Raw genomic sequence first — 83,387 nt, forward strand, 5'->3', positions numbered from 1 at the left:
CGGCAAAAAAACTCGACTTAACATTAGTCGGTATTGACTCGGTGGCGATGTTGTCGCTTGAGAAAGATATCTCACTTAAAACGTTAAACTCGCTTGGCTTGATGAAGCCACCATATCCAATTTTAGTGAGCCAAGATTTGGCTCGCTATATGCGTTGGCAAGACGGCGATTCGATTCGCTTAGCTGACGGCAAGCAGTTAGGGCCTCTGATCATCGATCAGAGCAACAAATTAACCGGTACTCGCGTTATTGCCGATATGGCGTTATTTCGTATGATTGAACGCAGTTCTGGTATTTCTTCAATCGCGTGTGCGGAGATGCCGGACGAGAAGCTAGAGAAACTCAAAGATAACTTGCCACACGGTTTGTCTATCGTACGCAGCTCCCAAGCTGAGTTAGTTTCGTTGACCAAAGCTTTCCATATGAATCTAACGGCGATGGGCATGATGGCATTTTTGGTCGGCCTGTTTATTTTTTATCAGGCAATGTCTCTCTCGTTAACGCAAAGACAACCGTTGGTCGGCATACTCCGCCAAACGGGTGTATCAGGCTGGCTACTGACACAAGCTTTGTTGATTGAGCTAGCTGTGCTGGTTTTGGTTAGTTGGTTGTGCGGTAATGTGTTTGGTATGTTGCTCGCTAATCAGTTGATTCCTACTGTATCAGCAAGTTTAGAAGAGCTATATAAAGCGAGTGTTGGCTTGGCTATCCACTGGACACTTAAGTCTAGCCTTTACAGTTTGGCCATGGCGCTAGTGGGTGCGTTTGCATCATGTGCTTGGCCTTTAGTTCGTTTACTTCGTTCTCAACCGATTCGCCTAACAACTCGTTTGTCTTTAATGCGTTTTACTGGCATTGAGTTTTCGATTCAAGCTCTGATTGCTTGTGCGCTTGCTGTTGCCGCTATTGCGATATATCAAGCAGACCAAACCCAAGAGTCGGGTTTTGTGATTATTGCTTTGATGCTATTGAGTGTTGCACTGTTCACACCTTTCTTATTGTGGCGTTTATTTACCAGCTTTAGTTACTCAATGCGCTGGGTAAAAGTGCGTTGGTTCTTCTCCGATGCGGCGGCGAGCATGAGCTACCGAGGCGTTGCGACGATGGCATTTATGCTCGCAATGGCTGCGAATATTGGCATTGAAACTATGGTTGGCAGTTTCCGAGATACCACTGATAAATGGTTAACTCAACGTCTAGCTGCTGATCTTTATATCCATCCAAATAGTAGTTCAGCGGCTCGTTTGAGTTCGTGGTTGTCAAAACAGCCAGAGGTTCAGTCGGTATGGTGGCGTTGGGAGGAAGAAACCTCAACACCAACGGGTTCTTTACAAATAGTCAGTACTGGTGCTTCTGAAGGCGAATTAGCAGCATTGACGGTGAAATTGGGTGTTCCAAACTATTGGTATCATCTTCATCACTCTAAAGGAGTGATGGTGAGTGAATCAATGGCTCTAAAACTTGGCATTCGTCCTGGTGACTATATTAATCTCTATGGTAAAGCGGGTCAGGGATGGCAAGTCGTTGGCGTTTATTACGACTATGGCAACCCGTACAATCAAGTTCTGATGTCGCATCGTAACTGGTTATATAGTTTTGCTGGTGAAGGCTCCGTCGCACTCGGCGCAGTTTTACACGATGGTGTTTCCTCTGATGGATTGAAACGCCGTATGGAGTCGGTGTTTAGATTAAGCTCTGAACGTATTTTTGATAACGGCAGCATCCATAAGCAAGCGATGTATGTATTTGACAGAACGTTTTCGATAGCGGACACATTAGGCAGTATCACACTGGTTATAGCAGTATTTGGTATATTCTTCTCTACTGTTGCAGGGGAGGTTGCTCGACAAAGACATGTGTCATTATTGCGCTGCTTGGGTATGTCAGGTAAAGAACTGGTTTTAATGGGCAGTCTACAACTGTTCGTGTTTGGTGCGATTGCCATAATTGTCGCGATGCCTCTAGGCTTGGCTCTGGCTCATCTTGTTGTCGATATCGTAATTAAGCAGTCGTTTGGTTGGACGATAGAGTTACAGTTTATTCCGCAGGAATACACCAACACCATTATGTTGGCGATGATTTCTCTGGTGGTTGCCGGAGCAATGCCAGTACTTCGTCTCATCCGAAATACACCAATGAAGTCGTTAAGGGACGCGTTGTAAATGAAGCGTACGCCAAAGAAAAGTTCTCGTTTTAACCGTTTACTGTTTAATGTTATTGCTTTGATGGGTATTGCGGTCGCTTCTATCTATCTTTTTGCTTTTGATGATAAAGAGGACGTGGTTAATAGCATTAACTCACAAGCTGACTTGCTTTATACCCAAACGACCGCTGAATTTAAAGCCGTTAGTATAGATAAGCCAGTTGCGATTCCACGGGATGTGGGGCAAGACACCTCTTATCAACACGCTTGGTGGCATTTTTTCGCTAACGTCCAAGATGAGGCAGGAAATCGTTATGGGATCCAATGGAGCTACTTCCGCATTTCCAATAATCCTCAAGATGTCCCTGGTTGGCAAAACTCGCAGCTATATATATCGCATATTGTAGTTTCTAATGATTCTCGGGTTTGGAAAGAGCAGCGCATTGCGCGTGGTGGAATAGGACAAGCCGGAGTTGTTAATGCGCCATTTAAACTTTGGTTAGATAATTGGTCGTGGACCTCATTGAACAAAACGCCTTTTCCCGGCGAACTACAGGCCGAGGCTGAACAATTTTCTGTCCAGTTATCGAGTACTGTCGTGGGCCCTTACGTTCTACCCGGTGAACGTGGTTATGTATCAAAAGGTGAGAACAACAAGCTAGCATCACACAATTTAACGGCTCCTTTTATTAATGTTTCTGGAGAACTTGATCTCGGCAAGGGACAACCTATAGCTGTCCAAGGTGAGGCATGGATGAGTAAGGAGTGGGGCAGTGGTTTGCTCGATGTTAAGCAAAAAGGTTGGGACTGGTTTGTGTTCCATCTTGATAAGCAAACGACGCTCTCAATACATCACTATCGTTATCAAGATGCTCCTAATCATGTTTTAGCTACACTCTCGACCAACTCGGGCAAAGTTGTGTCATTGAAACCTCAAGACATCTCGATTGTTTCGTTAGGTGAAGAGATATTAGCGGGTCAAAAATCGATTCCGTTACGCTGGCAAATTAAAGTGCCTAAATATGGTATAGACTTAACCACGCAGGCACAGAATACCAACTTATGGTTACCGTTTGTTATGCCATACTGGGAAGGACCAATAACGACAGAAGGTAGTCACAAAATTCAAGGTTTTATGCAGTTAGCGGGTTATTAGTTCAGGGTTAAATTCTTAAATGATGAGAATTGGTCAATGTGAATCATTTGTGAATTATCTCTATTTTTCTTATCTTTTTACTCGATATATTCTGGTTAACATATTGTAATACAGGGAGTTGTAGCACGAATAGAATTTGTTACAGAATTGAATGCTGCGGATATTGCGTTCAATTTGCTCGTTTGTTTCGTTATTTCCGAAGAATAACATCCGAACAAGCGATTTTTATCAGTTTAAGGATAGCTATACACTCAAGTTATTCTTCGTTAATCGTTAAGATAATAAGTATAAGGACGATCACATGAGTGATATCATTCGCGACTTCTTCAAGATGGAATCAGCAGGAGGCGTGTTACTGGTTATTGCAGCTGCAATTGCAATGACTATTGCAAATACACCGTTAAACGAGACATACCAAGCATTTCTACATACTTATGTATTTGGTATGTCAGTATCGCACTGGATCAATGATGGTCTAATGGCGATCTTCTTCCTATTGATCGGTTTAGAAGTTAAGCGTGAATTGTTAGAAGGCGCGCTGAAATCAAAAGAAACCGCAATTTTCCCAGCCATTGCTGCAGTAGGCGGTATGCTAGCACCAGCGTTAGTATATTTAGCATTTAACTTCAACGAACCGATGGCGATTAAAGGTTGGGCGATCCCAGCTGCAACTGATATTGCGTTCGCATTGGGTATCATGGCTCTGCTAGGTAGCCGTGTACCAGTGAGTTTGAAAGTTTTCTTGTTAGCACTAGCCATCATTGATGACCTAGGCGTTGTGGTAATCATTGCACTGTTCTACTCGGGTGATCTGTCTACTACAGCACTTGCGATTGGTTTTGCAATGACCGCGGCTCTGTTTGCTTTAAACTCTCGTCACGTATCGAAATTACTGCCATACATGATAGTGGGTGCGATCTTGTGGGTAGCGGTACTAAAGTCTGGCGTCCACGCGACACTAGCCGGTGTAGTAATTGGCTTTGCTATTCCACTGAAAGGCAACAAAGGTAAGCGATCTCCTCTTAAACATATGGAGCACGCACTTCACCCTTATGTTGCGTTTGGTATTCTGCCTCTGTTTGCATTCGCTAATGCGGGTATTTCGTTGGTAGGCGTATCGATGGCTGGCCTGACCTCTATGTTACCGCTTGGTATTGCTTTGGGTCTTTTGATTGGTAAGCCACTAGGTATCTTTAGCTTCAGTTGGATTGCGGTTAAGTCGGGTATTGCTAAGCTGCCTGAAGGCATCACTATGTTCCATATCTTCGCGGTGTCTGTACTGTGTGGTATTGGTTTTACGATGTCGATTTTCATCTCTTCACTGGCGTTTGGTCAGACTAACGTTGAGTTTGATACTTATGCGCGATTAGGCATATTGATGGGGTCAACAACGGCAGCTGTGTTGGGTTACTTCCTATTGCACATCTCGCTACCAAAAAACAAGTAGTGGCCAGATATCGACATGTAGATATCAAAATGTAGACATGAAAAAACGCCTCGGTTAGCCGAGGCGTTTTTGTTGGTGTAGCTATTTTTATTTTTCGATAACGCTAAATATGGTCCATTCTTTTACGGGTTCTTCATCGTAACCCACAACAGTAGCGGTGACTTTACGGTTTTTCGCGTGGGACAACTCATCTTCACCTAACGCTTCCAAGTTTGTTTCCCCATAACCAATGATCGTCACGCGGTCAGGGGTTATGCCATTGCTAAGCAATTCTTGTTCAACTGCAACCGCACGTCTTTTCGACAAGGCTAAGTTGTATTCCGGAGAACCGACTTTACTTGCGTAGCCTTGAACCTCAATTGCCGTTTCAGGAAAGCGTTTTAGGAAGTCAGACATGTTACTAATTTGTGTTTCAAAGATAGGTTCAATCTTTGAGGAGTCGTTAGCGAATAGGATGCGTAACTGCATCTGATCTTCCGTTTCAACGATAATGCCGCAACCATCATTGTTTATTAGCGACCCCTCTGGTGTCGTAATACAAAGATCACGCGCATTGATAACGCCATCACGATCATCGTCAATGAGATCGGCGATTTGATGGGCTTCCGGCGTTTCAATGTAGTCGTATTCATCATTTTCACTTTCGCTGTCATAGGCAAAGGTGAGAGGCGTTACTGACATACTTAGTAAAAGTGGCAGTAAGGTATAGGTCTTGTTCATTAGTAGTCCACCTTTTCTGTCCATTCATTTGGAATCTCAATTAGTAAGGAATCGAGTAGATTACCAGTGGCATTCATTACACGGTATTTTGCATACTGCTCCGCGTAGTGGGCATCTAAGTAGTCTTTACGTGCTTGGAACAGCTCGTTTTCGGTATTGAGTAGATCCAGTAACGTTCGTTTACCAATACGATATTGTTTTTCGTAGGCAATAACGGTTTCCGACGCTGAATCTACATGGTCAGCAAGAAAGTTCTTTTGTTGAAGCGTTAAGTCTAACGCACTCCATGACAGACGAAGACTTTCTTCGACTTGGCGATAGGTGTTGTCGCGAAGATCTTTCGCTTTGTTCAGTTGGTATGCGGCGCGTTCAGAGAGATCTTGATCACTGCCACCATTATAAAGGTTATAGCGCAATCTCAGCATTGCTAACGTTTCGTCGCTTCTACCTTCGTCACCACCGGCATCATCTCGCCACGATTGACTCGCTTCAATTGAGATAGTGGGGTAGTAGTTACCTTTAGATTGTTTGTATTGATAGCGGGCCGAATCAACATCTACTTTAGCAATTTTTATCACTGGATGTTTGTCGTAGGCTTCGTCTAGTGCTTCAGGTAGCGAAAGCGGTAGCTTTGACGCATCAGCACGAGGGTAGATCAACCCCAGAGGTTCTTGTCCTACAAGGCGGCGAAACTGTGTGTGAGTATCAATCATATTGTTTTGCGCGGCGAGCAAGTTGCCGTGCGCTTTAGCAATACGAGCTTCAACTTGGGTGACATCTGCCGTCGACCCGATTCCTGAATCAGCACGCTTTTTGATATCGCGATAGATTTCTTTGTGCACAGCCAAGTTACTTTCAGATAAAGCGAGCACTTCGGTGGCTTTGACGGCATCAAGATAGACTTGAGTGACTTGAAGTGCCATATCTGATGCGTCTGACAATAGTTGTAGACGAATTGATTCGGCATCAGCTCCAGTTCGGCTCATGTCATTAATGGTCGCATTCCCATCCCACAAAAGTTGAGTCAGACTTAAAGTGGCTTCTTTGCGCGTTAAATCAGTATCTTCTCGTCCCGTCGAGTCAGCAGGATCAATACCTTCGTAGCCAATGCCTGCATCAAGGTCGATGCTGGGCAAGTAGGCTCCGCCGGAAGCATCGTGCTCTTTTACCGCGCTTTGATATTCGTTATAGGCTTGCTTTATCTCTGGATTATTTTTCAAAGTAATCGCAACAGCCTGCTCTAAAGTTTGAGCATTTAGATAGCTACTAGCGAACAGACTACCAACTAGTATTGTCGTTGTTATTCTCACGATTCTCTCCCTATGCGACGCAAATTGACAAGAGACGGCTTATGGTTTGTTGACTAAATCAATGTATTGCTTAACTAAAGACTAGTTGACCGTTTGAAAAAGTAGAAATTAGATCGTATTAAAAATGAGAAATTTACGTGACTCTAGCTAAAAATTTGTTAAAAACTAATTTAGAACCCTTATGTTCAAACGAAATTGGTTTGGTACTTAAGTTTTAGCTTAATTAGTGAAAATCATTGAACAGAGCGCATTTCGCAGGGCTATTTTTTGCATAGCTCATGGTTTTATATGTTAAGTAAGTTAATGGTATCGCTTTAATAAATGAAAAAATGAATAGTATCGAGAATTGTTGCTATAGATGTGAAAAACCATTGCAAGGAAATGTCGGTTTATGATAATTTCGCGCGCAATCTCGGAACAAATTCTGGGGGATACGCGAGTGCGCATTCGGGCTGAGTGAGCACTCGTAGGGTAGGTATCGATAAATCCTTTATCGATAGAAGGGATACTTATATCGCGACGGCGATATGTGAATGGGAAACCCAACATTGAAACCACATAACTTACACACACAAATCAGCTTTGTTCTACCTAAATGCCCTGTGCTTCAAAACAGCAGCATTACTGAGCCTTGATCCCTCTTTTTGACATGTAATCCATCGGTTTGATGGGACGGATTTCGCACGCCCAAAGCTTGCGAAAGTACTGTTATACCTCGCACACCATAGAGGTGGGCGTGAGGTTACGTTCAAGGGAATAATCATGAGCACAGCCTTTGAAGTCGATACTGAGAATATCGCATCCTATTTTTCTACCCAGATTCCACACGTGGAAGGGGTTTATGATCTTGCTTTAGATAGCGTTTTACTGGAGCAAGAACAATACGAGTCGCAAGTTCGTTCATATCCACGTCGTTTGCCAATTGCGATAAAAAAAGCATTTGGAGCGCTAGTCGAAGACACACGCGGGCAGATATATTTGGACTGCCTAGCAGGGGCAGGAACCTTAGCCCTTGGCTATAATCATCCCGAGATCAATCACGCTCTAAAAGAGCAGTTAGATTCAGGGTTACCTTATCAAACCCTTGATATTACGACCCAAGCGAAAAACACATTTATTCAGCAAGTGAGGCGCTTTATTCCGCAACAACTTGCGGATAACTCAGTAATTCAATTCTGTGGTCCATCGGGTGCCGATGCGGTGGAAGCAGCAATCAAACTTGCTAAACAAACCACTGGGCGGAACACCATGTTCGCTTTTCGTGGTGCCTACCATGGGATGACTAACGGCACCATGGGGATGATGGGCAATCTCAATACCAAAGCGCGTCGCAGCGGATTGATGTCTGACGTGCACTTTATGCCATTTCCCTATGACTTACGTTGCCCTTTCGGTATCGGTGGAGACGAAGGCGCCAAAGCCGGCATTCGTTATATTGAGCGCCTGCTCGCTGACGATGAAGCAGGCATCATGAAACCAGCAGCAATGATTGTTGAGCCTGTTCAAGGTGAAGGGGGCGTGGTTCCCGCACCTGCATTTTGGCTTAGAGAGCTACGCCGCATTTGCGATGAACATGGCATCTTGCTGATCTTTGATGAGATTCAATGTGGCGTAGGCAAAACGGGTTATTCCTTCGCTTATGAAGAGTCAGGTATTCAGCCTGATATTCTTTGCTTGTCTAAAGCGATTGGTGGTGGTTTACCCATGTCGTTGCTGGTGATTAACGAGCAGTATGATACTTGGCTTCCTGGTGAGCACACCGGCACTTTTCGTGGCAATCAACTGGCAATGATTTCAGGTGCGAAAGCTCTAGAGATCATTGAACGTGATAGCTTAGTTCAACATGCGCATATTGCGGGACAATATTTGCGTCATGGATTAGAAGCGATCCAAGAACGTGTTGATTGCATTGCTGATGTACGTGGTATGGGGCTTATGCTCGGTATTGAGATCAGTAAGCCCAGCGCTGAGCGAAATAAATTTGGTGAGCCGGAGTCTGATGGCGAACTGACACTGCGCATCCAACGTGCAGCTTTAGAGCGCGGCTTAATCGTTGAAAAAGGCGGACGAGACGGTTCGGTGATCCGTTTTCTCCCACCACTGATCATCTCTTATGAACAGTTAGATTTCGCTTTACGCGTATTGGAAGAAGCGATTCTTGTTGCTGGTGGCAATCGTGTTGCCAAAGACCCACAAGATCACTGGCGTGAGCACTTTATTCATACTGGGGCGCAAGGCAGTGACCGGTTTGCTCAAGTGATGAACCAGACTACCATTGCCATGAAGCAAGTGTTTGAACAAGTCGATGCACCATACTCAGGTGTTGAACCTAAATTGCTCGAGCATGCGATTAAAGCTGTTGATCTCGATAATCAACAGCAAAGTCTGACTAAAGTCATTAATGACACCGCGGAGTTGGTCGCTAAAAACTCAATCATCGTTCAACACCCAAGCTGCATTGCGCATTTGCATACTCCACCGCTGATGCCTTCGGTTGTCGCAGAAGCGATGATTGCGGCACTCAACCAGTCGATGGATTCGTGGGACCAAGCCTCTGCCGCGACTTACGTTGAGCAGCGAGTGATTGATTGGATGTGTGACAAGTACCACCTTGGCGGTGAGTCGGATGGCATTTTTACTAGTGGCGGCACACAAAGTAACTTAATGGGGCTGCTGCTAGCGCGCGATTGGATTGCTGATCGCCTAGATAGCCACTCAATTCAAAAGCATGGTCTGCCTGAGTTTGCCAGCAAGCTACGTATCTTGTGTTCGAAAAAATCTCACTTCACCGTTCAGAAGTCAGCTTCTCTACTTGGGTTAGGTGAAAATGCGGTGAGCTGCGTTGACTGCGAGGATAATGGCACAATTAAAACCGCCGCACTTGAAGCAGAGATCGTCTCTCTTAAGCAGCAAGGTTTGCTTCCGTTTGCGGTAGTCGGAACCGCAGGTACCACAGACCATGGTGCGATTGATAATCTCGCGGCAATTGCAGATATCGCGAAGCACCATCAGCTATGGTTCCATGTTGATGCAGCGTATGGTGGTGCGTTGATTCTCAGCCAACATAAACATCGTTTAGTTGGCATCGAACAAGCCGATTCTCTTAGCGTTGATTTTCACAAGCTGTTCTTCCAAACCATCAGTTGTGGTGCGTTATTGCTGAAAGACAAAGCGAATTTTAAGTATCTACTGCATCACGCTGATTATCTCAATCGCGAGCACGATGAGCTGCCGAATTTGGTCGATAAATCCATCGCGACAACCAAGCGTTTTGATGCACTAAAAGTGTTTATGACCATGCAAAGTGTTGGTCCTCAATCGTTGGGTAATATGTACGACCATTTGATTGAGCAGACTCAACAGGTGGCTGATTTGGTTCGAAATCATGATGAATTCGAACTGCTGGCGGAACCCTCACTGACCACAGTGTTGTTCCGTGTAGTCAATCCCCATGTCACGGACTTAGACAGTTTAAACCAATCGTTAAGACTCGAAGCGTTAACTCGCGGAATTGCAGTATTAGGCGAGACGGTGGTTGCAGGTAAGTCTGCATTAAAATTCACAATTTTGAACCCGTGTTTAAAGATTTCAGATTTCGAATCTTTACTCAATGAAGTCAAATCGCTAGCGGCTGAGCTAGTTAAATAGAGGTAATGGAAAACAATGGCAATTCTACAAATTGGTGCTGGTGGTGTTGGTTGGGTAGTCGCACATAAAGCGGCGCAAAACAATGATGTGTTAGGTGATATTACTATTGCATCACGTACATTGGTTAAGTGTGAGAAGATCATCGAATCGATTGATAAGAAAAATAACCTTAAAGATGGTTCGAAGAAACTTCAGGCGCGTACAGTCAATGCTGACGACGTCGACGCACTGGTTGCTTTAATTAAGGAAGTTCAGCCTGACTTAGTGATTAATGCCGGTCCTCCTTGGGTAAACATCTCAATCATGGAAGCGTGCTACCAAGCGAAAGTGTCGTACTTAGATACATCGGTTGCAGTGGATCTGTGCAGCGAAGGTCAGCAAGTACCACAAGCTTACGATTGGCAGTGGGGCTATCGTGAAAAGTTTGAGCAAGCGGGCATCACGGGCATTTTGGGCGCGGGCTTCGATCCAGGTGTGGTTTCAGTATTTGCCGCTTATGCGGTCAAACATCTATTTGATGAAATCGACACGATTGACGTGATGGATGTGAATGCGGGTGACCATGGTAAGAAGTTTGCGACAAACTTTGACCCAGAAACCAATATGCTGGAGATCCAAGGGGACTCATTCTACTGGGAAGAAGGGCAGTGGAAACAGGTGCCATGTCACTCACGTATGTTGGAATTTGATTTCCCAAATTGTGGCACACATAAAGTCTACTCAATGGCGCACGATGAAGTACGCTCGATGCAGGAGTTTATTCCAGCTAAACGTATCGAGTTTTGGATGGGCTTTGGTGACCGCTACCTAAATTACTTCAATGTTATGCGTGATATCGGTCTATTGAGCCCAGATCCGCTAACTTTGCATGATGGTACGGTTGTACAACCGTTGCATGTACTTAAAGCATTACTACCGGATCCAACGTCACTTGCACCAGGCTATACCGGTAAGACCTGTATTGGTACTTGGGTGCAAGGCCGAAAAGATGGTAAGCAGCGTAGTGTGTTTATCTACAACAATGCGGATCATGAAGTGGCATATGAAGATGTAGAGCATCAAGCCATTTCGTACACTACAGGTGTGCCAGCGATTACAGCCGCGTTGCAGTTCTTCCGTGGTGAGTGGGCGGATAAGGGCGTGTTCAATATGGAGCAACTCGATCCAGACCCATTCCTAGAAACCATGCCGTCGATTGGTCTCGATTGGGATGTTCAAGAGCTTGAACCGGGTCAACCGTTGATTCATAAGCTGAAGTAATAACTTGCCATTCCGTGTTGCGCGTAACGCGTGTGATGCGGGATCTTGTTTAACTGAGAGATTCCGGACTTATGCCTACGGCATGCTCCGGAATGACAAGGTTAGTTATTTATTAGCTTAAGCAATGGTTTGTCATTCCGCACAGCGAGGAACGAGCGAGATGCGGAATCTTGTTAAACTGAGGGATTCCGGACTTATGCCTACGGCATAATCCGGAATGACAAGAGTGGTGGGTAGGTCATCCAGAATGACAACGTGTGGAATTGAATAAGCCACAGTAAGAAAAGGTTTGTATGCAGCATAGTGAATTAAAAACGCCTTATTTTATGATCAACGAAGATAAGTTGATTGAAAATCTTGAAAAGGCAAAGCAGCTGAAAGAGATTTCCGGTGTGAAACTGGTGTTGGCTCTGAAGTGTTTTTCAACTTGGGGCGTGTTTGACATCATAAAACCATACCTTGATGGTACCACCAGTTCTGGCCCGTTTGAGGTGAAACTGGGTTATGAAACCTTTGGTGGGGAAACTCACGCCTATAGCGTTGGTTACAGTGAAGATGATGTACGTGAAGTGGTCGATATTTGCGATAAGATGATTTTTAATTCGCAATCGCAACTTAACGCTTATCGCCATATTGTCGAAGGCAAAGCGTCGATTGGCTTGCGTCTCAATCCGGGGGTTAGTTACGCCGGACAAGATCTTGCTAACCCGGCGCGTCAGTTTTCGCGTCTCGGTGTTCAAGCTGACCATATTAAACCGCAAGTGTTTGATACCATTGATGGTGTGATGTTTCACATGAACTGTGAGAACAAAGACGTCGATGCGTTTATCGCCTTACTTGACGCTATTTCGGTACAGTTTGGCGACTATCTCGATAAGCTTGACTGGGTCAGTATGGGCGGGGGCGTCTTCTTTACTTGGCAAGGCTATGATATCGAGAAGTTGGGGTTAGCCTTGAAAGCGTTTTCGCGAAAGCATGGGGTACAAATGTATCTTGAGCCTGGTGAAGCGATCATTACTAAAACGACCGATCTTGTGGTTACGGTCGTGGATATCGTAGAGAACGTGAAAAAGACTGCGATTGTTGATTCAGCAACCGAGGCGCATCGTCTTGATACACTTATCTATAACGAACCTGCGTCGATTCTCGAAGCAAGCGAAGTGGGTGATCACCAATATGTGATTGGGTCATGTTCGTGCTTGGCGGGCGACCAGTTTTGCGAAGCGAGCTTTGCACAGCCTTTAGAGATTGGTCAGAGGTTACACATTCTCGATAGTGCCGGTTACACCATGGTTAAGCTAAACTGGTTCAATGGTTTGCGTATGCCTTCAGTCTTCTGTCAACGCAGCAGTGGTGAGGTTGAAAAGCTGAACGAGTTTGAGTATTCAGACTTTAAGCGCTCGCTTTCACAGTGGGGCGTCAGTTAGATTCTAGTTTGTACTTAAAAGCCCGCGAAAGCGGGCTTTGTTTGGTTACTCAGAAACGTTATATCGTGGCTTCGTTATTGCTGGAGAACCACGCGCGTATCTTCGCTCAGTGATTCTAGCTCTTTGACCACATCTTCGATTTGAACTTCTCTAGGTAATCGCAGTGCAATCTGCGAAGTAAACAGGCTTGAACTCACGCCGCCTCCACCTGCGATAAATACACGTTGGCAATCCATATCAAGGATATCGATACCTTGATTGTCGAGTAGGTGGGTGATTTCATTCACGATACCAGCACGATCATTGGCATCGAGACGAATTTGGAAGATGGTGTCAGCGCAGTGTTGGTGTGCACCAGAGTCAATAACCTGAACCAATAAGTTAGGTTGATCTTTGAATGCTTGTTTAACCAGATCTGCATTCTCACTAGGCAGTTCCACTTTGATAACAGCGGCTACTTGGTCTTCAATAAAATTCACTTTACTGATTAACCATTTACCACCATTTTCGTGGGTGACCGCGGCGAGTTTTTTAATTGTGGAAGGTGACGCTTTTCCGACAAAGTTTACGATGAAAGTAGTCGTCATATGATGCCTCCTGAATGCATTGCGAAGGACAAGTGTACTAAGCAAATATGATAAAGATTTTTGTTTTGCTTTAGATTAAGTGTAGAACTCAGAGTATTATCCGGTTTGATCTTGATCAATTTTTTGACCTAATCCGTCAACCATACCTAAAGAATCAAACCTTGAGCACAAAATGGTATCTGTATAGTAAGTAAACGTTTTAAAAAGAGATTTCTAATTCGACGCCATAAAATACTTGGTCATAGTCAGCACCAGCATCAAGGGCAAATTGAGCCGCTTCTTGGTTGCCGAACCAGGGCTGACTACTGTAACTTAAACTGGCGCTTCCGCCCCACGCATCAGTGACCCAACCATGGATGTGCCCGACAGGATTAAGAAAGAAGAGCGTCACGCTGCCCATTGAATCTGACCCCCACACTTGACCGCCATTGGCGACAATATCCTGCTCAGCTTCAAACATTAACTCACCGACTACCGAGCCAAAGAATGGAGTGATGAACAAGTCTTGCCATGATGGCACTTCTGCAAAAGCTTCGACCCCATATTCCCAGAAAAATGTAGAAAGGAATGCAGAGTAGAGGAATGAATCGAACTCATCATAGCCAGCATGACGAGCAGCGGTGTAGTAAACGCCACCAAAATAGGGGTGCATAATGTAATTCAGAAAATGTTCGTCACGATCCCAAACGGGCCCTTCCTTGACGTTGTCCAGCCACTTTTGCCCAAGGTTAGAGACGCTGCGGTCATCATCGTCCCACTTGGTAATTGACTCAGGTAGCAATGTCATCAAGCCAACAGTCACTACGCTCAATCCTAGAATGGTATAAGTCTGCTCTTTGAGATACTCAAAATCGGGCTCGGTAGAAATTTGTAGGTAACGTGGCGGTGAATCGAGATCTAGCCCGTTTTCGTCACTATTTAATGCGTTAAAGTCTTGAAAAGAGTAGAAGCGAGCTTCAGGACTGATTACACTGTGATCATCAAAGTTAATGGTATGCAATGGCTCTAGGTCGCTGCACACAGCGCCGGTAGATAGCGAAATAGAAAAAGCCAAAGTGGCAAAACGTCTTTTAAGCACAACGCGCTCCATCGTTATTATTGTTGGCTGAGGCTAGAGACAACTCATTCCGTGTTTTACTTAGTGTAGTCAACCAAATTGAAATAAATAGCGATAGGTTGCGGAAATCTGCTGGATATCAACTTTCTGCGAAAAGGAAATTATGTTGAAAATCGCAATGTTAAGTACAGGCGAAGAAGTTTTGCATGGCGATATCGTCGATACGAATGCTTCATGGTTATCAGAATTATTCTTCCAACAAGGTTTTCCTTTAACGAAACGTTCAACCGTAGGTGATACGTTTAATGGTTTGGTTGAAGAGTTGCTTATGCTCAGTTTTAACTGTGATGTTGTCGTAGTTAATGGTGGCTTAGGCCCAACAAGTGATGATTTAAGTACCGAAGCGGCGGCAACGGCGGCAGAAGTTGATTTGGAGTTGTCCGCTCTGTGGCTTGAGCGCTTGCAGCAGTTTTTTGCTTCGCGCAATATGAGTATGCCAGAGAGCAATCGCAAACAAGCGATGTTACCAGCGGGATCAACCTTAATTGATAACCCGATTGGTACCGCATGCGGCTTTAAAATGCACATTAATGATTGCCTATTTTATTTCACCCCTGGCGTGCCAAGTGAGTTTAAGCGCATGGTTAGCGAGCAAATCGTACCGGATTTACAACGCCTCTATGTCAATGTTGAAGGGCTTGATTGCGCTAAAATCTATACCTTTGGAACCTCCGAGTCTGGACTGTCTGATAAACTGGATAAACTGCAACTGCCACAAGGTTACCAACTGGGTTATCGTTCTTATCTGCCATACATTGAAGTTAAGCTGTTTGGCCCGAAAGATGATTTAGATACCCGCCTTAAACTGATGCAGCTTATTTTCAAGCTAATCGAGCCAAATGTTGTCAGTATTGATCAGCCGATGTCAGACCATGTGGGACAATTAATTGCGGAAAGAAAACTTTCTATTTCTTTAGCCGAGCGTTCAACTCACGGCAGTTTAGCCAACTGGCTCCATTCCAATCCAAACGCGCATGAATATTGTGGTCATGGCTGGGTTTTAGGCGGCAAGGTGAATGTAGGCGTCAGCGAAGCTGATATTTTGGCTGAAACTCTGGCTCTTGCTGGCGCCACTAAAGACAAGTGTTCAACGGAAATTGCTATTGTGTCGGGCCATTTAGTTGAAAACACTTTTGCTGTAGCGATCGCGGCTCCAGAAGGAGAATGGGGGCAGGTATTAACGTTTAATCGACGTTTTACTGCAGAGGATCAACAGACATTGATCACCACGGTTTGTGCCGACATGCTGCGTCGTTATCTATCTAACAACTCTATGTTCGCTAGTTACAGTTCATTGAAACGAGAAAAAGAGATACATGTTCCTAGAAGTGTACTTGGTTGATCTTATTCACTTATTGCACGACGAACTGAGTTCTGTTTGTGCTTATACGAAAATCTTCTAAGTGCTATGTGTATGATATCTAATCTATTAATTAAGATTCTTCAAATTGATACAGGATCTTTGGAAAATAGATCTTAAACTAAAAGTCTGGGCAGAAACGCACAAGGAGGGTGGTATGTTTCAGCAGTCTAAGATTTTGGTTTGGTATCAAGTAGCGAGTCAAAAGGTAGTGTTAGGCGAGGCATTTAACTCAAGCCATTACGATGTGCACTCACTGTGGCGAAAAGCGCCAGAAGAAAGTGAACCTTCTCAAAGTATGGGCTTTCGCTTGTCATTGTTTGATGATGGTGGGCGAGAAATTGCAGGAAAAGCAATTTCTATGGGTACTGCAGATGAGTTACTTTCAGGCGCACCTCTTAACCAAGTATCGTAACCCCACAAACTTCACTGAGACCAAATAGAAAAAGACCAGTCAAATGACTGGTCTTTTACTTTCTAGCTTCGATTAAGCACGTTTCTCTTTGAGCTTATATACCACATCTTCGAGCTCAACATCGCTCTTGGCACGGGTAATACAAGGTAAGATTTCGTCTGCTTGAGTATAAGCCATGGCAAAACCAACGTATTCAACATCACCAGACTTCAGTTTGCAGCGACAAGCGCCACAGTGTCCGTCTCGGCAATTGTACTCCACTTCAATCCCAGCTTGCTCCATGGTTTCCAGTAGAGTGTTGCTTGGGTTAGAAGCGATATTAACGATACCGTTGATTTTGATGCTAGGCATTAAAGTTCGAAGTCCTTAAAGTCGTCTGCTTTAACGTCACTTTCAATCTGACCAACGAGGTAAGATGAAATCTCCGCTTCTTGAGGCGCAACTTGTACATTGTCTGAAGACAACCAAGCATTGATCCAAGGAATCGGGTTAGACGTCGCTTCTGGGTAAGCGGCTGGTAGACCAACAGCTTGCATACGTACGTTGGTGATGTACTCAACGTATTGGCACAGAATGTCTTTGTTCAAACCGATCATTGAGCCGTCTTTGAATAGGTATTCTGCCCACTCTTTTTCTTGCTCAGCTGCTTCTTTGAATAGATCGAAACACTCTTGCTTACACTCTTCAGCCACTTGCATGAATGAGAAGTCATCTTGACCGTTACGCAACAAGTTAATCATGTGCTGTGTGCCAGTCAGGTGTAGCGCTTCATCACGAGCGATTAGCTTGATGATTTTCGCGTTACCTTCCATTAGCTCACGCTCTGCGAATGCAAATGAACAAGCAAAACTTACGTAGAAACGAATCGCTTCTAGTGCGTTGACTGACATTAGACACACGTAAAGTTTCTTTTTCAGATCGTATAGGCTGATCTTAACTTCTTCGTCACCAATCATGTGAGTACCTTCACCTAAGCGATGGTAGTCATTGGTCATCTGAATGAGGTCATCGTAGTAGTGAGCAATGTCTTTAGCACGCTTTAGGATGTGCTCGTTCTCAACGATGTCATCAAATACGATGCCTGGATCGTTGACGATGTTACGAATAATGTGTGTGTATGAACGTGAGTGAATCGTCTCAGAGAATGACCAAGTTTCAATCCACGTTTCTAGCTCTGGTAGTGATACTAGAGGTAGTAGGGCAACGTTCGGGCTACGACCTTGGATAGAATCCAAAAGCGTTTGGTATTTTAAGTTCGAGATGAAAATGTGCTTTTCATGATCTGGAAGCTTGTTGTAATCGATACGATCGCTTGATACATCGACTTCTTCTGGGCGCCAGAAGAAAGAAAGCTGCTTTTCAATCAGCTTTTCAAAGATCTCAAATTTTTGCTGGTCGTAACGCGCTACGTTAACCGATTGACCAAGGAACATTGGTTCTTTTAGTTGGTCATTTTTGTTTTGGTTAAAAGTACTGTAAGCCATGATGCCTCAATTCCTTTTAAGCCCCTCGAAGCTCAAGGGGCAAATGTTCGTTAAAGAAAAGTGTTTTCGACTTCAGACCTAAATTAGATCTTACAACCGCCGCCTGCACAATCGTCATCAGCAGGTTGAACTGCATCTTTCTGATCGTCTTTCGCACCATCACGAGTGTTATGGTAGTAAAGCGTTTTTACACCAAACTTGTATGCAGTGAGCAGGTCTTTAAGCAACTTAGTCATAGGCACTTTGCCACTTTCAAAGCTACTTGGGTCGTAGTTAGTGTTCGCTGAAATAGCTTGGTCTACGAACTTCTGCATAATACCAACTAGGTGCAGGTAACCATCGTTTGAACCGATGTTCCATAGCAACTCGTAGTTGTCTTTTAGGTTAACGAAATCCGGCACAACTTGTTTCAAGATACCGTCTTTAGACGCTTTCACTGAAACATAACCACGTGGTGGCTCGATACCGTTAGTTGCGTTTGAAATCTGAGATGAAGTCTCAGAAGGCATTAGCGCAGTCAGTGTCGAGTTACGTAGACCATGTTCCATGATCTCTTTACGTAGTTCATCCCAATCGTAGTGCAATGGTTCATCACAGATTAGGTCGATGTCTTTCTTGTAAGTGTCGATAGGTAATAGGCCTTTCGCGTAGTTCGTTTCATTGAACAGAGGACACTTACCTTGCTCTTTCGCAAGTTCCACAGACGCTTTCAATAGGTGGTATTGAATTGCTTCAAACGTACGGTGAGTTAGACCGTTCGCGCTGCCATCAGAGTATTTCACGCCATGCTTCGCTAGGTAGTAGGCAAAGTTGATGACACCGACACCTAGAGTACGGCGGTTCATGGTTGACTTGTACGCCGCTGGAAGCGGGTAGTCTTGGTAATCTAGTAGTGCATCTAGTGCACGAACAACCAGCTCAGACAGCTCTTTTAGGTCATCAAGTTCTTTGATTGCACCTAGGTTGAATGCTGAAAGTGTACATAGCGCAATCTCACCTGAGTCGTCTTCAACGTTAACCAGTGGTTTAGTTGGTAGAGCGATTTCTAAGCATAGGTTTGATTGACGTACCGGTGCGACTTCAGAATCAAATGGGCTGTGAGTGTTACAGTGGTCCACGTTTTGAATGTAGATACGACCCGTTGAAGCACGCTCTTGCATAAGCAGAGAGAACATTTCAATTGCTTTAACGGTTTCTTTCTTAACTGAAGGATCGTTCTCATATTTCACGTACAGACGTTCGAACTCAGCTTGGTTCTCAAAGAACGCATCGTAAAGTCCTGGTACATCTGATGGTGAGAATAGGGTGATGTTGCCACCTTCTACTAAACGTTGGTACATCAGTTTGTTTAACTGAACACCGTAGTCCATATGACGAACACGGTTTTCTTCTACACCGCGGTTGTTCTTTAGCACTAATAGTGAACGCGCTTCACCGTGCCACATTGGGTAGAACACGGTCGCAGCGCCGCCACGAACACCACCTTGTGAACAACATTTTACTGCTGTTTGGAAGTATTTGTAGAACGGAATACAACCAGTGTGGAATGCTTCACCGCCGCGAATCTCAGAGCCCAATGCGCGAATACGACCAGCGTTGATACCGATACCAGCGCGTTGAGAAACGTAACGCACGATAGAGCTTGCTGTTGCGTTAATTGAATCAAGGCTGTCACCACATTCGATCAGTACGCACGAGCTGAACTGACGAGTAGGGGTACGTACACCAGACATAATTGGTGTAGGTAGAGAAATCTTGAATGTTGAAGTCGCATCGTAGAAACGTTTGATGTAGTCAAGACGCGTCTCTTTCGGATACTTCGCGAATAGACATGCTGCTACAAGAATGTATAGGAACTGCGCACTTTCATAGATTTCGCCAGACACACGGTTTTGAACGAAGTATTTACCTTCAAGTTGCTTAACCGCTGCGTAAGAAAAATCAAGATCACGGTCGTGCTGAATGTAAGCATCAAGCTCTTCAAGTTCAGCCTTGGTGTAATCTACGAGAATGTGTTGGTCATACTTACCCATTTCCACCAAATGTGACACATGATCGTATAGCGCTGGTGGCTCATATTGACCATAAGCTTTCTTACGTAGGTGGAATACCGCCAAGCGTGCTGCTAAGTACTGATAATCTGGAGTTTCTTCAGATATCAGATCCGCTGCAGACTTGATGATAGTCTCGTGAATGTCGGATGTAGTAATACCGTCGTAGAACTGAATGTGAGCTCTTAGTTCTACTTGCGATACTGAAACGTTGTCTAGACCCTCTGCCGCCCAAGTGATTACACGGTGCAGTTTCTCTAGATCAATAGTTTCTTTTCGGCCATCACGCTTAGTGACAGTGAGTTGTTGTTTCATTCTGATTCATTTCCCTAACAAAACTGATGAAAGCCGCATTTTTATGTAATTCTTGTAAATTATATTTTGGCTTTGCGATCAAAATCTATCTGTTAATTATAGTGCAAACACAAGATATAGGGGTTATATGGTTTGCGGGTTACAAGATAGTGCTATCAGCGTTTTTTTTCAAGCTGAAGATCTTGGAGTTCCTGTGGATAACTGGTTAATTAAAAAAAATCTGTAAGTAAACACTAACCGATGAGATTAGGCGTGGCGCGCGTGTAGAAAAGTTGGTTTTTTGGTTTGCTTCTTTGTTAACCGCAATGAAAAAAAAATATCTTGATCTTAGACAAAAAAAGGGAACCTATTTCTCACTGTATATTATGGAATCTATCGCACGTAAATCGTGCAAATTGAATAGGGCGCGTATATCTTTCGTGGTTAAATTTTGTTCGAGATAAGCACGCCCTTAAAAAGGCGGGCACCATGTGCTACCGCCTTTGATTGTTTAAAGTGTGACCAAGTTAGAATTTGCGAGTATGGACGATGTAATTGACATCAACATTTCGACCTAGCTTATAGCTGTCAGTTAACGGATTGTAGTGCAGCCCTGTGATGCCGTATTCAATAAGATCCGTTTGATCGATCATTTTGATCATTTCAGAAGGGCGAATGAATTTTTCATGGTCGTGAGTGCCTTCTGGGACAATTTTTAGTAGCTTTTCTGCGCCTACAATTGCAAACAGGTATGATTTAATGTTGCGGTTCAGCGTTGAGAAGAAAACGTGACCACCTGGTTTAACAAGAGCTGCACAGGATTTGATAACCGAAAGCGGGTCAGGTACGTGCTCAAGCATCTCCATACAAGTCACGACATCATAGTGGGCAGGGTGCAGTTCAGCATGATCTTCGATGGTGCTTTGAATGTATGTTAGCTTGGTGCCAGTTTCTAATGCGTGTAAACGCGCGACTTCTAATGGTTCTTTACCCATATCAAGTCCAGTGACGATTGCGCCTTCTTTCGCCATACTCTCAGCTAATATGCCACCACCACAACCCACATCTAATACGGTTTTACCAAAGAGACCGTCAGCATTGTCTAAGACATAGTTAAGACGGAGTGGGTTAATTTGGTGAAGAGGTTTAAATTCACCTTCTAAGTCCCACCAACGGGAAGCCATCTCTTCAAACTTCTTGATCTCGTTTGGATCTACGTTTTGTTGTTTTGTCATAATCCATTTATCTAATTGGCAAACTTCGCTTGGCATTATAACGGTAAATACTAACCTCTCCAAAATGATTGGTTATTTAACTGCGTTGTGGCGATAAATTGACCATTTTTCAATGTGGTATGCAAGTTATGTGCAAATAGTCGCCAGTTGATTCACAACCGACCTCACAACCTGATAAAAGGAGAGGGAAAGTGATGCCGAAGTGATGATTTGTGTGTTATATTTTTGCACCTTACACGTATCGTATTTACGATCTGATAATAGAGGGATAATGGCTCTATGAGCGATTTAGCTAAAGAGATCACGCCCGTAAACATTGAAGACGAGCTTAGAGGTTCGTACCTAGACTACGCGATGTCAGTAATCGTGGGTCGTGCTCTTCCAGATGTGCGTGATGGCCTAAAACCAGTACACCGCCGCGTTTTGTTCGCGATGAATGTATTAGGCAACGATTGGAATAAACCATATAAAAAATCTGCCCGTGTTGTTGGCGACGTAATCGGTAAATATCACCCACATGGTGATAGTGCTGTGTACGACACTATCGTACGTATGGCGCAGCCATTCTCACTACGTTACATGCTAGTCGACGGTCAAGGTAACTTTGGCTCGATCGATGGCGACTCAGCAGCAGCAATGCGTTACACCGAAGTTCGTATGTCGAAAATCGCACACGAACTATTGGCTGACTTAGATAAAGAGACTGTTGATTACGTACCTAACTACGACGGTACGGAACAAATTCCTGCAGTTCTTCCAACTAAAGTTCCAAACTTACTCGTGAACGGTTCTTCTGGTATCGCAGTAGGTATGGCGACCAACATTCCGCCACATAACCTTGGTGAGGTTATTGATGGTTGTTTGGCTTACATCAATAATGAAGAGATCACTATTGATGAGCTGATGGAATACATCCCTGGTCCTGACTTCCCAACGGCGGCATTGATTAGCGGTCGTAAAGGCATTGTAGACGCGTACAAAACGGGTCGCGGTAAGATCTACATGCGTTCTAAAGCGGAAATCGAAGCAGACAAGAATGGTAAAGAGACCATCATTGTTAGCGAAATTCCTTATCAGGTGAACAAAGCTCGTCTAATCGAGAAGATTGCAGAACTGGTTAAAGATAAGAAAGTTGAAGGCATTAGTGCACTACGCGACGAGTCTGACAAAGATGGTATGCGTATTGTAATCGAATGTAAGCGTGATGCTGTGGGCGAAGTGGTTCTTAATAACCTTTACGCTCAGACTCAGCTGCAAACTACATTCGGCATCAACATGGTTGCGCTAGATAATGGCCAGCCAAAACTCTTTAACCTAAAAGAGATGTTGAAGTGCTTCGTTAACCACCGCCGTGAAGTGGTGACTCGTCGTACTATTTACGAACTACGTAAAGCTCGTGAACGTGCGCACCTTCTTGAAGGTTTGGCGCTAGCACTAGCAAACATCGATGAAATCATCGATTTGATCCGTAACGCGCCGACTCCAGCTGAAGCAAAAGCAGGTCTGATCGCTCGTGGTTGGGATCTTGGTAACGTAGCAGCAATGCTTGAGCGTGCTGGTACAGATGCTGCTCGCCCTGAGTGGCTTGAGCCTCAGTACGGTATCCGTGACGGTCAATACTTCCTGACTGAACAACAAGCGCAAGCAATTCTAGATCTTCGCCTACATAAGCTAACCGGTCTAGAGCACGAGAAGATTCTTGACGAGTACAAAGTACTGCTAGAAGAAATCGCAGAGCTAATGTACATCCTATCAAGCTCTGAGCGTCTGATGGAAGTTATTCGCGAAGAGTTGGAAGCAGTGCGTGATGGTTTCGGCGATGCACGTCGTACAGAAATCACAGCAGCTAGCCACGATATCGACATGGAAGAGCTAATTGCACGTGAAGATGTTGTAGTAACGCTATCTCATGAAGGTTACGTTAAGTACCAAATCCTAAGCGACTACGAAGCTCAACGTCGTGGTGGTAAAGGTAAGAGTGCAACTAAGATGAAGGAAGAGGATTACATTGAGCGTCTGCTTGTTGCTAATACTCATGACAACATCCTATGTTTCTCTACCCGTGGTAAGACATACCGACTAAAAGTATATCAGCTACCATTAGCTAGTCGTACTGCTCGCGGTAAGCCGATCGTTAACATTCTTCCTCTAGAAGAAGGTGAACGTATTACTGCGATTCTGCCGGTTTCAGAATTCAGTGCGGATAAGTTTATCTTTATGGCAACCGGTGACGGTACCGTTAAGAAAACGTCGCTAGACCAATTCTCAAACGTACGTTCTAACGGTTTGATTGCAGTAAACCTTCGTGATGATGATTCGCTAATCGGCGTTGATATCACTGATGGTCAAAGCGATATCATGCTGTTCTCTAAAGCGGGTAAAGTTGTTCGCTTTAGCGAAGATAAAGTTCGTCCAATGGGCCGTACTGCTGCTGGTGTGCGCGGTATGAAGCTTGCTGACGAAGACCAAGTTGTATCATTGATCGTCCCTTCAAATGAAGGCGATATCTTGACTGTAACGGAAAATGGTTACGGTAAGCGAACTGAGCTTGCTGAGTACCCAATCAAAGGCCGTGCGACTCAAGGTGTTGTTTCAATCAAAGTTTCAGAGCGTAATGGCCCGGTAGTTGGTGCTGTTCAAGTTGAAGAAGGCGATGAAATGATGATGATCACTGACGCAGGTACACTTGTTCGTACTCGCGTTGCTGAAGTTAGCCAGGTTGGTCGTAATACTCAAGGTGTTACGCTGATCCGTACGGCTGCTGATGAGTCAGTGGTAGGTCTACAGCGCATCGACGAAATTGAAGAGTCAGAGCTGATTGAAGAGGGTGAAGAAGGCGAAGTAGTTGCAACAGAAGCGACTCAAGCTGACGCAAACTCAGATGTTCAAGCGGACGATTCTGCAGAAGACTCTGCAGAATAAGATTTCAAATTGAAATAAAAACCGAGCCTCGTGCTCGGTTTTTTTCTGGGTAGGATCTATGGATAGCGAACTAGTCTCAGTCTCACTGCCATCATTTATTCATCGAGTGGGTCGAGAGCAAGCAAACGTGACGCGAGAGTTAGCGGCTGAACTTGGTTGTGAATTGAAACGTGTGCGTCGTTCGAGAAACTGGCAGTTATTCGGTGAATACCATCAGATTCATGCACTGTTGTTGGCGTTGAGATCGTTAGATTCACTCAAGCATAAGTTTACAATTGGTAAACTTGATGCCGTGTTGGCACAAATTGAACCTCCTTTAACCATTGAACAGCAACTCGCTAAGCTGTTAGAGACCAATCCGAACATCACCTTAGCTGAGATGATGGAATTGACTTCCTGTACGCTAAGCGAAGCGCGTACTGCGCGTTTTGAAAACGATACGTTGTAACTATTCAATAACTCGAGCTTTATCAGAACAATCCACGGCATAGCCTTTGATATGGCGAAATACGGAAATTTGTTTAAAAACCCCTTTACCTCAATCTAACTTGAGGTTTTATAGTTTAGTCATTCAAGTACGAATAGTTAAACAAGGGACTGAATGATGAACAACTACCAGTATTAATTTCGGTCACACAAGCATTTGAATGAAATGAATTAAAGCGGAATGAGTGATCCGCTTATTTTACTTGTAGTTGTGTAGAGGCATTTATTTTGGCTAGTTTATTTAGCATGGATTGCCAACGTTGAGTTAAGCTGCCTTTGCTGTATTTTGAAAAATCATCCACATGCCAAACTTCGATATTCTGAGGAAGGTTTTGCAAAGAGCGATGAGATGGTTTTTTACTGGTAATCAACAGGGTAGGTAATTCATCTTCTATTGCTTGTTCTCGACTTGCGAGAGGAACGAGTGTTACTGCTCCTAAGTCAATAAGCTCGGGTTTGTCGACGACAATATTCATAAACATCCCGTCAATGAGATGCTGGTTTAGTTCAAGTTGTTGCTTGCGTAACTTTGCACTCATGTGAGCAAAGTTAAGCCGTAACTGCTCTTTATCTTCATGGTGTTTATGAGCCAGTATCGCTTGTAGATCTCTATGCAATATTCCTAGCATCATTTGCATATTGGATGGGTTAAGCCAAAAATAACCTATCGAGCCGTCGTCTAATTTGGTTATAGCGACTCGTTCTCCGCCTGGAGTTAAAGCGTTGGCGAGATCGACAGGAATAATGGCGATATTTTTACTCCGTAACGCAGGGTAAATATCAATATCTGACCATACCGATGAGATGCTCGCGACGATATCCGCACTAGGGTAGGCCTCAACAGTTTGACGTTTTAACCAGCCGGGTATCCGTTTGACACTGTATTTGTTTGGCGGCACGTATAGCACCGTTATTTGCGTTTGTTGGGTAAGTTCTTCAAGCATGCTTGCGACAACGGGTATGGCGGTGGCTATGGTCAGTTTTTTACTTTGTTCACTAGTTGTCGCTTCGCTAGTTATCGCATAGGTTAACGTTGATATTGCGGATACTGTACAGGCAAATAATACGGTGAGTATCGATTTCATGGGTATCTCCTAGGCAACATTTAGTTTTAATTGGCGGCTAACCAAACTTAGTAAGAACCATGCACAGGCAAAGAGCGTGATAGCTGGTCCCGCTGATATCGGCCACTGAAGATACATAGGCAGTAATACACCGGCTACTGATGCTGTGGTCGAGAAGAGTATTGATAACATCAATAACTGTTTGAGATTGCTGGCAATCAAACGTGCACTCGCTGCGGGGATCAGCAATAGTGCACCAACTAATACGGCCCCGATGATTTTCACTGATGCCACGGTTATTAATGCAATTAAGATTACAAAGGCGTAGTCATGCAGACGAGTATTAATGCGTTGGCTATGGGCTATGTCTGGGGAAATGGCAACTAAGTAAGCATGGTTGCCATAGAAATAGCTCAGTAGTGTTACGCCAGTACATATCACAGCCAGCATCAATAAATCATTCGTTGTAGCAACCAGAATAGAGCCAAACATTACTTGCTCAATTAAATGGGCGTTGACCTTTTTGGCAACATAGAGAAGCAACGCGGCACCTGCGGCGAGAGCGAAAGAGAGAAAGACACCAATGAGCGCGTCATAAGGTATTGTCGAGCGACCTTTAACCCATTGCAATACCAGAGCAAAAAGAATCGAAAAGCTAAATAGGCTGATGAGTGGTGACGTTGCCGGCTCTCCGATCAAAATTCCAATACTTACGCCAGTTAAAACACTATGCCCAACGGCTTCGGAAAGAAATGCCAGCCGCTTCACTACGACCAAGGTACCTAGTAACCCTAACAAAGGACCAATCATTAAGCTTGCTAATAAGGCATTAATTAAAAATTCATAGCTGAACATTTGTGGCAAATAGCCAAGATCAACCCAATCATTGAACAGAGAATAGATATTCCTCATCATACGTCTTTAGGCCTTGTCATTAAGTTCAAGTATTGAAGTTTCATAGAATGTATCGGAAGCATTGAGCGCTAGATACATCGCGGCATTTTTAAGAAAGAAATCGCTCGCTCTATCAATTTTCTTGAGGTGTTTGTCAACCCAGTAGATATGTTCGCAATGTTGTTCAACCACTTGCCAGTCGTGCTCTACCATAATGATTGTTCCCCCAGCATGGTGAAACTGTTTCAGCAGTTGCAAGCAATCATCCCGTCCTTGTTTATCAAGCCCTGTCATTGGTTCATCGAGAATTAGAATCGTCGGCTTTTGCAATAATGCCGTACAAAGCATTAAACGTTGTCGTTCGCCACCGGACAGATCGCCGATTTTTCTTCCAAGTTTTTCCTCTAATCCCAGATTGACCAATCCATGCTTAATTTGGTCGGATAGTGAACGGTTAAACCAGATCGGTTTTGGAGACAAATTCAGTAATAAATAGTCTCTAACGGAAATAGGTAAACTGGCATCAAATGGCATAAGCTGGGGCAAATAGCCAATTTGCTGTTTGGTTTTATTTGTTTTGTTCGGTGCATGAGCCCAATGAATGGTCAATCTACCTTGATGATTCTTTTGACCAAGAATGGTTTTGAGTAAGGTGCTTTTTCCACCGCCATTTGGTCCTAGAATGGCATGCCAACCGCCAGATTCAAAAATTACATCAACTTGATTAAGCAGTTTCAGATTACCTTCGTCGACACTAATGTTTTCAAGGTGAACACTTGGACCTGATATGTTTGTTGCAACTAAAGATTTGCTTCTCATAATATTGGATTCTCAGACGCATATTTTAGAGCCTCAACTAATGTGTTGAGATTATGTGTCATATCGACTTCAAACAGCTCATCTCGATATTCACCGTAAGTCATATGAGAGAAAGGAAATAGTCGTGTTCCTGATTCTTTTTCTATTACTGAGACATATTGATTGGCCATGTTGAGCTCGGTGAATAATATTTGTACATTGGCAGCGCGGATTTTATTTATTGTATCTTGTAATTGAGATGCACTTGGCGATACGCCATGGGCGGGTTCGACTACGGCTGAAACTGTCATACCAAACTCTTGCAATAGGTATGCATAAGCCCCATGAGTGCTGGCGATTTGAATCTGTGATAAGTCGAGAGTTGATATCTCTTTCAGCGCATTATGCTTTATCTGGCGGAGGCTTTTCGCGTATTTGATGGCGTTGCCAAGGTAGTATTTTCGGTTATCTGGGTCGAGTTTCCCCAGTTGTTTGGCGATGGTGTAGATTTGCCTAGTCGCCGCATCAATAGAAACAAAGGTGTGTGGATTATGTACATCACCGCCGGATTTACTTATAAGCGCGACTTGAGCGTTGGCTTGTATTACCGCCAAGTTTGGTAGGTTCAATGTTTCAATGACTTCAGTAGCAAACTGATCATGGCCGATACCATTTACAACAATCGCATCCATGGATTTTAAGCGAGTCAGGTCTGCGGGAGATAGCTTATAAGCATGGGGATTAAAGCCTGCCTCAATTAACGGGGTAACGATAGCTTTATCACCGACGATATTTTTTACGTAGCTATAATAGGGATGGAGTGTGATACCTACATTGAGTTTCGCGGTGGCTTGGGCTGAAAAAAACGTTAGCAGAGTAAAGAGTAATGTCGTTTTAAAATGCATAGTCAAATTCCTAATAGCACGACTAGTGACTGTGATTTGATAGCGTCGAATCAATGCCAATTGGATGCCAATCGTCATCGGAACTATCGCTACACGCGGTGTTCGTGTCTGAGATACCGTGTTCTCGCCAGCTAATTATTCTTTCACTAGATTCATTTAAAAGCAGTCGCACCTGATAGGATTGCTTGGTTAATTCTATCGTTCCGAGGTAACAGCTATCCTGGTGTAACCAAGTTGCACTGGCTAGATTGGATAGCAACGGTTGAGAAAAGGGTTCAATACCCAGCTCTCTGAGTTCAACTAAGCTGAGATTCTTCTCCATTGCTTGCTGAATTATTGCTATTTCTTCAGCGGCGTTACTCAGTTGAGTTAAGGTATGCTGGAGACCTTGAGGTACCGTAACCTTATCTTGTTCACTGCTACCATATAGCCAATACATCAGTGATGATGCGATGACGAAAAGCAACCCTATTGAGCAGACAACCCATTTATCTTCAGACTTGCCATCTGTTGGGGATATGACTTCAACGTAATATTGCTGGGAGGCAATTGGGGTCTTGTGTTGTCGTTCAGTTTTATAATTTACTACCATCTATTAAAAACCTTACGGCTTGCTAAAGAAGCGTGACTTCATCGTTAGAGATTTCAAGCACATGGCCGGGGCCTGCATCCATTAAAATGAAATAGATACCCTCCGGCAAAGGAAACTCGAACATAGATTGTTGATCTGTCTGACCACTGGCCACCACCTCGTCATCTTCAGAAAATACTTCCATTATTACGTTGGGGGCAGTTGCTCGGTTAGAGAAACTGGCTTCACAAATGACAAGTTGCTTTTGTGAATCCGCTTTGCAATCCAAAATAGGGTAGTGTGCGAATACAGAGTTACTCGCCGACACCACGGCAAGGCCGATTCCAATAGGCAATATTGATTTTAGAAAGCGCATCATTCCTCCGGTATTGGTCTAATTGAGTGCTGTCGCACGTTTGTCGATAGTATTCACGCCGTCAGGCATCAGTGGCCAAGCGGTTTGATGGAAGTTACCTTGCCAATCTTCAATCGTGATCCACAGCTTTGCATCGTCTTGGAGCTTTTTCGGCACACGTACATGTGCGGCTAAGTTACCGGTTACACCATGAATGACGAAACCTGGTGCGCGCATCGAGCGGGGTTTCTTAAAGTCGACATAAATAAATTTGATCTTGGAAAAGTCACCTTCGACAAACGCATTCACATTAGTTCGACGACCGGGCGCGATAGGGTGGAGGTCTTTCTCTAAAAGGCCGAGAACGACTTGAAGGCCGACGTTCCACTCGCCAACCGTTTGTTGTGTATAATGGAAACCACCACTGCTGGTCCCTTCGCTTTGTAGCTTGAAGCCGATGTTTATGCCGATGCACATGACGATAACAAAAGCCCAATTTAGGTATTTAAAACCTGACATTGGTCCGCCCCATGGACGGATGATGTACCACATCTTAAGGAGGCGTTTTTTGCCTTCGGGCATGGACGTTCTTTTTAATTGTGATGCCGCAGAACGTGCTCGTTTGTAAAAGATGATGGTCCCTGATATCGAGAGCGCAGTCATTGCTAAACCGAATATGAACCAGATAGTTTTGACCAGTAGATCGCTCCAACCAGAATTACCAAATGTGCCGTAATGCAAAGGGTCCATCGCCTTATCAAAGCGTTGGCCGATACTGGCGTTTTCCATCAGTCGAGAAGCCATCACTTCGCCGGTGAATGGATTTACAAAGTAGGTGCTATCAAAGTGGCTGGTCAGTAAGTCCCGCTTAGTTCCTCGAACTGAGTAGAGCATGCCACTATGTCCGGGAGGCGTCAGGATGCTGACTTGAAAGTCTGGGTCGAAATTTTGCACGGCAGAAACTATTTGTGCGGAAGTCAATCTAGTTGGGGTTGTCGTACCTAATGCTTTCACATCTTGACGAGATAACCCCGGCTCAATAGGAGGTTGCTCAACGATCTGAGGAGCAAGCTTATAGAGAACAAGTGGGTTGTGATAGAACCACCAACTGCCAGAGATCCCAATAATCAATACAAACCAGAGTGACCACAAGCCAATGAATTTATGTAAATCGGCTAAGAAACGATGGAACTTTACCCCGCGATAACGGGGAAGAGTGAAGAAATGTCGCCAAAATCGGCGATAGGCAATGAGTCCAGTGACTAAACCTACTAGACACAGAACACCAAAAAAGTTTACAAATGCACGACCAACAAGCGGTAAAAATAGGTTGGTATGTAAAATACTGATGAAATTACCAACGGTTAAGAAATCAGTTTCGCCGTTATATTCGCCACTATAAGGGTTGATATGCACAACGGTAAAGCCACCTCCAGCCGTACTCTTTAATGCGGTTGCAGCGCTTCTTTCTCGATCAAAAGCAGTATAGAAAGAAGATAACCCGGATTCTGGGAAGCGAGCTTGAAGAATATCGAGTAGTTCACCAGAATTCAGTCGCTCAGGTTGAGGTTCGACGCGCTTTTCTGAGTATATCAACCAATCAATTTCTTCGTGAAATACCGCCAACGAACCGCTCAATAGAACAATACAGAATATAATCGACAGTTTTAAACCAATATAGCTATGAATAAGAAATGCAACGCGGCCAGCGGTCGTTGTTTTATTCTTTTTTTTCTTGGCTGCAGTAGGTTTATTTTCCGGGTCTATTTCTGGCGTAGAAATTGTGTCGACAGCCACTGTTCTCTCCTTGAAACATGCGGTTTGCGTTTTACCTGCGTAATATTTATAAAATCATTAAGAGTTAATAGATGAGTTTAAATTTTATCGATGGTCATTATCCATAGCCTTATTGATATTGCAAATGATAATGATTGTAACTCGTATAACTAAATTTGCGTGCTACTTAAAATTTTATAAATACCCGTTAAATTTAACGTAACTGATAACTACACGCATTAGCATTATTGCTCTAGTATCGCGATAAAAATTTTCACAGTTAAGAGAAAGGAGACTTATCGTGAAACCAACATTATCCGCGATAGCTGTTATGTCCGCTATTTCTGGCGGTGTGACAGCAGAAGAAATAGAACAGCAATATGCAGAGACTGATGTCATCGTTGTTCAAGGTCAAAAGATTGCTCGCTCTATACAAGAGACTAAAGAGAGTGTTGCAGTATTAACTGATGACGACATTGAGCAATATGAAATTCGTGATTTAAATGAAGCTTTTGCTGTAACAGCCAACGTCTATGACATGGGGTCTGGTGAAGTGTTTGGTATTCGCGGTGTGTCGCAGAACTCTGCTTCAACCGGCGGTGGAACCGGTGAAATGGGGAGCTTGTACGTCGATGGTGTCGCGTATACCGGTTATGCCAGTCGATTCATGAACAAAGAGGTATGGGATGTCGAGCAGATTGAAGTACTACGTGGTCCCCAATCGACAAATGTAGGAAGAAATGCCCTAATTGGTGCTGTGGTTGTGACATCAAAGCGACCAGAATTGGGTTATTATGATGCAGCTCTTCGCTTAGGCGCAGGTAGTTATGGACGAGAAGTTGTTGATGTCATGTTTAACGCGCCAATAGGTGAGAATGCTGCATTTCGTTTAACTGGGCAATTCCATGAGTCTGATGGCTTTATTGAAAGTGATGTGTTCAATACGGATAGATACGACGCAAGAACCAACAATAATGTACGTGCTCAACTACTTTTGGAACCGAGTGATAGATGGAGTCTTAATCTTACGGCTCAATATGTAGAGACAGAAAAAGGCGAGGATATCTATTTTGTTGATCCAGATAACGGCGTTCCTTTAGATAACCGTAAATCATTTGATGATGTGCGTGCCGATGAAGATTATCAAGGGTTCACGGCTGCTATTGATTTTACCTATTATCTCACTCCTCAATGGACACTGAATTCAATAACGTCGTACCTCGATGGCGAATATGACCGTATAGATGACGCAGACAGAATTCCTAATCTGACTGGAAATCAAATTTCACGCAATGTTAAAGATAGGAATATCGCTCAGGAGTTGCGTTTTAATTACGATAGCGAAAATGTTCAAGGGGTAACAGGTGTCTATTTAACTGAAATCAATCAAAAGATTTCCACCAATCGACTAGAGCTCTATTCGCTACATTCACTTTTAGCCGCACAAGTTCCGGCTGCATTCCTTCCGTTATATCAAGATATTGTACAAGCGGACACGGACAGTTTTTACGATAAAACCATTCAGAATATGGCATTTTTTACCGAGTGGGACTATACGTTTGCACCGAAATGGACAGCTTCGATTGGTTTCCGCTATGACTATGAAAAAAGTGAGATTGCACCATCGTCTCAAGAGCGCAGTATTGTTGGAGGGTTAGCTCTGCCAGCGGTACCAGCACTTCAGCCAGTTAACGACTACTTAAGCAGTTTAGTTGGTACAACGACACAGCCTTTGCAAGATACGTCTTATTTCGCATTTTTACCGCAGGTTGGTTTAAGTTACCAAATCAATTTTGATCACTCTGTGAGCGCATTTTATAAGCGGGGCTATCGCTCAGGGGGGACAGATATCGATGCGACTGGCGAAACCCATAGTTTTGAACCGGAATATTTGGATAATTTTGAATTAGCGTTCCGTTCTGAGTGGTTAGATGGTGATCTTGTTACTAATGCCAACCTTTACTATGGCAAGTGGAAAGATCAGCAAGTGGACATTTGTATCGGGTCGGGCACACAAGTGTGTTATACCGAAAACGCTGGTAAATCTGAAATATATGGCTTAGAGCTAGAAAGCTTCTATCAAGTGAATCATGATCTGAGCCTGTTTGCGAACCTCGGTATTGCGCGAACGGAGTTCAAAGATTACGTCGGAGCAGAAGGTGATTTTTCAGGAAATCAATTTGCATATAGCCCAGAGTATACCGCTGCGATAGGGGCAAGTTACTTTATTACTGAACGTATTTACACAACCGCTAGTGCGAACTACATGAGCGAGATGTTTGGTGATCAAGAAAATCGTGACGAGTTTAAAACGGATGCTCGAACTATTTACAATTTAACAGCGGGTTATATGGGGGATAACTTCAAGCTTGATGCCTACGTTAAAAACCTGACAGATAAATTCTATATTCAAGGCAATTATGAAGGCACGTTAGGTGATCAAACAATTCGCGCGGGTGCCCCTAGAGAATTCGGAGTCAATCTCACTGTATTTATGTAGATTCATTTAGTATATATGAAGCGCGCTTTATGCGCGCTTTTTTCGTTCCTAAGCGAACAGTGAGCATCATTGTTGTTTTAGTGCCATTAGGAATGCTTGTTTAAATTTGCTGACATTTATTTACACTTTAACGATGAAGTATCGGTTTGAATTCACAGTTTCTGACGCGTTTAGATAGCAACAGCGGTATAATCGCAAACGGAAAGCTCAAATTTCCCTATGTTCACTTTCTCATAACGGATTATAAATGCAGTTAAAGAAAATCGACAAACAGCTTTATCGCTCACGTTTAAACATCACTATAGTTACTTGCATTGCTATTTTGGCGATCTCAAGCTTAGCGGTTTCTCAGCTTTTGATACATCTATTTCCTGACCCATCAGGTTCTCATTTTCATTGGAACTTGATCGGCGTTATTGTAAGTGCAGCAGGGTTAGTGACCACCTTAATCAAGTTCAAGTCTCATCCTAAAATGTATGAAGTGGCTTATGTGTGGGATTTAAAACAAGAACTCAACTTGATTTATCGTAAAAACAGGCAACTCTTGGCGGCAGCGGAGCAGGGAAACGCATCGGCTATGCAAGTGCTGCATTTCAGTTATCAAGGCTCACGCCAGTTGTGGCAACTGGATGACAATACTATCACTATGACCAGCTTGAATAAGGCGGAAGAAAAACTAGAGTTATGGGCGAATACGCACTCGGTGAGTTTGGATATTACAAAATATCATAGAGATATGCATAAGTCGCTGTGATTATGCTCGACCAAATTCCTTGGAGTTAAGTGGTTATGAATTACGAACAGTTTAATGAATTTTGCAGCAAGCTTCCCGCGACTAGCTATGTAGTGCAGTGGGGTAACTCTCATGTTTGGAAAGTTGGTGGTAAGGTATTTGCCATTGGCGGGTGGAGCAAAGAAAACAAACCAGCATTCACGTTTAAAACCTCAGATCGCAATTACGATTTTCTTCATGACTTAGAAGGTTATATTCCTGCGCCATATTTTGCGAATCGCGGAATGAAATGGATCCAACAAATCGAAACTTCCGGCAGTTTAGATGACGATCTGAAATATTATCTGGCGGAGTCTTATCAGATTGTAGCAGCAGGTTTGAGTAAAACTAAGCGTAAAGAGCTTGGTATAGATATTAACTGAGAATAACAGTGAGTCTATGATTACTAGGCTTAAACTCTGGTTGAGAAAAGGGATTTATGAAACAAAAAATATTAGTAGCGTGTTCATTGTTGAGCGTTGTTGCTCTGTTTTTTATCGGCAAGAGAAGTGGAGAAGAGCTATCGTTTCAACAATGTGAATTTGAGCAGATAGTAGAAACGCCAGTGCATTTTTTCATCACTCAATCAACGAGAGTAGAGAAATTAGAAAAGCATATCGATTATTCGAATCTCATTCTTGCCAATTCTTGTGTACCGATGAAACGAACATTGGCAAGTGTCAGTTACGTTGATGCCAATGCGTTTGCTGATCTGGATGATATAGGTAAGTTGCATCGTAAGCTTGTTAGCCTAGAAGAAGGTAAGATCCAGTCTCTGCAGCAACTCGGCAGCTATTATGTGCTGGTTTTGGAAAATGAACATCCCTTTGTTCAAAGCGGTTGGTCTGGGCGCGCTCATGGAAATTTTAGTCAAAGTTTTGTGTTACTCGCAGCTAATGCAGAAGAACATATACTAGAGCATGAGCTAGGTCATTTAGCCTGGGCTTGGCATAATGATGAACCAATACATTGGTTAAAGGGGCAGTTGTTACCTGAGTTTCACCAATATATTAAGCCTTACGCAAGAGGTGCATTGTGTCAGGACGCAGGTACTGTTATGACGTATGCCGAAAAAGTACTGCCGATTTATTCATCTCCAGAGATTGACTATTTTGGTACCGCTTGTGGTGATGAAGAGACGGCTGACAATGCGCGACTTATGCGAGAATTTGCTCAGTCTTTGATGTAACAAACGTTCCTTTTGAGCATGTAATTTACTTGATTGCTTTGTTCCTTAATTACGGTATCAGTTCATAACGTGTCGCTAGTTGTTTTCAATATTCTTATTAGTTATCCAAACTTTGATGTTGCTTTCAGGTGTGGATGTGTCACTCCTCGCAAATACGCTACGTTTTGTACGATAATTTCATTTGCTTAAATCCTATGGCTTGACCTCAATTTAAGTTGAGGTTTTAAGCTTGCCCCACGGTGATAATACCAATCAGGATAAGTAAGTAATCAAACAATTCGTATATTAGTTAAGGAATGGAATCTTATGAATATGAATCAAGTTATCGTGGCTGTAGATAACATCGAAGAAGCGGTAATGTTTTACAAAACTCTTGGGCTAAATCAAATTGTTGAAGATGATCATTATGCTCGTTTTTCTTTTCCCGATGGCGATGCAACATTTTCTGTTTATTTAGACCCAGCAAAGAAAGCGATTGAGTGCAGAGCCGTTATTTATTTTGAACATGAAAGACTCGATGAGTTGGTAATGACGCTTAAAGGTAAAGGCATAGAGTTTGATCAAGAACCGATAGATCAACCTTATCTATGGCGAGAGGCGGTATTAAGTGACCCGTCAGGGAATAAAATAAAGCTATACTGGGCGGGTGAAAATCGCCTCAATCCGCCGTGGAAAATATAAATTCGTTTATTATTTGTGGCATTAATTATTTGTTTTAGCTGTTGTTGTTGGAAACCTCATGAACGAGGCGACTGATTTTCGAACTCGCTCGTAAGTTAGAGTTTCTGATATGCTTTTTGAGTTAATGGTGTCATTAAGTATCTAGTTCATCACTATTTTATACAGTACGATGCATTTTTAGTTCTAAAGAAAATGAAACTTCAGAATAATTAAAAGTGTCTCTATTTCAGGAGTGAAGATGGATACTAGAGAGCTATATCTAGCCGTAATGCAAAACAGAGAAAAAATTGATTTATCGCTACTAGGTATTGAGCAGTTTGAATTGCTTGTCACAGCTTATAGTAGTTGTGGAGATGGGTTTGCTAACGCAATAGGCTATTGCTTGCAAATTCGCGAAGGCAGTGGTGAGGTGGGAGCTGACAATCAGGTGTTTTTAAGACATGCCGATGGCACGATTCGCGTACATCATCAGCAAGCGTTTTATCGTGTTAATGAGGCGTTCAAACAAGACGTTTTAGCGTTGTTTGCGATTCGCCCAGAGGATGAAGATAGTCAGCAAGAACTCACTTGTCCAAATGGTATTACTGAAACTGGCTTTAGAGTTGCGCTTCGTAATGATTGTTATCAGTAAACACTAATTTTAGTCGCTAAGCGACAAAGTATATTTTATGCAGTCACCTAAGTTGTCGCTTTGGGTGACTGAGAATACTTGTAAATATAATCCTTGAATTTGAGTGCTTGGGTTTGGGGTTAGTACCTTTAAATCAATGCATTATTGTTGGGGAATTTCCTCTCCGCCGCTATTCCAATCCTTCCAGCCATGGAATTTCATTGGTTCTTGATCTGCTAACTGATTTACGTGGTTTCTCCAATCATTCAGCGTTTGGTGTATATCCGCTTTAAACTGCTCTTCTGTTTTATAGGTGAAGCCTTTATTTTGAATTTCAGTGGCAAGAAAAGGAGGCAGAACAGTAAAGCCCATGTAATGCAGTGAAAAATTGATTGAACGGAGTAGGTCTTCTATTTCGCCACCCCCTCTACCATTGGTGGTAAACGTAGAAAGTGGTGCTCCTGATGTAACAGAGCATATTGCACGTTTGCCTTTAAAGTAGCCCTTATCATAGCGCATGGTACTGGTATATAAGCCACCACCGACAAAAACCCGATCGAACCAACCTTTTAACATCGCGGGTTGTTGATGCCACCACAAAGGGAATTGGAAAATCACCAAATCACTCTGCTCTAAGCGTTTAATTTCCAATGCCACATCATCAGCAAGTGTATTAGTTTTATAGGCATTTCTTTGCTCAGAAAGTACATCGAAACGTTGCCGCTCAACTCTATTTCGGTAATGTTCTTTGCGCTCAACTGGGTCGAAATTCTGCGCGTACAGATCAGATACTGTAACTTGATGACCTTGAGCCTGCAGAGCCGATAGTGCGGCTCTTGTCATAGAACCATTAAATGAATTGGCTTCAGGGTGACAATGCACGATAAGAATATTCAAAGTGACCTCCTTGTTGTTGGCTAGGTATTCAAACATACTAAGTCGCAAAATACAGGAGCACTGAAGTGCTATATACATGAAGTAAGCCGCAATGTAACGGGCGTGAGTTTATATATTTGTCACTAGATTTCCTAAGTGGTCATTTTGATATTTCTAAATGATATTTTTGATAGCTAGCTCAGCCAAATATCATACAGTATGATGTTCTTCGTGCTTTTTTATTAGCGAACCCACAATGATGTGGCGAGGAAACATCCTTAGGAGATGAGATGGATACGAGAGAGCTATATCTATATAGCTGCAATGGAAAACAGAGAAAAATTGATCTATCACTACAAGGCATTGAACTGTGTGGCCGCTAATTTAAGGCGGAAGAAATCAACACTATTTCTACTGTCATCTTGGCGCTGTTTATTCTTGAGGCGCTTCGCAGTACTATTTGTTAGTGACGCACTTTTCTTATAACAAGTCCAATATAAAGCTTATTCATTTTGGCAAAAAACGGGAGAAATTGGTTGTTATGAAGTGTTTATTTCCTTATGTTTTTTTGCGTTTGGTAATGTTGTTCAGCATTATTCTAATTGGAACAGGTAGCGCTACAGCAAAGACGAGCATTGGCTCGCATGCATATACGGGGGTCTACCAGCAAGAAAATGATCCCACTGTAAATTTTTACGTGATCGAACGAGATGGCAAAGTTATTTTGCGCAGCGTGTGGGGCACGCTTGAGCTAGAGATCAACAGCCAAAATGGCTTTTCATTACCAGATTTTGGCATTTCTGCAAAATTTTCCAATTTGGAAGATGGTAAATTTCTCAATTACGTAGAGTCGGTGGAAGGAGATTTACGGCATTTTAAGCGCGTTCAAGAAGAGCCATCTATAGCGTTAATCTATGCTAGCAACCCGAGTTTTACTAACTTTTCGCACTCCAGCCACCAACATTGTAACAATGATCATCTGTTTACAGTTTCTAATTCCAATAAAGAGTTGCCCGAGAGACTTTCAGAATTAGTCGAACAAATTGAATCAGACCGCTATGGATGGGGCAAACAGAACAGTTTGTTGATTTATAAAGATAATAGTCTGATTCTGGAAAGGTATTTTAATAGTTGGACTCGAAATGACCCACACCAAGTTCAATCTGTTAGTAAGAGTATCACCTCACTATTAATTGGTAGCTTGATTACTGAAGGTAAACTATCGGATGTAAACAGGCCAATCATGGAATATCTACCTCACTATCGAGAGCTTTTTGATCAGGGTAAAGCCAAAATTACGTTAGCCAATTTCTTGAACATGGCAGCGGGATTGGATTGGGATGAGTGGAGCACTTCATACGGAAATCCTAGTAACGTCCGTCATCAAGAGTTGCACAGTGACGATGGTGTTGCTTTTACATTGGGACGACAATTAACTCGCCAACCGGGCAAACACTTCTCATACAGTGGTGGCTATGTCTCCGTAGTAGGTGAGGTAGTGGCTAACATTGCTAAATTACCCACTGCCGCGGATTACGCTCGAAATAGTGTTTTTAAAGAGCTGTGTTTTAAACATAGTTATTGGCTAAAACAGCATGATGGTAGAACGAATACCGGTGGCGGTGCGATGATGCGACCACTTGATATGCTCAAATTGGGTAAGTTGATGTTGGACGAAGGTAAATGGCAAGGTAAGCAGTTGATTGAAAAGCAGTGGGTGCTTGACTCTATGAACCCGGCCACCAACCCTTACCGACCAAGTTATACATATTTTTGGTGGCATGAAGACTACTATGTGGGTAAAGACAAATATACAGCAGTGCTTGCTCGAGGTTGGGGCGGACAAGAGATAGCGGTTATCAAAGATCTTGATTTAGTCGTGGTAAAAACGGCATCAAATTTTACCAGGACACCTCAGCTCACGAATATGATGAAGCGATTTATTCTGCCAGCATTGGCTGAACAAATTTAATTTCGGTATATACCCAAGCACCTTGAGGTTACTTGGGTATAAATCCGCTCGCATTTAGCAGGCGGATTTGTATTGTTTAAAGTGCTAACTGTAATGGCTGACCATGTTGGTCATGACCTTTAATATTACAATCTATGCTCACTTGATGGTCGCCATGGAAATGCCAAGTAAATTGGCGCGCTTTTTTAGCTTCAACGATGATTGAGCTATTCGTATCGTGCTCCATCCCCGCCATTTTCTGCATCATTTTACTGTGCTTGGCTAGTTCGGTTTCGGAACCGATGGCAAACTCGTGAGCTTTGCTACCGGTGTTCATCACCACAAATTGCACCACATCATTGGGTTTGATATCGACCTGCTTCTTAAATTGAATTGGTTTGTCATCGCTTAAGATAACGTGTACCACTTTGTCGGCTTTTGCTCCTTTGGCTGGCATGCCGACAGCAGACATACCAGACATATTCATCATGCTGTGGTCCATGTTGCCATGGTCCATATTGTTGTGGTTAATATCATTCGCGGCGAAAGCCATGCTTGAAACCAAGCTAAGAGTAATCATCAGTGCTTTTGTCATTGTCTAAATTTCCTTTTCAAGTTTGTGAGTGGTCAGATTGGTAGTTTCTGATTTGATAGTTGTTGCATTGAGTCTCTTGAGCTCATGCAATTTCCAAAGTTTAAAAATCGCGGGAAGCACGAGTAACGTCAGCAGTAGTGCAGACGCCATACCGCCAATCATTGGTGCTGCGATACGTTGCATCACCTCGGAGCCTGTGCCGTGACCATACATGATTGGGATTAGACCAATGATGACCGTGCTAACCGTCATCATCACGGGTCTTACGCGTAATCCGGCACCTTGGCTAATGGCATCATCAAGTTCGCGATTGGAGAGTACTTGCTGGTTATCATGGGCATCTTGCTTATGCTGTTCCCATGCTTGGTTGAGGTAAACCAACATAATCACGCCGATCTCTACCGCGACGCCGGCGAGGGCAATAAAGCCAACGCCAACCGCTATCGAGAAGTTAAATTTCAGTCCATACATCAACCAAAGACCACCAACCATCGCAAGAGGCAGGGTAGACATGATGATCATTACTTCGCCAACTCGGCGGAAACTCATATACAGCAATAGAACAATGATCGCGAGGGTAATAGGCACCACAACGGATAGGCGCTGCTTGGCACGTTCCATATACTCATACTGACCAGACCATGTGAGTGAGTAGCCGGCAGGTAGTTGCAATTGTTCGGCGACAGCTTGCTGTGCTTCAACCACATACGAACCTAGATCTCGTCCTTCAATGTCAACGAACACCCAACCGTTAGGACGCGCGTTTTCAGTTTTGATCATGGGTGGACCATCTTCATAGCGGACATCAGCAACATCCGCGAGGGCAATACGCGCTCCGTTCGGCGTTACCAGTGGCAGGTTTTGTAATTTCACCACTGAATCGCGGTAGTCTTGCGGATAGCGAACGTTAATCGGGTAACGCTCTAAACCTTCAACGGTTTCGCCAACTTTCATACCGCCAACGGCTGTGGCAATCACTTGTTGAATGTCTTTGATGCTGAGACCATAACGCGCGGCTTGGCGACGTTTAATGTCGATGGTGACATAACGTCCACCGGCTACACGCTCAGCGTAAACCGATGTAGTCCCGCTAATAGGGCTCAAAATGGGTTCTATTTGTGCGCCAATCTTCTCAATCTGCTTGAGGTCAGGTCCTGCAATTTTGATACCGATTGGGGTTTTGATCCCCGTTGCTAACATATCGATACGGGTTTTGATGGGCATGACCCATGCGTTAGTTAGCCCTGGGAATTGCACCAGTTGATCAAATTCTTTGCGCAATGATTCGGTAGTGACGCCCTCACGCCATTGGTCACGAGGCTTTAATTGAATTGTGGTTTCAATCATTGTCAGTGGAGCAGGGTCGGTAGCGGTTTCTGCTCGTCCAATTTTGCCCCACACCGTTTCGACTTCCGGTACGGTTTTGATCAGCTTATTGGTTTGTTGTAGTAACTCACGTGCTTTACCAATTGAAATGCCCGGATAGGTGGTTGGCATATACATGAGATCCCCTTCGTCCAAAGGGGGAATAAACTCGCTACCGAGTTGTTTGAGCGGGTAGTAAGACGACGCTAAAAGAACCAAAGCAAAAACAATCATGCTTTTTGGGTAACGAAGACTTAAGTTTAATAATGGACGGTAGAGTGCGACTAGCCCTTTATTAATCGGGTTTTTGTGTTCAGGGAGTATTTTACCTCGCACGAAATAGCCCATTAATACCGGGACCAGCGTAATCGCGAGTCCTGCTGCCGCTGCCATGGCGTAGGTCTTAGTGAAAGCCAACGGCGAAAACATTTTGCCTTCTTGTCCTTCTAGTGCAAACACCGGAACGAAGCTTAACGTGATGATAAGCAGTGAGAAGAACAGAGGTGCGCCAACTTCTTCTGCCGCTTTACCAATCACCTGCCAGCGATTTTCGTCATTGAGTGGTGTCCGTTCGATGTGTTTATGCACATTTTCGATCATCACTATAGCGCCATCGACCATCGCGCCAATGGCAATAGCGATGCCACCCAGAGACATGATATTGGCGTTAATGCCTTGCCAGTGCATGACGATAAACGCGGATAAAATACCAATCGGCAGGCTGATGGCGATGACTAGGGATGAACGAATGTGGAAGAGAAACAGGGCACAAACGATCGCCACAACGAGGAACTCTTCAGCGAGCTTTTGCCACAGGTTATCGACGGCTGAGTCGATTAGAGTAGAGCGATCATAAGTCGCGACGATCTCTACGCCTTCCGGCAAACCGCGCTGGAGTTCAGCGAGCTTAACTTTGACGTTATCAATCACTTGGCTTGCGTTCTCGCCAAAGCGCATCACGATAACACCGCCTACAGCTTCACCTTCGCCATTAAACTCTGAGATGCCGCGACGCATTTGTGGTCCAAGATTAATTTCAGCCACGTCACCAAGTAACAATGGTGTGCCATTCTTGGTGACTTTTAACGGTAGAGCACGCAGATCTTCAATGCTGGTTAGATAGCCTGAGGTGCGTACCATATGTTCAGCTTCAGCTACTTCAATCACTGAGGCACCGGTCTCTTGGTTGCCGTTGTTAATCGCCGCATTGATTTGTTGCAGAGTTAAGTTGTACGCACGCAGTTTGGCAGGATCAATTTGGACTTGATACTGTTTGACCATGCCGCCAACCGTCGCAACCTCTGAAACGCCCGCAACGGTTTGCAGTTCATATTTCAAGAACCAATCTTGTAAGCTACGCAGCTCTGCTAAGTCATGTTGACCCGTTTTGTCTTGTAAGACATAACTGTAGATCCAGCCCACACCAGTCGCATCAGGCCCTAGAGTGGGTTTCGCTTGTGCAGGTAGATTCGGCGCAACTTGGCTTAAGTACTCCAATACTCGTGAGCGAGCCCAGTACATATCCGTATCATCGTTAAAAATAATATAGACGTAGGAGTCGCCAAAGAACGAGTAGCCTCGTACCGTTTCAGCACCAGGTACGGCGAGCATCGCAGTAGTAAGCGGGTAGGTGACCTGATCTTCAACCACTTGCGGTGCTTGTCCTGGGTAGCTGGTTTTGATGATCACTTGTACGTCTGACAGATCGGGGATTGCATCAACAGGCGTGTTTTTCACACTATACAAACCGCCTAACGTCAGCAAAACCGAAGCGACTAAGACCAAGAAACGATTGTTGATTGACCAACGAATAATCGCGTTAATCATTGTTCGCCTCCTAGGGTCTCAATTTGCTTGAGAGTCCATTCACCCGCTTGGTTTTCGACTAGAAACCGGACTTTTTCTCCTTCACTAAAAGGTGAAAGCTCAAAGTTATCGCTAACAGAAAAGTTTTGTTCGCCGGCTTGCCACTGCCACTCAGGAACGGCTTGATGAGAAAGCGTGACCATACCGAAATCAGCCATCAGCATTGTGATCTCACCCTCTATCCACATTTCTCTCGGAGCAGCTACCGCTGGTTTAATCTCGGTGATTTGATACTGACCTTGGTCGGTTTTTTCCATCTCAAATTCAATCGCATCACCCGCTTTAAATGCGTGCAATTCAACACCGTCGGCTAAAGTAAAGTTCATTACCATGCCGGGCCAATTCCACTCTGGCACAGGTTGGTGGTTGATAGTAAGCATGCGATGATCGGCCATAACGTCGTTAATTGTGCCAAATGCCCATGCGCGTTCGGTTGGCTGCTCAACACCATTAATCCGTGATAGGTCGGCACTTTGGCTAGATTCTGAATCAAGCATAAATTGTGCAGAGGTGACAATGTTGTCTTGCTCCGTTAGCCCTTGTAGGACTTCAATGTATTCACCAGCTTCGCGACCAACTTCAATGCGTGCCGAACGGAATTGACCATCACCCAATGCAAGAACCACACGAGTCATACCGCCAGAACGAATCACTGCTGAACGTGGAATGGTTAGAACGGCGCTATCGCTAACGGGTTTGAGTTTGATATTGGCAAACATGTTAGGTTTTAGCTCGCCATTGGGATTATCAAACTTGAGGCGTACGCGTAATGTACGAGTTTGAGGATCAAGAATAGGGTAGACGTAATCAACTTGACCTTGCCAATTTTTGCCGGGTAATGCTTCAAGCTTCATCTCTGCTTCACTGCCGGCTTTAACCCAATGAGATTGACGTTCGAATAGTTCCACATCAACCCAGACATGACCAAGTGGACCCGCACTAATCACCGTTTGAGCTGGGGATAGGTAAGCACCTTCGCGAATGTTTAAATTTGCAATGACACCGTCAGCAATTGCTTTAATCTCGACTTGCTGTTTAGCTTGTCCAGAGCGATAGATTTGCTCAATTTGCTTTTGGTCAACGCCCAGTGATGACAATCTTTCTTTTGCGCCTTGGATGAGTGTTTTACGCCCAGTGCGCTTGGCATTAAGTAACTCTTGTTGTGCTTTGACGAGATCTGGCGAATAGAAGGTAAACAGTACTTCATCACGAGAGACTTTTTCACCCACGGCATTGACGTAGAGCTTTTCAACCCAGCCGCTGGTGCGTACGTTGGTTTGCCACAGCGAACTTTCATCAAAGGCGATGTAACCAACCGCATCAATCACCGGTTGTAACGGTTTTTTAGTGACGAAAGCCGTTTTTACCCCAAGATTATTCTCTACCGCAGGCGAGATGGTGACGGTGCCAACCTCTTGAGTGCTTCCATTTACATCCTCAGCGTAAACTGGGATTAGATCCATCCCCATTGGTGATTTACCGGGTTTGTCACGTTTGTAATTGGGATCCATTGGTGCGACCCAATACAAAGGCTGATCAGAAGCTACGCTTGATTCTGATGCTGTGTTTGTCATGTAATGGGCATTCGGCATAAACCATTGATTGGCTGCAAAACCTAAAGAAGCGCCGACAACGAGCGCGACAGTAGCAACTTTGATTGTTTTCATTATTATTTCTCCTGGCGCTCTGCTTTGGTAATACTGGTAGATGAATAGTCGCCAATTAGGTTAGCAATTTGGTTATTAGTGAGGTTTAAGTCGGTAATAAGGCGCTCAAGCTCCAACTCAATGGTTATTTGAGTTAACGATGACGTGACAATGTCACCAAAGCTAGCGCTATTGTTCTGATAGCCTCGCTCAACGGCTGCTAGCTGCGCTGTTGCCTGTTTAAGTAAATGGCTTTGATAGTGGGAGATGCGCTGTTGGAGGTGATCTCTATCAGAAATAAGCCCGGTTAATTGCGCCCCCATTCGAGCCAACCACGCATCACGCTGCGACTTTGTTGCGCCAACTTGATATTGAGCTGCTTCTAACGATTTATCTTGCTTGCTACCGGTATAGAGTGGGATATCTAAGGTGACATAGGCACTCACCATGTCAGGCGCTGGCTCTCCGCGCATATTGTTGGCTTGACGATGTGCATACATCACCTCGACACCAAATTGAGGTGCATACGCCTCTTCAGCAATGGAAACTTGCGTTTGCGCGCTTGCTAGCGAGGAATTTAACGATTGAATCACTGGATGTCGCATTAGCAGTTGGTAGCGAGCTTGTGCGGTTGAATGCGCTGCCAAGGTCTGTTGTAAATCATGCCAATCAAGCTGATTCGAAGCCTGCAAACCACTATTTTTTGTTTGCCACTCGCTGCCTAACCATTCTGATAGCTGCGCGGTTAATTTTTGCTGCACCTGTGCGTTGGTCACTAATTTTTGCTGCAACTGGCTGAGTTTAAGTTGCGCGGCAATCACGTCCTGAGATTCACCAATCCCAAGCGCATAGTTAGAGTCTTGGTTATCAATCAATTGTTTGAGCCATTTCTCTTGCTGAAGCAGTAGCGATTTCGCTTTTTGGTTGTAGCCTAGTTCTAACCAAACCGCGGTAACGGTCGTGATGACATCATGTTCGCGAGCTTTTGCTTGTTGCAGTACTGCTTGAGATTGCTGCTCTGCCTGAGACGTTTGTAACTCGATGGTATCGCCACGGTCGAACTTCTGCATCACACCTAACGAGATGTTACTCATCGGGTCTTGATCGAGACGAAAACTATCGACAGGCACACCACCAAAGCCAAACTTGACCGAGGGATCCATCAACGTGGCTTTCGCTTTGCCACCGCTCAAGGTCGCTTGGGATTGAGCGAATAATTGGTCACGACTTGCATCTTGCTGTAAAGCAATTGCGATAATCTGCTCTAGAGTCAACGTCGACTCGAGCAACGAAGAATTCGACGCAGCGTGAATCACTTGAGACTCAAGTTCTGTATGCGCCAAAGCCGGTGCGCCAATCGCCAAACAGAGGCTGAGCGCGAGGAAGTTGTATTTTGCTTTCACATTACAATCCATTTTCAAATACCAACTGCTGACTCATCGTTAAGCGAGCGGTTGGAATATTGATCTAACTGATGCGACGAGGCGCTATCAGGCTGATAGTAAGTAGCAGGTAAGGGGAACTGCTAAATGTCTAACGTATGAATTGAAAGTTAAGCGCTGGGTGGGCGGTAGAGTGAGCTTGTGATAGCGACAGTATCGCGTGTTGGCTCAATAGGATAGGTTTGGATATCAAATGTCGGAGTAAAGCTCGCCAGATCGTCGGCGAGAGTCGCAAATACGGTGACACAAGTGGTATCGCAGCATTCATGCTGCATTGAGTTGCCATTTGAGCAATCCATATTAATGCTGGTTTTCTGCCCATCAGCGAGATGATGGGACATGGTTGCCATATCCATATTCGGCATCATGTCAGCATCGCAGTGACTGCTGGTGGATTGACTCATTTGTAGCATTTGAATTGGCATCAGCGTTTTGCTCGACGCCATACTAGACGCGATAAGCGTCATCGACGTAAGCAAGACTAACCAAATTGTACGCAAAGAGGTCGCGTGCATATGGATACCAATTCAACTCAAAATGACAATTAACTAAGTGTGAGCACTAATACCAATCAGGATAAATCTTTGATCATTCTTGCTGATTAAAATCGCTGATAACGTTGTTGCAGATTTTGTAATTAGAATAACTAGTTAGCGGCAATCTGCGCCTAGTTCTAAGCGATTTTCCTTGCGCAATTTACTGACCACTTACTTATCCTGATTGGTATAAGCTTAATCCTTACCCTAGGGGGAAGGTCAATAAAAAAAGCCTGATAAAGATTAACTTATCAGGCTTTTTGGATGCTTTTAAATCAGATTAGTGTGTTAGGTAGTGCTTAACAAACTCTGTTACTTTTACCATATCATCAATGGCAATGAACTCTTCTGTGGTATGCACTTTAGCCATGCCAGTAGAGATGTTTACCGTCGTCAGACCTAGTTTGTTAAAGTTGTTGGCATCGCTGCCGCCACCGGTTGACTTAGTAAATGGTTCTGCACCGATAGCCGCAAAGGACGCTTTTACTTGTTCAATGTGTGGGTGATCATCGGCAAGAACAAACGCGTTGTAGGCACGTGTAGATTCAATTTCCACTTCTGCGCCATGTTTCGCTGCAGCAGCTTGGAACGTTTCAATCATATGGTCTACTTGCTTAGTCAGCTTGTCGTCGTTTAGTGAGCGAGCTTCCGCAACAATTTTTAGCTCTGGCATGACGATGTTAGTCGCGTTACCGCCTTCAACAATACCGATGTTCGCTGTGGTTTCTTCATCAATACGCAGCAGTTTCATTTGCGTAATAGCGTCGGCTGCGACGCTGATTGCACTGATGCCTTCTTCAGGCGCAAGACCGGCGTGTGCAGGGCGTCCTTTGATCGTTGCAACGATCTTTTGTTGACCAGGCGCCGAGTTAACGATAGTACCGATAGGACCACCGGTATCCAGCACGATTGCTTTATTTGATTGAATCATGTTCATATCGAAGTGTTCTGAGCCGTGTAGACCGCCTTCTTCATGAACAGTAAACGCAATTTCGATGGTCTTGTGATCAAGGTTTTCTGCTTGGATACAACGAACCGCTTCCATGATAGCTGCGATGCCAGACTTGTCATCACCGCCTAAGATAGTGTTGCCTTTTGAGCGGATAATACCGTCTTCAATAACTGGCTCAATGCCTTTACCTGGCGTTACTGTATCCATGTGGCAGCTTAGTACGACGCTATCTTCAATTTTGCCATCTAGACGTGCATAGACGTTGAAGCCGTTGGTGTACTGCTCTGGCACTGGTAGTTTGTGAACAGTGAATCCCATTGCACCAAGTTGCTCAGCAAGAGTTTCCGCAATTTCTTTTTCAAAGCCAGTTTCACTATCAATTTTGATTAGTTCGCAGAAGTGCTCCACTAATCGCTCACGGTTAATTTGTGTCATTGTTATACCTTACTGTAGGAACAGAGGCGGTTAACATACCGCTAAGTCTTGAGCTCAAACCTGCGGTAAATCAAGTTTCGCTCCTAAAAGCGAATCAGCCCGTTTTATTGGTTAATCCCTGCGCAGTAGTACGTAAATCAAACACGCTTTGTGAAAATTGAAATGTAAAATATTTGTTACATTGAGTTGTGATAGCTTTAGCTTACTAATGAATTGGTTAGTAGTAATTTATAAAAAGCAGTCGCCGATTTTACACTCGGAGTGCCGTTTTAATCACGGCATTTTTTTAGCGCAAAATTACCCTTATAGGCTGTTATTGCTCATGTTTATATCAGCACTTGTGCGTTAACTATTACGACAGGGGAAGGTTATGGATGAGTATTTAAACCCGCTAGGGACAGATGGATTTGAGTTTGTCGAATACACCGCAGCAGACGAGCAAGGCATAATGGCGTTGAAGGATTTGTTTCTATCACTTGGCTTCGCGGAAGTAGCAAAGCATCGCTCGAAACAGGCATGGCTTTATCAACAAGGTGATATCAGTTTTGTGGTTAATGCGCAGCCGCATAGCCAAGCAGAGGCGTTTGCTAAACAACATGGTCCTTCGGTGTGTGGTATGGCGTTTCGAGTTAAAGATAGCGGAAAAGCCATGGAGCACGCCTTGGTTAACGGGGCGAGTAAGTATGTGACAGAGATAGGTCCGATGGAGCTATCTATCCCTGCGATATACGGCATTGGTGAAAGTCTGCTCTATTTTGTCGATCGTTATGGTGAGCAGAATATCTATGATATCGATTTTTGTTTTTACACTGATGCGAAACATCAAAGAGAAAGACAGTCGGTTGGATTACTCGAGATTGACCATTTAACTCATAACGTCAAACAAGGGCATATGGATATCTGGTCTGGTTTTTATGAGCGTATCGGCAACTTTAGAGAGATTCGCTACTTTGACATTGAAGGTAAGCTCACTGGGTTAGTCAGCCGAGCGATGACGGCACCTTGCGGTAAGATCCGAATTCCAATCAACGAATCCTCTGATGACAAATCGCAAATTGAAGAGTTTATTCGCGAGTACAACGGCGAGGGTATCCAACACATCGCCATGAGCACAGATGACATTTATCACACCGTAAAAACCTTACGCGATCGCGGCATGGAGTTTATGCCGACTCCAGATACCTACTATGAAAAAGTCAATCAGCGAGTCGCAGGGCACAGTGAAGATCTCGATCTTTTAAAGCAGTTACGCATCTTGATAGATGGTGCGCCAATGAAAGATGGCATTCTGCTCCAAATATTTACTCAAACGGTGATAGGTCCGGTGTTCTTTGAAATTATCCAGCGCAAAGGTAACCAAGGGTTTGGTGAGGGTAATTTTAAGGCGCTCTTTGAGTCGATAGAGGAAGATCAAATTAGGCGAGGGGTGCTGAAAGATGCGTAGAAGGATCACTTACCCTCATCGAGAAGGTACATGTTCAAAGCAAGCCCATGCCGACTTTCCCGATCAGGGGATCTATGAGCGCGAGGCTGGGCGTGCTGGCTTTTTTGGACCTGCGAGTCACTTTCATCATCGTCATGCACCAACTGGGTGGAGTGATTGGGAGGGCAAGTTAAGACCGCGAGCATTTAACTTCAATCATGTAAGTGACAGCCACCAAAATTCACCCTGGAATGTCCCTAATTTACTTTCAAACGCGGACTGCAAAATTCGAGTGTGGCGTCTGCAAGAATCGATGGACTTTCTTGCCCTTAATGCTGATGGTGATGAGTTGCTGTTTATTCATCAAGGCAGTGCAGAGCTGTTTTGTGACTACGGACATTTAACATTGTTGACAGGGGATTACGTGGTGATCCCACGCTCGACGAATTGGCGCTTAGAACCTCATCAACCGATGTTTATTCTGATGATTGAGAATACCGATGGTGAGTATAACTTGCCGGAAAAAGGCATCGTTGGTCAGCATGCGGTGTTTGACCCAGCCGCGCTCGATGTGCCTGAAATTAACGATACTTTTAAAGCGCAGTACAGCGAATCGACCACTCAGGTAAAAGTTAAGCGTCACGGAGAGGTGAGCACGATTACCTATCCCTTTAATCCTTTGGATGCGATTGGGTGGCACGGCGATCTCTCTGTTGTGCGCTTGAATTGGCGAGATATTCGTCCGCTTATGTCACACAGATACCATTTGCCACCTTCTGCACACACCACCTTTGTTGGCGACGGATTTGTTGTCTGTACTTTTGTCCCCCGTCCTATCGAGAGCGATCCTGGTGCACTAAAAGTACCGTTTTATCACAATAATGATGATTACGATGAAGTGTTGTTTTATCACCAAGGGGATTTTTTCAGTCGTGACAACATTGAAGCTGGCATGGTGACCTTTCATCCGGTTGGTTTTACTCACGGTCCTCATCCTAAGGCGTTTGCGTCTGGTCTTGCGCATAAGAAAAAACAAACCGATGAAGTCGCTGTGATGATTGATACTCGACATGCACTGGAATTTTCTAACCAGGCAGAGCAAGTAGAGAATGCGGAATATGTCTATAGCTGGCGTGAGAAAAAGTGAGGCGATATGAAGTTTGCGACATTAAAAAACCAAACTCGTGACGGTCTATTGGTGGTAGTGAACCGAGCAATGACGCGCTGCGTTTCCGTGCCTGCTATTGCCAACACGATGCAACATCTTCTCGACCATTGGGCACATTGCGCGCCACTGTTAGAAGCAGTATATCGAGATTTAAATCAGGGTGTCATCGAAGGCGTGGAGTTTGAACCGAGCCACTGTGAATCCCCGTTACCTAGAGCGTTTCACTGGGCAGATGGTAGTGCTTATGTCAATCATGTGGAGTTGGTGCGTAAGGCGCGAGGCGCAGAAATCCCTGAGAGTTTTTGGACCGATCCTCTGATGTACCAAGGCGGCTCAGATACGTTTATAGGACCAACCGATGATATTGAATTTGCCAGTGAAGAGTGGGGCATTGATTTTGAAGCTGAGGTTGCCGTGATCACCGATGATGTGCCCATGGGCTGCTCTGAAAAGCAAGCCGGTGATTCGGTGCGTTTACTGATGCTAGTCAATGATGTTTCGCTGCGTAACTTGATTCCAGCAGAACTTGCTAAAGGGTTTGGGTTTTATCAATCTAAGCCGTCGTCGTCGTTTTCTCCTGTGGCCATTACTCCCGATGAGTTAGGTGAGACCTGGCGTGATAGCAAAGTACATTTGCCACTTAGAAGCAGTTACAACCACCAGCCTTTTGGTTATCCAAATGCTGGACAAGATATGACATTTAGCTTTGCCAAGCTGATTCAACATGCAGCGAAGACTCGTAGATTGTCTGCAGGGACTATAATTGGGTCAGGTACCGTATCCAATAAACAAGGCACTGATTTTGGTACCGCTATTACTGAAGGTGGCGTTGGGTATTCGTGCATTGCTGAAATACGCATGATTGAGACGATACGAGATGGCAAGCCAACCACCTCTTTTATGCGCTTTGGCGACACGATCAAGATTGAAATGCTTGATGAAAAAGGTAATAGCTTATTTGGTGCTATACAACAGAAAGTGGTGGAGAAACGATGAGACTATATGGATATTGGCGTTCGTCAGCAGCCTACCGAGTAAGAATCGCGCTGAACCTAAAGCAAATCCGTTACGACTATTTTGCGGTTGATTTACTGAAAGATGGTGGTCAGCAACACACCGACGAATTTCACCGCATCAACGCTAACGAGCTAGTACCAGTATTAGTGGATGGTTCAAATCGTATTAGCCAGTCATTAACGATTATTGATTACCTAGATGATCACTGCCCCCAACCTTTATTGACTCCGCTTGAAGGGGAAAAGCGTTATCAAGTCAAAGAGATGGCGCAAGATATCGCGATTGATATTCATCCACTTAACAACTTGCGTGTGCAGCAGTATTTGATCAATCAGTATGATTTCGATAAAGAAGATGAGTTGAACTGGTTACGACATTGGATAACGGTGGGGTTTGCGGCACTAGACGATAAGCTACGTGAAACGTCAGGTGCGTATTCAGTTGGTTCAGAGGTGTCTCTGGTGGACGTGTGTTTGGTGCCTCAGGTTTATAATGCGTTGAGGTTTGATGTCGATCTTAGCCAGTATCCTACGATTGAAAGGCTATACTTTGCACTTAATGAACATCCTGCATTTAGCCTAGCCGCGCCCGAGCAACAACCAGATTCACCGCAAAACAAAAACCGCCTAATCGAGTAGGCGGTTTGTAATGTCGTCCTTGGTTACAAGTGGCTATCACGAATTAGCCGTTAGATGTAGCAATATCGGTATGCTTTCAGCGCATGAGTTGCGATTGTCGCTCTCTCTGCTCAATTTCACCGATATTAAATTCACGCACATCCATGGCGGCAAAGTCAAAACACTCTTTGCAAGAGTGGTGGCATAAGCCATCAATATATTCGTGTTTGGTTAGCAGGCTTGGTTTCTTACACCAGTCGCAAATTCCTTCAATTGTGAACATGTAACGCTCCTACCGTTATCACCAAGGGTTATTGTTGGAGTGCATTATGACACATATAGTTATTTGACGTTAACTGTTTGTTACGAGAAACAAGAAAGAGATCGATTGCGCAGCCTTCTGTTTGTATGGTTTATAGCCGGTTACGTCTAGTTTAGATATAAAAGTGTAACATGATGTTAACTTACTTTTTGTGCTGCGCTAGGATCACTTTTAGAGCGTGATTGAGACGTTTCATTTCTTCGTCACTACCTTTGAGATCGGGATGATAGATTTTACAAAGCTGCTTGTAACGTTGCTTTATTTTCACGACATCAGGCATGTTATCTTGGCTAAAGCCAAACATCGCGCAGGCGAGCGCGAGTGGTGAATTTGCTGAGCTTTCAACACGTCTGGTTTGGTTGGTACTATTTTGCTGCTTTTTGAGCTCTGAATATAACAGTTCAATTTGCTGTCTTTGCTTTTTCAAAGCCGCATCTTGCTTACTGAGTTGAGTTTTGAGCTTGTGGTTTTCCGCACTACTTAATTCGAGTAGGGATGCACGGCTCGCATTGGAATCGTGTTGCTTTCTCTGTTTGCCCCGATGGCGTAACCAGCCCAATGATCCTGCACTCAGTACCAGCCCTAGACCCGCAAGAGCCCAAGTATTACTGTCGAGAGTGTCAGTTACCCAGTTAGTTTGTTTGCTAGGAGTACTTTCAGCATCAAGCTGTTGCAATTTCGCTATTTGCTTTGCTCGACGCTGATTAAACTCCTGCTCAAGAAGTTGTGCGTAGGCTTGTTCTGCATCAGGGTTTGTTTCCGCCGCTATTTGGTACCAAAGCTTCGCTTGTAGCTGAGTATCGACCACTTCGGCGCGTTTTTCATAAAGCTGTCCAAGCTCAAATTGCGCCTTGTCATCGCCAGCAATGGCTAATTTGGTCAGCCAATAAATAGCGTTGTTTAAATCGGGTTCAATCAGACCACCAGTAAGATACTGCTCAACTAAGTCATACTGAGCGAGTTTGTAGTCGTTGATTGCCGCTTGTTCTAACCAGTAGAACGCTTCTTGCTGAGACTGTGCAACACCATCACCAGATAAGAAGGCCTGTGAAACTTGGTATTGTGCGCGCGGATTATCGAGTTTAGCTTGCGATAGTTGTTCTGCAAACGAGGCTTGAGAAGCGTTTGCGTAACTGAATGATGAAAAACAAAAAATAAGCGTGGTGATTAATCTCATCATCCGTAATGCCTAGTGAGTCAAAAGTGAAAGGCTAAGTATACAGAATTACAAATGAAATTACTTGGATATGAAATGAGGTGGGATTATTGATGAAAGGGGGTAGGTTACCCCCTATTCGATATTTGTCACCGATAGATGTTGATTATTTCAGCGGTAGAATCTGAATCTCAACGCGGCGGTTACATGCGCGACCCGCTGTTGTATCGTTTGAACATAGTGGGAAACGCTCACCGTAACCACGAGAAATTGCGCGACCTGGAGCAACACCTTGTTGTACTAGGTAGTTACGAACGGCTTCTGCACGACGCTCTGATAGCGTTTGGTTCATTGATTCGTTACCTGTGCTATCAGTGTGACCTTCGATCACTAGGCTAGTGTCTGGGTATTCAACTAGAATACGCGCAACGCCACTTAGTGTGCGGTGAATGGTTGGGTCTAGTTGGTAAGAGCTAGATTGGAAACCAATACCATTCTCTAAACGAAGTAGCAGTTGGTTTTCTCCCACACGCTCAACTTGTACACCAGAATCTAGCAGTTGTTTACGTAGTGCTGCTTCTTGTTGGTCAAAGTAGTAACCAGCACCACCACCAATAGCTGCGCCACCAGCCGCACCAATTAGTGCGTTCTTACGACGTTCTTTTGCGTTATCACCAGTAGCAAGACCAACAGCAACACCTGCAATCGCGCCGATTAGAGCACCTTTAGTTGTTGAGTTTGTTTCTGATTCGCCAGTAGTTGCGTTTTGACGTTGAGTTGCCTGACAGCCAGTTAGAGCTACTGTAAGAGCAAGCGCTAGAGTAAGTTTTTTCACAGAAAATTTCTCCATGTGAAAGTGTTTAATATTTCAAGTTCCTTAAACGTTAATCCTGTTCGCCGAATAGCGACGAAGATGAAAGTTTAAACTCTTGGTTATACATACAGAAAATTGATGGATGCCAATAAACCCGATGGCATGCTTTATGTCAAATAAGAGTCATGATAATTGACACAAGATTAACAAGTGCTGAATGAAGTGTTCATTTACACAGCAAAAATCAACAACTAGCAGACATATCTATTCTGCTAGTCAGATACTTCGAGGGGTATTAACGCAGTAGTTTTGGCGCTTGAGCACCATCAATTGGGCGGCTGACTGAAAGCGTACGGCCTTTTTTCAAACCTACCTCATAATCATCAGTCAGGTTTTTCATCGCTTCACGAAGCTGCTGCTTGAAGGTTTCTCGGTCGATATTCTTAAATTCTTTATCGATATAATCTTCTATTTTGTTAGCAGACTCTTCATCAGGAGATATGACGGGTAGCTTCTCTAAAGCGCCTTCAACCCAACCTGAAACGAAAGAGTTTACACGGCGGTTCACTTCCATAGAAGATGTTCCTGTTCCAGCAAAACTATTGCGGAATTTACCAGTATGCTCATTGAGCTCACGGTAGACGATATCAAATGCGAACGCGGCAAAGATTGCACGATCAGCTTCACCTATGAACTCTACGCGCTTAAGACCTTTGTGATTAAGCAACACGGCTTCAACACCAAAGCGGGTGTTAATGCCACGAATAATCCGCAGTAGCGTAGAGCTAATGTTAGAAGGTAGAAGGTGAGTTGATTGGGTTTTGCCCATCTTGATAAACTCGATATCATCCTTATCCAACCCGTATTTGAGCATAAGGCTATGCGCCATTTTGATCGCATTCGCAGCTTCATTGACGTTGGCTGAGTTACCAAGTTCTAGACACTTGGCAATCTTCTTAAGGGCTTTTTGTTTATCCATTGATAGCGACAAAACTCATTAAAATTAGCAAAGTCGGCTATTTTAGCGTGTTATGGACATCGGTCGCAACTTTATACGCTCAATTGCAGCAGAAATTCATTTTTGAGGATGGGGTAAGGGAGATAAATTTAAGGCCCCTAAATTTAGGAGCCTCAATGAGTTAGCGCAGTAAGAGGCTACAAACCCAGTTCGCTAAGTAAGTCGTCGGCTTCGGAATTGCCGCCTTGCGACTTTTTCTCTTTCTCTAGCATCTCTTGACGCGTTTTTTCAAGAATGTCATCTGGGCTTTCGTCTTCAGCGACTTCAAATTCTTCCAATTGGATAAATTCAGTTTTATCCATTGCTAGTTCAAGATAGAAGATGTTGTGGTTTTCTGTTGAGAAAGTCACGCGACGTGCCTGAGGGCGATCTAGGTTGGTGTCTACCGACAAAATGACCTGTTTGTTGAGCGACAACATTTTCGGCTGGTTTTGCGTAATGTGGGTTTGCAGCTCTTTACGGATCTTGTTGGTAAAATCGCCAACAAGTTGGTTCATGAGTTCACCCAGCACGTCACCCACTTCGTCAGAAGTATGAGTAATCGCTAACTCTTCGGGAGGTATCCCCATATGTTGCATGTACTTTGTATAGAGCTCCAGCGCAGCTTTGGCAGTAAAGTTGATCACAACCAAACCAGAAAAACCGCCATCAAACAGTACAAAGCAGCCAAAATCAGGCTTGAGACTTGTTTTGTTGATCTTTTGTACCATAGCGGAGTATGAAACATTAGAGTCTGTCGCTGAGCTAAGAACTCTTGATACTGACTGACATAGTTTAAGAAGAATATCTTCTGTTGTTACGATCTTATTTTTTTTCATTGGCTCTATTCTAACGCTGCTAAAGATTCTACTAACCGCAATAAATGGCACTCAATTTTGAGGCAGCTTTCACAAAAATGGTCGACGCGGTTAGGGCATTGTTACTTAGTTCTTAAGCTAACAAACGGTTGGTTAAGGTAAACACCATAATTTCTATTTTGGCACTCTAATTCTATTTTGATCACGCTTTTAAATGTTGTAAAGTGACGAAAATCAAAAGAATAATACCCATCGCTTTAATTTGTTAGTGTGAGTTTGCGCTGAAATTACATAGAAGGATTCTTTGGTAATAGCTTTTGGGCTATTTAACAGAACCCTAAATGGTAGTGTAATTGGTATGCAACGTACACGGATGATTGATCGATGGCTAAAGTAACCCAAAGCTGATTGGATCAGTGCCGTAGGGGCAGGACGCAATGTTACCAAGACTTCACTCTCATCAAGATATCGATCACGTGGTACTCAGTTTCTTAGACGAACTGAAAAAAGCGGGCTTTACTGGCGATATCGAAACTCAATACTCAAGCCGACTGGCTGTTGCGACAGACAACAGTGTTTATCAACAACTACCACAGGCGGTTGTGCATCCGCGTGATACACACGACGTGACCTTAATCGGTAAGATTTCGGCTAAGCCAATATACGAACGGGTGAAATTCTCACCTCGTGGCGGCGGTACTGGCACTAATGGTCAATCGCTGACTCAAGGCGTCGTTGTTGATCTTTCTCGTCATATGAACCAAGTGCTTGAGATTAATGAGCAAGAAGGGTGGGTTCGCGTCCAAACTGGCGTGGTCAAAGACCAACTTAATGATGCTGTGCGTCCATATGGCTATTTCTTTTCGCCAGATCTTTCTACCAGCAACCGCGCCACCTTGGGTGGCATGATAAATACTGACGCTTCAGGACAAGGCTCATTGAAGTATGGCAAGACTTCCGACCATGTTTTGTCTCTTCAAGCGGTGTTTGCTGATGGCTCAGTATTAGAGTCTGATCTTTCCCATGGCGCGCCTGATGAAGGCACCTATGCGGCGACTGCATTACAGGTTACAGAGCAGGTTTGTCGTGATAAGCGACAACAAATTTCCGATAAATTCCCTCCACTGAACCGTTTTTTAACGGGGTACGATCTCAAAAATGCCATTAATGAGCAAGACGATAGCTTTAATTTAACGCGAGTGCTGTGCGGTGCTGAAGGCTCATTGGCGTTTATCACTGAAGCAAAGCTTAACCTGACTAAAATCCCTAAAGCGCGTACCCTCGTCAATGTTAAGTACAACAGTTTTGATTCGGCATTGCGCAATGCTGCTTTTATGGTTGAAGCCAACGCATTGTCAGTGGAAACCGTCGATTCAAAAGTTCTTAATCTTGCCAAAGAAGACATAGTTTGGCACACCGTGAGTGACCTGCTGACAGATGTTCCGGGCAAAGAGATGCTGGGCATCAACATGGTTGAGTTTGCTGGGCAAGATGTTCAAGAAGTTGAGCAACAAGTTGCGCTGCTGACTGCTCGATTAGAACAAATGCTTGAAGCAGAAGAAGCGGGCATTATTGGCTACCAAGTATGCAGTGATGTTGCCAGCATTGGTAAAATCTACAACATGCGTAAGAAAGCGGTCGGGTTACTAGGTGCCGCGAAAGGTCGCGCTAAGCCGGTGGCGTTCGCTGAAGATACCTGCGTGCCTCCTGAAAACCTTGCTGACTTTATTGTTGAGTTTCGTGAACTGTTAGATACAAAACAACTGCAATACGGCATGTTTGGTCACGTGGATGCGGGTGTTTTGCACGTTAGACCAGCGCTTGATCTTTGCGATCCTCAGCAAGAGCTTATGATGCATGAGCTTTCTGACGAAGTCGTTAAGTTAGTGGCTAAATATGGCGGTTTGATGTGGGGCGAACACGGTAAAGGCTTCCGCTCTGAATATGGTCCAGAATTTTTTGGTGAAGAGCTCTTTACCGAGCTGCGCCGCGTGAAATCGGCATTCGATCCGCATAACAAGATGAATCCAGGTAAGATTTGTACACCACTGGAGAGCGGTGACGAACTGGTTAAAGTCACTGATACCAAACGCGGCTTCTATGATCGCCAGATTAACGTTGAAGTGCGTGATAGCTTTAAGCAAGCGATGGAATGTAACGGTAATGGCTTATGTTTTAACTACGATACAGCTTCGCCAATGTGTCCTTCAATGAAGGTCACCGCAGATCGTCGGCATTCACCAAAAGGACGTGCGGGATTAGTCAGAGAGTGGCTGCGTCAATTAACTGAGCAAGGGATCGATATTCTGGATTTGGAGCAGCAGGCTCTAAAAACGGTGTCGGTTAAAACGATGCTCGATCGTGTGCGCAATAGCTTCAATAAACGCCACCAATACGATTTCTCTCATGAAGTGTATGAAGCGATGAATGGCTGTTTAGCGTGTAAAGCGTGTGCGAGCCAATGTCCAATTAAAGTCGACGTACCAAGTTTTAGATCGCGCTTTTTGAATATCTACTACAGTCGTTATCAGCGTCCAGCTAAAGATTATTTAGTCGCTAACATTGAAACCATGTTACCAATTATGGCGAAAGCGCCAACGTTAGTGAATGGGGTATTAAAGCAAAAATGGGTACAAAGTTTGACCGCCTCAACGGTGGGTTACGTTGATGCTCCGTTGTTGTCAGTGCCGACACTAGATAAGCGAGTGAAGCAGCTTAAGCCGTTTGATATGCAAGCTTTAGCCGCGATGTCGCGCGAAGAGAAAGCAAATCATGTGCTGATTGTGCAAGACCCATTTACGTCGTACTACGATGCTGATGTTGTGGATGATTTCGTTAAACTGATCATCAAGCTAGGTAAAACCCCGGTGTTACTGCCATTTAAACCGAATGGCAAAGCGCAGCACATCAAAGGCTTCTTGGCGCAATTTGCTAAAAAAGCTAAGAGCACTGCAATGTTCCTTGAGCAAGTAGCGGATCTCTCTATTCCTATGGTGGGGGTCGATCCTGCGTTAGTTCTCTGCTATCGAGATGAATACACAGAAATTCTTGGTGATAAGCGCGGTGAATTTGATGTCTTGACGGTGCATGAATGGTTGCTACCAAGACTTAACGAGTTTGAGTCAAGTGAAGCAAAAGGTGAAGCATGGCATCTACTGGCACACTGTACCGAAAAAACCAAGCTACCGAATGCTGAAAAAGAGTGGGGCGCGATCTTTACGCACTTTGGCGCTAAGCTAAATACCGTACCTGTTGGGTGTTGTGGTATGGCAGGGACCTTTGGTCATGAAGTCGACAAACTTGAGATGTCGAAAGATATTTATGGCTTGAGTTGGAAACCTCGCTTAGAGGAATTACCTGCTGATCGCTGTTTGGTAACGGGCTATTCATGCCGCAGTCAGGTGAAGCGTTTTGAGCATGTGAAAACTAAGCATCCACTGCAAGCATTGCTAGAGATTATTTAATGGAACTATTGGAAAGGAAAATTCCACCAGTCGCACTATTTATCATTTTTATCGTGGTAATGGTGCGATTTGACGGTGCTTTGGAGAGTTTCGCGGCTGTGTTGCCGTTTCCATGGACGGTGTTAGCTTGTTCTGTGCTTGTTTCTGGTTTCATTGGCCTTGCTGGCGTTAATGAATTTCGTAAAGCAAAGACCACAGTTAACCCAGTGAAGGTTGATAGCGCCAGCTCGGTGGTTGATACCGGTATCTTTGCTTATAGCCGTAATCCAATGTACCTAGCACTTCTGATTTTATTATTTGGTATTGGTTATTGGCAGCAAAACATGGTCTGTTTGCTGCTTCCAATCGGTTTTGTGTTCTATATGAACCGTTTTCAAATTTTGCCAGAAGAGCGGGCGTTAGAGAAACTATTTGGTGAACAATACCTAGCGTACAAACAGCGCGTGCGTCGCTGGCTATAAAAAGCGAGAGCCCGCATCTTTCTATGCGGGCTTTTTTTTACCAGCTGTAGGTAACATTAGCGATGAAGTTACGTCTATCGCCATAGAAGCAGTTGCCGTAACAGGTTGCGACATATTCTTTGTCGAATAAGTTTTTCATTGCAAGTTGTAGTTTAACGTCATCCATTTGATAGCTTATTGTGGAATCAAATAATGTGTATGAGGGAACTTTTAGATCTTCAACATCATCAGCATAAGTTTCGCCAATGTATCGAGCACCAACCCCGAGACTAAGGCCATCTAAAGAGCCTCCCAATATTTTATAGTTCGCCCACGCAGAGGCAGTTAAGTCTGCAATCTGAGCGGGTGTTTTACCAACACGAGAAGCATCGATATCTTTGCGTATCTCAGAATCAACCAAGCCAAGATTAGCAAGAAGCGTAAGTGATGGTGTAACGTTAGCGACAGCTTCTAGTTCTAAGCCTTTGTTGCGAACTTCACCTATCTGGGTCAGTTGACCTAAATTGTTAGTGCGCACGAGATTTGTTTTATCTGCCAAATAGAGGGCAGCACTAAAATACCCATCGAAATTGCGAGGTTGGAACTTGGTACCAATCTCGATGCTCTCGACCTCTTCAGGTTTTGCTTGGTTTCCATTTTCATCCAACTGGATAACTGGAGCAAAAGATTGTTGATATGCAAGATAGGGTAGAAGGCCATTGTCAGCTTTAAAACCTAAACCAATATTGTAAGTCCATTCTTGATTTTCAACATCGGTGTTATCTCCAGTGGTTGTATTGCGAATTTGGTTGCTGACGTCATCGTAACGCAAACCCGCGAGTAAGATACTCTGCTGAGCAATTTCTATGTGAGACTGTAAATAGATTCCTAGTTGTCGATTTTTGGTCTCGATACGTTGCAAGTTGTCATCGGTAAGCGGGCTCAATGTTGCAGAGCTACTATCTAGGAGCACTAGATTTGAACTATAGCTCGGGTTGTAAGGGTTGAATCGTGGATCTGCGATACTAAAACCAAATGGGGTAGGTAATGCAGAATTCCCATCAGCAACTAACGGAGTATTTGCGTAGTTTCGATTAGAAATATTGAGGCTCTGATAATCAAGCCCAAGCAACCACGTCTGTTCTGTATTTTGTGTTGTCACTTGGTAAGTCAGTCGGTTGTCGATATTTAGAGCGTCAGAAGAACCGTTTTCCACGGTGGCACCGCGAAGAATATCATTACGTTGAGCTAACGGATCAAGCAAAGGGCCTAACGTTGGGTCATCAGCGGCATAACCGATGGCGTACACTTGTTTGAGGTCAATGTCCATTTCACTGTAACGAGTCGATTGTGCAAACTCAAATTGTGGATTGAAGCGATAACTAAATTCATAGCCAAGAGACAATTGTTCACGCTCAAATTTTTCCCAATCAGGATCCCCGATTGCAGTGCTATCGCTGATCTTACCATTGACGTTAGAAGTTAATGTCCCTTCAACTGGCAGAAACTGTAGGTAAGGATCCGAGTCGTCTTTCTGATAGCTGCCTAATAACGTGATGGAAGTTCTGTCATTGACAAGCCAGGTCAGTGAAGGGGCTAGCATGACACGCTCACCTTCAACATTGTTTACACGAGTTTCTGTATCACTGAATAGACCAACAAATCTTGCTGCGAGATTGCTAGATATTTCATGGTTGCTATCTAACTTTAACTGTTTGCGGCTGTAGCTACCGCCTTCAAGACTTACGGTGCCTGAACCACCATCGAACTGAGGGCGTTTACTGATCAGGTTGATCACACCACCTGGGGGTGTCTGACCATATAAAGAAGAGGCTGGACCTCGGACAATTTCAACTCTTTCTAAGGAAAAAGGGTCTATCTGCCAGCTGTAGAATCCTGAAGAACAAAGGCGTGTGCCATCCATATATAAGCCGTTATTGGCTTGTTTGAAGCCACGAATAACAAACCAATCTTGTTTGTTGTCTTCGCCATAAAAGTTTGCTTGGATACCGGGCGTGTATTGCAGGGCGTCTGAAATACTAATTGAAGCGCGGTCATCCATTTGTTCGCGTGTTACTACGGATATCGAACGGGGCGTTTCTGCTATCGGTAGCGCTGTTTTCGTGGCGCTGCGGCTAGTTTCACTGACATAACTGAAATCAGGACCAATGCCACTATCTTCGAGTTGTTGTCCAACAACCACAATTGATTCGTCGTCAGCGTAAACATTGCTGAAAATAAAACAACTAGCAACGACGATAGAGGTCGATTTTAGTTTTAAAAGCCGAGACATAACTTCTCCTTTCCTTGGCTATTACATTTTCGGGATTTAGTGACAGCTGTTTTCTCGAAGCAAGAAGTAAAAGGCTGATACCTCATTTGGTTTTGGGTTGGTGCCCATTACTTTAGTAATATTCGAAATGTTATTTATTTTTATAAACTATCAATAACTTGGCTTTATATATTAATGAAAATAATAATGCAAACTATTGCTATTTGTGTTTGTAATGATTTGCTTGCAAATCTATTAATCGAAATAAGAAATGAAACTAGTTAGGCGTTATGAAAAGGCTAAGGGGAGTGTGCGGCCCCCCCAATCGTGTAGATGAAATGATTTGTTGCCGGAGGCTAGGCGACCGCAATGGGATGACGTAGAGTGCGAGAAGTCAGGCTTGTATTACTGCTCTTTGATTGAGTGCGAAACTCTTGCGGTGTCATAGCCAATTTCTTTTTGAAACTGGTGCAAAAGTAAGGGGTGCTATTAAAGCCACTGAGTTCCTTTGGCGACTCCTGCCTGACTATTAGCCCACTTACTTCGGTAGTGGGCTATTTTTTAACTCAACTATTGTCCGCGACCATTAAACATGACTACTAAAGTTTGCGCGATGATATTCATGTCCATAATAAGCCATGACTTAGTAGAGCGAAGGGATAATGCATAACTGTGGTCGAAACCGACCTTCTTACGTACATCGTCGATACAGGTATCATAGCCTTGATTGACTTGCGCCAAGCCCGTAATGCCAGGCATTACACCGTAAGTTCTATCAGCGAAATACGGAATTTCGTGTTCAAGCTTATTGTAAAAAGAAGGTCGTTCAGGTCTTGGACCAATCAAAGACATCTCTCCTCTGATCACGTTGAATAATTGCGGCAGCTCGTCCAGACGTGTTTTTCTGAGGAATCGACCCACGGGAGTGATACGTGGGTCGTCTTTGGTCGCCCAGACTGCACCCGAACGGCTTTCGGCATCTTGGTACATAGTGCGAAACTTAATAATGTAGAAAAATTCCATGTGTTGAGGGGTTGATTTCCCAACGCGCTGTTGTTGATAAAAAACTGGACCTTTAGACGTTGCTTTAATCGCAATGGCAATCATTGGTAAAATCGGCATAAACAACAGCAGAGCAAAGCAAGCGCCTAACAAATCAAACAGACGCTTTGCGAACCAGATAGGGTAGTTGGCAATGATATGTGGCATGGTTAACCTCCTTATACACGTTCCAAGCGACCAGTTTCGCGACCCAGTATGTAGCGTAAGCCTCCATACAAATTGGCGAAATGCCCAGCAGTAAAATAGCTGATTAGCTGAATAATACGATGAGTAAAAATAGTTGGTAATAATAGACCGAGTGCCGCGATCGAATAGAAGGTGACTTGCAATCCCAGCACTGCAAGAAACAACGTGTGATAGCTAAGGGCAACAGAAGTGATGAGACAGATGATGAGTAAGTACGGAGTAAGTAGACGAAGCGTTTTTCCTGAGCCAAAGGTAAAGGCGACCGCTTTATAGCGAGGTCTCAGTAGTTCTGCCAACATTAACAGTTGCTGCATGTTACCTGCGGATATGCGTAGTCGACGATTGAAGTCTTTTCCTAAGGTAGCGTTTTCTAGTTCGATCGCAACAACATTGGGTTCATATATTGCTTGGTATCCATTGCGCACAATTTCCATTGGTATAACAAAATCATCGTTGATCGTGTCGAGCGCAAGTGGCGTGAATAGCGCTGTACGAAAGAAATAGAGTGCACCGTGTGCGCCGATATTAGCACCTAGATTGGCTTCACCTTGTTGAAGCATCGATTGATACTGCCAATACTTCATTTCTCCGGTGTTTTGGCTGTCGAGAAGTTGATATCGGCTGTTCACCACGCCTACATTGCTTCGATGAAAGTGCTGTGCAGCAAGTAAAAGGGCATCAAATGAGACTAGAGCGGAGACGTCGCTCATGGCAGTAATATCACTATTTATGCTTTGCATGACTTGATTAATAACCGCAACTTTTCCTCTGTTTTGCTCAAATTGGATAATTTCAATATGAGTTTCGCTACAAATCGCTTCTTGAATCGTCGCTTCTGCAATTTCTACGGTACTATCGGTACAGCCATCACAAGCAATGATCACTTTCAGTTTATCTTTTGGGTAATCCAAGCTAGATAGATTGCGTATTTTTTGCGCTATCCAATCTTGCTCATTGTAAGCTGGGATCAACATTGTTATTGATGGCAGAGAGTGATCGGCTTTGGTCACGCGATAAAGGCGCTTGAAGGATGTTTTTTTCCCTGATGGTGTTTTCTTTGCGACTAATTTGAGCAGCAACGGATAACCAATATGGTGATAGACAATTAAAATACTGGAAATAGAAAAAAGTAGTATAAGAGCTAATTCCATCATACTAGCGCGCCTCCACTGCAAGGATTCTATACTTTTCGATCATTTGAGCGAGATCGTTGTTGTTAATAACGAATTCTCGAGGAGTTTGAGTATGACTGCTTATTAGCGCTGTATTAAGTGCGTCAGCAAGAGAGAGAGGATTTTCAGCCACCACAGCCCTTCCGGTTGCTGGGCACAAGGTTTCTTTCACTCCACCAACATTGGTAGCCACAACGGGAACACCGGACGCCTGAGCTTCTAGTGTGGATAGCGGGAATCCTTCGTTGCGAGAAGGTAAGCAAAATAGATCCAGGGATTGATAGAAGCGCGGCATGTCGTCAACCAAACCTAACCAGGTTATTCGATCTTCGATGCCAAGTGTTGTTGCTAACTCTTGAAGGTCTTCGCGCTGGCTGCCTTCACCTGCAAGCGCTAGATGAACGTTATTATTCAGCATTGAGATCGCATGCAGCAGCATGTCTTGACCTTTGACGAACTCGAGTCTTCCAGCACAGCCGATGATCGTTTTGTCTAAAGGGAGTTTGAGTTTTTGCCTCGCTAGAGCTTGGCTGCCTGGTTTAAAGCGTTGGCAATCAATACCATTTTTGATGACGTGAAGGTCGTTGTAATCAAACTTGTCGATCAATTGTGTTGCGACAAAGTCTGCGTCGGCGACCAATCGCGGCTTAACAACGGTTAACACTAAATTTTGCAATCGAGCTCGTTTTGTATTGTCGAAATGCCATCCATCATGTTCGGTGTGAATAACACATTTGATCCCAGCTAATCGGGCTGCGCAGCCAGCGTAGAGTAATGGTCCTATATGATGTGTGTGTACCGTATCGGGTTTTAAAACGGTAAACAACTTGCGAAGCTGATGGATGATGGAGGGTGCAATGCCTTCAGATTTATTGAGAAAAAGAATTTGATGGCTAAATTGGGTAAGCTTGCTCCAGGCTTTAATCGAAGTGGAGCGATTACCCTCTAAGCTGACGACTAAACTTTTGTTATTGGCATTTGATTGTCGCAACATCTCTAAAACCATAGACTCGATGCCGCCGGGTTTAAGGTGTTGCACAACATGGATAGTTAGCACTTTTTCGTTTCGTCTTTGACTACCAGTTAAGTGGTTTGACGTTGAGCAAAGACGATTGTTGTTATTGATAGGCTGCATACACTTTCTCCGTTTTTAGAATGTATTTGCATTAAATGTGCCTGTTTTTATTTTATTTAAATTCAATGACTTATCGTTGCTGTGAGCGATGGGCTTACTGGTTTCTTATTTTGAGAATCGGTTTGAAATTCGCGGAATAGTGGAAAGGACAGGTTGTTTAGAAAGTTCATTAATACGTTGTGCGGAACGAATTGAGGAGTTACTTAACTCAAAGATGATTGCTAGCCCAGAACCGAGTCCGACCCCGCCGATTAGACCCGCAAGAATAAAAATAACAGCAGGTAGGTTGCTTGGCGTACTGGGTGTGAAGGGAAGGTCAATTATCTTTACACGCTTGTTTTGTTCAAATACGCCAAGCGAGCCAGTAAGTTGCGCCATTTCGTAGCGCTGCAATAACTCATCGTATTGCTGTCGCTTAATTACGGCATCACGTTCTAAACGGCGCATTGTTTTTGCGGTGTTACCAAAGCTTTTCGCTTCTTGCTCGATAGAACTTATCATGTTGCGTAAGCTCTTGGTTTCTTCCGTTAACGATTCATAGCGACTTCTCACCAATTGTAGGCTGTGTAATTGAGTAACAAGCAGAGGTTGAATGGTATCGAGATCGGAGAAAGTACTATTGCTGGCAATATCCCAAAGCTTATCGCTGCCGAGGTTGGGTTGTTCCACCTCGAGTAGAAGGGTGCGTTCATTTTCAAGTCGGCTCAACTCACGTTTCTTCGCTTGAACCGAACTGTGATTGTCGGTGTATTTGGCTTGTAGCAGAGTTAATTGGCTGCGGATATCGATGATTTTCTCTTCTATTTTACCGATAACTGGGTTGGTTTTGGAAAGTTGCTGGTCAAGTGAGCCAAGACTCTTTTCAACACCGGCAAGCTCCGCTTCTTTTTCTGCCAACGTCTGTTTAAGCCTTGCTAATTGAGTAAGACTTTGGCTTTGCATTTCTGGTGTCACTGCTAAGTGCTGATTACGGAAATCCGCCAACGCATTTTCGGCTTGTTCAAGTTCCTTTTCTCTTTTTTCTATGTGGATATTGAGAAACTCACTTGAGTCGCGAATCGAAGATCTTTCGGGCGCAAGCAGTTGCTCGATAAAGTGATGGCTGATCGAGGTAAGGAGAGACTCAAGTCCATCCGCTTTTGGTGCACGCAATTCTATTTTAAGGAAATCTTTGCCTTGCTGACTCACAGATAGATTTTGTGATAACTGTCGAATCACACTTTCTTGTTCTTTTCCCGACATATCATCGTTCACTAAGCCTTGCTCTTTGGCAACGGAGTGAAGAATATGGCGACTTTTTAGTAATGTAGTCAGGTCGTTGAGTCGCTCTTTGAGCATGGTTGAAACAGCAAGGTCTTCAAGGAACGGGTTCATTTTCGCTGTTTCTTGAACCAGCATACTGGTGTGTGATACGTAAACGGTTGGGGCTAATTTTGCTACGCCCATACCGACAAAAGGAAAAATAAGCGCAGGCAGGGCGATAACGTAACGTTGTCGCCACGCCGCATTAAGCAGTTGAATTATGCGAAACGGTAAACCACTCATATCAGCTCCATGATTATACGCACCCACTCACTTCGACTTTGCCAGCTTTCACCATTGACGATTCCTGACGGTAAGCGCTGCCTTGTTGTCGGTAAGTTAAGAGCAGAACACATCTGCTGTACATCGTTGACGATATTGATGTAACGACTATAAGGAGCTAATGCCGGGAAAGGGGTGGCGATCACAGGTGAGCCCGCCGCTAAATATTCTCGTAATTTGAGCGGATTGCACGCTTCAATTTGACGATTGTGCTTAAAGGGCAACAAGCTAGCTTGCCAGTGCTGACTATAACTAGCGAGTGAGTGATGGGGCTTAGGACCCAAGTAAAAGACATTATTTAAGTTGGGCAGAGGATTATGTTGAAGTTCGTTTGGGCCAATGAACACAAAATCCCAGTCTGGCATCTCAAGCGCAACTTGTGTGATCAATGGGTAGTCGAGCCAATTAGACAGACTGCCGTAAAAACCCGCGATAGGTTTGCCTCGGTTTGGGAGATCTTTGGCTCTATCTGTAGGTGTCGAAAACAACTCGACGTCGACACCATGTGGTAACAACATCGTTTTGCAACGTGGGAACATCTCTGCGATCTTCTCGCTTACAGCAAAAACGACATTCGCTTTATCGACGAGTTTTTCTTCATGTAGTTTGACTGTGTGGTGATCAACGCCAGCCAGCGCAGAAAAATCATCGCCACAGTAATAAACGATACCGGATTCATCTAAATGTCCGCAGAGATCGGCAGCAGTCGGCAGAGAGATCCATAAAATAGGCGAGGAAATGTTATGCTTGCGCAAAATTGGCGTGAGCTGCGTTAGCATCATCGAACGCGCGAGTTTGCGGCTTAATCTGCTGCTTGGCGCGGGAATGGTGCGTAAATTGACCACTTCTATTTGATTGGCAGGTGTCGAGTCCACGAGAGCTGCGTCTGGTTTATTGAGACGATTTTGATTACTCGCAAACAGTTTTGCCATTGCACGGGTGCAGTCATGTCGAGTTAATCGAGGCTGGCGTAAACCTATAGAGTTAACCCAAATGATTTTGCCCATATCAGGAAGATGTTTTATTAGGTGTTGAGTGCTTGATGGTAAACCACCAAAGTCTTCGCCAAATACAATCATATCACGCATGATGGCTCTCCTTTAGGTGATGCACTACACGTGCAGGATTACCAACAGCGACAACAAAGTCAGGTAAATCATGAGTGACGACACTACCAGTACCAACGATGGTTCCTTGACCGATGGTAACATTGGGACAAACGGTCACGTTGGTGCCGAGCCAGGCATCACGTTTGATAATGATATCTCCGACATCAACGTCATCATCAGGCGCACCAGTTGCTCTCGCCTTTGCATCAGTAGCGTGTCCTGAATAACCAAATAGGAACACACCACCAGCAAGTCTTACATTGTCTTCTAAGACAATTCGTTTTCCGACGGCTATTGTGTTCTGCCAGCCCACATCAACGTTGTTACCAATTTCAAGCGAAGGATTCTCAGTTTGAGAACGCCCAGAAAAGGTCGTGTGTCCAGAGATACGGCAGTTGTCTCCGACTGAGATAGAAAGTGGTCCCGATACATAGGGTACCCCTCCAAACAAATATAAGTTTTTACCACACTGATTGAGGCGACCTTTAAAGGCCGGTGTTTGGATGAGTAAACGTAACGATGTGTGCCACACTCCTGCGATTGCCGAATGTAGATAGCGGATTGCGACGTTGTAGACTTGAGGTGTCGGTAATCCCTGAGCTCGAATACGCTTTAACCAAAGGAATAGATGGCGAAAGCGGGGATTAGGATGGTTTTGTAACCAGATTTTGAAGGTAGCAACTGACATAACAAACCTCTTTCTTTTTATTTCGTTATTGAGGTCTTTTCATTTTGCATGCCAGAAATAAAATTATTGCTAATCAATGAGTTACATTTATTGTTTTCGCTTGGGAATATTAGGTCTTATTTTGAGAATCATTTTGCACGACATGATTACAAGCTACTGTGAGTGCGGCGAGAATGTATATTGGCCAATTAAAGCCTTGAGTCAGGAAAGTACCAGAAACAATGGTACCAACGGTGCCGGAAAAGACGGCATAGGTTGTTGCGTGGATATATGGGGAGAAATTTTGTGGATTGGCATTAATGGTTCGGATACTTTGACGGCAGGTTTTCAATATGCGAACAATTAAGCCAATAAAGATGATTAAACCGAGAAAGCCGGTTTCCGCTAATACGCCAAACCAAGTACTGTGGACCGCGTGGTTAAGTCCATCCCAATGTGGGCTGTAGTAGAAATAGTTGACGTAGAAATTGTCGATACCAACACCGGTGATAGGGCGCTCTAACGCCATTTTAAACGCCGCTTCCCAAGCGTACAAACGTCCCATCGCTGAAGCATCAAGCCCTTCTTCAGCTGCGCCACCGGATTGTCGGTCTGAAATGCCGGCGACTGCAAATAATGCCAAGCCTGCAACGACGCCGATGGTAATGAGCAACGTTTTGGATTTGATGTGTTTAAGCCCTAGCATGCCTAATACTGCTACGCATCCAAGTAATCCACCTCGGCTCTGAGTTGCGATCACCGCAAAGAGCGCGGTTAGCGAGCAGATTAATCCGATTACTCGCATTATCCCTAACGATTTTGTCATCATTAAACTGAGCGAGAAGGCAAGAGGGAACATTAATACTAAAGATAGGTCATTTGGGTCGCCCAGCATTGAGCCGAGATCGCGACCTATTGTTACCCGAGTTCCTTCAACAAGACCGATCCCATTAACTGAGTTACTGATAGCGACAAAAGCAACCAATAAACCTGCCAGCACAATCAAGATTGAAATACGTTTGATGCTTTGAGCACTGTTTACCAGCCAAGTGATGGCGAGGCACATGATCATGATTTTCCAATAAATGTTTTTAAAGTACTCGATAGCGATCCCACGGTTTGCGGCAAAGACAATTCCGATAATAACCAGAATCCAAAACGCGCTCATCCACGAGAGGACAGGGTGCCAAAAAGGTTTAAGCTCACGAGTAATCAACACATGCCACATGAGAGCGGCGAGCGACCCCATTGAGAGAAGCAAAGGGATCCTTAGGTTATAAAGTGCAGGAAGTGCTTCATGAATGCGGAAAAAAGAAAAAATCACAAATAAACTCACCAGCCAGAAAGTCTGGTTGATAACAAACAATCCCCCTAGTGGTACAAGACACAATACGATCAGCATCTTAGGGTCTGGTATAAAAAACCAGCCCAATGTCAGCAAACCGCATAAGGTTAATACGAGAAACAAATGAGAAGTCGGGGTAGCGTGCCTCATACGCGAATTCTCCGAAGTACTTTGCGTAGGTCTTGCAAGGGCAGATGAAGTAAGCTGTGGAAGTGGGCGATCAAAAGCAACGCAACAGACTCGATCAGTAACAGGGTAATGCTTGGGATAAGTTCGCTGGTGAGCCAACTACTGACTAACAGCGCGATGGTGAGTAGGATGAAAGTAACCAGCTTGATAGTCTGATAGGGCAGTGGGTTTGAGCGTTGACTGGCAATGGCAACGATGAAGCAGCGAATTAACTGCGCAATGGCAACGCCCAAACAGACAATCCACAAGGTGTGTTGGCTGAACAACGCATTAACTGCCCAAATAATCATAAGGGCACTAATAGTCACTATCAGGTTAATCAAGAACAGTGCTTGAGTCTGTTTTGATTTAAGCAACCCGATATTGGTTATTTCCGCAATTTCTTTAAACAGCATTGCCATTACTGCAAGCGCAACTAGGTTAGCTGCCGTTTGATACTGATTTGGCAAGAACAGCTCAATAAATAATTTACCACCCCAAGTGACCAGTACTGCCAATACACACGCATAGATAATACCGTATTGGCTGATTCTACTGGTGGTTATTGCGCCTTTATCTTGCCAATAAGCGAATCGTTTTGGCATCCACCACATATGGAATGGTTGCAGTAGTATTCCTACCGCAAGCGCAAACTTAAGGGCTATAGCGTATTGTGCGAGAAACTCTAAGTTATTCGCTTGCATTAATAACCAACGCTCACCCCCATTGAGTCCAAAGGCGACTAATGCAGAAAACATAATAGGCGTACAGTATTTTAGATATCGCCCAAGCGTCTTGCCGTTAAGTAATTTAAAGTCAAAGCGATTGTGGTAGTGAAGGATAGCCAATTGGACGAACGCACAGAACACGCCAACCGTAAGTACAGCGGTGACCGATGGGATTAGATAAACGACCATAAAAATCAGGCTGACTTGTAGGAAGGTACAAAAAAGGCTCAGCTTAAAAAATGTCCATGCTTTGTTTTGTAAGCGAAGCCAAGCGAGACTGATCTCAAGACTACTTTGAATCACCCAAACACTCGCCATAAGAGCGATTTGAGTATGAGAGAAATAATGCCAAGTTCCCTCAATGTGATTGGCGCTGAATAACCAAACCGGAATAACAAGAATAACCACAAGTGCTAAAGAGAGAGTCAAAGCGGTTGTGTAGAGTCGGCTTACCATCGCTTTTTGATCATTTGCTCGTTCTAACGTTGCCACAAAGCGATAAAGGTTTTCGTGCATAGCTAAAGAAATTAACAACGCGAAGAATGTTTGGGTAACGGCGATCAGCTCAAGCTGACCAATTTGCTCGACCGAAAGAAAATAAGTCATGGCTGGTAGAGTAATCAGCGAAGCTCCACGCAGTAAAAGGAGAGCCACACCATAAAGCAGCATATCGTGAATTGGTTGGCTTAAACGCTTCATAACGACTACTTAGCACTGTCTTGAGAAGGCAAAGTCATTGAATCACAAGAAGCAGAGACACACTCGACAATGGCGCGATATCGGTCGCTAGCGTGATAGCGTTCGGCGACGTCAATCGCATGGTGTTGAATGGATTGCAGCGTTTGTGGTTCTCTATCTAACCGTAATAGCACTTGAGCAAGATCTGCTTCATCACCGGCAGTATATTTTAAACAGTTCAGGTCATCTTCAAGTTTTTGGTCCCAATAACTGCCATCGCGAGGGATCACCACACACATGCCGGCAGCGATTGCTTCTAAGATCGACAAACCGAACGGTTCATTTTTGCTGGTTGAAACGAAAATGCTGCATTCACTTCTTAATTGGTCAAAGTTATCGGGATCTTGATACCAAGAGGTATTGGGTAGTGCGATGGGTGCTTGTGAAATACCGAGCTGAATCTGTTTGGGTCTGATATAGCAAACAGTAGTGGTTATTTTGCGATGACGCTGTGCTAGACGAATCGCTGTGACAAACCGTTCCAAACCTTTCCATCGTAATAGTGACGCTGCCCAAAGGCATTTCGGTGTACCGATTTGACTTTGGCTGGGCCATTTATGACTAGCGATACCATTGACGAAAGATTGAAAGTGTTCGCTTTGTAAAATCTCATCAGTACGAGTATCGCAATCCGCTGCAGTTAGCTTTTTACTCAGGTATCGATGCAGCGCCGTTTGTAAACTGGAGTAGGTTGAAGGTAGGTAGAAAACAATAGTAGCCTGAGTTAAACACCAACCAATTGAGCGGGAGCACGCAACATTACCGTGTATTATTTGTACTAAAGTGCGTTTTAGCAGCTGATTAACCAGATACAACGGCATATCGACACCCGGTCCAGATGCTGCAATAAATTTGTCTACACGTTTTCGCATAATTAAATGTATGCACAAGACTAGGGTGAAATAGAGTTGGTTAAGCCAGAAGAAAACCCCTTGTACTTGTTCACATAACCATGGAATGGCGTAGATAGTAGCGATATCGATTTGATGCTGCTTCGCTAGTTCGCTTTTATGCCAGTAGTCTGGGTTAACGGTAATTACCGTGAAACGAACCGATTCATTTGAGCAAAGGCTTAAAGCTTCGCTGGTGGCAATTTTGGATCCACCTTTAAAAGGAATGGGATCAAAGATCATGTTGTGTTGACGCTTCATTGTCTCCTCCTTTGCTCTTACGGTTCTCCATGGCAGTCTTTATGGGTTTGAAATTGGCTTTTAGTGAGGGGAAATCGATGTTCTCTTGCTTTAGAACCTTGCTATACAGAGCCTCGATTTGTTTTGTATACCGTTCAACGGTGAAGACTGATTGAATATGCTGATGTGCATTTTGCGCGATGGATTTGCATTCGTCGCGGTGGCTCTGAACGCAACGCATCATGTCCAGCATAGGACCATATCCATGATTGGCATAAAGCAAGGCAGACTCGCCATGATGGACGATTTCAGGAATACCGCCTTCAAAAGGAGCAATGATTGGTATGTTTGCAACCGCGGCTTCAGTAATGACTAAGCCAAATGCCTCTTCCCTTGCGCCACTGACAAATGCGTCGCAACCTTTCAGCCAGCCGACGACATTGGTTTTCTCTCCAAGAAAGTGGACACGATCATCAAGGTGTAGCTTCTGGCACATCTGATCAAGGGTCGCTCGTTCTTCTCCATCGCCTATAACCACAAGATGACTGTTTGGATATTCCAGAGTTAAATGGCGTAGCGCCATTAAAATTCTATCAACGCCTTTGCGATGAATAAGAGAGCCTACCGTGGCATAAAGGGTAGCGTTACTGTCGAGCTTTAGTTGTTGTTTAACATCGACCTCTGGTTGGGCGTCTAATGCAGCGATATCGATACCATTATGGACGACGGTAAGGTTGTCTTGTGGGTAGCCATCGTGAATCAGGTTTTGCGCAACAGCGTTACTTGCCGTTATCACAAATGGAGAGAGGTGGATACCTAAGGTGGCTCTGTCACGGCTAATGTAGTCACTGTGCAGGTGTGTCACCATCGGGCAGGAACACATTCGAGAAGCCAAAGACATCCATTGGCAGGGGGCTGCGCTGTTAACGTGAATCAAATCAATGCCCAACTGCTGAATTAGGTTTTTACCTTTACCCACAAGTTTGACCCAACTACTGATATCGGCTTTTGGTTTTCGCCAACCAGCAAGCAAGGGAAAGTCGTCAATGCGGTATTCGACTTGCGCTTCTTCAAGATGAGGAATTAGCATGGTGTTGTTCGTCCAAACAACGGCTTCAAAACGTTCATTATCCAGATGGGAGATCAAATCGAGCAAGCAGCGTTCACTGCCTCTAATCCAATCTTCCCCGTAGTGAACGAATAAAATCTTTTTTATCGAATTCATAGTCTAGCCTTCCAATCGTTTAATTATATGGACTAGGTTGCAAAGCCAGTGCCAACAAGGTGAAAATCTTATCTCACTGAAAATATTGAAATAAATACTACTAACCAAGCTGTTTGCTGAGCTTTCTCATTATGAGAATCAAATCTACACTTAAGTTGCGGCGTGTTATCTGGGCGTACATTCAATTAAAGTAGAGCTTTAGCATTTTTGGAATGATGGCTTGTTGAGAATAATTTTGTTGAATGGTGCTGATCGCATGTTGGCGGGTAACCTGCTGCTCGACTATAGGGCTTGATACCCAATCAGTGAGGAGTGGCGCAAGATCCGACGCATTTCGTGCTAAATAGCCGTTTTGTCGGTGACGAATAAGTTGTGGGAGCTCACCCACACAGGTTGCGATGACCACGATGCCTCTTGCCATAGCTTCGAGTGCAACCATTGGCAATCCCTCGTAATGGGAACAAATAATCAATACCGATATATTTGGCCAAACTATATCCATATTGGATTGATGCCCATGGAATTGGATGTTTTTTGGTGCGTTAATTTGCAGTTGCTGTGAAAGTTCACCCGTGCCGTAGAAGTGAAAGTTGAGGTTGGGAAATTGTGTCGCAAGGGTAATAAAGCGTTCAGGCGCTTTCTCTGGGCTTAGTCGTCCAACAAACGCAACCTGTTCACCATAGCTTATGTCGAGCCTGTTTGTGTTGATAAAATTTTCAATGTACTGGGAGTGAGACGGGAGCTTAGCACCGATAGCTTTACTGACCACAATCGAATGGTTAGCTATCCACGCTGACCATCTATCTAGCCAATCATAAAGCCACATTTTTCCTTTCGGTGTTTCACCGGCATGGTAGGTAGAAACGAGTTTAACGCCAGTACACAGTTTGGCGAGTTTAGCGATTAAGTTGGCTTTGTAACCGTTAGCGTGAAGTGCAAGCGGAGGGGATTGGCGAATTGTTTTATTAAGATTATTTAATGCATCAAATGTTGAACCACCGAGATATTGGTAGGGAATAGATAAGTTTTCGAGTTTTTCACATAGTGGCGAAGGTGGAACGTATTCGGTAATTAACAGCACCTTCACCGGTTGTTGATGCGCTATAAGCCCTTGAGCCAGTTGGACGACATAGGTTTCTATGCCGCCAAACTGCCGACTATCTATCAGAAGCCAAATCTCATTCGACGTAGGATTGCTCATCTTCCGCTTCCCAAGCTTGTTTCTTGCGGTAGACCGTCGATGGGCTGAGTTCGAGAAGGACTGCTGCGTTAATCACATTGCCATCGCAATATTCAATCGCTTGTTGGATTGCTTCACGTTCTATTTGCCACATAGGGCGAATAACGACCTCTTTGGGAGACGCTAGCGTTTCATGCGTACCTTCCGCGACTTGAGCGTGCTCTGCACTACTATGTTGCTCATCTAGAGCTACGTGGTTGATGTGTTCAGGTTTTGGTGGGCTTGGTATTGTTACCGTTGGCGCAGAACGCTTATTAGGCGATTTAGTTTGAGCAACCTGCGCCGGTAAATGTTCAGCTTTGAGCTTGGTATCGTCGTTGAGCACAACAATGTTGCGAATAATGTTTTGTAATTGGCGGACATTACCAGGCCAGTTATAGCGTTTAAGCAAGGATTCGGCATCCTTACTGACTGTACGGAACTGCTTGCCATCCTCTTTGGCGTACTCCAGAAGAAAGTGTTTTGCCAAAGTGGCAATGTCATTACCACGATCACGCAGTGGTGGCATATCGACGGGAACGACATGAACTCGGTAGTAAAGATCTTCTCTAAAGCGTCCTTCTTCAACTTCAAGTAATGGATCGCGGTTAGTCGCACAGATGATACGTACATCCACTTTTTGCTCTTTTGATGCGCCAAGTGGGGTAAAGGTGCCAGTTTGCAGAAAACGCAGCAGTTTTTTCTGCATCTCTAAATCCATTTCACAAAGCTCATCGAGAAATAACGTTCCACCATCAGCTTGGCTGGCAGCCCCTTTACGGTCAGTGGTTGCGCCGGTAAAGGCGCCTTTGACATGGCCGAATATTTCACTTTCCATCAGATCTTTAGGAATCGCGCCACAGTTGATCGCAACAAACGGTTTGTCATGGCGACGGCTTTCCTGATGAATAGCATTGGCACAGACCTCTTTACCAGTACCACTTTCACCGATAATAAATACGCTAGCGGAAGTAGGGGCAACCGCATCAATAATTTTATAAAGCCCTTGCATGACAATGCTGCCGCCAATAAAACCCTGAAAACGTTGGCGGTCAAACTTGCTTTCGATGTTTTCAACCAAGTTTTCCAGCTTGGTGCGCTGTAAATGAAGTTGAATTGAGGTTTTTAAGCGATCAGATTTGATCGGTTTTTCAAGAAAGTCTTTGGCACCTTTTTGCAGCAGTTGTACTGCAGTGTTAACCGAGCCATGTGCTGTCGCGACGATCACTGAGGTGTTGAGTTGGTTATCTACAATCCAATCAAGAATTTCTCCGCCATCCATGTCAGGAAGCTTTAGGTCTAATATTACCAACTCGGGCAAGTTACGTTCTATAAATGCTTTCGCCGCTTTACCCGTCTCAACATGAAAAAGATCATACGGCTCATCTTTAACATACTGTTTGTACAGAATAGCCAAGGAAGTTGAATCTTCTATCAGGAGCACTTTAGGTTTCATTAGATACATCCTTGTATGACGTTGTTTATTGTTATTCGTTAGGAAAATCCGAGTTCTTTACGTACGTTTAAGGCTTGGATTGAACGATGAACAAGATCGAGCAGTTCGTTATGAAGTGCAAAGGCAGATTCCGTCTGCTGGCTTTCACACAACGCTTCAATTTTACGGGCTAGGGTTGCCAATTCCCGATTACCCAGCGCCAGTGAAGTGCTGCCTAAAGTATGGCTTTCAAACTTGATCACTTCGATATCACGTCTGGAGAATGCTTGGTCGAGTATCTGAGCACGGTGTTGCGTTTCTTCAATGTAGTGGTCAATCAGCATTGGCATCACTTCACTGTCAGTGTCTTCGATCATTTGCTGAATAATGGTTTCATCGACGAGTTCTTGTTCCATTATTTCCTCCTTGGCAATCTCCTGATCTTTCCTTGTTCCTAATCACTAGAATAGATCAATTTTTTCAGTTAGTTGTGTTTATTGATAGGATTTCTTACTTTGCTTATGCGATATGTGACAGCCACTCATTATTGAGTATCTTTTGATTCCATTTATCGCGCAAATTCTGAGGTATAAAGCGCAGACGATTTAACTCTCTCACCATCTCCTCACCAAGAGAGCATTGATTCATGTTGTTAAGCACATAACCAATTAAGTTGGCGTTACTGCGTTCGAGCAGTTGCTGAGCATTGGCTAAGTTCGCTTCAGAGGTACTACCGCCAAGTACAACAAGCAGAGTGTGGCTACAGGCTGCCGCAACGCTTTGTGCTGGGATGTTGCCCATGTTGTTTTGCAAAATCGGCGATGTATCGATGACAATTTTGTCAAATTCTTCTAGCCATTGTTCTACTTGACGATTTAGATACTGGGGGTTGCGAAAATTATTGAGCACACTTGGGTGATTGGGCAAAGTAATGCCAGTGAAGACTTGTTTGCTATTTGTCGGTTGAAGCCATTGGAATGATGAATCTGAGCCTAAATAAGGAAAGCTCTCAAAACCCGGTTTGAATAGGTTGAAGTCAACCAGTAGCGTTGAGTACCCTGCAAGTAGGAATCTCTCTGCCAACGAGCTTGCAACGGTTGTGACGCCGTCACCACTTTGACAAGCGGTCACGCACAGTGAACGGGTCTGTTTGGTTTCTGTCTCGAGAAAGATTTGCTCAATCTCATTAAGTGTTGCAGGAATCATCATAATGCTCCTATTAACACGATTGTTGTGGTTAAGCGGAGGATATCTTCTAATCCAACACGGGCTTTTTCCATAAAGCTGTCTCGTCTATCAGGAATATAGATAGTGTCTCCGGCACGTAATACAGGAAGCTGGTAAATGTTGGCGGTTTTAGTGAACTCCGATAAATTAAAGGTCCTTGCTTGTCCTTGGCAGCAAGACATGTTGACGACGGTGATCTTCTCTACGTAAGCGTTGTCACTGGGACCTCCAGCTTCAGCCATGATGTCTAATATGGTCATGTTGTCATTGAAAACATAGCGCCCCGGTTTGTTGATAGCACCTAAAATGCGCACCGTCGATTCTTTGCTTCTATCTAACCAAATTTTATCTTTCTCTGGGATATAGATAGTATCGCCCATGGTTACTTTCGGCAGTAAAGACTCGTCGCCAGTTTCAAAGTAAAGTGATAGGTTAAGCTTGCTCACATGCGCATAGTTTTTATCGCGATGTGTAACGCGAATATTGTGAATGTCAGCTTCTTTGGTTGGACCGTCGGCAGCGGAAAGAATGTCGAGAAAGTGCATATCATCGGTAAAACGATAGCGACCGGGCGCATTCACTTGGCCAAATACGTAGATAGAGGCGTCTGAGCTTTGTCTCACCCACTGTGACTTGTTGTCTGAAGGGTCTTGAGGGAGATCGTGAATTCTAATGATTGAGCCTGCGGTGATAACAGGCAAGTCACTACTTGGCGCACCATTGAGGATAAATTCATCTAGATTGAATTTGTGCAATTTGCCGCGTCCAGTCACCACCTCAATTTTAGTTGTATCTGCACGCAAAGTAGGACCTCCAACGTGTGCCAATAAATCCATCAAGTCCATTTCATCAGACCATTCGACACGACCAGGACGGACAACTTCACCAATCACTTTCACCGCGCGGTCAGGAGAAATTTTTAGCCATGATTTCTCGTTAAAGTCAGTTTTCTCTGGTACGAAGATGGCATCTCCTGGTCCGATTCTCGGTGGTTTTTGACCTGTTAAGCCTTCGGTGTAAGCGGTTAAGTCAAATTTAACCACTTGACCACTGGCTCTAATTAAACGTATTTGTCGTGATTCTGCGTAACGAGTTGGACCGCCCGCGTTAGCGAGAATGTCCATGAACGATGCATCTTGGCTACCTTCATAAGCCCCTGGGCTAGCAACTTCACCCATGATGTAAACCACGTTTGCACCGGCTCTAATTTCTTCTTCTTGTTTGGGAACAAAAATAGTGGTGCCTTCAGCAAGGGTGGGGAGTAACTGCTCGTCCCCAGAGTCTAGGTAGCGTTTTAAATTGAAAAGTTCAGGGTTGTTGTTACTGATTACACGAATTTGTTCAACGGAGGCAAAGCGCGTAACGCCACCTGCACGCATTAATATATCGACAAGGTTGGCATCCTGTTTGTAAGAGAAAGAGCCGGGGGAGTTCACTTCGCCAAACACTTTGATCGCCGTACGTTGGTCAGCACTGTCACCCGCGTTAGCTTGTTTGGCGGCATCGAATTGCTGTTCTATGTTGCCAACGAGAGGGGATGCGGGAACAAAAATACTATCTAGTGAGCGCAGTTCAGGAAGTAAAGACTCGTTGCCGCTATCGAGGAAGGCTTTATAGTTAAACGGTATTTTTTCGCTGCCACGTTTAACCATCATATTGTTCAGCTGTGCTCCAGCGCGCAGACCTCCCGCGGCGTGAAGTGCGCTTTGAATATTAGCGCTCTTCGATAAAGTATATTCCCCCGGCGACTTTACGTACCCTTGAACAGAGATTAGAAGTTGTTGCTCAGCAATATAGACACTGGCGGAGGATAAGTCGCGAAACACATCTTTTAACGAGTTTAAGACGGCTTCAGAAAGTTGTTCTTCTGTGTATCCAGCAACATAGACCGCACCAACTTCCGGTAGCTCAATTCGACCACGTTTATCAACTTGAAAACCGCGGTTTAGAGTTTCTTCGCCGGGAAGATTAATTTGCACCAAATCGCCAATTTGAACGCGGGTGGTTTCTTGATTCGCATTGGCATTTGTTGCTAGAAACAGAGTCATTATCAACAGTAGTCTAATCATATGCACGATAGCCTCCTTGCAAATTGCCTCCAGATAGCTCCTGTGTCGAGATGACCTCAATACTGACACGCCGGTTGGTTAATCTTACTCCGTCACTTGCGCCTTCATAGAGGGGCAGTGAATCACCCAGTGATTTGGTGGTCATTCGATTCGGTTCCAAGCCAAAAATGATCAAATAACGTTTAACTTGGTTTGCTCGTCCCATGGCGAGTTTTTGATTATATTGCTGGTCGCCTTTGGCATCGGCATGCCCAGTGATAGATAAGTTTAGAGTGGGATTCTCTCGTAAGATGTTAGCCGCTCTTGCCAAGTGTCCCATGTACTTCGGGTTCACTTCTGTAGAATTGAATGCGAACTGATTGTCGATGTTTAGGAGGTCGAACAACTGGTCGATCAATGCCATTTGTTCGCGGAAGGTGTTTTCATTGAGTGGCGGTACGCAGTTAGCTTGTGAAGTAACGTAATCAAGTTGACGTTCTAGCTCACCAAGGCGCTTGCGTTGGATCACCAGATCGTTGGCTGCATCAAGCAGTAAACCGCCATCGAGTTCTCGCGCAATGCGATTCTGCTTTTCTAATGCTTGTACAACCGCAGCAGGAAAACACCACTTTGCGCCTTCGCGGATCAGCGAATCGAGGTGTAGCTTGGTCAATTGCCAATCAAATCTGAGTCCATGTTCAGGGCCTAGAGGTTCATCAGGCATCACTGGAGTGAAGCCATCGTCGATGTGTTGTTCAGCTAATCCACCATTTCCTTCTGGTGGGTAACTGGTACAGCCTTGTAGGAATAAGACCAATATCATCGCGCTCAAAAAACACATCGAGCCAATTCGTGGTGCTTGGATAATGTTGAGTTTTTGAGTTAGCGCTTGTCTACATCCCTGTAATCTCGGGTCACTAACCATACTGACAGCCTTTTTTTATTAGTAATCATGAGAATTAACGGGAATCGCTTGGTCAATGCGAAGTAGGCTGATGATTTCAAGAGGTTGCCCACTCACATGTTCGATTCGCATCGTACGTTGCTTTTCAACTAATCTCTTATATAAATAAACTAGTGCACCAACACCGGATGGATCAAGAAATTGCACGTTACGAAAGTCAACTTTGACGTCAATATGGCTTTGATTTGCAATCACATCGTCGATTTGAGGTTGTGCGCTGCGACTACCGTCTGCATCTAAGTCACCATTGATAATTAACGTGAGTGTTTCTCCATTCATTTCAATTTTATGCAGTTCCATGATTTTCTCCTTTTGTTTTACTAGCAGTAATACACAGAACGTGCCAATAAAAAATGTATTATAAAACAGTTGGATAGATTGGCTTTTGATTGGTTTTTCTTATGCGGGAATGCATATTCTCATTTTGAGAATCAAATTTAGAACGTGGAAATTGGTAACAGAAATAACCAATTACGGAAGGATTGTTTCTGGGCAACTTTTTGCTCGGCCGAGCAAGATCTTGCCCGCGTTGAGCAAAAAGTTGCCCAGGCAATGAATGTTATCAATATAAGTGATTGAATATTATATGTGCCATGTTTGGCATATCTTTTGATTTATTGGCATTGAGTTATTCACATTTAAATTTAAGGATAAAGCCATGCCAACTCCATGTTATATATCACTAGAAGGTCAAACTCAGGGACTTATTACTGCAGGCGCATGTACTGCTGACTCAATCGGTGATAGCTACGTTGAAGGTCACGAAGATGAGATGCTAGTACAGCAATTCGACCACGTAGTAACAGTACCAACTGACCCACAATCAGGTCAGCCTTCTGGTCAACGTGTGCATAAGCCGTTCAAATTTACGGTTTCTCTAAACAAAGCTGTACCAC

General features: G+C 44.1%; 68 protein-coding genes and 1 pseudogene (1 of these 69 cut by a window edge). 24 read left to right on the forward strand and 45 right to left on the reverse strand.

All coding sequences use genetic code 11. The features are described 5' to 3' along the window. From IRQ95_RS03425 to nhaA, 3 genes are all read left to right on the forward strand, one after another. On the forward strand, positions 1-2,162 hold the 3' portion of the coding sequence (locus IRQ95_RS03425; protein WP_194435600.1) for an ABC transporter permease. The gene continues 292 nt to the left of window position 1, outside the view; only the last 2,162 of its 2,454 coding nucleotides appear in the window; the start codon falls outside the window, past its left edge; the stop codon is at positions 2,160-2,162. Beyond that, positions 2,163-3,299 carry a lipocalin-like domain-containing protein gene (locus IRQ95_RS03430; RefSeq protein WP_228481189.1) on the forward strand — a complete coding sequence of 379 codons (1,137 nt, stop codon included), beginning with the start codon at positions 2,163-2,165 and terminating at the stop codon, positions 3,297-3,299. A 301-nt stretch (positions 3,300-3,600) separates the two neighbouring features. Then, positions 3,601-4,746 carry a Na+/H+ antiporter NhaA gene (gene nhaA, locus IRQ95_RS03435; RefSeq protein ID WP_194435601.1) on the forward strand — a complete coding sequence of 382 codons (1,146 nt, stop codon included), beginning with the start codon at positions 3,601-3,603 and terminating at the stop codon, positions 4,744-4,746. A gap of 87 nt (positions 4,747-4,833) precedes the next feature. On the opposite strand, the gene IRQ95_RS03440 is transcribed toward nhaA, so the two are convergent. Both IRQ95_RS03440 and IRQ95_RS03445 read right to left on the reverse strand, forming a co-directional pair. After that, a complete protein-coding gene (locus IRQ95_RS03440) occupies positions 4,834-5,427 on the reverse strand; it encodes an OmpA family protein (protein ID WP_228481228.1) in 594 nt (197 codons plus the stop codon). Positions 5,428-5,465: 38 nt separating this feature from the next. Continuing rightward, positions 5,466-6,776, reverse strand: coding sequence for a TolC family outer membrane protein (locus tag IRQ95_RS03445; RefSeq protein WP_194435603.1), 1,311 nt, complete (start codon positions 6,774-6,776; stop codon positions 5,466-5,468). 762 nt (positions 6,777-7,538) lie between these two features. On the opposite strand from IRQ95_RS03445, the gene IRQ95_RS03450 reads away from it, so the two are divergent. The 3 genes from IRQ95_RS03450 (at position 7,539) to nspC (ending at position 13,111) form a co-directional block, all read left to right on the forward strand. Continuing rightward, the gene (locus IRQ95_RS03450) at positions 7,539-10,424 is read left to right on the forward strand and encodes a pyridoxal phosphate-dependent class III aminotransferase (RefSeq protein WP_194435604.1); all 2,886 of its coding nucleotides are present in this window, start codon (positions 7,539-7,541) and stop codon (positions 10,422-10,424) included. Between the two features lie 15 nt (positions 10,425-10,439). Further along, positions 10,440-11,684 carry a carboxynorspermidine synthase gene (locus IRQ95_RS03455; protein ID WP_194435605.1) on the forward strand — a complete coding sequence of 415 codons (1,245 nt, stop codon included), beginning with the start codon at positions 10,440-10,442 and terminating at the stop codon, positions 11,682-11,684. A gap of 293 nt (positions 11,685-11,977) precedes the next feature. Further along, positions 11,978-13,111 (forward strand): carboxynorspermidine decarboxylase, encoded by a 1,134-nt coding sequence (nspC, locus tag IRQ95_RS03460; RefSeq protein ID WP_194435606.1) that lies wholly within the window; start codon positions 11,978-11,980, stop codon positions 13,109-13,111. A 74-nt stretch (positions 13,112-13,185) separates the two neighbouring features. Here nspC and IRQ95_RS03465 read toward each other — a convergent pair whose 3' ends face one another. After that, a complete protein-coding gene (locus IRQ95_RS03465; protein WP_194435607.1) occupies positions 13,186-13,698 on the reverse strand; it encodes a glycine cleavage system transcriptional repressor in 513 nt (170 codons plus the stop codon). 199 nt (positions 13,699-13,897) lie between these two features. Beyond that, a complete protein-coding gene (locus tag IRQ95_RS03470; protein WP_431358046.1) occupies positions 13,898-14,776 on the reverse strand; it encodes a DUF3943 domain-containing protein in 879 nt (292 codons plus the stop codon). Between the two features lie 142 nt (positions 14,777-14,918). Between IRQ95_RS03470 and IRQ95_RS03475 the strand changes: the two genes are divergently transcribed. Then, positions 14,919-16,157, forward strand: coding sequence for a CinA family nicotinamide mononucleotide deamidase-related protein (locus IRQ95_RS03475; protein WP_194435609.1), 1,239 nt, complete (start codon positions 14,919-14,921; stop codon positions 16,155-16,157). A 175-nt stretch (positions 16,158-16,332) separates the two neighbouring features. Further along, the gene (locus IRQ95_RS03480; RefSeq protein ID WP_194435610.1) at positions 16,333-16,590 is read left to right on the forward strand and encodes a 30S ribosomal protein S6 modification protein; all 258 of its coding nucleotides are present in this window, start codon (positions 16,333-16,335) and stop codon (positions 16,588-16,590) included. 72 nt (positions 16,591-16,662) lie between these two features. Here the strand turns inward: IRQ95_RS03480 and yfaE are convergent, their stop codons facing one another. The 4 genes from yfaE to ubiG form a co-directional block, all read right to left on the reverse strand. Further along, on the reverse strand, positions 16,663-16,941 hold the full coding sequence (yfaE, locus tag IRQ95_RS03485) for a class I ribonucleotide reductase maintenance protein YfaE (RefSeq protein WP_194435611.1): 279 nt from the start codon (positions 16,939-16,941) through the stop codon (positions 16,663-16,665). After that, positions 16,941-18,074 carry a class Ia ribonucleoside-diphosphate reductase subunit beta gene (gene nrdB / locus IRQ95_RS03490; protein ID WP_194435612.1) on the reverse strand — a complete coding sequence of 378 codons (1,134 nt, stop codon included), beginning with the start codon at positions 18,072-18,074 and terminating at the stop codon, positions 16,941-16,943. Before nrdB ends, yfaE begins: the two co-directional genes overlap by 1 nt. An 83-nt stretch (positions 18,075-18,157) precedes the next feature. Further along, positions 18,158-20,440, reverse strand: coding sequence for a class 1a ribonucleoside-diphosphate reductase subunit alpha (gene nrdA / locus IRQ95_RS03495; protein ID WP_194435613.1), 2,283 nt, complete (start codon positions 20,438-20,440; stop codon positions 18,158-18,160). 506 nt (positions 20,441-20,946) lie between these two features. Next, positions 20,947-21,654: a bifunctional 2-polyprenyl-6-hydroxyphenol methylase/3-demethylubiquinol 3-O-methyltransferase UbiG gene (gene ubiG, locus IRQ95_RS03500; RefSeq protein WP_194435614.1), complete on the reverse strand. Its 708-nt coding sequence runs from the start codon at positions 21,652-21,654 to the stop codon at positions 20,947-20,949. Between the two features lie 279 nt (positions 21,655-21,933). On the opposite strand from ubiG, the gene gyrA reads away from it, so the two are divergent. Together gyrA and IRQ95_RS03510 are read left to right on the forward strand one after the other, a co-directional pair. After that, positions 21,934-24,576 (forward strand): DNA gyrase subunit A, encoded by a 2,643-nt coding sequence (gene gyrA, locus IRQ95_RS03505; RefSeq protein ID WP_194435615.1) that lies wholly within the window; start codon positions 21,934-21,936, stop codon positions 24,574-24,576. A gap of 58 nt (positions 24,577-24,634) precedes the next feature. After that, positions 24,635-25,024, forward strand: a complete 390-nt coding sequence (locus IRQ95_RS03510; protein WP_194435616.1) for a ribosome recycling factor family protein — start codon at positions 24,635-24,637, stop codon at positions 25,022-25,024. 232 nt (positions 25,025-25,256) lie between these two features. Here the strand turns inward: IRQ95_RS03510 and IRQ95_RS03515 are convergent, their stop codons facing one another. Genes IRQ95_RS03515 through IRQ95_RS03545 form a run of 7 tightly spaced genes read right to left on the reverse strand, consistent with a single transcriptional unit; the run spans position 25,257 to position 31,446 of the window. After that, positions 25,257-26,147, reverse strand: a complete 891-nt coding sequence (locus IRQ95_RS03515; RefSeq protein WP_194435617.1) for a hypothetical protein — start codon at positions 26,145-26,147, stop codon at positions 25,257-25,259. Between the two features lie 9 nt (positions 26,148-26,156). After that, positions 26,157-27,041, reverse strand: coding sequence for a metal ABC transporter permease (locus tag IRQ95_RS03520; RefSeq protein ID WP_194435618.1), 885 nt, complete (start codon positions 27,039-27,041; stop codon positions 26,157-26,159). Positions 27,042-27,047: 6 nt separating this feature from the next. Further along, on the reverse strand, positions 27,048-27,839 hold the full coding sequence (locus IRQ95_RS03525) for a metal ABC transporter ATP-binding protein (RefSeq protein WP_194435619.1): 792 nt from the start codon (positions 27,837-27,839) through the stop codon (positions 27,048-27,050). Continuing rightward, positions 27,836-28,723, reverse strand: coding sequence for a metal ABC transporter solute-binding protein, Zn/Mn family (locus IRQ95_RS03530; RefSeq protein WP_194435620.1), 888 nt, complete (start codon positions 28,721-28,723; stop codon positions 27,836-27,838). Before IRQ95_RS03530 ends, IRQ95_RS03525 begins: the two co-directional genes overlap by 4 nt. Before the next feature lie 22 nt (positions 28,724-28,745). Beyond that, complete coding sequence (locus tag IRQ95_RS03535) at positions 28,746-29,315, reverse strand: DUF6162 family protein (RefSeq protein WP_194435621.1); 570 nt, start codon at positions 29,313-29,315, stop codon at positions 28,746-28,748. Positions 29,316-29,337: 22 nt separating this feature from the next. Further along, positions 29,338-29,670 carry a hypothetical protein gene (locus tag IRQ95_RS03540; protein WP_194435622.1) on the reverse strand — a complete coding sequence of 111 codons (333 nt, stop codon included), beginning with the start codon at positions 29,668-29,670 and terminating at the stop codon, positions 29,338-29,340. Between the two features lie 18 nt (positions 29,671-29,688). Then, a complete protein-coding gene (locus IRQ95_RS03545) occupies positions 29,689-31,446 on the reverse strand; it encodes a PepSY domain-containing protein (RefSeq protein WP_194435623.1) in 1,758 nt (585 codons plus the stop codon). Positions 31,447-31,726: 280 nt separating this feature from the next. Between IRQ95_RS03545 and IRQ95_RS03550 the strand changes: the two genes are divergently transcribed. The 6 genes from IRQ95_RS03550 to IRQ95_RS03575 all read left to right on the forward strand — a co-directional run bounded on the left by IRQ95_RS03550 (position 31,727) and on the right by IRQ95_RS03575 (position 37,198). Next, positions 31,727-33,925, forward strand: a complete 2,199-nt coding sequence (locus IRQ95_RS03550; RefSeq protein WP_194435624.1) for a TonB-dependent receptor domain-containing protein — start codon at positions 31,727-31,729, stop codon at positions 33,923-33,925. A 247-nt stretch (positions 33,926-34,172) separates the two neighbouring features. Then, positions 34,173-34,679, forward strand: a complete 507-nt coding sequence (locus tag IRQ95_RS03555; RefSeq protein ID WP_194435625.1) for a DUF3087 domain-containing protein — start codon at positions 34,173-34,175, stop codon at positions 34,677-34,679. 35 nt (positions 34,680-34,714) lie between these two features. Further along, positions 34,715-35,080, forward strand: coding sequence for an MmcQ/YjbR family DNA-binding protein (locus tag IRQ95_RS03560; protein ID WP_194435626.1), 366 nt, complete (start codon positions 34,715-34,717; stop codon positions 35,078-35,080). A 56-nt stretch (positions 35,081-35,136) separates the two neighbouring features. Beyond that, positions 35,137-35,886, forward strand: coding sequence for a hypothetical protein (locus IRQ95_RS03565; protein WP_194435627.1), 750 nt, complete (start codon positions 35,137-35,139; stop codon positions 35,884-35,886). Between the two features lie 306 nt (positions 35,887-36,192). Beyond that, complete coding sequence (locus IRQ95_RS03570) at positions 36,193-36,567, forward strand: VOC family protein (RefSeq protein WP_194435628.1); 375 nt, start codon at positions 36,193-36,195, stop codon at positions 36,565-36,567. Between the two features lie 238 nt (positions 36,568-36,805). Further along, positions 36,806-37,198 (forward strand): hypothetical protein, encoded by a 393-nt coding sequence (locus IRQ95_RS03575; RefSeq protein ID WP_194435629.1) that lies wholly within the window; start codon positions 36,806-36,808, stop codon positions 37,196-37,198. 141 nt (positions 37,199-37,339) lie between these two features. Here the strand turns inward: IRQ95_RS03575 and IRQ95_RS03580 are convergent, their stop codons facing one another. Further along, positions 37,340-38,074 carry an NAD(P)H-dependent oxidoreductase gene (locus IRQ95_RS03580; protein WP_194435630.1) on the reverse strand — a complete coding sequence of 245 codons (735 nt, stop codon included), beginning with the start codon at positions 38,072-38,074 and terminating at the stop codon, positions 37,340-37,342. A gap of 520 nt (positions 38,075-38,594) precedes the next feature. On the opposite strand from IRQ95_RS03580, the gene IRQ95_RS03585 reads away from it, so the two are divergent. Continuing rightward, on the forward strand, positions 38,595-40,025 hold the full coding sequence (locus tag IRQ95_RS03585; RefSeq protein WP_194435631.1) for a serine hydrolase domain-containing protein: 1,431 nt from the start codon (positions 38,595-38,597) through the stop codon (positions 40,023-40,025). A gap of 76 nt (positions 40,026-40,101) precedes the next feature. Here the strand turns inward: IRQ95_RS03585 and copI are convergent, their stop codons facing one another. The 6 genes from copI to IRQ95_RS03615 all read right to left on the reverse strand — a co-directional run bounded on the left by copI (position 40,102) and on the right by IRQ95_RS03615 (position 48,841). Further along, complete coding sequence (gene copI / locus IRQ95_RS03590) at positions 40,102-40,599, reverse strand: copper-resistant cuproprotein CopI (RefSeq protein ID WP_194435632.1); 498 nt, start codon at positions 40,597-40,599, stop codon at positions 40,102-40,104. Positions 40,600-40,602: 3 nt separating this feature from the next. After that, on the reverse strand, positions 40,603-43,791 hold the full coding sequence (locus IRQ95_RS03595; protein ID WP_194435633.1) for an efflux RND transporter permease subunit: 3,189 nt from the start codon (positions 43,789-43,791) through the stop codon (positions 40,603-40,605). Next, a complete protein-coding gene (locus IRQ95_RS03600) occupies positions 43,788-45,497 on the reverse strand; it encodes an efflux RND transporter periplasmic adaptor subunit (protein ID WP_194435634.1) in 1,710 nt (569 codons plus the stop codon). Before IRQ95_RS03600 ends, IRQ95_RS03595 begins: the two co-directional genes overlap by 4 nt. A 2-nt stretch (positions 45,498-45,499) precedes the next feature. Then, the gene (locus IRQ95_RS03605) at positions 45,500-46,879 is read right to left on the reverse strand and encodes a TolC family protein (protein ID WP_348541576.1); all 1,380 of its coding nucleotides are present in this window, start codon (positions 46,877-46,879) and stop codon (positions 45,500-45,502) included. A 149-nt stretch (positions 46,880-47,028) separates the two neighbouring features. Further along, complete coding sequence (locus IRQ95_RS03610) at positions 47,029-47,433, reverse strand: hypothetical protein (protein WP_194435636.1); 405 nt, start codon at positions 47,431-47,433, stop codon at positions 47,029-47,031. A 301-nt stretch (positions 47,434-47,734) separates the two neighbouring features. Next, positions 47,735-48,841, reverse strand: coding sequence for a M20/M25/M40 family metallo-hydrolase (locus IRQ95_RS03615; protein WP_194435637.1), 1,107 nt, complete (start codon positions 48,839-48,841; stop codon positions 47,735-47,737). A gap of 370 nt (positions 48,842-49,211) precedes the next feature. Here IRQ95_RS03615 and hppD point away from each other — a divergent pair, with 370 nt between their 5' ends. Genes hppD through maiA form a run of 4 tightly spaced genes read left to right on the forward strand, consistent with a single transcriptional unit; the run spans position 49,212 to position 53,087 of the window. Continuing rightward, a complete protein-coding gene (hppD, locus tag IRQ95_RS03620) occupies positions 49,212-50,285 on the forward strand; it encodes a 4-hydroxyphenylpyruvate dioxygenase (protein WP_194435638.1) in 1,074 nt (357 codons plus the stop codon). Next, positions 50,278-51,411: a homogentisate 1,2-dioxygenase gene (locus IRQ95_RS03625; RefSeq protein WP_194435639.1), complete on the forward strand. Its 1,134-nt coding sequence runs from the start codon at positions 50,278-50,280 to the stop codon at positions 51,409-51,411. Before hppD ends, IRQ95_RS03625 begins: the two co-directional genes overlap by 8 nt. A gap of 6 nt (positions 51,412-51,417) precedes the next feature. Then, positions 51,418-52,428, forward strand: coding sequence for a fumarylacetoacetate hydrolase family protein (locus IRQ95_RS03630; RefSeq protein ID WP_194435640.1), 1,011 nt, complete (start codon positions 51,418-51,420; stop codon positions 52,426-52,428). Next, the gene (gene maiA, locus IRQ95_RS03635; protein WP_194435641.1) at positions 52,425-53,087 is read left to right on the forward strand and encodes a maleylacetoacetate isomerase; all 663 of its coding nucleotides are present in this window, start codon (positions 52,425-52,427) and stop codon (positions 53,085-53,087) included. Before IRQ95_RS03630 ends, maiA begins: the two co-directional genes overlap by 4 nt. Positions 53,088-53,163: 76 nt before the next feature. On the opposite strand, the gene IRQ95_RS03640 is transcribed toward maiA, so the two are convergent. The 5 genes from IRQ95_RS03640 to IRQ95_RS03660 form a co-directional block, all read right to left on the reverse strand. Then, on the reverse strand, positions 53,164-53,349 hold the full coding sequence (locus IRQ95_RS03640; RefSeq protein ID WP_075649558.1) for a hypothetical protein: 186 nt from the start codon (positions 53,347-53,349) through the stop codon (positions 53,164-53,166). 181 nt (positions 53,350-53,530) lie between these two features. Further along, the gene (locus IRQ95_RS03645) at positions 53,531-54,568 is read right to left on the reverse strand and encodes a tetratricopeptide repeat protein (protein ID WP_194435642.1); all 1,038 of its coding nucleotides are present in this window, start codon (positions 54,566-54,568) and stop codon (positions 53,531-53,533) included. Between the two features lie 142 nt (positions 54,569-54,710). Further along, entirely contained in the window at positions 54,711-55,379 is a 669-nt protein-coding gene (locus tag IRQ95_RS03650) for a YiaD family glycine zipper/OmpA-like lipoprotein (RefSeq protein WP_075649557.1), read from the reverse strand. Between the two features lie 274 nt (positions 55,380-55,653). Continuing rightward, on the reverse strand, positions 55,654-56,337 hold the full coding sequence (locus tag IRQ95_RS03655; protein WP_194435643.1) for a DUF2786 domain-containing protein: 684 nt from the start codon (positions 56,335-56,337) through the stop codon (positions 55,654-55,656). Between the two features lie 176 nt (positions 56,338-56,513). After that, positions 56,514-57,194, reverse strand: coding sequence for a DUF3334 family protein (locus tag IRQ95_RS03660; RefSeq protein ID WP_194435644.1), 681 nt, complete (start codon positions 57,192-57,194; stop codon positions 56,514-56,516). A gap of 416 nt (positions 57,195-57,610) precedes the next feature. On the opposite strand from IRQ95_RS03660, the gene ydiJ reads away from it, so the two are divergent. Then, the gene (gene ydiJ, locus IRQ95_RS03665) at positions 57,611-60,637 is read left to right on the forward strand and encodes a D-2-hydroxyglutarate dehydrogenase YdiJ (protein WP_194435645.1); all 3,027 of its coding nucleotides are present in this window, start codon (positions 57,611-57,613) and stop codon (positions 60,635-60,637) included. After that, the gene (locus IRQ95_RS03670; RefSeq protein WP_194435646.1) at positions 60,637-61,098 is read left to right on the forward strand and encodes a methyltransferase family protein; all 462 of its coding nucleotides are present in this window, start codon (positions 60,637-60,639) and stop codon (positions 61,096-61,098) included. The genes ydiJ and IRQ95_RS03670 overlap by 1 nt, the downstream gene beginning before the upstream one ends. A gap of 37 nt (positions 61,099-61,135) precedes the next feature. Here the strand turns inward: IRQ95_RS03670 and IRQ95_RS03675 are convergent, their stop codons facing one another. From IRQ95_RS03675 to IRQ95_RS03760, 18 genes are all read right to left on the reverse strand, one after another. Further along, positions 61,136-63,370, reverse strand: coding sequence for a TonB-dependent siderophore receptor (locus IRQ95_RS03675; RefSeq protein ID WP_194435647.1), 2,235 nt, complete (start codon positions 63,368-63,370; stop codon positions 61,136-61,138). Between the two features lie 549 nt (positions 63,371-63,919). Next, entirely contained in the window at positions 63,920-64,558 is a 639-nt protein-coding gene (locus tag IRQ95_RS03680; protein WP_194435648.1) for a sugar transferase, read from the reverse strand. Positions 64,559-64,569: 11 nt separating this feature from the next. Then, a complete protein-coding gene (locus tag IRQ95_RS03685; protein ID WP_194435649.1) occupies positions 64,570-65,751 on the reverse strand; it encodes a glycosyltransferase family 2 protein in 1,182 nt (393 codons plus the stop codon). A gap of 1 nt (position 65,752) precedes the next feature. After that, positions 65,753-66,904 (reverse strand): glycosyltransferase, encoded by a 1,152-nt coding sequence (locus IRQ95_RS03690; RefSeq protein WP_194435650.1) that lies wholly within the window; start codon positions 66,902-66,904, stop codon positions 65,753-65,755. 105 nt (positions 66,905-67,009) lie between these two features. Beyond that, positions 67,010-68,449, reverse strand: coding sequence for a GumC family protein (locus tag IRQ95_RS03695; protein ID WP_194435651.1), 1,440 nt, complete (start codon positions 68,447-68,449; stop codon positions 67,010-67,012). Further along, a complete protein-coding gene (locus IRQ95_RS03700; protein ID WP_194435652.1) occupies positions 68,446-69,576 on the reverse strand; it encodes a glycosyltransferase family protein in 1,131 nt (376 codons plus the stop codon). The genes IRQ95_RS03695 and IRQ95_RS03700 overlap by 4 nt, the downstream gene beginning before the upstream one ends. Continuing rightward, positions 69,569-70,285, reverse strand: coding sequence for an acyltransferase (locus IRQ95_RS03705; protein WP_194435653.1), 717 nt, complete (start codon positions 70,283-70,285; stop codon positions 69,569-69,571). Before IRQ95_RS03705 ends, IRQ95_RS03700 begins: the two co-directional genes overlap by 8 nt. Before the next feature lie 109 nt (positions 70,286-70,394). After that, positions 70,395-71,759: an O-antigen ligase family protein gene (locus tag IRQ95_RS03710; protein ID WP_194435654.1), complete on the reverse strand. Its 1,365-nt coding sequence runs from the start codon at positions 71,757-71,759 to the stop codon at positions 70,395-70,397. Beyond that, the gene (locus IRQ95_RS03715; RefSeq protein ID WP_194435655.1) at positions 71,756-73,204 is read right to left on the reverse strand and encodes a lipopolysaccharide biosynthesis protein; all 1,449 of its coding nucleotides are present in this window, start codon (positions 73,202-73,204) and stop codon (positions 71,756-71,758) included. Before IRQ95_RS03715 ends, IRQ95_RS03710 begins: the two co-directional genes overlap by 4 nt. Before the next feature lie 5 nt (positions 73,205-73,209). Next, a complete protein-coding gene (locus IRQ95_RS03720) occupies positions 73,210-74,394 on the reverse strand; it encodes a glycosyltransferase (RefSeq protein ID WP_194435656.1) in 1,185 nt (394 codons plus the stop codon). Then, complete coding sequence (locus IRQ95_RS03725; RefSeq protein WP_194435657.1) at positions 74,366-75,598, reverse strand: glycosyltransferase; 1,233 nt, start codon at positions 75,596-75,598, stop codon at positions 74,366-74,368. The genes IRQ95_RS03720 and IRQ95_RS03725 overlap by 29 nt, the downstream gene beginning before the upstream one ends. Before the next feature lie 181 nt (positions 75,599-75,779). Next, entirely contained in the window at positions 75,780-76,799 is a 1,020-nt protein-coding gene (locus IRQ95_RS03730; protein ID WP_194435658.1) for a glycosyltransferase family 4 protein, read from the reverse strand. Then, on the reverse strand, positions 76,777-78,273 hold the full coding sequence (locus IRQ95_RS03735) for a sigma-54-dependent transcriptional regulator (RefSeq protein ID WP_194435659.1): 1,497 nt from the start codon (positions 78,271-78,273) through the stop codon (positions 76,777-76,779). Before IRQ95_RS03735 ends, IRQ95_RS03730 begins: the two co-directional genes overlap by 23 nt. A 38-nt stretch (positions 78,274-78,311) precedes the next feature. Beyond that, a complete protein-coding gene (locus IRQ95_RS03740) occupies positions 78,312-78,668 on the reverse strand; it encodes an Hpt domain-containing protein (RefSeq protein WP_194435660.1) in 357 nt (118 codons plus the stop codon). A gap of 103 nt (positions 78,669-78,771) precedes the next feature. Beyond that, positions 78,772-79,461, reverse strand: coding sequence for a P-loop NTPase family protein (locus tag IRQ95_RS03745; RefSeq protein WP_348541577.1), 690 nt, complete (start codon positions 79,459-79,461; stop codon positions 78,772-78,774). Then, positions 79,458-81,527 carry an SLBB domain-containing protein gene (locus IRQ95_RS03750; protein WP_228481243.1) on the reverse strand — a complete coding sequence of 690 codons (2,070 nt, stop codon included), beginning with the start codon at positions 81,525-81,527 and terminating at the stop codon, positions 79,458-79,460. The genes IRQ95_RS03745 and IRQ95_RS03750 overlap by 4 nt, the downstream gene beginning before the upstream one ends. Positions 81,528-81,540: 13 nt before the next feature. After that, positions 81,541-82,350: an OmpA family protein gene (locus IRQ95_RS03755; protein ID WP_228481193.1), complete on the reverse strand. Its 810-nt coding sequence runs from the start codon at positions 82,348-82,350 to the stop codon at positions 81,541-81,543. A gap of 120 nt (positions 82,351-82,470) precedes the next feature. Further along, a complete protein-coding gene (locus tag IRQ95_RS03760; RefSeq protein ID WP_194435661.1) occupies positions 82,471-82,791 on the reverse strand; it encodes an STAS domain-containing protein in 321 nt (106 codons plus the stop codon). Positions 82,792-83,149: 358 nt separating this feature from the next. On the opposite strand from IRQ95_RS03760, the pseudogene hcp-2 reads away from it, so the two are divergent. After that, a pseudogene (gene hcp-2, locus IRQ95_RS03765) lies at positions 83,150-83,387 on the forward strand (type VI secretion system effector Hcp-2); the annotation flags it as partial.

This window comes from Vibrio fluminensis (genome assembly GCF_015278125.1).
In the GTDB taxonomy this organism is placed as follows: Bacteria; Pseudomonadota; Gammaproteobacteria; order Enterobacterales; family Vibrionaceae; genus Vibrio; species Vibrio fluminensis.

Coding starts and splice junctions, on each gene's coding strand:
- IRQ95_RS03655 (WP_194435643.1), bottom strand. CDS start 56,337: ATGGATAAACAAAAAGCCCTTAAGAAGATTGCCAAGTGTCTAGAACTT.
- IRQ95_RS03455 (WP_194435605.1), top strand. CDS start 10,440: ATGGCAATTCTACAAATTGGTGCTGGTGGTGTTGGTTGGGTAGTCGCA.
- IRQ95_RS03535 (WP_194435621.1), bottom strand. CDS start 29,315: ATGGTAGTAAATTATAAAACTGAACGACAACACAAGACCCCAATTGCC.
- IRQ95_RS03670 (WP_194435646.1), top strand. CDS start 60,637: ATGGAACTATTGGAAAGGAAAATTCCACCAGTCGCACTATTTATCATT.
- IRQ95_RS03600 (WP_194435634.1), bottom strand. CDS start 45,497: ATGAAAACAATCAAAGTTGCTACTGTCGCGCTCGTTGTCGGCGCTTCT.
- IRQ95_RS03725 (WP_194435657.1), bottom strand. CDS start 75,598: ATGAATTCGATAAAAAAGATTTTATTCGTTCACTACGGGGAAGATTGG.
- IRQ95_RS03690 (WP_194435650.1), bottom strand. CDS start 66,904: ATGCAGCCTATCAATAACAACAATCGTCTTTGCTCAACGTCAAACCAC.
- IRQ95_RS03540 (WP_194435622.1), bottom strand. CDS start 29,670: ATGCGCTTTCTAAAATCAATATTGCCTATTGGAATCGGCCTTGCCGTG.
- IRQ95_RS03750 (WP_228481243.1), bottom strand. CDS start 81,527: ATGACTCTGTTTCTAGCAACAAATGCCAATGCGAATCAAGAAACCACC.
- IRQ95_RS03570 (WP_194435628.1), top strand. CDS start 36,193: ATGAATATGAATCAAGTTATCGTGGCTGTAGATAACATCGAAGAAGCG.
- yfaE (WP_194435611.1), bottom strand. CDS start 16,941: ATGCCTAGCATCAAAATCAACGGTATCGTTAATATCGCTTCTAACCCA.
- IRQ95_RS03645 (WP_194435642.1), bottom strand. CDS start 54,568: ATGATGAGATTAATCACCACGCTTATTTTTTGTTTTTCATCATTCAGT.
- IRQ95_RS03715 (WP_194435655.1), bottom strand. CDS start 73,204: ATGAAGCGTTTAAGCCAACCAATTCACGATATGCTGCTTTATGGTGTG.
- IRQ95_RS03480 (WP_194435610.1), top strand. CDS start 16,333: ATGTTTCAGCAGTCTAAGATTTTGGTTTGGTATCAAGTAGCGAGTCAA.
- IRQ95_RS03565 (WP_194435627.1), top strand. CDS start 35,137: ATGAAACAAAAAATATTAGTAGCGTGTTCATTGTTGAGCGTTGTTGCT.
- IRQ95_RS03675 (WP_194435647.1), bottom strand. CDS start 63,370: ATGTCTCGGCTTTTAAAACTAAAATCGACCTCTATCGTCGTTGCTAGT.
- copI (WP_194435632.1), bottom strand. CDS start 40,599: ATGACAAAAGCACTGATGATTACTCTTAGCTTGGTTTCAAGCATGGCT.
- IRQ95_RS03585 (WP_194435631.1), top strand. CDS start 38,595: ATGAAGTGTTTATTTCCTTATGTTTTTTTGCGTTTGGTAATGTTGTTC.
- IRQ95_RS03680 (WP_194435648.1), bottom strand. CDS start 64,558: ATGCCACATATCATTGCCAACTACCCTATCTGGTTCGCAAAGCGTCTG.
- IRQ95_RS03560 (WP_194435626.1), top strand. CDS start 34,715: ATGAATTACGAACAGTTTAATGAATTTTGCAGCAAGCTTCCCGCGACT.
- IRQ95_RS03745 (WP_348541577.1), bottom strand. CDS start 79,461: ATGATGATTCCTGCAACACTTAATGAGATTGAGCAAATCTTTCTCGAG.
- IRQ95_RS03710 (WP_194435654.1), bottom strand. CDS start 71,759: ATGAGGCACGCTACCCCGACTTCTCATTTGTTTCTCGTATTAACCTTA.
- IRQ95_RS03440 (WP_228481228.1), bottom strand. CDS start 5,427: ATGTCAGTAACGCCTCTCACCTTTGCCTATGACAGCGAAAGTGAAAAT.
- IRQ95_RS03510 (WP_194435616.1), top strand. CDS start 24,635: ATGGATAGCGAACTAGTCTCAGTCTCACTGCCATCATTTATTCATCGA.
- nrdB (WP_194435612.1), bottom strand. CDS start 18,074: ATGGCTTACAGTACTTTTAACCAAAACAAAAATGACCAACTAAAAGAA.
- IRQ95_RS03530 (WP_194435620.1), bottom strand. CDS start 28,723: ATGCATTTTAAAACGACATTACTCTTTACTCTGCTAACGTTTTTTTCA.
- IRQ95_RS03520 (WP_194435618.1), bottom strand. CDS start 27,041: ATGATGAGGAATATCTATTCTCTGTTCAATGATTGGGTTGATCTTGGC.
- IRQ95_RS03595 (WP_194435633.1), bottom strand. CDS start 43,791: ATGATTAACGCGATTATTCGTTGGTCAATCAACAATCGTTTCTTGGTC.
- nhaA (WP_194435601.1), top strand. CDS start 3,601: ATGAGTGATATCATTCGCGACTTCTTCAAGATGGAATCAGCAGGAGGC.
- IRQ95_RS03695 (WP_194435651.1), bottom strand. CDS start 68,449: ATGAGTGGTTTACCGTTTCGCATAATTCAACTGCTTAATGCGGCGTGG.
- IRQ95_RS03685 (WP_194435649.1), bottom strand. CDS start 65,751: ATGATGGAATTAGCTCTTATACTACTTTTTTCTATTTCCAGTATTTTA.
- IRQ95_RS03465 (WP_194435607.1), bottom strand. CDS start 13,698: ATGACGACTACTTTCATCGTAAACTTTGTCGGAAAAGCGTCACCTTCC.
- IRQ95_RS03660 (WP_194435644.1), bottom strand. CDS start 57,194: ATGAAAAAAAATAAGATCGTAACAACAGAAGATATTCTTCTTAAACTA.
- hppD (WP_194435638.1), top strand. CDS start 49,212: ATGGATGAGTATTTAAACCCGCTAGGGACAGATGGATTTGAGTTTGTC.
- IRQ95_RS03555 (WP_194435625.1), top strand. CDS start 34,173: ATGCAGTTAAAGAAAATCGACAAACAGCTTTATCGCTCACGTTTAAAC.
- nspC (WP_194435606.1), top strand. CDS start 11,978: ATGCAGCATAGTGAATTAAAAACGCCTTATTTTATGATCAACGAAGAT.
- IRQ95_RS03730 (WP_194435658.1), bottom strand. CDS start 76,799: ATGAGCAATCCTACGTCGAATGAGATTTGGCTTCTGATAGATAGTCGG.
- IRQ95_RS03625 (WP_194435639.1), top strand. CDS start 50,278: ATGCGTAGAAGGATCACTTACCCTCATCGAGAAGGTACATGTTCAAAG.
- IRQ95_RS03740 (WP_194435660.1), bottom strand. CDS start 78,668: ATGGAACAAGAACTCGTCGATGAAACCATTATTCAGCAAATGATCGAA.
- IRQ95_RS03630 (WP_194435640.1), top strand. CDS start 51,418: ATGAAGTTTGCGACATTAAAAAACCAAACTCGTGACGGTCTATTGGTG.
- IRQ95_RS03760 (WP_194435661.1), bottom strand. CDS start 82,791: ATGGAACTGCATAAAATTGAAATGAATGGAGAAACACTCACGTTAATT.
- IRQ95_RS03755 (WP_228481193.1), bottom strand. CDS start 82,350: ATGATATTGGTCTTATTCCTACAAGGCTGTACCAGTTACCCACCAGAA.
- ydiJ (WP_194435645.1), top strand. CDS start 57,611: ATGTTACCAAGACTTCACTCTCATCAAGATATCGATCACGTGGTACTC.
- IRQ95_RS03640 (WP_075649558.1), bottom strand. CDS start 53,349: ATGTTCACAATTGAAGGAATTTGCGACTGGTGTAAGAAACCAAGCCTG.
- IRQ95_RS03705 (WP_194435653.1), bottom strand. CDS start 70,285: ATGTCAGTTGCTACCTTCAAAATCTGGTTACAAAACCATCCTAATCCC.
- IRQ95_RS03575 (WP_194435629.1), top strand. CDS start 36,806: ATGGATACTAGAGAGCTATATCTAGCCGTAATGCAAAACAGAGAAAAA.
- nrdA (WP_194435613.1), bottom strand. CDS start 20,440: ATGAAACAACAACTCACTGTCACTAAGCGTGATGGCCGAAAAGAAACT.
- ubiG (WP_194435614.1), bottom strand. CDS start 21,654: ATGACAAAACAACAAAACGTAGATCCAAACGAGATCAAGAAGTTTGAA.
- maiA (WP_194435641.1), top strand. CDS start 52,425: ATGAGACTATATGGATATTGGCGTTCGTCAGCAGCCTACCGAGTAAGA.
- IRQ95_RS03515 (WP_194435617.1), bottom strand. CDS start 26,147: ATGAAATCGATACTCACCGTATTATTTGCCTGTACAGTATCCGCAATA.
- IRQ95_RS03450 (WP_194435604.1), top strand. CDS start 7,539: ATGAGCACAGCCTTTGAAGTCGATACTGAGAATATCGCATCCTATTTT.
- IRQ95_RS03610 (WP_194435636.1), bottom strand. CDS start 47,433: ATGCACGCGACCTCTTTGCGTACAATTTGGTTAGTCTTGCTTACGTCG.
- IRQ95_RS03615 (WP_194435637.1), bottom strand. CDS start 48,841: ATGACACAAATTAACCGTGAGCGATTAGTGGAGCACTTCTGCGAACTA.
- IRQ95_RS03700 (WP_194435652.1), bottom strand. CDS start 69,576: ATGCGTGATATGATTGTATTTGGCGAAGACTTTGGTGGTTTACCATCA.
- IRQ95_RS03525 (WP_194435619.1), bottom strand. CDS start 27,839: ATGAGAAGCAAATCTTTAGTTGCAACAAACATATCAGGTCCAAGTGTT.
- IRQ95_RS03720 (WP_194435656.1), bottom strand. CDS start 74,394: ATGAAGCGTCAACACAACATGATCTTTGATCCCATTCCTTTTAAAGGT.
- gyrA (WP_194435615.1), top strand. CDS start 21,934: ATGAGCGATTTAGCTAAAGAGATCACGCCCGTAAACATTGAAGACGAG.
- IRQ95_RS03735 (WP_194435659.1), bottom strand. CDS start 78,273: ATGAAACCTAAAGTGCTCCTGATAGAAGATTCAACTTCCTTGGCTATT.
- IRQ95_RS03430 (WP_228481189.1), top strand. CDS start 2,163: ATGAAGCGTACGCCAAAGAAAAGTTCTCGTTTTAACCGTTTACTGTTT.
- IRQ95_RS03475 (WP_194435609.1), top strand. CDS start 14,919: ATGTTGAAAATCGCAATGTTAAGTACAGGCGAAGAAGTTTTGCATGGC.